Origin of the sequence: Pontiella sulfatireligans (genome assembly GCF_900890705.1) — a bacterium.
Lineage (GTDB): Bacteria > Verrucomicrobiota > Kiritimatiellia > Kiritimatiellales > Pontiellaceae > Pontiella > Pontiella sulfatireligans.
The window spans coordinates 3,170,651-3,285,993 of record NZ_CAAHFH010000001.1 but is presented as its reverse complement, the minus strand read 5'-3'; the positions used below and the strand labels follow the sequence as shown (position 1 = coordinate 3,285,993).

General features: G+C 56.7%; 91 protein-coding genes and 2 pseudogenes (2 of these 93 running past the window's edge). 59 read left to right on the top strand and 34 right to left on the bottom strand.

Annotation, left to right across the window (positions count from 1 at the left end; genetic code table 11):
• The 5 genes from SCARR_RS11490 to SCARR_RS29065 form a co-directional block, all read left to right on the top strand.
• Positions 1–244, top strand: the end of a protein-coding gene (locus tag SCARR_RS11490; RefSeq protein ID WP_136061720.1) for a hypothetical protein. It extends 473 nt beyond the left edge of the window; only the last 244 of its 717 coding nucleotides appear in the window; its start codon lies off the left edge, out of view; the stop codon is at positions 242–244.
• A 149-nt stretch (positions 245–393) separates the two neighbouring features.
• Positions 394–1,980, top strand: coding sequence for a hydroxylamine reductase (hcp, locus tag SCARR_RS11485; protein ID WP_136062166.1), 1,587 nt, complete (start codon positions 394–396; stop codon positions 1,978–1,980).
• A gap of 122 nt (positions 1,981–2,102) precedes the next feature.
• Positions 2,103–3,026, top strand: a complete 924-nt coding sequence (locus SCARR_RS11480; RefSeq protein WP_168433250.1) for a GDSL-type esterase/lipase family protein — start codon at positions 2,103–2,105, stop codon at positions 3,024–3,026.
• 174 nt (positions 3,027–3,200) lie between these two features.
• Complete coding sequence (locus SCARR_RS11475; RefSeq protein WP_136061718.1) at positions 3,201–4,346, top strand: sensor histidine kinase; 1,146 nt, start codon at positions 3,201–3,203, stop codon at positions 4,344–4,346.
• A gap of 379 nt (positions 4,347–4,725) precedes the next feature.
• A complete protein-coding gene (locus tag SCARR_RS29065; RefSeq protein ID WP_281281159.1) occupies positions 4,726–4,851 on the top strand; it encodes a hypothetical protein in 126 nt (41 codons plus the stop codon).
• A 55-nt stretch (positions 4,852–4,906) separates the two neighbouring features.
• Here the strand turns inward: SCARR_RS29065 and SCARR_RS11470 are convergent, their stop codons facing one another.
• The 3 genes from SCARR_RS11470 to SCARR_RS11460 form a co-directional block, all read right to left on the bottom strand.
• Complete coding sequence (locus SCARR_RS11470) at positions 4,907–7,669, bottom strand: hsp70 family protein (protein WP_222846269.1); 2,763 nt, start codon at positions 7,667–7,669, stop codon at positions 4,907–4,909.
• 147 nt (positions 7,670–7,816) lie between these two features.
• Positions 7,817–9,559, bottom strand: coding sequence for an Hsp70 family protein (locus SCARR_RS11465; RefSeq protein ID WP_136061717.1), 1,743 nt, complete (start codon positions 9,557–9,559; stop codon positions 7,817–7,819).
• Positions 9,560–9,700: 141 nt separating this feature from the next.
• A complete protein-coding gene (locus SCARR_RS11460) occupies positions 9,701–10,183 on the bottom strand; it encodes a DUF2760 domain-containing protein (protein ID WP_136061716.1) in 483 nt (160 codons plus the stop codon).
• 310 nt (positions 10,184–10,493) lie between these two features.
• Between SCARR_RS11460 and SCARR_RS11455 the strand changes: the two genes are divergently transcribed.
• From SCARR_RS11455 to SCARR_RS11415, 9 genes are all read left to right on the top strand, one after another.
• On the top strand, positions 10,494–12,404 hold the full coding sequence (locus SCARR_RS11455; protein WP_168433249.1) for an ABC-F family ATP-binding cassette domain-containing protein: 1,911 nt from the start codon (positions 10,494–10,496) through the stop codon (positions 12,402–12,404).
• A 331-nt stretch (positions 12,405–12,735) separates the two neighbouring features.
• Positions 12,736–13,359, top strand: coding sequence for a TetR/AcrR family transcriptional regulator (locus tag SCARR_RS11450; RefSeq protein ID WP_136061714.1), 624 nt, complete (start codon positions 12,736–12,738; stop codon positions 13,357–13,359).
• A 12-nt stretch (positions 13,360–13,371) separates the two neighbouring features.
• Positions 13,372–14,526, top strand: a complete 1,155-nt coding sequence (locus tag SCARR_RS11445) for an efflux RND transporter periplasmic adaptor subunit (protein WP_136061713.1) — start codon at positions 13,372–13,374, stop codon at positions 14,524–14,526.
• Between the two features lie 42 nt (positions 14,527–14,568).
• Positions 14,569–17,607 (top strand): efflux RND transporter permease subunit, encoded by a 3,039-nt coding sequence (locus SCARR_RS11440; RefSeq protein WP_136061712.1) that lies wholly within the window; start codon positions 14,569–14,571, stop codon positions 17,605–17,607.
• A 9-nt stretch (positions 17,608–17,616) separates the two neighbouring features.
• Complete coding sequence (locus SCARR_RS11435) at positions 17,617–19,020, top strand: TolC family protein (protein WP_136061711.1); 1,404 nt, start codon at positions 17,617–17,619, stop codon at positions 19,018–19,020.
• Positions 19,021–19,077: 57 nt separating this feature from the next.
• Positions 19,078–19,305: a hypothetical protein gene (locus SCARR_RS11430; RefSeq protein WP_136061710.1), complete on the top strand. Its 228-nt coding sequence runs from the start codon at positions 19,078–19,080 to the stop codon at positions 19,303–19,305.
• A 69-nt stretch (positions 19,306–19,374) separates the two neighbouring features.
• Positions 19,375–19,983, top strand: a complete 609-nt coding sequence (locus SCARR_RS11425; protein ID WP_136061709.1) for a TetR family transcriptional regulator — start codon at positions 19,375–19,377, stop codon at positions 19,981–19,983.
• Between the two features lie 29 nt (positions 19,984–20,012).
• Positions 20,013–21,152 (top strand): efflux RND transporter periplasmic adaptor subunit, encoded by a 1,140-nt coding sequence (locus tag SCARR_RS11420; protein WP_136061708.1) that lies wholly within the window; start codon positions 20,013–20,015, stop codon positions 21,150–21,152.
• Complete coding sequence (locus SCARR_RS11415; RefSeq protein WP_136061707.1) at positions 21,152–24,274, top strand: efflux RND transporter permease subunit; 3,123 nt, start codon at positions 21,152–21,154, stop codon at positions 24,272–24,274. The genes SCARR_RS11420 and SCARR_RS11415 overlap by 1 nt, the downstream gene beginning before the upstream one ends.
• 71 nt (positions 24,275–24,345) lie before the next feature.
• Here the strand turns inward: SCARR_RS11415 and SCARR_RS11410 are convergent, their stop codons facing one another.
• Both SCARR_RS11410 and dnaE read right to left on the bottom strand, forming a co-directional pair.
• The gene (locus tag SCARR_RS11410) at positions 24,346–25,254 is read right to left on the bottom strand and encodes a lysophospholipid acyltransferase family protein (RefSeq protein ID WP_136061706.1); all 909 of its coding nucleotides are present in this window, start codon (positions 25,252–25,254) and stop codon (positions 24,346–24,348) included.
• Between the two features lie 64 nt (positions 25,255–25,318).
• Positions 25,319–28,882: a DNA polymerase III subunit alpha gene (gene dnaE / locus SCARR_RS11405; protein WP_168433248.1), complete on the bottom strand. Its 3,564-nt coding sequence runs from the start codon at positions 28,880–28,882 to the stop codon at positions 25,319–25,321.
• A gap of 379 nt (positions 28,883–29,261) precedes the next feature.
• Between dnaE and SCARR_RS11400 the strand changes: the two genes are divergently transcribed.
• A complete protein-coding gene (locus tag SCARR_RS11400) occupies positions 29,262–30,395 on the top strand; it encodes a J domain-containing protein (RefSeq protein WP_136061704.1) in 1,134 nt (377 codons plus the stop codon).
• A 194-nt stretch (positions 30,396–30,589) separates the two neighbouring features.
• Here SCARR_RS11400 and SCARR_RS11395 read toward each other — a convergent pair whose 3' ends face one another.
• From SCARR_RS11395 to typA, 3 genes are all read right to left on the bottom strand, one after another.
• Positions 30,590–31,723, bottom strand: a complete 1,134-nt coding sequence (locus tag SCARR_RS11395) for a PDDEXK nuclease domain-containing protein (protein WP_136061703.1) — start codon at positions 31,721–31,723, stop codon at positions 30,590–30,592.
• Positions 31,724–32,033: 310 nt separating this feature from the next.
• Positions 32,034–35,558 (bottom strand): class I SAM-dependent DNA methyltransferase, encoded by a 3,525-nt coding sequence (locus SCARR_RS11390; RefSeq protein ID WP_136061702.1) that lies wholly within the window; start codon positions 35,556–35,558, stop codon positions 32,034–32,036.
• Between the two features lie 177 nt (positions 35,559–35,735).
• Positions 35,736–37,547, bottom strand: coding sequence for a translational GTPase TypA (typA, locus tag SCARR_RS11385; protein ID WP_136061701.1), 1,812 nt, complete (start codon positions 37,545–37,547; stop codon positions 35,736–35,738).
• Positions 37,548–37,853: 306 nt separating this feature from the next.
• Here typA and ruvA point away from each other — a divergent pair, with 306 nt between their 5' ends.
• Complete coding sequence (ruvA, locus tag SCARR_RS11380; protein WP_168433247.1) at positions 37,854–38,447, top strand: Holliday junction branch migration protein RuvA; 594 nt, start codon at positions 37,854–37,856, stop codon at positions 38,445–38,447.
• Positions 38,448–38,453: 6 nt separating this feature from the next.
• Here ruvA and SCARR_RS11375 read toward each other — a convergent pair whose 3' ends face one another.
• Positions 38,454–39,431: a hypothetical protein gene (locus tag SCARR_RS11375; RefSeq protein ID WP_136061699.1), complete on the bottom strand. Its 978-nt coding sequence runs from the start codon at positions 39,429–39,431 to the stop codon at positions 38,454–38,456.
• A gap of 114 nt (positions 39,432–39,545) precedes the next feature.
• Here SCARR_RS11375 and SCARR_RS11370 point away from each other — a divergent pair, with 114 nt between their 5' ends.
• The 6 genes from SCARR_RS11370 to carB all read left to right on the top strand — a co-directional run bounded on the left by SCARR_RS11370 (position 39,546) and on the right by carB (position 52,631).
• On the top strand, positions 39,546–40,781 hold the full coding sequence (locus SCARR_RS11370; protein WP_136061698.1) for a BaiN/RdsA family NAD(P)/FAD-dependent oxidoreductase: 1,236 nt from the start codon (positions 39,546–39,548) through the stop codon (positions 40,779–40,781).
• Between the two features lie 94 nt (positions 40,782–40,875).
• Positions 40,876–41,247: a hypothetical protein gene (locus SCARR_RS11365; protein WP_136061697.1), complete on the top strand. Its 372-nt coding sequence runs from the start codon at positions 40,876–40,878 to the stop codon at positions 41,245–41,247.
• A 247-nt stretch (positions 41,248–41,494) separates the two neighbouring features.
• Complete coding sequence (gene gltB, locus SCARR_RS11360; protein ID WP_342803692.1) at positions 41,495–46,060, top strand: glutamate synthase large subunit; 4,566 nt, start codon at positions 41,495–41,497, stop codon at positions 46,058–46,060.
• A 24-nt stretch (positions 46,061–46,084) separates the two neighbouring features.
• Positions 46,085–47,557 carry a glutamate synthase subunit beta gene (locus SCARR_RS11355; RefSeq protein ID WP_136061695.1) on the top strand — a complete coding sequence of 491 codons (1,473 nt, stop codon included), beginning with the start codon at positions 46,085–46,087 and terminating at the stop codon, positions 47,555–47,557.
• A gap of 168 nt (positions 47,558–47,725) precedes the next feature.
• Positions 47,726–49,240, top strand: a complete 1,515-nt coding sequence (locus SCARR_RS11350) for a DUF1846 domain-containing protein (RefSeq protein WP_136061694.1) — start codon at positions 47,726–47,728, stop codon at positions 49,238–49,240.
• Positions 49,241–49,418: 178 nt separating this feature from the next.
• On the top strand, positions 49,419–52,631 hold the full coding sequence (carB, locus tag SCARR_RS11345) for a carbamoyl-phosphate synthase large subunit (protein WP_136061693.1): 3,213 nt from the start codon (positions 49,419–49,421) through the stop codon (positions 52,629–52,631).
• 82 nt (positions 52,632–52,713) lie between these two features.
• Here the strand turns inward: carB and gltA are convergent, their stop codons facing one another.
• The 3 genes from gltA to gdhA all read right to left on the bottom strand — a co-directional run bounded on the left by gltA (position 52,714) and on the right by gdhA (position 56,475).
• Positions 52,714–54,198 carry an NADPH-dependent glutamate synthase gene (gltA, locus tag SCARR_RS11340; protein WP_136061692.1) on the bottom strand — a complete coding sequence of 495 codons (1,485 nt, stop codon included), beginning with the start codon at positions 54,196–54,198 and terminating at the stop codon, positions 52,714–52,716.
• Positions 54,195–55,031, bottom strand: coding sequence for a sulfide/dihydroorotate dehydrogenase-like FAD/NAD-binding protein (locus tag SCARR_RS11335; RefSeq protein WP_136061691.1), 837 nt, complete (start codon positions 55,029–55,031; stop codon positions 54,195–54,197). Before SCARR_RS11335 ends, gltA begins: the two co-directional genes overlap by 4 nt.
• Before the next feature lie 106 nt (positions 55,032–55,137).
• Complete coding sequence (gene gdhA / locus SCARR_RS11330; protein WP_136061690.1) at positions 55,138–56,475, bottom strand: NADP-specific glutamate dehydrogenase; 1,338 nt, start codon at positions 56,473–56,475, stop codon at positions 55,138–55,140.
• Positions 56,476–56,655: 180 nt separating this feature from the next.
• Between gdhA and SCARR_RS11325 the strand changes: the two genes are divergently transcribed.
• From SCARR_RS11325 to SCARR_RS28155, 3 genes are read left to right on the top strand one after another with little or no spacing between them, the layout of a single operon-like run.
• Positions 56,656–57,663, top strand: coding sequence for a DUF128 domain-containing protein (locus SCARR_RS11325; RefSeq protein ID WP_136061689.1), 1,008 nt, complete (start codon positions 56,656–56,658; stop codon positions 57,661–57,663).
• Between the two features lie 43 nt (positions 57,664–57,706).
• Positions 57,707–60,301: a PEP/pyruvate-binding domain-containing protein gene (locus tag SCARR_RS11320; protein WP_136061688.1), complete on the top strand. Its 2,595-nt coding sequence runs from the start codon at positions 57,707–57,709 to the stop codon at positions 60,299–60,301.
• Positions 60,302–60,323: 22 nt separating this feature from the next.
• Positions 60,324–60,542, top strand: a complete 219-nt coding sequence (locus SCARR_RS28155) for a hypothetical protein (RefSeq protein ID WP_168432846.1) — start codon at positions 60,324–60,326, stop codon at positions 60,540–60,542.
• Positions 60,543–60,570: 28 nt separating this feature from the next.
• On the opposite strand, the gene SCARR_RS11315 is transcribed toward SCARR_RS28155, so the two are convergent.
• Positions 60,571–60,777: a hypothetical protein gene (locus SCARR_RS11315; RefSeq protein WP_136061687.1), complete on the bottom strand. Its 207-nt coding sequence runs from the start codon at positions 60,775–60,777 to the stop codon at positions 60,571–60,573.
• A gap of 249 nt (positions 60,778–61,026) precedes the next feature.
• Here SCARR_RS11315 and SCARR_RS11310 point away from each other — a divergent pair, with 249 nt between their 5' ends.
• Genes SCARR_RS11310 through SCARR_RS11300 form a run of 3 tightly spaced genes read left to right on the top strand, consistent with a single transcriptional unit; the run spans position 61,027 to position 62,897 of the window.
• Positions 61,027–62,112, top strand: coding sequence for a hypothetical protein (locus SCARR_RS11310; protein WP_136061686.1), 1,086 nt, complete (start codon positions 61,027–61,029; stop codon positions 62,110–62,112).
• 30 nt (positions 62,113–62,142) lie between these two features.
• On the top strand, positions 62,143–62,469 hold the full coding sequence (locus SCARR_RS11305) for an STAS-like domain-containing protein (RefSeq protein ID WP_136061685.1): 327 nt from the start codon (positions 62,143–62,145) through the stop codon (positions 62,467–62,469).
• Positions 62,451–62,897, top strand: a complete 447-nt coding sequence (locus SCARR_RS11300) for a hypothetical protein (protein ID WP_136061684.1) — start codon at positions 62,451–62,453, stop codon at positions 62,895–62,897. Before SCARR_RS11305 ends, SCARR_RS11300 begins: the two co-directional genes overlap by 19 nt.
• A 75-nt stretch (positions 62,898–62,972) precedes the next feature.
• Here SCARR_RS11300 and SCARR_RS11295 read toward each other — a convergent pair whose 3' ends face one another.
• Positions 62,973–63,257: a hypothetical protein gene (locus tag SCARR_RS11295; RefSeq protein ID WP_136061683.1), complete on the bottom strand. Its 285-nt coding sequence runs from the start codon at positions 63,255–63,257 to the stop codon at positions 62,973–62,975.
• Between the two features lie 111 nt (positions 63,258–63,368).
• Here SCARR_RS11295 and SCARR_RS11290 point away from each other — a divergent pair, with 111 nt between their 5' ends.
• Both SCARR_RS11290 and SCARR_RS11285 read left to right on the top strand, forming a co-directional pair.
• Positions 63,369–64,151, top strand: a complete 783-nt coding sequence (locus SCARR_RS11290; protein WP_168433246.1) for a dihydrodipicolinate synthase family protein — start codon at positions 63,369–63,371, stop codon at positions 64,149–64,151.
• A 22-nt stretch (positions 64,152–64,173) separates the two neighbouring features.
• Positions 64,174–66,852: a TlpA family protein disulfide reductase gene (locus tag SCARR_RS11285; RefSeq protein ID WP_136061681.1), complete on the top strand. Its 2,679-nt coding sequence runs from the start codon at positions 64,174–64,176 to the stop codon at positions 66,850–66,852.
• 12 nt (positions 66,853–66,864) lie between these two features.
• On the opposite strand, the gene SCARR_RS11280 is transcribed toward SCARR_RS11285, so the two are convergent.
• The 8 genes and pseudogenes from SCARR_RS11280 to SCARR_RS11250 form a co-directional block, all read right to left on the bottom strand.
• Positions 66,865–67,362: a hypothetical protein gene (locus SCARR_RS11280; protein ID WP_246044435.1), complete on the bottom strand. Its 498-nt coding sequence runs from the start codon at positions 67,360–67,362 to the stop codon at positions 66,865–66,867.
• Complete coding sequence (locus SCARR_RS29520; RefSeq protein WP_407984809.1) at positions 67,340–67,483, bottom strand: chemotaxis protein CheB; 144 nt, start codon at positions 67,481–67,483, stop codon at positions 67,340–67,342. The genes SCARR_RS11280 and SCARR_RS29520 overlap by 23 nt, the downstream gene beginning before the upstream one ends.
• Positions 67,484–67,535: 52 nt before the next feature.
• Positions 67,536–67,778: pseudogene (locus SCARR_RS29515) on the bottom strand (chemotaxis protein CheB); the annotation flags it as partial.
• A 185-nt stretch (positions 67,779–67,963) separates the two neighbouring features.
• Positions 67,964–68,878, bottom strand: a complete 915-nt coding sequence (locus tag SCARR_RS11270; protein ID WP_136061678.1) for a PfkB family carbohydrate kinase — start codon at positions 68,876–68,878, stop codon at positions 67,964–67,966.
• 133 nt (positions 68,879–69,011) lie between these two features.
• Positions 69,012–70,433 (bottom strand): UbiA family prenyltransferase, encoded by a 1,422-nt coding sequence (locus tag SCARR_RS11265; RefSeq protein ID WP_136061677.1) that lies wholly within the window; start codon positions 70,431–70,433, stop codon positions 69,012–69,014.
• Between the two features lie 110 nt (positions 70,434–70,543).
• The gene (locus SCARR_RS11260; RefSeq protein WP_136061676.1) at positions 70,544–70,948 is read right to left on the bottom strand and encodes an FxsA family protein; all 405 of its coding nucleotides are present in this window, start codon (positions 70,946–70,948) and stop codon (positions 70,544–70,546) included.
• A gap of 16 nt (positions 70,949–70,964) precedes the next feature.
• Positions 70,965–72,641, bottom strand: coding sequence for a peptidylprolyl isomerase (locus SCARR_RS11255; RefSeq protein ID WP_136061675.1), 1,677 nt, complete (start codon positions 72,639–72,641; stop codon positions 70,965–70,967).
• A gap of 149 nt (positions 72,642–72,790) precedes the next feature.
• Positions 72,791–73,762, bottom strand: a complete 972-nt coding sequence (locus SCARR_RS11250) for a KpsF/GutQ family sugar-phosphate isomerase (RefSeq protein WP_222846268.1) — start codon at positions 73,760–73,762, stop codon at positions 72,791–72,793.
• 131 nt (positions 73,763–73,893) lie between these two features.
• Between SCARR_RS11250 and sppA the strand changes: the two genes are divergently transcribed.
• Both sppA and SCARR_RS11240 read left to right on the top strand, forming a co-directional pair.
• Entirely contained in the window at positions 73,894–74,880 is a 987-nt protein-coding gene (gene sppA, locus SCARR_RS11245; protein WP_136061673.1) for a signal peptide peptidase SppA, read from the top strand.
• Positions 74,881–75,030: 150 nt separating this feature from the next.
• Positions 75,031–75,546, top strand: coding sequence for a LysM peptidoglycan-binding domain-containing protein (locus SCARR_RS11240; RefSeq protein WP_222846267.1), 516 nt, complete (start codon positions 75,031–75,033; stop codon positions 75,544–75,546).
• A gap of 83 nt (positions 75,547–75,629) precedes the next feature.
• On the opposite strand, the gene rpiB is transcribed toward SCARR_RS11240, so the two are convergent.
• From rpiB to ilvC, 4 genes are all read right to left on the bottom strand, one after another.
• Positions 75,630–77,309, bottom strand: coding sequence for a ribose 5-phosphate isomerase B (gene rpiB / locus SCARR_RS11235; RefSeq protein WP_136061671.1), 1,680 nt, complete (start codon positions 77,307–77,309; stop codon positions 75,630–75,632).
• 15 nt (positions 77,310–77,324) lie between these two features.
• The gene (locus SCARR_RS11230) at positions 77,325–77,783 is read right to left on the bottom strand and encodes a low molecular weight protein arginine phosphatase (RefSeq protein ID WP_136061670.1); all 459 of its coding nucleotides are present in this window, start codon (positions 77,781–77,783) and stop codon (positions 77,325–77,327) included.
• Between the two features lie 55 nt (positions 77,784–77,838).
• A complete protein-coding gene (locus tag SCARR_RS11225) occupies positions 77,839–78,459 on the bottom strand; it encodes an L-threonylcarbamoyladenylate synthase (RefSeq protein ID WP_136061669.1) in 621 nt (206 codons plus the stop codon).
• 93 nt (positions 78,460–78,552) lie between these two features.
• Positions 78,553–79,653 (bottom strand): ketol-acid reductoisomerase, encoded by a 1,101-nt coding sequence (gene ilvC / locus SCARR_RS11220; RefSeq protein WP_136061668.1) that lies wholly within the window; start codon positions 79,651–79,653, stop codon positions 78,553–78,555.
• A gap of 215 nt (positions 79,654–79,868) precedes the next feature.
• On the opposite strand from ilvC, the gene SCARR_RS11215 reads away from it, so the two are divergent.
• The 10 genes and pseudogenes from SCARR_RS11215 to SCARR_RS11170 all read left to right on the top strand — a co-directional run bounded on the left by SCARR_RS11215 (position 79,869) and on the right by SCARR_RS11170 (position 87,983).
• A complete protein-coding gene (locus SCARR_RS11215; protein WP_168433245.1) occupies positions 79,869–80,474 on the top strand; it encodes an OmpH family outer membrane protein in 606 nt (201 codons plus the stop codon).
• A 3-nt stretch (positions 80,475–80,477) separates the two neighbouring features.
• Positions 80,478–81,506, top strand: coding sequence for a UDP-3-O-(3-hydroxymyristoyl)glucosamine N-acyltransferase (gene lpxD / locus SCARR_RS11210; RefSeq protein WP_136061666.1), 1,029 nt, complete (start codon positions 80,478–80,480; stop codon positions 81,504–81,506).
• Positions 81,507–81,797: 291 nt separating this feature from the next.
• Positions 81,798–83,831 (top strand): glutamine synthetase III family protein, encoded by a 2,034-nt coding sequence (locus SCARR_RS11205; protein ID WP_222846266.1) that lies wholly within the window; start codon positions 81,798–81,800, stop codon positions 83,829–83,831.
• A 175-nt stretch (positions 83,832–84,006) separates the two neighbouring features.
• Positions 84,007–85,674, top strand: a complete 1,668-nt coding sequence (locus SCARR_RS28600) for an ADP-ribosylglycohydrolase family protein (protein WP_222846265.1) — start codon at positions 84,007–84,009, stop codon at positions 85,672–85,674.
• Positions 85,634–85,819, top strand: a complete 186-nt coding sequence (locus tag SCARR_RS11195; protein WP_136061665.1) for a hypothetical protein — start codon at positions 85,634–85,636, stop codon at positions 85,817–85,819. Before SCARR_RS28600 ends, SCARR_RS11195 begins: the two co-directional genes overlap by 41 nt.
• A gap of 185 nt (positions 85,820–86,004) precedes the next feature.
• Positions 86,005–86,367: an Hsp20/alpha crystallin family protein gene (locus SCARR_RS11190; RefSeq protein ID WP_136061664.1), complete on the top strand. Its 363-nt coding sequence runs from the start codon at positions 86,005–86,007 to the stop codon at positions 86,365–86,367.
• Between the two features lie 73 nt (positions 86,368–86,440).
• Complete coding sequence (locus tag SCARR_RS11185; protein ID WP_136061663.1) at positions 86,441–86,845, top strand: Hsp20/alpha crystallin family protein; 405 nt, start codon at positions 86,441–86,443, stop codon at positions 86,843–86,845.
• A gap of 14 nt (positions 86,846–86,859) precedes the next feature.
• Positions 86,860–87,123 carry a YggT family protein gene (locus SCARR_RS11180; RefSeq protein WP_136061662.1) on the top strand — a complete coding sequence of 88 codons (264 nt, stop codon included), beginning with the start codon at positions 86,860–86,862 and terminating at the stop codon, positions 87,121–87,123.
• Positions 87,124–87,348: 225 nt separating this feature from the next.
• Positions 87,349–87,681: pseudogene (locus tag SCARR_RS29265) on the top strand (type II toxin-antitoxin system RelE/ParE family toxin); the annotation flags it as partial.
• A complete protein-coding gene (locus tag SCARR_RS11170; protein WP_136061661.1) occupies positions 87,678–87,983 on the top strand; it encodes a helix-turn-helix domain-containing protein in 306 nt (101 codons plus the stop codon). The pseudogene SCARR_RS29265 and the gene SCARR_RS11170, both read left to right, overlap by 4 nt.
• 1,046 nt (positions 87,984–89,029) lie before the next feature.
• Here the strand turns inward: SCARR_RS11170 and SCARR_RS11165 are convergent.
• The 3 genes from SCARR_RS11165 to SCARR_RS11155 are packed head-to-tail and all read right to left on the bottom strand — an operon-like array spanning position 89,030 to position 91,317.
• Complete coding sequence (locus tag SCARR_RS11165) at positions 89,030–89,236, bottom strand: hypothetical protein (protein WP_136061660.1); 207 nt, start codon at positions 89,234–89,236, stop codon at positions 89,030–89,032.
• Between the two features lie 19 nt (positions 89,237–89,255).
• Positions 89,256–90,662, bottom strand: a complete 1,407-nt coding sequence (locus SCARR_RS11160; RefSeq protein ID WP_168433244.1) for a HAMP domain-containing sensor histidine kinase — start codon at positions 90,660–90,662, stop codon at positions 89,256–89,258.
• Positions 90,643–91,317: a winged helix-turn-helix domain-containing protein gene (locus tag SCARR_RS11155; protein ID WP_136061658.1), complete on the bottom strand. Its 675-nt coding sequence runs from the start codon at positions 91,315–91,317 to the stop codon at positions 90,643–90,645. Before SCARR_RS11155 ends, SCARR_RS11160 begins: the two co-directional genes overlap by 20 nt.
• Positions 91,318–91,549: 232 nt before the next feature.
• Between SCARR_RS11155 and SCARR_RS11150 the strand changes: the two genes are divergently transcribed.
• The 13 genes from SCARR_RS11150 (at position 91,550) to SCARR_RS11090 (ending at position 104,540) form a co-directional block, all read left to right on the top strand.
• Positions 91,550–92,170 (top strand): Hsp20/alpha crystallin family protein, encoded by a 621-nt coding sequence (locus SCARR_RS11150; protein WP_168433243.1) that lies wholly within the window; start codon positions 91,550–91,552, stop codon positions 92,168–92,170.
• A gap of 62 nt (positions 92,171–92,232) precedes the next feature.
• Positions 92,233–93,927, top strand: coding sequence for a putative PEP-binding protein (locus tag SCARR_RS11145; protein ID WP_136061656.1), 1,695 nt, complete (start codon positions 92,233–92,235; stop codon positions 93,925–93,927).
• Between the two features lie 43 nt (positions 93,928–93,970).
• The gene (locus tag SCARR_RS11140) at positions 93,971–94,339 is read left to right on the top strand and encodes an HPF/RaiA family ribosome-associated protein (protein WP_168433242.1); all 369 of its coding nucleotides are present in this window, start codon (positions 93,971–93,973) and stop codon (positions 94,337–94,339) included.
• Positions 94,340–94,385: 46 nt separating this feature from the next.
• Positions 94,386–94,754, top strand: a complete 369-nt coding sequence (locus tag SCARR_RS11135; protein ID WP_136061654.1) for a SpoIIAA family protein — start codon at positions 94,386–94,388, stop codon at positions 94,752–94,754.
• Between the two features lie 112 nt (positions 94,755–94,866).
• Entirely contained in the window at positions 94,867–95,220 is a 354-nt protein-coding gene (locus tag SCARR_RS29510; protein WP_136061653.1) for an HPF/RaiA family ribosome-associated protein, read from the top strand.
• A gap of 33 nt (positions 95,221–95,253) precedes the next feature.
• Complete coding sequence (locus SCARR_RS11125; protein WP_136061652.1) at positions 95,254–96,192, top strand: ABC transporter ATP-binding protein; 939 nt, start codon at positions 95,254–95,256, stop codon at positions 96,190–96,192.
• The gene (locus tag SCARR_RS11120; protein WP_136061651.1) at positions 96,192–96,938 is read left to right on the top strand and encodes an ABC transporter permease; all 747 of its coding nucleotides are present in this window, start codon (positions 96,192–96,194) and stop codon (positions 96,936–96,938) included. Before SCARR_RS11125 ends, SCARR_RS11120 begins: the two co-directional genes overlap by 1 nt.
• Positions 96,939–97,033: 95 nt before the next feature.
• Entirely contained in the window at positions 97,034–98,869 is a 1,836-nt protein-coding gene (locus SCARR_RS11115; RefSeq protein WP_136061650.1) for a Gldg family protein, read from the top strand.
• Positions 98,870–98,888: 19 nt separating this feature from the next.
• Positions 98,889–99,998: a DUF4340 domain-containing protein gene (locus SCARR_RS11110; protein WP_136061649.1), complete on the top strand. Its 1,110-nt coding sequence runs from the start codon at positions 98,889–98,891 to the stop codon at positions 99,996–99,998.
• A gap of 103 nt (positions 99,999–100,101) precedes the next feature.
• Positions 100,102–101,508, top strand: coding sequence for a DegQ family serine endoprotease (locus SCARR_RS11105; protein ID WP_136061648.1), 1,407 nt, complete (start codon positions 100,102–100,104; stop codon positions 101,506–101,508).
• Between the two features lie 56 nt (positions 101,509–101,564).
• Complete coding sequence (gene pdxA / locus SCARR_RS11100; protein ID WP_136061647.1) at positions 101,565–102,521, top strand: 4-hydroxythreonine-4-phosphate dehydrogenase PdxA; 957 nt, start codon at positions 101,565–101,567, stop codon at positions 102,519–102,521.
• A gap of 114 nt (positions 102,522–102,635) precedes the next feature.
• Positions 102,636–103,466, top strand: coding sequence for a 16S rRNA (adenine(1518)-N(6)/adenine(1519)-N(6))-dimethyltransferase RsmA (gene rsmA, locus SCARR_RS11095; RefSeq protein ID WP_168433241.1), 831 nt, complete (start codon positions 102,636–102,638; stop codon positions 103,464–103,466).
• Between the two features lie 81 nt (positions 103,467–103,547).
• Entirely contained in the window at positions 103,548–104,540 is a 993-nt protein-coding gene (locus tag SCARR_RS11090) for a Fic family protein (protein WP_136061645.1), read from the top strand.
• A 61-nt stretch (positions 104,541–104,601) separates the two neighbouring features.
• Here the strand turns inward: SCARR_RS11090 and SCARR_RS11085 are convergent, their stop codons facing one another.
• The 4 genes from SCARR_RS11085 to SCARR_RS11070 all read right to left on the bottom strand — a co-directional run bounded on the left by SCARR_RS11085 (position 104,602) and on the right by SCARR_RS11070 (position 107,872).
• The gene (locus tag SCARR_RS11085; protein WP_136061644.1) at positions 104,602–104,925 is read right to left on the bottom strand and encodes a type II toxin-antitoxin system HicB family antitoxin; all 324 of its coding nucleotides are present in this window, start codon (positions 104,923–104,925) and stop codon (positions 104,602–104,604) included.
• Positions 104,922–105,176, bottom strand: a complete 255-nt coding sequence (locus SCARR_RS11080) for a type II toxin-antitoxin system HicA family toxin (protein WP_136061643.1) — start codon at positions 105,174–105,176, stop codon at positions 104,922–104,924. The genes SCARR_RS11085 and SCARR_RS11080 overlap by 4 nt, the downstream gene beginning before the upstream one ends.
• A 348-nt stretch (positions 105,177–105,524) precedes the next feature.
• Entirely contained in the window at positions 105,525–105,947 is a 423-nt protein-coding gene (locus SCARR_RS11075) for a hypothetical protein (RefSeq protein ID WP_136061642.1), read from the bottom strand.
• A gap of 455 nt (positions 105,948–106,402) precedes the next feature.
• On the bottom strand, positions 106,403–107,872 hold the full coding sequence (locus SCARR_RS11070; RefSeq protein ID WP_136061451.1) for an IS4 family transposase: 1,470 nt from the start codon (positions 107,870–107,872) through the stop codon (positions 106,403–106,405).
• Between the two features lie 413 nt (positions 107,873–108,285).
• Between SCARR_RS11070 and SCARR_RS11065 the strand changes: the two genes are divergently transcribed.
• Genes SCARR_RS11065 through SCARR_RS11055 form a run of 3 tightly spaced genes read left to right on the top strand, consistent with a single transcriptional unit; the run spans position 108,286 to position 111,361 of the window.
• Entirely contained in the window at positions 108,286–108,843 is a 558-nt protein-coding gene (locus SCARR_RS11065) for an ATP-dependent zinc protease family protein (RefSeq protein ID WP_168433240.1), read from the top strand.
• On the top strand, positions 108,843–110,402 hold the full coding sequence (locus SCARR_RS11060; RefSeq protein WP_136061640.1) for an inactive transglutaminase family protein: 1,560 nt from the start codon (positions 108,843–108,845) through the stop codon (positions 110,400–110,402). Before SCARR_RS11065 ends, SCARR_RS11060 begins: the two co-directional genes overlap by 1 nt.
• Positions 110,399–111,361 carry an alpha-L-glutamate ligase-like protein gene (locus SCARR_RS11055; RefSeq protein WP_136061639.1) on the top strand — a complete coding sequence of 321 codons (963 nt, stop codon included), beginning with the start codon at positions 110,399–110,401 and terminating at the stop codon, positions 111,359–111,361. Before SCARR_RS11060 ends, SCARR_RS11055 begins: the two co-directional genes overlap by 4 nt.
• 245 nt (positions 111,362–111,606) lie before the next feature.
• Here SCARR_RS11055 and SCARR_RS11050 read toward each other — a convergent pair whose 3' ends face one another.
• On the bottom strand, positions 111,607–112,851 hold the full coding sequence (locus SCARR_RS11050; protein ID WP_136060137.1) for an IS4 family transposase: 1,245 nt from the start codon (positions 112,849–112,851) through the stop codon (positions 111,607–111,609).
• 1,812 nt (positions 112,852–114,663) lie between these two features.
• On the opposite strand from SCARR_RS11050, the gene SCARR_RS11040 reads away from it, so the two are divergent.
• Positions 114,664–115,343 carry the 5' portion of a glycosyltransferase family protein gene (locus SCARR_RS11040; RefSeq protein ID WP_136061637.1) on the top strand. It continues 361 nt past the right edge of the window, so only the first 680 of its 1,041 coding nucleotides appear in the window; its start codon is at positions 114,664–114,666; the stop codon falls past the right edge of the window.

Here is a 115,343-nt window from a genome sequence, read left to right as displayed (position 1 = left end):
GGCCTATTTCGGCGACTACTGGCAGCAAAGCGGCCGCTGCTGCTGTATTTCGGCTGACGGCACGAAGGAGCTCGTCACTACTCATTTTGCCTTGTCGGACAAGTTTAAGGAGGCGTTCGGCAGAATGGCTCCGCCGGTAACCGGCCTGGCGATCAAAGTCGACTGCAAAAAAAACCGACAAGGTCGAAGGACGGCATTCCACGGCCTGGATCCGCAAATCACCTTTCATGACCAGCTTCCATGACGGCCTCTGTTCCTCTCTTTTCCGAAAAAATGCGCCTTCTTGATCTAAATCAAGGATCGGTTCTTAAAGGGGTGTATTATCGTTTGCATCATTTGAAACCAAGATGATCGGATTTTCCGATTAATAACCTAGGAGAAGAAATCATGAGTATGTTCTGTTACCAGTGTGAACAAACCAGCCAGTCCACCGGATGCACCGCGTTCGGCGTCTGCGGAAAAGACCCCGAAACCGCAGCCCTGCAGGACCTGCTGATTGAACTGTGCAAACAAATTTCCGTCAAGGCCCTCGAAGCCCGCGCCGCCGGAAAAACGACCCGCGATGCCGACCTCTACGTGATGGAAGGCCTCTTCACCACCGTCACCAACGTGAATTTTGATCCCAAAGACATCGCAGGCATCATCAGCCGCGGCGCACAGGTGCTGAAAGACCTCGGCGGCGAGTTTGAACTGGCCGGCGACATGGACGGTCTGATTTCCCAAGGCGAAAAGGTGGGCATCGAAAGCCGCATGAACACCCTCGGTGAGGATGTGACCGGCCTGCAGGAACTCATCATCTATGGACTGAAGGGCACCGCGGCCTATGCCGACCACGCCTTCGTTCTCGAAAAGGAAGACGACTCCGTATTCGCCTTCTTCCACGAAGCGATGGCTTTCCTGCTCAACCCGGCGCCGACCGTTGACGAGCTCGTTGCGCTGACGCTGAAAGTAGGCGAAGTCAACCTGACCGTAATGGCGCTGCTCGATTCCGCCAACACCGGCACCTATGGCCATCCGGTCCCGACCCCCGTCCGCATCACGCCGGTCAAGGGCAAGGCGATCCTCATCTCCGGGCACGACCTCAAGGATCTCGACCTGTTGCTCAAGCAGACCGAAGGCAAGGGCATCAACATTTACACCCACGGTGAAATGCTGCCCTGCCACGGCTATCCGGAATTAAAGAAATACAAGCACCTCGTCGGCAACTATGGCGGCGCATGGCAGGACCAGCGCGCCGAGTTCGAAGCGTTCCCCGGTTCGATCCTGATGACCACCAACTGCATCCAGAAGCCGAAAGAAAACTACAAGGCCCGCATCTTTACCTGCGGCCTCGTTCAGTGGCCCGGCGTTCAGCATATCGATAACGGCGATTACACGCCCGTCATCGAAGCCGCTCTCGAAGCCGACGGCTTTGCCGAAACCGAAGAAGAAAAAACCATCTTGACCGGTTTTGGCCACAATGCCGTACTCGGTGTTGCTCCTCAGATCATCGACGCCGTCAAGAGCGGCGATCTGAAACACTTCTTCCTCGTGGGCGGTTGCGACGGCGCGAAGCCGGGACGCAACTACTACACCGAGTTTGCCGAAGCCGTTCCGGACGATTGCGCCATCCTGACGCTGGCCTGCGGCAAGTTCCGTTTCAACAAGCTCGACTTCGGCGACATCGGCGGCATTCCGCGCCTGATCGACATGGGCCAGTGCAACGATGCCTACTCCGCCATCCAGGTGGCTGTGGCGCTCGCCGGCGCCTTCGAGTGCGACGTGAACGACCTGCCGCTCTCCATGATCCTTTCGTGGTACGAGCAAAAGGCCATTTGCATCCTGCTGTCGCTGCTGCACCTCGGCATTAAGGACATCAAGGTGGGCCCAACCCTGCCGGCCTTCATCACCCCGACCGTGCTGCAAGTGCTCGTTGACAACTTCAACATTGCACCTGTTACCACCGTTGAGGAAGACATGAAACAGTGCCTCGGCGCCTAGTTTCACTGTTTTTACAGGCTTGGAAAAGCGTCCCTTCGGGGGCGTTTTTTTTGATTTGGAGGGTTTCTTTTCCTGATTAATACGTTATTAATATGATCATGTTACCCGCAAGAACTAGTCTAATGAGGGCCGGATTGTTGTATGTCGCATGGGGTTTGTTGCTCTGTCCGGCATACGGGATTCCTGTACGTATCCTGCCATTGGGCGATTCCATTACCCGCGGAACATATAATGGCGATGGAAACAGCTATCGTAAAAAGCTCAAGGAGCTGCTGTCAGATGCGGGATATGACACCGATTTTGTCGGCGGGGAGGCGAACGGGAGCTTTGCTGATAATCAGCATCAAGGCCACGACGGGTGGTACGCCGCGCATCCCACCTCTCCGGGCACGATTTTAGGGCATATAAGCGGTTGGATGGCGTCTATCCAGCCGGATATTATTCTTTTGCACATCGGCACGAACGACATCAACGACAGCAACGGCAATAATGCCGATGCAAACGAAGTGGCACAGATTCTGGATGAAATCTATGCCGCCAACAGCAAGGCAACGGTTGTGCTGGCGCGGATTATCAGAGCGAAGCCGGCTTATTCCCGCAACGCGGAGATTACGGCCTACAACAGCAACCTCAACGTCATGGCCCAGATGCGCATTGCTGACGACGGAGATGATTTGCTGATGGTTGATATGGAAAACGGGGCAGGGATCGATTATGCCTCATCCGATTTGGCCGACGATCTGCACCCTTCGCAAATCGGCTACGATAAAATGGCCGCCAACTGGTATCCCGCGGTGGTTTCTGCCATCGAACGACAGCGGGTGAAGCAACAGCCACGGATTGAATCAATTTCCATGGCCTTCGAAACCATTATGCTGGAAGTCAGCAACCTCTCGATCGGGGTATCGAACTATGCGGAGCAAACCGGAGATCTTTTTGGTTCTGCATGGACCAATGTCAGCGCAATCATTCCCGATACAACCTCGACCAACTGGGTCTTGCCCGCCTCGACGAATGCGGCGTTTTTCCGAATCACTATTCCATAACTCGTCAATCAGAGAAGTCCGTATCTATAACTTTGATGATAAAGTTTCTAACGATTCCGGCTTTTTTGCATTCGGCCGATCGCGGTTTGACTTATCTCAAAAGTTTGCCATTCTCTTCGCTGTATGCGCGGTTGGGTTGCGATTGTGTAATTTGATTTTGCGGAGATCGGGGTGATGAACACATTCTTTGCATCAGCGGAACGGGCAACGGAAGAAGCCCTTGAGGAGGCGGTAAAGGTCTCCTCCCTCAATCCCGTTATTGGCGGGTTGATGAAGTCCGTTTCCGGATTGGTCGCCATTCTTAACCCGCAGCGGCAGATTATTTCTGTGAACGACGCCGCGCTTGAAGCTCTTGGCATTGCGGATTTGGAGTCGGTGGTGGGGCTTCGCCCCGGTCAGGCTATTCAATGCATACATGCCAACGAGGCGCCCAACGGATGCGGCACTACGCCGTATTGCGCCACCTGCGGCGCGGCCATCGCGATGGCCTGCGCCATCGAGCACGAAAAACCGGAGGAGCGCATTTGCGCGGCAACGGTCGAAAGGAACGGAAAGCGCGACGACTGTTGCTTCAAGGTGCAGGCCATTCCCGTCTATTTTGACGGGCTCCGTTTCATACTGCTGTTCATGCAGGACATTACGGATCATCAGGCTTGGTCCGAGTTGGAAGCGTCTTTTTTCCATGATCTCAACAACACGCTTTCCGGGCTTATGGGAACGAGCGAGCTGCACTTGCAGGATTTGCCTGGAAACGAAGACGCCCGGACCATTAGGGACATGCTCCACCACCTGAGCAAGGATATAGAGCTCCACCAAATGCTATTGCTGGCGAACGATTCCACATACCGCCCGGTCTACGAGCGAATCCGGCTGGATCATTTGCTCGAACAGTTGCAGTTCAATCTCAATGCCAACGAGCGTTTGGCGGGAAAACGGTTGGACATCGTTCCGCCAGATCCGGGGAAGGTGCTGGTTACGGACCTGTCGCTGCTCCGCCGCATGCTGCTCAACATGTTCATTAATGCCTTCGAGGGCACCGATCCCGGCGGTACCGTCCGTTTCTGGGTGGAGCCTTCCAAGGAGAGTGATGCGTTTTGCGTATGGAATAGGCAGGTTATCCCTCCGGAGATTCAACCTCGGATATTCCAGCGCCACTTCAGCACGAAGTCCGGCACAGGACGCGGCTTGGGAACCTATTCCATGAAACTGTTCGCAGAAACGGTCTTAGGAGGCTCCATTACCTTCAACTCCACCGCTGCCGACGGTACGGTTTTCCGTTTGCTCCTTCCACAGGGCAAGATATCAGCCAGCGATGTGTAGTTCGGGAGCCAGCTTTCGCCAAAGGTGTGGTCCTGCTCTTCCGCATCCAGCAGCCCGCCTCCATGCTCCAATCCAGACACTTTCGCCGGGAAACAAGTGTTGCGTATTCGGGGATTGGTTGTACGATTCTCATTGGTTAACCGAGAGAGGGTTGGAACGAGTGAGCATTTTCTGCCACAATGCATTACCTTCCTGCGCGGCGCCAGACTCCGAGTGTTTCGTAGGGGCGGTCAATGATCTGCAGGAAACCCTGCTCTCCGACATGAATTAATTTTAAAAACGCACGACCGGTGTCTGAAAAGATGCCACAACGATGCTGCGGCGGAGGCTTTCCGCTGAACTTCAGCATCGGACGCAGCAGAATGACGGAGGAATAGACATGGGCGAAAAAGGTAAAAAAGACAAAGGACAGCGGGAAAAACAGAAAGAACCGCAGATGACCTTGAAGGAAAAGCGGGCGGCCAAAAAGGAAAAGGCCAAGAACAAGAGATCCGACGCAATTTAATCCGCACAGCGGCCCCGGTTTCCTGCTTCTATAATAGGAAACCGGTAACCGCTTATTATCCAGCGAGGTGCAGGCCGGGAGGCAGCGCTTCGCCAAAGGCGCGGTCCTGCTCTTCCGCATCCAGCAGGCTGCCGTCGCGTACCAGTTCGAGCAGCCGTTCCGAGGCTTTGTGTTCCTTCAGCCACGCCAACGCTTTTTCCCGGCTCTCTTCGGGCAGGTCGCGGTAGCGGTCGCCCGTGCAGCGGGAAAGATGCATCAGGGCAAAAGCGGATTCCTTCGTCGCGTCGCGAAGCGCCATCAAGCGCAGCGCCCATTCCTCCGCCTTCTCGGCGGGAACCACCGTATTCAGCGGGCCGTAGGCCGGCACGCGTGCACCGATGCGCCCCAACGCCCAAACCGCCGCGCCGTTCGAAATCTTTGCGCCTTTGCGCTCTAGCCAGGTCAGCAGCAACTCGCCCAAGAGAACCTTCTTGGTGGCCGGGAGCCGTTCCAGCGAGCCGAGCAGGCGCCAAACCTCCGCGCTTTCGTGGTCGCCGAACTGGAAGCTGTTTTGCTTCGGCGGCTTTTGCCCCGCAGGATTTAGAATGCGGGAGCTCCACATTTTAATGATCGGTCCGGAGAGTTCCACTTGCTGGTTTTCCGTAAGGCCGCCCGCGATGCGCCTCCAAAAAATCCACCATTCCGCCCGGCACATTTCGTTGCGATGGTTCGCAACGCCGTCCTGCTTCATCAGCCATGCATTTCCAACGCGCCAGTCGTCGGCGGCAAAGCCGTAGCCCGGGCGCAGGGCGTAGCCGGCGAGATTGAGCCAGCGCGACTCCAATACGGCGCTGGCTTGCCGGCAAGTCGCCAATGGCAACGTTTCCTCGAACCATCGGCGCAGCAGAGCAGGGGGCCAGTCGCCGCGGTCCATGCCGGTGGCGGCTTCAAGCTGTTTCAGCAAGGCGTTGGGTTCGCCGGTGCGTTTCGGGTCCAGTGCCGATTGGATCACCGCTGCGCCGGTTTCCACCAAGCTTTCGTCCACCAGCCCAGCGCGGTTGGCCGTATCTTCCTCAACGGCGCGCTCGGTCTGTGTGGCGGCGCGCGCATCAAACTGCAGCCGCCATTCGCGGTTGCCGCCTTTTTCGGCCAGCCAAACCTCGATGGTGCCGATCTCCGTCAGTCGCGCGTGCACCTGCACATTGATCGTCTCCGCCCCTTTTTTCTTTTTGCCCGAGTTGACCACCGTTTTAATCGACGGCATCGGGCGCATCGATTCCTCGTCGATGGCCAGCAGGTCGCCGGGCTTATCGGTCGTCCGCGTGCTGGAGGTGTAGAGCGGGAACTCCACCGGCTTGCGGATCTGCAATTGGAAGGTGCGATCCGCCAGCTCGACGGTTTCGCCTTCCTCCAGCCCGGCCGGCAGCAGGCAAACGGATGCCGTTTCGCCGTTGTCCTGACCAACGCCCAGATAGTAGGTGCGTGCCAGACCGCCGGTAATGCGCGTGCCTTGGCCGCGCCGTACGCGGCCGTATTCCGCCGCGCCATACGCCACGGCTAAGTCCAGTCGGTCGGCCCGCAGCACGTGCGGTTCCCATCCGAGCGCCTTTGCCAGCACGCTCAACAGCCGGTCGCGCAGCACGGCCGATTCAAAAAAGCCGCCGTTGAAAAGAATATAGTCCGGTCGCGCGTTGCCGTGCTCCGCGAGGAAGGTGGTCACATAGCGGGTGATGGCTGCGTCCGGCGCATAGGGCAGGCCGAATTCCTGGAATCCGGATTGGCGTAATTCAGGTTTGTCTCCTTCAGCGGCTTCGGGCAGGAAACCTTCGGCCAGCAGGCGCAGCGCTTCGTCGCGTTCGAGCTCAACCTGCCGGCTTCCGCCCACCACGCTTCTGCCGCGCGCCGGCAGATGGATGGTGCAGTTCTCCGGAGCGTTGGGTTGCAGCAGGGTTTCCTTCGCCTGCTGGCAGCGCCGCACCAAAACGCTCCACACGGCGGGCGACAGCTTTTCGCCGCCCATCTTTTCTTCAATGTGGTGGGCCAGCGCCAAATCCAGATTATCGCCGCCGAGCAGCAAATGCTCGCCCACGGCGACCCGGCGGTAGGCCAGCGTTTCATCCTTGCCGTCTTCGACCTCGATCAGCGTCAGGTCGGTGGTGCCGCCGCCGATGTCGCACACGAGAATAGATTGCCCGGTCTGCATGCCTTCGGCCTGTCGGTGCTCGCGCATCCAGGCATAGAAGGCCGCCTGCGGTTCTTCCAGCAAACACAGTTTGGGCAGGCCGGCGTTGCGTGCCGCGTCTACAGTGAGTTCGCGCGCCACTTCGTCGAAGGAAGCCGGCACGGTCAGCACCACGTCCTGTTCCGCCAGCGGCTGCTCCGGGTGAGCATGATCCCACGCGTGGCGGATGTGTTCCAAATAACGCCGGCTCGCTTCGCCCGGAGAAATTTTATGCACGCGCTCCGCACCGTGCCACGGCAGCAGCGCCGCATTGCGGTCGACGCCGCCATGGCTCAACCACGACTTGGCCGAAACCGCCAGCCGCCCCGGCACGGCGGCGCCGTGCTCGCGCGCCAGCACGCCCACCACGCTTTTCCCTTCGCTGGACCACGGGAGCGTCAGGGCCTCCGCTTCGAACTCGCCCTTGGCCGGTTCATAGTGGAACGACGGCAGCGAGTCGCGCGCCTCAACCGTTCCCGGCGCGACCAATTGGTGCACCGGAAAAACCGTTGCTTCGAAGCCTTCCTGCTCCATGTCGATGAAGGCAACCGCCGAGTTGGTCGTCCCGAGGTCAATGCCAACGACAAAGCGCGATGAAATTTCAGAATCATTTTTCACGAAATCAGTTCCGTTGTTTTTAGGGCAGAATAATTGAGTGGCAGAATAATTTTTCCCGCCCACCGATTTTTAAATTATTCTGCCACCCTTGAGCAACGCGGTAGATAATTTGCGAAGCAAATAACGAAGTGGTTCAAATCATTCTGCCTAATCCTCGCGGACGCTGAATTCGAGTTTCCAGCGGTGGTCGGTGATGGTGCTGACGCACCAGAGCTCGAAGATGCCGAGTTCGGTGACGCGCGATTCGAAGCGCACGGGAATGTATCCGCCACCGTCTTCGGCGCCTTCCGCTGCCGGAAGCTCGGCTTCAAGCGAATCGGTTTCCTGCAGCTCCTCTTCGGTCCATGAGCCGAGCAGGTCGCCCGGCTTGTCCTGCTTGCGGACGGCGGAGCTGAGCACGCGGAAATGGGCCGGCTCGCCGGTCACGAGACCGAACGAATCGCCGGGCACTTCAATTTCGGTGCCTTCCTCCATACCGGCCGGAACCACGCAGAATGCATTCAGCGGACGCGGTGCGCCGGGAATGGCGAGGCCGGCGGTTTCGATGCCGAGATAGTAGGCGCGCGCCGTGCCGCCGCGGATGCGAATGCCGCCGCTGTGCTTCGCCGCCGCGTAGAACGCACCGCCGGTGGCCACTGCATGGTCGAGGTCTTCGTTGCCGTCGAGCAGCTGCGGCGCTTTGTCGAACCACGAGCCCATCAGCTCCATCAGGCGGTTCTTGAAAATGTCGGATTTAAACACGCCGCCGTTAAACAGCACATGCGTCGGACGCACCGATGCACCGTCTTCGGCGTGCATGCCGAGGAACGCCGCCAGATGGCGGGTGATGGCCGTGTCGTGCTCGTAGGGGAGGCCGAGTTCGCGGAAGCCCGAAAGCTGCGTGCGCTGCGGGCGGTCAGCCAGCTTGCAGGCCGGGAAAAAGCCTTCGAGCAACGCGTCGGAAATCTGTTGGCGGTTGAGATCAACGGAAATATTGCCGCCGATCACTTTGCGCCCGCGCCCGAGCACGGTGACCGGATGCGTTTCCGCGCCGGCGGGGTCGAGCAGGTTTTCCTTGGCCTGTCGGCAGGCGTGCCAGAGGGCGGTTGACTGCCACGCATCGACGGTCACGCCCTGTTCGGCGAAAGCCTGCTGGGCAATGTGCGCAGTGAACAGGTCCATGTTGTCGCCACCCACCAAAATGTGGTTGCCGACGGCGACGCGGCGCAGTACGAGATCGCCGTCTTCATCTTCAACGCGCACGAGCGTAAAGTCGGTCGTACCGCCGCCGACGTCGCAGACGAGCAGGGTGTCGTCTTTGTTGAGCTGCTTGCGCCAGTCGTCGCCGACCTCGGCGAGCCATGCATAAACGGCCGACTGCGGCTCTTCGAGCAGGATAAAGTTTTTCGGTAGGCCGGCCTCTTTGGCGGCGAGGCTGGTCAGCTCACGGGCGCTGGAGTCGAACGAGGCCGGTACGGTCAGCACCAGTTCCTGTTTGGCAAACGGAGCGTCCGGGAACTGCGCGTTCCACGCATCGGCCAAATGCTGGAGGTATCGTTTCGAGGCTTCGACCGGCGAGCATTTTGCAACGTCGTCGGGAGCGCCCCACGGCAGAATGGCTTCGTGGCGGTCGACGCGGCTGTGGCAGAGCCACGACTTGGCGGCGGCCACGGTGCGCCCCGGTGCTTCGGCGGCGCGGCGCCGCGCCCATTCACCGACGTTCCAGCCTTCGTCTTCGGTGCCGAGATACATAAAGGAGGGCAGCGTGGTGCGCGCCTCTTCGGTGGCCTGGTCCACCAGCTGGGGAATGGCGAGGCATTCTACGGGCGCATCCTCTGTTTCAAGGCTGCGGTAGGCCAGCGCCGAGTTCGTTGTTCCAAGGTCGATTCCAATGGCATATTTTGAATTCATAAGAGTAGTCCTCCTCCGCTGATGCGGATTCGTTTTATAAAAAAGAAAGGCTGATTTTGTATGACCGCGAAGACGCTAAGAAGCGAAGATTTAATTCCTTTGCGTCTTCGCGTCTTTGCGGTCAAACCATCTGATCCCAGATTAGATTTCGATTTCGGCGGGGGCGACGATCTTTGCGCTGGCGTCGGAGCCTTGCCAGACGGGAAGGTCCAGTTTGGCGGCCGTCCAGCCCGGATGCATCAGCTCGCCGGTGTAGGGCGCTTCGCCGGCAACGTTGCCGGTCAGTTTGACGGCGCCGGCATCGAAGCCGGAGGGAACGGTGATTTGCGATCCTTCGTTTTCCGAGCGCAGCGGCTTGAGTGAAAAAATGCGTTCGAGCACTTTGCGGCTGTCGGCCTGAATGTCGCGTACGGCGGCGGCGACTTGCTGGTCGGAATAGCCGTCGAGCGGCTCCATCAAAAAGTCCACCAGTCGCGCTTCGCGCTGCAGGGCGGCAAGCAAGGTCAGCGCCTCGCTGCGCGCAGGTTTAACCACAACCGTTTCAGGCTTTGCTTCGATCGACGCCGGGGCGCCGGACTTCAATGTTGCGAAAAAGGCCTTGAAGGCCAGTCTTAGTTTGTTCATTTCAAAAACTCCAAAAAATTTATATATGGGCACTACGTGTGCCGAGAAGTCGCCAAGGTATGAAATCCTTACTCAATGTAAAGCACTAATATGGGTTTGGTTCTGCGTGTGTCCGCGACGGGCATTTTATTATGCCGAATCAATCTGAATGGGATTTTCACCACGGAATTCACCGAATACACGGAATCCGTTCCGCCGATTCTCAACCAACCACAGCGACCCATCGGCATGGGCACGACCTGAAAAAAAGGAATCATACAAAAGTTCCAATCGGTGGAAGGTTTCGGTAGGTTCTTCCGCCTTTGGAGTTATGATGATTGATTTTATACAGGTAAGCAAACAGTTTGGTGCGCAGGACGTACTGAAGTCGGTAACGTTCCGGATCAACGCCGGCGAGCGGATCGGAATTGTCGGCCCAAACGGGGCGGGCAAGAGTACGATTTTCGGATTGATCGGTCACGACATCGAGGCCGATAAGGGCGATGTTGTGCTGCCGAAGCACTGCCGCATCGGCTATTTGCACCAGCAACTGAACCCGCACGCGGTCAGTCAAAACCTGCTCGAATACACCGAAGACTCGATTTCCGAGCTTAAGACCATCCCTGAAAAGATCCATGCGCTGGAGGAGAAGATGGGCCGCTTCGAACCGGCGGAAAAGGAGCGCGCGCTCAAGCAGATTGGAACTTTGCAGCATGAATACGAGCATCTTGGAGGCTATGAAATGCGCAGCCGGGCCGAGGCGGCGCTTTGCGGGCTGGGTTTCAAGGTGGAAGAGTTCGACAAGCCGTTCACCTCATTTTCCGGCGGGTGGCAGATGCGCGCCGAGCTGGCCCGCACGCTGATTGCCAATCCGGATTTGCTGATGCTCGACGAGCCGTCGAACTATCTCGACCTGCCGGCGGTTGAGTGGCTGCAAAAATTCCTGCGCGCCTACGAGGGCACGATGCTGCTGATTTCGCACGACCGCTATCTGCTGCGCTCGCTCGTTACCATCACGATCGAAATTGCGGGGGGCAATACCACACGCTACCAAGGCGGTTACGACTACTATCTGAAAGAACGCGAAGACCGAATCTACCATCAGCTCGCCGCCAAGAAAAACCAGGATCGCGAGCGCGAGCAGATCGAAAGTTTTATTCGGCGCTTCCGCGCCAAGAGCACCAAGGCCGCCCAAGTGCAGAGCCGCATCAAGCAGCTTGAAAAAATGAAAATCATCGATGCGCCGGCCGCCGTTGCCAATCTTTCGAAAATACGCCTGGCCGCCCCGCCGCATAGCGGCCACGAAATTATCCGGCTCGAACAGGCCGGTTTAACCTACGACAGCAATCGCTGGATTTTCCAAGGATTGGATCTACAGATCAACCGGGGCGAAAAAGTGGCGCTGGTCGGCTATAACGGCATGGGCAAAACGACTTTGCTGCGCTCGCTGGCCGGCGCATTGGCGCTGAGTTCCGGAAAGCGCGTGCTCGGTCACAAAGTGGTGGTAGGTTATCAGAGTCAGGATTTCGCGGAAACCATGTCGCCGGAAAGCAGCGTCTTTCATATCGTGAAAAGCGGTAATGCGGCGGCCTCGGATTCCGATGTCCGCAAGCTGCTCGGCGGCTTCGGCTTCAGCGGCGATTCGGTTGATAAAAAATGCGAAATCCTCAGCGGTGGCGAAAAGATTCGTTTGGCCTTTGCCCGGCTCTTTATTGATCCGCCCAACCTTCTGCTGCTCGACGAGCCGACCACCCACCTCGACGTTAACGGACGAGAAGCGCTGGAGTCCGCGCTCAAGGACTACAAAGGTGCGCTTTGCGTGGTCAGCCACGACGTCACCTTCGTGCGCAACATTGCCGAACACATCATTGCCATAGACCAGACCGGAGTTTCCCGCTTCCCCGGAGGGTACGACTACTATCTTGAGAAGATGGAAGGTCGAAACTTGAAACCTGAAACCGGAAAGCCGCAAGCCACTCCTGTTCAGGATCCCGGCCAGCCGGCAGCCAAAGGCAAGGATGGGCGCAAGGCGAGGGCGGAGCAACGCGAGGCCGAAAAGGCGCTCAAGAAGATTGAGAACAAGATCGAAAGGCTGACCGAAGAACAGGTGGCGTTGACCAATGAAATGATGACGAAGCGCGACGCCGACTTTGCCTCCATCAACACCCGCCTCGCAAAAATCCAGTCCGAGATCCACGCCTTGGAAGCCGCCTGGGAGACGACCGCCGAAGCCATTTCGTAGGCTCCCCCTGCATGTCTTTTATTTGACGGGATTACAGGATGACCAGGATTTAGGTCTCGGTACGTTCCTTAGCGCACGACCCTTTATGTGTTTGCCTACATTCATTCGTTGCCATTCATCCTCTGTTGCGAATCGACATTAGGTTTTTTTTGGCGCTAGTGATCCTGTCCATCTTGTAATCCCGTCTAAACATTTATCTGCCTGCGTGCGGTTCTGTAGATTTTTTAAATTTAATCGGTTTACTAAATTAGGCGGATGATTAAGCTTGGTCGTTTGATTAATTGCATGGGGACGCGTTGTGGCTAAATATTCAGCAAGTGAAACGACTAAAATGAAAATGATCAACGCGGCCGGCGAGCTGGCTGCCGAGGTGGGGTTGGACAATGTGTCGACCCGCGCCGTGGCCGACCGCTCCGGTGAAAACATCGGCAGCATTCACTATCATTTTGGAGGCAAAGACGGCTTGTTCGAGGCGGTGGTTCGGGAAGCGATGAAGGATTATATGTCGAAAGCCCGCGAATCGTTGATGGCAGATTTAGCCTCCGATCCGCCGGATCGGGAAGCGTTTTCACAGATGATCCGTTCGATTGTCGCGGGTGAAATTGACGACATGTTCCGCTCCGGCCGTGCCCCCTGGCATTCGCAGGTGATCTACCAGCTGCTCCAGCGCGATGACGCCCTGTATGAATTGTTCAGGACGGAGCATCTCGATCCCAGCATGGACGGAATGTACCGCTTCTTCAAACTGGTTGATCCCGCGATGACAAACGAAGACGCCTTCCTGCATGCCGCCGTCATGAAGATGCCGATCTTTGCTCACGCAAACTATATGAAGGCGATGCTCAAGCGGCTGGACGTGGCGGCATATTCGGAGGAATACCTCCAAAAACTGGAAGATTTACTGGTGAGCCAGACGCAGTGGGCGCTGGGCTTGCCGTTGGACAAACCCGCTTAGGAGACTGTTGGAATGAAGCTGAATAAAAAAACCGTTATTGGAATCGGCGGCGGCGCGTTGCTGGTTGCCGTCGTTGCGCTGATCAGCGTCTCGAGCGCGAAAAGGAATGAAGCCGCGAAGCATGAAGCTGAAACAAAGCTGGCGCAGCAAAGCGCGCCGCGTCCGGTGCGTTTCGTGCTGGTGAAGCGTGAGCCGGTGGAACACCGCTACAGTTATCCGGGCATCGTGAAGGCATCGGAGGAGTCGGCGCTCTCGTTCCGCGTGGGCGGTCCGCTTACACAGGTGACGGTCAATCTGGGTGCGCCGGTGCAAAAGGGCGATCTGCTGATGCAGGTGGATCCGCGCGATTTTGAAGACCGCATCATGACGCTGGAGGCGCAGCTTGCCGGCGCGGTTGCGATGCAGCAAAACGCCGCCCAGGACTACCAGCGCATATCGGAGCTGTTTGAGGAAAAGGTGGTGCCTCAGTCGGACTACGACCACGCAAAGAACGCTCGGAATTCCGCGGATGCTTCTGTGAAAACACTGAATGCTCAGCTGCAGATTGCACGGCACGCGCTGAAGGATGCGGCGCTGCTGGCGCCCTACGACGGCACGGTGACGGAACAGCTTGTTGAAAACCACGAGATGATTTCCCCCGGTCAGGTGGTGCTGCGCTACCACAATATACAGCTGCTCGAAATTGTAGTGAACGTTCCGGAAAATGAAGCGGCGAACGCGCTGGCTGATACGGAATTCATTACGGCGGATGCCTCTTTCCCTGCCATGCAAGGTAAGGTTTTCGAGGCCCGGTTGAAGGAATGGAGCACGCAGGCCGATCCGCTCACGCGCACCTATGCCGCAACGTTTGGAATGCCGGCGCCTTCGGAACGCCGCATCCTGCCAGGCATGACGGCCAACGTATCCTGGGTGGCCGGCGCGGCTCGTGCCTCGGCTTTAACGGTGCCGGTGTCGGCGCTGGTTTCCGATGCAAACGGCGGCTCGGCCGTTTGGGTTTATGACGAACAATCCGGCGCGTCGGCGCGTCGGCCGGTCAAGGTTGGCGCATTGGCCGGCGCATCGCGGATGGTCGTTCTTTCCGGTCTGGCCGAGGGCGAAAAGGTCGTCGTATCCGGCCCCGGCCTGATCTATGAAAACTTGAGCCTGAAAACCGCATCTATTCGTTAATTTCAATTCGCCGCTTAGCGGAGGCGTACAGAGGAACCGTTGATGAACCCCGCATCATTTGCACTGAACAAACGGACAGTGATGGTTGTGATGACCATTCTGCTGATTATGGCCGGCTTTATGTCGTACCGGAAACTGGGCCGTCTCGAAAACCCGAACTTCACCATCAAGACCGCGCTGGTCGTTACGCAGTATCCCGGCGCGAGTCCGTCCGAAGTGGAAGAAGAGGTCACCGACCCGATCGAAGAGGCCATCCAGTCGATGAGCCAGCTCAAGGAGGTCTACTCCACTTCGATGGACGGCCTGTCGATCGTCTATGTCGATATCCAAGACGCGTTCAACAGCACGGAGCTCCCGCAAATCTGGGACGAGCTGCGCAAAAAAATCAGCGACATGCAAGGCGAGCTGCCGCCCGGCGCCGAACCGTCGATCGTCAACGACGATTTCGGCGATGTGTACGGCGTATTCTTCGCGATGACCGGAGCCGGCCACACCTACGCCGACCTTAAGGCCTATGCCGAGGAGCTGAAGACCGAGCTGCTCCACTGCGACGATGTGGCCAAGATTGCCTTTTGGGGATTGCAGCAGGAAATGGTTTTTGTTGAGTTTGAGCGCGCCCGGCTGACGGAGCTCGGCCTTTCGCCGGAAGCGATTGCCGGCACGCTGCAGTCGCAAAACGCGGTGCAGCCGAGCGGCAAGGTGGAGATCGACGGCAACTATATCCGCATCACGCCGACCGGCGATTTTGCCAGCGAGCAGCTGATTGCCGATCTCTATGTCGGCAACGGCGGCGAGCTGGTGCGGCTCGGCGACATTGCGACCATCCGCCGCGGCTACTATGATCCGAAACGGCAGATCATGAGTTTCAACGGCGAGCCGGCCATTGGCATCGGCATCTCCACCGTGGTGGGCGGCAACGTCGTTGCGATGGGGGAGTCGATCAAGGAAAAGCTGGCCGAGCTGGAGCTGATGCAGCCGGAAGGCATCGAACTGCACTCCATCTACTATCAGAGCGAAATGGTTACCGGGGCGGTGAACGGTTTCGTGCTCAACCTGATTGAGGCGGTGGTGATTGTGGTCGTGCTGCTCATGTTCTTCATGGGCTGGCAAAGCGGACTGCTCATCGGCGCGGTGCTGGTGCTCAACATTTGCGGCACGTTGCTCGGCATGTTCGTGTTGGAGATCGAACTTCAGAAAGTTTCGCTCGGCGCTCTCATTCTTGCGCTCGGCATGCTGGTGGACAACGCCATCGTGGTGGCCGACGGAATCCTGATCCGCGTCGCGCGCGGCGAAAGCCGCGAAGAGGCGGCGTTCGACGTTGTGCGCGACACGCAGTGGCCGCTGCTCGGCGCCACCTTGATTTCCATTCTGGCGTTTACCGCCGTTGGTTTTTCGGCGGGCAACGTCGGCGAATTCTGCCGTTCGCTCTTCGACGTGATGATGATGTCGCTGCTGTTCAGCTGGGTGCTGGCCGTAACCGTTACGCCGCTGTTCTGCGTCTGGTTCCTGAAGATTCCGGACACCCACGGCAAAGATCCGTACGACAAGCCGATGTTCCGCCGCTACCGCAAGATGCTGCACGCCGTCGCGCACCATCGCGTCATCGCCGTTGCGGCCACGGTGGTGCTGCTGGTGGCGGCGGTGGCCGGCTTCAAGAAAGTGCCGCAGACTTTTTTTCCAGAATCGCCCACGCCCTATTTCTACATCAACTATTGGCGTCCCGCCGGCACGCACATCAACCGCACGGCCGAGGATCTCGACCAAATCGACGCCTATATCCGCTCGCTTGACGGCGTCAAGCAGACCAGCTCGTATGCCGGCGAGGGCACGTTGCGTTTCATGCTTTTGTACAACTACGAAACCCCCGACCCGAGCTACGGCATGGTGCTCGTCGAGGCCGACGACTATCACGACATCGACCGGCTGGTGAAGGAGATCGATATCTACATGAAGGAAAACTGTCCGGAGGCGGAGCCCTACTGCAGCACCATTCCAAACGGGCCGCCGATGGCCTTCTATGTGGAGGCGCGCTTCTTTGGCCCGGACAAGGCGGTGCTCGAAAGCCTCGGCAAGCAGGCGCTCGAAATCATGCGCGCCGAACCGACCGCAAAGGATGCCCGTCTCGACTGGCGCCAGCCGGTGCAGGTGCTGCGCCCTCACTATTCTGAAACGCAGGCGCGGCGCGTCGGCGTAACGCGCGCCGACCTGGCCTCGGCGCTGCAGCTCAACTTCAACGGCACGGTCACCGGCCTCTACCGCGAAGGCAACGAGCTGATCCCCATCATGGTCCGCCCGCCGGAATCCGAGCGAACGACGGTCGACAACTTGAACGATGTCCAGGTTTGGAGTTCGACGAGCCGCGCGTTCATCCCGATCAACCAGGTCGTTAGCGGCATGGAAAACGAGTGGGAGTGGCCCTATGTCATGCGCCGCGACCGCCGCAACACCATCACCGCGCGCTGCAACCCGGTCTATGGCCTGGCTGACACGCTGCGCCTCAAAGTGGCGGAGCAGATCGAGGCTATCGAACTGCCGCCCGGCTACCGTTTCGAGTGGGCCGGCGAGTTCAAGGAATCGGCCGAGGCGCAGGCGCCGCTGGCCGCCATCTTCCCGATCTGCCTGCTCGGCATGTTTGTCATCACGGTCTGGCTGTTCAACTCGGTGCGCCGCCCGCTGATCATCTTCATGACCGTGCCGCTCTCGATCATCGGCGTAACGGCCGCGCTGCTGCTCACCGGCTTCCCGTTCGGCTTCATGTGCATCCTCGGCTTCCTCGGACTCTCCGGCATGCTCATCAAAAACGCCGTGGTGCTGATCGACGAAATCGAGCTGCAGCTCAAACGTGGCGTCGAGCCCTACAAAGCGGTGCTCGACTCATCCGTCAGCCGCGTGCGCCCCGTCGTCATGGCGGCCGGAACAACGATTCTCGGCATGGCGCCGCTGCTGACCGACGCGCTCTATTCGGGCATGGCGGTCACCATCATGGGCGGCCTTTTCGCCGCCACGTTCCTTACGCTGATCATTGTGCCGGTGGTCTACACGCTGGTCTACCGCATCAAAGTCGACCCGAAACATTTGTAGGAGAAACCCATGAAGCCTGTTACTGAATTGATTAGCTGCAAAAAAGCGCAGCGGCTGCAAAAGCTAGGAAGGAAGAGTTTTTTGTGTCCTTTTCGTTCTTTTGTGGCCGAATTCTCGTTCCTGTTCGCTCTGCTGGCCCCCTTGCTTGGATATTCGCAAACCAACGGCATGGCACTGGCCGAGGTGCGCGAGGCCGTCTTGACCAGCAACCCATCGGTTAGTGAAGCGCTGCAGCGAATTGTGGCGGCGGATGCCGTGCTGAAGCAGGTGCGTTCAGCTTATCTGCCGCAGGTTTCGTTCAACGGAAGCTATGGCCACGTCGATGCGAGCCTGCACCCGGATTTTAATCCGCAGACCCGCGTCTCGGACAGCATGAAGCAGGGCGCCGCCGGCCTGCAGGCCAACTGGCTCTTGTTCGACGGCTTTGCCCGTCGCGCCCAGGCGCTGGCGGCAAAATATAATGTGCAGCGATCGCAGGAGGCCGCCGACGAAACCCGCCGCTTGTTGATTCTCTCGGCAACGGTCTCTTTCCGGCAAGCGCAACTGGCCGCCGAAAACATGAAGATTTCCGGACAAGACGAGCGCTTTAACCAAACGCTCGAAGAGGATGCCCTAAAGCGCTTCAATGCCGGCACCACGCCCGAGGCTGATGTGTTTAACTTTTCCATTCGCGCCCTTCAGGCAGAGAGCAGCTATCTACAGGCGCAGTTCAGCTATCAGACGGCTTGTACGGTGCTGGCCGAGTTGATGGCGCTGCCCGAGGCCCGTCTGTCCGATTCGATGCAACCGGCGTCCATTCGGTTTGCGTCCTTCCATCCCGTGCCCGGCTTGGAGGTCGAGCTGCAGTTTGCCCTCCGCCACCGCCCCGACTACAAGGCCCTCGAATACGGCCGGCTTGCGATGGCCCAGCAGGTGAGGGCGGCCAAAGGCGGGAGGTTGCCGGAGGTTTCGCTGACCGGCTCTCTCGACTATGTTGACCGCGACGGCTATTCAACCGCCGGGCGGCACGGAAACTACGATTCATTTGTCGGTGTGGCCGCCCAATGGGATCTTTTCACCGGCGGGCGCAAGATCAACGAGGTAAGAGAAGCGCAAGCCGAACTGCAAGCGCTCGAAGAGCAACGCGAATCGTTGAGGCTCTCCATCCGCTCCGAGCTGCGGAGGCGGATCGACGAGGCCGATACCGCTCGCGCGGTATTTGAGCGGCAAGAGAAGATCTACGAGCTGACCACCCGTGTTCGCGACAGCGTGGAAAAGTCCTACAAGGCCGGGGTGGCGTCCATCACCCGCCTTAACGAAGCGCAAACCGACCTTGTCCGTGCAAAGGGCGCACATGCCCGCGCGTTCATTGCCTATCAGCTTTCGCTCAATACGCTCGAGATTGAAACCGGCCGCATTCTGGAAACCATGTAGTTTTTCTCCCCGCAACACGCCGTCCCCCGTTTCTCCCCTTTGGCGGGGGCGTCCACGTTGGTTTTGTTTCTGTTGGTCGTGGTGTGGTCGCTTGTGCCGTTGGGCGGAGCAACGTTGCCGCACCAAATTACTGCGTGGACAGGCATGTCCTTTATTGCTTCGGCGCTGCTGGTGTCGATTGCTGCCGGGGTGTTCGGCGTGGCTTCTTTGCTCTTTTTCCCCTTTGTTCAATCCCTGCGCGTGGTCCGGAAAGAACGCGTGCCGCACCGCAGCATGAAGGCCTGATTTCATATTTATCCCGTTGCATACCTTTTGGTAGGTATGTATATATGCCCGCGAATTTAAGGAGCTCTCATGGCCCGGAAAACAAAAGAAGAAGCGGAGAAAACCCGCCAGCGCATTTTAGATGCCGCGCTGAAGGTTTTTTCGGAAAAAGGCTATTCAAAAGCAACGTTTGTGGATGTCGCCAGCGAGATCGGCCTGACGAAAGGGGCGGTTTATTGGCATTTTAAAACAAAGCCTGAACTTTTAGCGGCTGTGGTGGCCTACGGTGAAGAAAAGCAGTGTGCGCGTTATAAGGATGCGATGCCGGAAACCTTGGCGGAGCTGCGCGATACGGTCGTCGAGCTGGTCACGGCCATTGCGGATGACGACGAGTCCTGGAAGTTTGAGTTTTTTTGCGGTTTTCAAATTGAGTGGTCAGCTGAGCTGATGGCGGAAGTTCATGAAAGGCTGGCGGCATTGCGCGGCGACCCGCTGAAGTTGTTTGAGCAAAAGCTGCTCCACCTGCAGGAGAATGGCGCCTTAAGCAAGAAGCGCGATGCGCGGGATCTTGCGCTCTGTTTTGCCTCCTCGTGGGTGGGAGCAATGAATCTTACGATGTATGCGGAATATGACCGGAAAAAATATGTGGAAGTGTTGATTGCGAGTTTTGACCTGCTGTTCAGCAGTCTGTCTGGCTGAGCCGAAAAATTGGAGATAGGAGAGATCTGATGTTGAAAGTGATTGGAAAAATTGTTGGAGCGGTTGCGCTGATGGGCCTGGGCTTTTTGGTCAGCCGGTTTGTTCCGGCGGGCGGGCCGCCTCCGGGGATGATGGGAATGGGGCAAATGCCGCCCCCGATCGTGGCGGCCATGGAGCTGAAGGCGGTTCCCCTGGATGTGCTCGATGAATATATCGGTGCGGTTGAGCCCATTCAGGAGGTCATGGTGAAATCCGAGGTGGCCGGCTACATCGACCAGGTTCATTTTACGGAAGGCTCATTTGTGAAGGAGGGCGATCTGCTCTTCACGATTGATCAAAGCCAGTATCAGGCCATCGTCGAGGTTCGGGAGGCCAATTTGGCCAGTGCTCAGGCTGTGCGGGTGCATGCCAATAAGTTTGTGGAGCGCATGCACAAGGCGGGCGAGCGCAGCGTTTCGCAGTCGGACGTTGATGCGGCCGAAAGCGATTTGCTGAAAGCCGAAGCGATGGTGAAGCAGGCCGAAGCGAACTTGAACCTGGCGCAGATCGATTTGGCATACTCTGAAATCCGCGCGCCCATCAGCGGTCGCATCGGCATGGCGATGGCGACGAAGGGCAACTATGTCACATCGGGCTCCGACGCGTTGGCGCGCATTGTTCAGGTGGATCCGATCCGCGTGGTGTTTTCTCTGACGGACCGCGCCTTTCTAAACCTGCGCCAGCAAGAGATCGACGGTGCCGTGAACGGCATGGTGGCCAAGGTTCGTCTGCCTAACGGCACGATGCTTCCATTGGTTGGCAAGAAGGATTTTGACGATAATGAAATCAGCTCCACCACTGGCACCATGGCGGTGCGCTATGTCTTTGAAAACCCGAACTGCATGCTCGTTTCCGGCGGTTATGTAACCATCCTGCTCGGCACGCCGGAGCGCCCGATGGGATTGCGCATTCCGCAGAAAGCGGTGCTGATGGACCCAAAGGGGACCTATGTGCTGACGGTGGATGAAGCGGGGCTGGTAGGCAGCGCCCGAGTGCAGCTGGGCCAGTCGATCGAGTCCGACTTTGTGGTTCTCTCCGGGTTGGAGGCAGGCGACCGCGTGGTGGTTGAAGGCGTGCAAAAAGCTGCTCCGGGCATAACGGTCCAAGTCGCCCTGCAGGAGGCGCTCTAATGATTTCGCGCGTGTTCATCGAGCGTCCGCGCCTCGCCGGCGTCGTGGCCATCGTGTTGACCCTGGCGGGCATTCTCTCGATCTCATCGCTTCCGATTTCTCAATATCCGCAGGTCACGCCGCCGCAGGTGGTCGTCCGTGCGATGTATCCCGGTGCGGGTTCCGAGGTGTTGGCCGCTACGGTGGCAGGGCCCGTCGAAGACGCCGTCAACGGGGTCGAGGACATGCTCTATATGTCGTCGACATCCGACAACTCCGGCTCGTATTCACTAACGATCACCTTTGCGGTCGGCACCGATCCGGACATGGCGCAGGTCAAGGTGCAGAACCGTGTGACGCAGGCCGAACCGCTGCTCCCGACCGAGGTCGTGCAACAGGGCGTGACGGTTGAAACCGAATCGTCCGACATGCTGGGCTTCCTGACCGTGCGGTCGCCCGACGGCAGCCGCGATGAACTGTTTTTGAGCGACTACACCTATAAAATGATTCAACCCGCGCTGGAGCGCATTCCCGGCATCAGCCGGGCCCAGGTCTACGGGCCGAAATACAGCATGCGCATTTGGATGGACTCCGACCGCATGTCGGCGCTGGGCATTAGTCCGGATGATGCGGTGGCCGCTATTCGGGGGCAGAACCTGCAGGCTTCGATCGGTTCCATCGGCACTTCGCCGGACGACGGCACGGCGCAGCTCTCCTTCACGCTGACGGCCGAAGGGCGCCTAAACAATACCGAAGCCTTCGGCAATATTGTGGTGCGCACCGGGGACGATGGCGCAGTGGTTTATCTGAGGGACATTGCACGCATCGAGAAGGGGGCGGACAACTACCTCTTTTCTGCAAAATACAACGGAGCCCGCTGCGTGGCGATCGGCATGAGCCGCACGCCCGGTTCCAATGCGCTCGACACGATGGATGCCATCCAGGCCGAGCTGGATCAGCTGGCAAAGCATTATCCGGCCGGGCTCGAAAGCGTGCTCCCGTACGACGCCACCGAGTTTGTCCGCACCAGCATCCGCGAAATCGTGACGACGCTGCTGCTGACGTTCCTGTTGGTCGTCATCGTCTGCTATGTATTCCTGCAGGACTGGCGCGCCACCCTGATTCCCTCGATCACGATTCCGGTGTCGTTGTGCGCCACTTTTTTCGTGCTGTCCGCGCTCGGCTACAGCATCAACACGCTGACGCTCTTTGGGCTGGTGCTCGCCATCGGCCTCGTGGTGGACGACGCCATCGTGGTGGTGGAACGCGTGCTGGAGCTGATGGAAAGCGAAGGGCTCGACCACAAAGCGGCGACCATCAAGGCGATGGAGCAGGTGAGCGGTGCGGTGATTGCCACCACGCTGGTTCTGCTCTCCATTTTTGTGCCGATTGGTTTCATGTCGGGCATCACCGGCAAGATCTACCAGCAGTTCGCGGTGGCCATTTCGGCGGCGGTATTTTTTTCTACGGTAAATGCGCTGACGCTGAGCCCGGCGCTGTGCGCCACGATGCTGCATCGGGTGAAGCCGAAGCAGCATGGGCCGCTGCGGTGGTTTAATACCGGCTTGAGCCGCGTGCGCGGCCGCTATGTTTCCGGCAGTACGCGCCTGGCGCGCCGCCTCATGATGACGGCGTTGATTCTGCTCGGCGTCTTTGGCGGCGTATACGGCCTATTCAAGATGAGCCCGGCGGCATTCCTGCCCGAAGAGGACCAAGGCATTATTTTCGGGATGGCCCAGCTGCCCGAAGGGGCGACCCGCGCCCGCACCGAAGCATTGCTCGACGAAGTGCTTACTCCGATTCAGGACGAGGAAGGCATCGACTATGCCATCCAAGTGACCGGCTTCAGTCCGATGGGCGGATCCTCGGAAAACGTGGCGTTCTTTATGTTTGGCCTCGATAACTGGAGCATGCGCGAATCGCCCGAGCTGCATGTGACGGCCATCCTGCAAAAGCTGCAGGCCAGGCTGTCCGCGGTTCCGGGGGCGCAGCTCAACCTGTTTGTGCCGCCAGCCATTATGGGACTGGGCGTCAGCGGCGGGTTGGACATCCGGCTGCAGGACACGGCCGGCCAAGGGCCGCAGCAGCTCCAGGCCGTCATGAATAATTTCCTGATGCAGCTCTTTATGGCTCCTGAAATCATGTTTGGGTTCAGTGCCTATTCGGCCAACACGCCGCACCTCTATTTGGATGTTGACCGGGTGAAGGCCTCGCTGATGAACGTGAAGGTGGATGCCATCTTCAGCGCGCTGCAGACCTATCTGGGTTCGCTCTACGTCAACGACGTCAATTTTGACGGCCAGGTTAACCGAGCGATTGTTCAGGCGGACTGGGATTACCGCAAAAGCATTGAGGAACTGGATGGCCTGTATGTGCAGAGCCGCACCGGAGCCATGGTGCCGCTGGGCAGTCTCGTGAAGGCCGACATCACTCTCGCTCCCCGCATGGTCGAGCGCTACAACAAGTTTGCAGCGGCGGGGATCACGGCCTTTCCGCTGCCGTTCATCAGCAGCGGCGATGCCATGGCCAAGGTGTCGGAAATTGCGGAAACCGCGTTGCCGGAGGGCTACACGTTCGACTGGTCCGGCCTGAGTTATCAGGAAGCCAATGTGGCGGGATCGACCAATCTCATTTTCCTGATGGCCGTCGTTTTCGCCTACCTGTTTCTCGTGGCGCAGTATGAAAGCTGGACGACGCCGCTGCCCGTCATTCTCTCCACCTCCGTGGCGGTGCTGGGCGCGTTGGCCGGACTGAAGCTGGTAGTCCATCTGCCGCTGAGCATTTATGCGCAGCTCGGGGTTATTCTGCTCGTTGGCCTCGCCAGTAAAAACGCGATTTTGATTGTCGAGTTTTCCAAGGCGCGCCGTGAAGAAGGGCTCTCCATCATCGAAGCCGCGGCCGATGGAGCCGGGCAGCGTTTTCGGGCGGTGCTCATGACCGCGTTCACCTTCATCCTCGGCGTGCTGCCGATGGTGTTTGCTGGAGGCGCCGGCTCAGCAAGCCGTCGCGCCATCGGTTCGACCGTATTCTTTGGTATGCTCGCTGCAACGCTGTTCGGGATCGTGCTGGTCCCGGCGCTCTACGTGCTGTTCCAAACCATCGCAGAGAGGACCCACGACCGTTTTGGAAAGAAGGGCGAATGATTTCGTGGCATCGGACGCGAAGCGAGGCTTGAGGAACGAAAGCAATGAAATGGCAATCCGGCCCCACGCCTCTACTTACGTTTTTTGAGGGGCTGGAGCACCCAGCGCTTGTTGTACCAGAAATATTGCTCGGGGGTTTTGCCGATCTCTTCGGTGAAGATGTCCATCATTTGCTGCATCATGCGCTGCCAGTCGTCGGTTTTGTCGAGCGATGCGTCGGGGCGGATGGGATCGAAGATGACGGCGTCGTGCTTGGTCCAGCCGACGCGGCGGACGACGGCGGGGTAGATCGGGCAGTTGCACTGGCGGGCAAAGAGGGCCGTGCCCGCCCCCAAGTTTGCTTCGCTGTTTAGGAAGTTGATCTTGAGCGCTTCGGTGCTGTTGCGGACATCGGGCAGGATCGCCAGCACTTTGCCGGCCCTGATGCGGCGGATGATGCCTTTGAGCACCTTGGAGTCGTTCGAAATCATTTCCATGTCGAAGGCGTTGCGCGCGCGGTTGAGATAGGCATCGGTCAGCGGGTTTTTCTGGCGCCGGGCGATGGAGAAAATAGGAATGCCCGCGAGGTCGGCCGATACGCCGGCCATCTCCCAGTTGCCCATGTGGACGGTGGCGAAGATGTAGCCTTGCTCTTCATTTTCCAGGGCTTGAAGCAGTGCGGGAATGACGTCGGCCAAGGGCTGCTTTTTCACGTCCTCAATCGTCATCTTGGAAAAGCGGATCCCCTCGACTGCGTTGAAGCAGAGGTTGCGCCACGAGAGCCAGGCGATGCGTTTGATTTCCTGTTCCAAAAAGCGGTCGCCATAGACGCTCTTCAAGCGGCGGTGCGCCTCCTCTTTGCGGAAGCCGCCGATGTAATGCATGCCCGCCGCCACCAACCAGCCCAGCGCCAGAGCAACCCGCAGCGGCAGGATGCGCACCAAGCCCCCTGCGAGAACGAGCAGGACATATTCAGAGATGTGTTTGGCGCTATGTTTCATGTGCGTATTGCGTACTGCGTATTACGTATTGGGCTTTCAAGTTTCCGGTTTCAAATTTCACGTTTCACTTCTTCTTTCCCCACTTGCGCTCTTTGGGCGGATTCTTGAACGGGTCGGACTTGGAAGCGATGTAGACGAGTCCTTCGCCGATGGTATGCTCAATTTTATGTTCCAGCTCGGCGCAGGGGCGAACCTTGAAGGTGTGGTCGGTGTTGATGAACACCCTGGGGCCATCGACGAATTCAATGCAGAGGTCCACCGGCGTGTTGCCCCGGAATTCCGAGAGCGCCACTTTGAGTGTTTCCATCACCTCTTCGTTCACGCCGATCTCGGGCAGGCGGATGCTGACGCGGTCGCAGAAAATGCCGGGTGCCTGCTCCAGCGGGAAGATTTCCAGCACTTGAAACTTTAGGTCGCCGCTGTCCTCTTCCATCATGATGCCGCCAAACATGGCGGTAGCGTCGTCTTCGAGCAGCAGGCCGTATTCCTCGTAAGCGGTGGGGAATATAATGGCATTGATGGAGCCTTCGAGCCCTTCGATGCGGAAGCTGGCCATCGGTTTTTGATCCTTCTTCGTATAGAGCTTGCGCATTTCGGTGATCATGCCGCCCATGCGGGTGCGCTCGCCGGCCGCCAAGGTTTGGAGGTCTTTCATGCGCTTGAGGGCAAACTGGTTGAGCACCCATTCGTAGCGGGCCAGCGGATGGCCGGAAATAAAGAAGCCGATCAGCTCTTTTTCAGCGGCGAGCAGGTCCGACTCCGACCACGCCGGAACGTCGGCCAGTTCTTCGTCGGAGCTGCTGCCGGCTTCCTCTGCGGCGCCTCCCATGAGGTCGAACATGGAAACCTGGCCGGCGGCTTTGTCTTTCAGCGCCTCGGCGGCGCGGCCGATGGCGGTTTCGATGCCGTTGAAGAGCCGGGCGCGGTGGATGCCGCAAAAGTCGAATGCACCGGAGCGGATCAGGCTTTCAATCACCTTTTTATTGGCGCCGGGGATGCGGGAGCAAAAATCCATCAGTCCGGCGTACGGGCCGTTTTCATCGCGGTCGTTGACGATCTCTTCCACCACGCCTTCGCCGACGCCCTTGATGGCCGCCATGCCGAAGCGGATGCCGCTGCCGTCCTGGACGGCGTTGAAGCGGCCGATCGATTCGTTGACCGAGGGCGGCAGCACATCGATGCCGACTTCCTTGGATTCGCTGATAAAGCCGGTGAGCTTGTCGGAGTTGCCCATTTCGCCGGAGAGCAGGGCGGCCATGAATTCGGCGGGATAGTGCGCCTTGAGCCACGCGGTCTGGTAGGTCACGAAGCCGTAGGCCGTGGAGTGCGATTTGTTAAAGCCGTATTTCGCGAATTCGGTAATGTTGTCGAAAATGCTGTTCGCGAGCTTGGCGTCGATGTTGTTGGTCGTCTTGCAGCCGTCAACGAATTTGCCGCGTTGCTGGTCCATCACTTCGGGCTTTTTTTTGCCCATGGCGCGGCGAAGAATGTCCCCTTCGCCGAGCGTAAAGCCGGCCAGTGACTGGGCGGCCTGCTGAATCTGTTCCTGATAAACGATGATGCCTTTGGTTTCTTTCAGAATTTTTTCGAGCAGGGGATGGTCGTATTCCACCTTTTCCTGCCCGTGCTTGCGCTTGATGTAGGTCGGGATGAACTGCATCGGCCCCGGGCGGTAGAGCGCGAGAATGGCGATAATGTCTTCGATGCAGTCGGGGGCTACCTGCCGCAGCGTGTCGCGCATGCCTCCGGATTCCAACTGGAAGACGCCGACGGTGTCGCCGCGCGCCAGTAGCTCAAAGGTTTTCTCGTCGTCGATCTCCAGCTTTTCCGGATCGACGTCGATGCCGTGGTTGCGCTTAATCAGCGAGCACGCTTCGTAGATGATCGTCAGGTTTTTCAGCCCGAGGAAGTCCATCTTCAGCAGGCCGATCTCTTCGGTCGGACCTTTCTCGAACTGAACGACGATCAGCTTTTCCTTGGGCTCGCGGGTAAGCGGGATGATTTCGATCAGCGGCTTTTCGCCAATCACCACGCCAGCGGCGTGCATGCCGGTGTGGCGCGGCAGGCCTTCGAGCAGGCGGGCGTATTTCATGATGCGCTGGGCATCGGGTTCGCTCCGCGTGGCCTGTTTGAATTCCGGGCTTTCCGCCAGCGCTTTTTCCAGCGTGGTGCCCGGGGTTTCGGGAATCATTTTGGCTAGGCGGTCGCAGTAGGGCAGGGGGATTTCGAGCACGCGGCCGAGGTCGCGCATCAGCGTCTTGGCGCCGAGCGTTCCAAAGGTGATGATTTGCGCCACGCACTCTTCGCCGTATTTGTCGCGCACATACTGAATGACGGACTGGCGTTTGGTCGGGCAAAAGTCGATGTCGAAGTCGGGGGGCGATACACGGTCCGGATTGAGGAACCGTTCGAAAATCAGGTTATACTTCAGCGGTTCAATGGTGGTGATGGCCAGCGAATAGGCCAGCATCGATCCCGCACCCGAGCCGCGGCCGGGGCCGACCGGAATGCCCTGCGCGCGCGCCCACTGAATGAAGTCGGCGACGACGAGGAAATAGTTGATGTAGTTGGTCTTTTTGATGACGCCGACTTCGTAGTAGAAGCGCGTTTTAATCGTCTCTTCATACTCCGTGGTCGGATTGTCGAGGTCGTCGATGCCGTACAGCTTTTTCAAGCCCAGTTTGCCGAGATGGATTAGGTAGTCGTAGTCGGAGTCGAAGCCGTCGGGCAGCGGGAAAAACGGGAAGTGGAGGTCTTCGGCTTTTTCGGGGAAAAAGAATTCCACGTTGCAACGCTTGGCGATTTCGACCGTATTGGAAATGGCCTCGGGCTGGTCAGGGAAAAGGGCGGCCATTTCCTCGCCGCTCTTCATGTAAAACTGGTCGCCCTCGTAGCGGTGGCGGTTCGGGTCGGCCACTAGATCGCCGCGCTGCAGGCAGATCAAGACGTCGTGCGCCTCGGCATGCTCTTGGCGGATATAGTGGACGTCGTTGGTGGCCACCAGCGGAAGCCCGGTCCGCTTCGCGACCTCGAGCATGTTTTTGTTGGCGGTTTTCTGGTCGGCCAGTCCGTGGTCCTGGAGTTCGAGGAAAAAGTTGTTTTCGCCGAAGATGTCTGAATATTCCCGCGCCAGTTCTTCCGCCTTGTCGAGATCGCCGTCTTTGCAGGCCTCGGTCACTTCGCCGCGCAGGCAGGCGGCTAGACCGATCAGTCCCTTGCTGTATTTGCGCAGGAGGGCCTTGTCGATGCGCGGTTTGTAGTGCACGCCTTCGAGGTGGGCAATCGAAACGAGCCTCACGAGGTTTTCATAGCCTTCCTGCGTTTCGGCCAGCAGCACCAGGTGCATGTTGTTGCGCTGCGAGCGGATTGCGGGGTCGGTCGAGTTTTTCGTGAATTCAATCCCGTGCCGGGCCAGATAGACCTCGCAGCCGATAATGGGTTTGATGCCCGCCGCATAGGCCGATTTATAGAATTCCACCGCGCCGAACAGCACGCCGTGGTCGGTCATTGCCAAATATTCCATGCCCATGTCGGCCGCCGCCTTCATGGCCGGTTTTACCTTTACCGTGCTGTCGAGCAAGCTGTAGCAGGTATGGAAATGCAGATGGCAAAATGGAACGCTACTCACGGAAATCCCCTTAATCATTGGAAAACGAACAGGATAAAATCCGGCGCGCCCAAAACCCAGAATAAAGTTTGAAGCGTTGGCCGTTTTCGGGCTTTCCCTAGCGTTTTCGGGAAAGTTTTGTGAAAGGTTCGTGAAAGGGTTTGTAGTTCCGCCTTTAGGCGGCTTCTGAGGATGGGCTCTGCGGGCGGGCCGCCTAAAGGCGGAACTACAAATCTTTTAAAGGCGGAACGCGACGAGGGCGTCGCGTCTACGATCCCGAAAACCGCATGGCCGAGGCTGACGCGGGCGGGATTCAAAAAAAACAGGTTGATTTTCTTTTTCCAACCCGTAGATTTGCCCTCGTTTTCTCTGTTTCACTACGTATAGCCCCATTTTGATTATGACGAAAAGTCCTGCCACGAAAGCAAGAATCCCCTCTCGGAAACCACAACGCCCGCGCATCGTTTACTCCACCTGCCGTGCGCTGGTTCCCTTGAACACGGCGGAAATCCGAAAACGGGAACTCAAAAAGCTGGATCGGCAGAAAACCAATTGCGCCGCTCTCGATGCCCAGCTGGAAAAATTTGAGAAGGAGGAAGTGCAGGCGCACCAGCAATGGATTCAGACCCATTGCGGGCCGGCTATAACAAAATACAGGACGATCCGCGCTGAAATCTCGGTGCTCGAAGGCACCCTGAATCTCACCTTTGACCTGCTCGACTTTTATCCGAAGCGCACGCAGCAGGAATGCGCGGATGCCGCCGTGTTGTATTTTGAAACCAACGGAAAGATCCCCGAGGGATATGAGGAGTTTTTCGAGCCGGTCTTCTCTGCCCATTCCGAATCCAGCTCCAATCCGTTCGGCGACGACGAAGAGGATGATTTTGACGACGCATTTTTTGAGGACATCGAAGCCTTTATCGAAGAGATGGCCAACGGAGCCTCGTCAAACCGGGGCCGGATTCATTCCCCCCGCGATGAACGCCTCTGCCGGGAGGAGAAGACGATAAAAGAACTCTACCGCCGGATTGCACGGCAGCTCCATCCCGATGGAGCCGGCGGCGCCACGCCCGTCCAGCTGGAGCTCTGGCATGCTGCGCAGGCGGCCTATGAAAACCTCGACCTCGAAACCCTCGAACGTATCGATGCCCGTTGCGATCTGCTCGACACCGAAAGCACAAAATCCGCGCCGGTGTCTTCCATTCAAAAAGGGATTGCCTACTACAAAAAAGCCTGCACCCGCTTCCGTCGCGCCATCCGGGATGCCAAGCGCGAGCCGGAATGGGGCTTCTTGACCTGGAGCAAACCCAAGAAGCAGCGGGTGCTCAAGGAGCACAATCGGGAACTTGAAACGGAGATCCGATATTTTACCCGGTTGCTGAACGACCACAAAAACCAGCTGAAGGCGATGCGGAATCCGCCGGCCGCATTAAAGCGAACCCCGCCGAAAAAACGCGCTCCCGCAAAAAAATCGGCATCAGCAAAGCCGCCCGAACCGCAAAACGACGATCAGGGCCTGTTCGATTTCTTTTAGCCCGGCTGCTCCGCTGAAACGCACGGACTTGTTGGCGAAGCTTGGCCGCGGGAGGCTAGGCCGCCGATCCCGCAAGCAGGCGGGCACTTGATCCGGCAGGGTGATGGGTCAGGATTGTTTTTTCGTAGACGCGACGTCCTCGTCGCGTTTCGGTGCAGAGGCCGGGCGTGCGGAACGCGACGAGGGCGTCGCGTCTACGATCCCGAATACCGCGCACCGTCCCGTTCCAGCTCTTCGGTAATGGATTCCAGCTGCTTTTTGAGATCCTCTTTGGAGGGCAGATAGAGCTGATACTTGGAGGCGAAAATGTTGGCATTCTTCGGCAGGGTCAGTTCGACCAGCGCATCGTTTTTCCGGTGGCAAAGCACAATGCCAATGGTGGGTTGCTCGTCTTCGGTTTTCACATGGCGGTCAAAATGGTTAACATACATCTGCATCTGGCCGAGATCCTTGTGGGTGAGTTTGTCCCGTTTGAGATCCAGCAGGACATAGCAGCGCAGCAAGCGGTTGTAGAAAACCAGATCGACGTAGAAATGGTCGTTGTCGAAGGTGAAGCGCTTTTGGCGCGCCTCGAAGAGAAAGCCCTTGCCCAGCTCCAGAAGGAACTGCTCCAGTTTGTCGATGATGGCTTCTTCCAACTCGTCCTCGGAATAGGACGTCCGTTCCTCCAGTTCCAGGAATTCCAGCACCAGAGGATCCTTGATCAGGTCGGCGGCTTTTTCCAGCACCAAGCCCTTCTTGGAAAGCGTGCGGACCTCCTCCTTATTGCGGCTCAAAGCCAGTCGTTCGTAGAGCGAACTGCCAATCTGCCGCTCCAACTCGCGCACGCTCCAGCTATTGGACGCCGCCTCGATTTCGTAGAAACGGCGCTCCTCCGGATGGTCGACCGTCAGGAGACTGACATAATGCGACCAGCTCAACTCGAATTTTTGCGTTAATTCCGGCACGGTCAAAGAAATCCGAGACAGTGTCTGCGGAATTTTAGCTCCTTCGGAAAGGCTCAATGCAAAGGGACTTTTGAATTTCGCAGACACTGTCTGCGAAATCTCCAAATGGGTCTGGTAAAATTTGCGGTATTGCTCCAATGAGCGTTCGGAAAAGCCCCGTCCTAGGTTTTCGGTTAACGCAACCGAAAGCTTTTTCAAAACGGAGCGTCCATACTCCGCCCGATCCGCACCGTTCTGCTGATATTCCACAATATACCAGCCAAACAGCCAGTTGCGCACCACCAGCTCGATATTGACGGAGCGAGCCGCACGCTGCTGCATCGTCGTATGTGTTTCGCGACACAGCGCGACCAGTGAATTAAAATCAAAAACCTCATCCATGGCTCATTCCCATCCTTCCGTATTCACAGCAATCAAAGCACCCTTTTACATGAAAATGTTTACTCGCATAAGAGTGAGAATAAAAGTTTGTAGTCCCGTAAAGGTTTATGAATAAGGTTTGTAGTTCCGCCTTTAGTCCCCCCACCAGCTGCGCTGGATTTTTCATGAACGGGACTGGAGGGCGAGGCTCTGTCCGAGCCAATCCGCCGAACGGCTCCGACAGAGCGTCGCCCTCCCCCATAAGTCATGAAGTCCCAAACAAGGCGGTTTCGGAGGATTGGTTCTGCGGATTGGCCGCCTAAAGGCGGGATTACGAACTTGAGCAATACCGCCCGCCGTCCATGCGCTGGGCTTGGCCGAGGGCGGCGAGGGTTTCGAGCAGGTCGGCAACGCGGTCGGTGCGGGCGCGGCTGAAACGCCGGGCGAGCTCTTCGGCGGTGGCGGGCGACGGCGAGGTCGCGAGGGCGGTGCGGAGGGCGCGCACTTGGTCGGGCAAGGCTTTGGGCCAGGGTTGTTTTTTCGTAGACGGAGCTTCCAGCTTCGTTGGGTTTATCAACGCGCGTTGCTCATGCTGAACGGAGCTGGAAGCTCCGTCTACGTTCAGCTCGTTTTGCACGGCTTCCGGACATTGGAACGCGGGGCGGAGCCAGCGGATTTGGCCGTGCGCTTCTTCGGCCGCGCGGGCGGCGTTGAGCGCAACGAGGCGTTCGAGAATTTCTTCGTCCGGCAAATCGGCCGGCCAGCCGTAGGCTTCGGCGACGGCGGCGTCGAGCTCGTCGTGCAGCTGCATCAGCACGGAAACCAAACCTTGTTCGTGGATCGTTTGCTCTTTGGCGGTGAGCGCTTCGCCGGCGCGGAGCTTTTGCAGCACGTTGTACATGCCCGTCATCGTCAGCGCCGGATGCTGTTCCTGCTGGCGCTTGCGGTGCGCGTCGAGCTGCTCGCCCAGCGACCGGATACGCGCCCGCTGCTCCTCCGCCGCTTCCGGGAAGGGGAATGTTTGAAAACATTTTGATTGGACATAAACGGGGTCGTTGCCAACGCCAAGATTGCTTCTGTTGGCCATTGCCCAGCCTACATGAATGCGGCTGCTGAGCACGCCGAGATGGAAGGCATCTTCCAGTGCAATATTCACGAGTTTGTGGTCTGGAAGAATCGACGCATCCAGAAACTGGAAAAAGCGATGCTTCGAGGTTTCTACCGTGGCGATATATCTAGGTAAACCAACCATCGCTTTACGTAGTACCTTTCTCGGTTCACCAAATGTCCACCACTTTTCCTTTAGGGATTTTCGCTTGTTTTGATCGCGCTGCGGCTTGACCCGTTCGAGTACCCATTGATAGACAGCAGGGTATTTTCCGCGCACATCGTCGGGAGTAAGGCCAAACAAGTCAATTAACATCACGCCACGCGGTTTGTTCGTGAGGTCTTTTCCGTTGCGGTAGTCGCGAATGTGATTTTCCAATCCTTGAATCGTTCCCAAGCCTAACTGCTTTGCTTCTTCAGGTGTAACGATAAACCCCGATCCAGCCAGCATCATACCGTTTGAATTCAACCCTTTTCCACACTTCAGTGGAATGGCGCTGGTAACGTCAGCGCCAATAGAAAGGTCGGGATGGATGGTGCCGGTTTTGGAATCGAGCTTTACTTCGTAGCCCTCGCCGTCGCCGCCTTTTTCTGCGACCACGTGCTGGAGGATGCCGGCGGCGGAGCCGGGCGCGGCGGTGGTCATGGCGATGCGGACGGCGGCGCCGTCGGCGGCGTCGACCCACGGGTGGTCGGGGATGGCGAAGACGAGCGATACGGGGTTTTTGGCGGCCATGTGTTTTTCGAGCACGCGGCGGTTGAAGGTTTGGCGCAGCGAGTTGGTGGTGACGAAGCCGAAGCGTTTTGTAGGTGGGGTCGGCGACCCCGCCCCGGACGAAGCGGGATCGACGATCCCACCTACAGCAGCAGACGCGGGATCAACGATCCCACCTACAAGCAGCCCGGCGGCGTGGTTCCACCAATACATGACGAAGTCGGACGATTCGCGGACGTCGGAGTGGACTTTGCGGACGGTGTCCACATAATCGCCGCCAAGGGCTTGGCGCATGGCCTTGTCACCGATGAAGGGCGGGTTGCCGATAATGTAGTCGGCCTGAGGCCAGACGGCTTTGCGCGGGTTGGAATAGCGGTAGACGGGGATGCGGGCGGTTTCGTCGGGCACTTCCTTGCCGGTGACGGGATGGGGCTTGGTGGTGCGGCCGTCCCAGTGGGTTGCGCCGGGCACTTCTTCCTTGGCGTCGTATTCGATGAGGGCGTCGCGGCACTCGATGTTGTGGAAGTTGCGGATGATGGGCTGGGCGGGCTGGACGTTGCCGCGGTTGCGGAAGTGCCATTGCAATGCGCCGATCCAAAGGACGAGCTCGGCGATGGCGGCGGCGCGCGGGTTGATTTCGAGGCCGAGGAGCTGGTGGGGATCGACGGTTTCGCCGGCCATGTCGAGCGAGCCCTGCCCTTCGCCGAAGGTGAAGAGCGTGTCGAAGATTTCGCCTTCGATGCGCTTGAGGTGTTCGAGGACGACGTAGAGAAAGTTGCCGCTGCCGCAGGCGGGGTCGAGCACGCGGATATGGCAGAGGGCGCGGTGGTATTTGCGGATTTCGGCGACGGCCTTTTTCATTTCGCCCTGGCTGGCGAGGTTGGCGGCGGCAATGCGGACGGACTCCCATTCGGAGCGGACGGGGTCGATGACGGTGTGGAGGACGAGGCGCTCGACGTAGGCGCGGGGGGTGTAGTGCGCGCCGAGCTTGTGGCGTTCGACGGGGTCGAGCGCGCGTTCAAGCAGGGTGCCGAAGATGGCGGGCTCGACATCGCGCCAGTCGGCGCGGGCGGCTTCGATGAGCAGCAGAAGCTGGTTTTGGGTGAGCGGCATCGCGGCGCTTTCGGCAAAGAGGCCTCCGTTAAACTGGAGTATGTTGGTGCGCAGCGTGGTGGAAAAGCCGCCGGTGTCCATCTTTTGCCAGAGCTCTTCGACCATCGGCACAAAATGTTCGGGGGTGTCGGTCAGGCTTTCGAGCAGACGGGTGAAGCTGTTGCGCATCAGCAGGCCGACGTCTTCGGCAAACATGGTGAAGAGGCAGCGCATCAGGAAGGCGGCGGTTTGTTCGGCGGGGTGGCCGTCGGCTTCGAACGATACGGCGAGCGCGGCCAAATGGTCGGCAATCTCGCGGGTGACGCGCGCGCTGCGTTTGGAGGGGTCGAGCTCGAGCGGCTCTTCCCAAACCTGCCGGAGGCGCTCGCGGATGTCGGCGCGCTCCAGATCCTTTAGAAAGATGCGGTGGCTGCCGGGGGCGGGGAAGGGGACATAGGCGCCGCCCGTGCAGGAAAATTCGGAGTAGAGCTCGATGGAGTGGCCGACATCGACGACGACCAAAAACGGCGGGCGGCCTTCGGAGGCGGGGAGCGCGCGGATATATTGCTCGGCCTGTCCGCGGGCGCGCAGCATGGCGTCGTCCCACGCCACGGTGCCGCGCTTGGCGGTGCCCTTTTTGAGCTTCTTTGCGGGTTGCGCAATTTTTTCCAGCGGATCCGCCGCGCCGGCCGCATCGGCGCCCTGCTTGGCTTCGAGGACGAAGCATCCGCGTTTGTAGAGGTCGATCCGTCCGATGCCGCCATGGTGGAAGGCGACGTCGCGCTCGAAGACATAGGCGTTGAGGGTGGTGTCCGGGGTGGCGGGTTCCGGCGGGGGCACGTCGAGCAGCGTGCAGAGCTCGGAAAGGAAAATCGGACAGTTGGCGCGCTCGGCCGCGCCGGAATTGCTCCAGCGCTCGATGAATGATTGTACTGCTCCCATGTCGCCCCCGTGTCATTGATGAAAAACTGTTTAAAAGAATAAACAGCACAGCCGAGGAGCAAAAGAAAAATGGGGTGAAAGTTTGGTGGAGGTTCCTGGAATGATTCGTGAAAAGCCATGCACAAAAAAACGCCCGGCCAATGACCGGGCGTTTGGCTTGGCTTGGTGCCGGGCCGTCTAGTCGTCCGTTTTTTTGCGGCTGTTGCGCTTGCGGTCGTTCTCTGTGAGCAGGCGCTTGCGCAGGCGGATGTTGTTCGGGGTGATTTCGACCAGCTCGTCGGCGGCGATGTATTCCAGCGACTCCTCGAGGCTCTTGACCTGCGCCGGTGCAATCTTCATGGCGCGGTCGGTGCCGGAGGCGCGGACGTTGGACATGGCTTTGGCTTTCTGGATGTTGACCACCAGATCCTTGTCGATGCAGTGTTCGGCCACAATCATGCCTTCATAGCAGGCTTCGCCGGGGGTGACAAAGAACGTGCCGCGCAGCTGGAGCGCGTCGATGGCAAAGGCCACGGTGTCGCCGTTGCCTTGGGAAACCAGCACGCCGTTGTTGCGCTGCTGGATCGGCCCTTTGTAGGGCTCGTAGCGCAGGAAGCGGTGGGAAACAATCGCTTCGCCGGCGGTGGCCGTGAGCATTTTGCTGCGCAAGCCGATCAGGCCGCGGGTCGGAATCTGAAACCGGATCATTTTGCGGAGGCCGTGCTGCTCCATATCAAGCATTTCGCCTTTGCGGGTGCCTGCGAGTTCGATCGCTTTGCCGGCATATTCATTCGGAACATCGATGTGCAGAACTTCGATCGGCTCTTCTTTTTTGCCGTGCTTTTCTTTTAAAATAACCTGGGGCTGGGAAACGCACATTTCGAACCCTTCGCGGCGCATGGTTTCGATCAGAATCGAGAGGTGCAGCACGCCGCGCCCGCTGACGCGGAACGAATCGCCGGAGCCGACGTCCACGTGCAGCGCCACATCGCGCTCGGTTTCTTTGAGCAGGCGTTCGCGCAGGTGGCGGCTGGTGACATATTTTCCGTCCTTCCCGAAGAACGGGGAGTCGTTGACGGTGAACACCATGGAAAGGGTGGGCTGGTCAATGCTGATGGGGGGCAGCGCTTCCGGGTGGTCGAAATCGGTGATGCTGTCGCCGATGTCGATGTCGGGGATGCCGACGATGGCGCAGAGGTCGCCGCAAGGCACTTCGTCCACCTCCACGCGGGTGAGCCCTTCAAACGTGAAAAGCTGTTTGATGGCGGCCCTCTTTTCCGTGCCGTCGCGGTAGACGCGCATCAGCGGGGTGGAGGTGTTGAGCGTTCCGCGGTAGACGCGGCCGACGCCGATCCGGCCGACGTAGTCGTTGTAGTCGAGCGAGGTCACTTGCATTTGCACGGGGCCTTCGCGGACTTCCGGGGCGGGAATGTATTCGAGAATGGCGTCCATCAGCGGAAGAATCGAATTGCGCGGGCCGTCCAAAACCTTGTCCGCCCACCCATCCTTGCCGCTGCAATAGAGCATCGGGAAGTCGAGCTGATCGTCGTTGGCGTCGAGTTCAGCAAACAGATCGAAGACCTTGTCGTGGATCACGTCCGGGCGCGCATCGGGCTTGTCGATCTTGTTGATGATGACGACCGCCTTGAGGTTGAGCTCCAGCGCTTTGTCGAGTACGAAGCGGGTCTGCGGCATCGGCCCTTCGGCCGCATCCACGAGCAAGAGCACGCCGTCGGCGAGGTTCAACACGCGCTCGACCTGGCCGCCAAAGTCGCTATGGCCGGGGGTGTCGATGACGTTGATCTTTACGCCTTTGTAGACGACGCTGATGTTTTTCGAAAGAATGGTGATGCCGCGCTCGCGTTCGAGGTCGTTGCTGTCGAGCATGCAGGTCTGCATGTCTTCGTTGTCGCGGAACAGGTGCGCTTGTTTGATGATTTCGTCCACCAGCGTGGTTTTGCCGTGGTCAACGTGCGCGATAATCGCGATATTTCTAATTTCCTGGGCCATTTGGAGCTCCGGCGGAGCCGCAGCTCCGCTTTAATCGTTAATAGCTAATCGTCAGCATGAAAAAGCGCCTCAACGCTCTCCACCACTTAACAAATAACGGTTTTCTGTTAACTGTTCCTGTCCAACAGGAACGAAAATGAGGCGCGAACATATAGCTTTCCGCTCAAAAAGCAATGAAACATAAGAATAAATGGCGGGCCCGAAAAACCACGCCTAAACCGGTGTGGTTTATTGCGGGGGATGGTTTTTGCCGATCGCGGAAAAAAGGGCTGTCTTCTGCCGGCTTCTTTCGGCAAAGTCCCGAACATGATTACGTTTCTAGAAGGTAGATTAGACAACAAGCAGCTCGCACGCGTTGAGATGAACGTCGGCGGGGTGGGCTACGAGGTTTTTATTCCGCTCAGCAGCTACGACCGGCTGCCGTTGGCGGGGGAGCAGTGCCGTATCTTGATCTATCACCACATTACTGATGTGAGCCAAAAGCTGTTTGGCTTCTGCACCGAGGACGAACGCGAAATGTTCATCCGCTTGCTGACCATCAGCGGGGTCGGCCCCAAGCTGGCGGTCAGTGCGCTCAGCGGCCTGCCGGTGCGCGAGTTGAAGAACGCGTTGGTGAATGGCGATGTTAAGCGTATTTCATCGATCTCGGGGATCGGCAAGAAGACGGCCGAACGCATTGTGGTGGAGTTGCGCGACAAGTTTAGCCATGCGGAACAGCTCGATGCCTTTGCCCCGGCTGAAATGGAATCCGGCGACCACCGTATGCGCGATGCCGCGCTGGCGCTGAGCGCCCTTGGCCATAAGCCCGACGCCGCCACAAACATGATCAAAGGCGTGGCCAAGCAGCTGACGCCCGAGACGACTGTAGAGCAATTGATCCGGATGGCGCTGACGAAGTAAGCGGAGTTATTCTTCCACTTCGGTGTACAGCAGCTGTTCGTACAGCGCATTTTTGTCAGAGGCTTTCGCCCATTCGTCGAATTCGGGGATGGAAGTGATTTCGTCTTTGGCGCGCATCACCCCGTAGCTGTTGAGCATGGCGACGAAGGCCTCGAACTCGCCTCCGGATTCAAGTTTCTGGGGCACCACCACTTGAAGCATGCCGGCAAAATAGGCGGCCACCAGCAGGTCGGCGGTCTTGGGCTTTTGGTATCCGTCCGGCCAGACAAAGAGATGGGTGTATATATTGAGATCGTCCATGGTCTGGGCTTTCGCCAGCACATATTGGGCGGCGGTGCGTCCGGCGTAGCTGGCGGGATCAAGGAGCAGGGCGTCGCAGGCGGCCATAAGCAGCGCATCGTCGTCGGGTTGGGCCGATAGGATGCCGATGAGCTGCTTGAGCATTTCCTTCGACAGGTCGCTGGCCCGTTTGCTCTCCTGCATGTCGAACTGAAGGTCGAGCTTGATCAGATTGCTCTTGGAGCCGGTTAGATAGACCGAAAGGATTCTTGGAACGCTGTTGGAGACGCCCGCCGTTATGCGGGGCTGGTCATACTGGAAAATGGTGTTGGCAAAGCGGATGTCGCCGCGGTTCGGGATCACGCTGCCTCCGCGTTTGCGGAGCTTTGAGATGTTGCCGTTCGCTTGGCTTTTTTTCAGCAAACTTTCCGCGCTTTGAAACGCCAGGGTGACGGCATCGCCTTCTGGTCCGTCCGGGATGTCCGTTTTTCCCAGCGTGCAGACGGTCAGTTCCGCCTGAAAGGTCCCTTGGGCATAGAAGACGCTGTAGCCAAAGGCCTCGTTGTCATATTTTTCAACCCGGTCAAAGGGCAGTCCGCCAAGCTTTTGTGGAAACACCATTTTTGTGCTGAAATCGACAAACGCGGAGTCTGCCAGCGCAGACGTTAAGGCCATCAGGCCGCACAGCATAGCTATTGTTTTCATAGTCACCCCCATTAAAAGATGCCGAGACCTTACAAAACCTTGGCGGGCTTGTACAACCGCAAGGCCGCCATAAATTGCATCGCAACGCATAATCGATCTGCTAGATTCCCGCGCATGGAAATTTTTGACGTAATCGTTGTGGGCGGCGGGCCCGCCGGCATGATGGCCGCCGGGCATGCGGCGGAATATGGGCGCCGGGTGCTGCTGGTCGAAAAAAACCGTATGCTGGGCGAAAAGCTCAATTTGACCGGAGGCGGGCGCTGCAACATTACCAACGCCGAGTTCGACGTCCGCACCTTTCTCTCGTTCTTCGGCAACGCCTCCAAATTTCTCTTTTCGCCGTTTTCGCGCTTCGCGGTGCAGGAAACCTTCGATTTTTTCGAGGAGCGCGGCCTGCCGCTGATGGTGGAGGACCGCAAGCGCGCCTTCCCGAAAACAGAGCAGGCCGGTGATGTCGTCCGCGTGTTGGAGGAATACATGCGCGGGCACGATGTGGATATCCGCTTCGGGGTGGAAGTGAAGCATCTGCTCGTCGAAAACGGCGCCGTTGCCGGCATCGAAACCAACCGCGGGCCCTTCAAGGCCGAAAGCGTTGTGTTGGCTACGGGCGGTGCGTCCTATAAGGCCACCGGCTCGACGGGCGACGGCTTCGGCTGGCTGCGGGAGGTCGGCCACACCGTGCTCGACGCCACGCCGGACGTGGTGCCGCTACGGGTGAACGAGCAATGGGTGAAGGATCTTTCCGGCACCACGCTCGGACCGATGAAGATCACCTTTACCGCCGCCAACGGCGGGCAGGTGGTTAAGGCGGGCAAAATATTGTTCACCCACTTCGGCCTTTCCGGCCCGCTGATCCTCAACAGTGCGCACGAGGTGAAGGCGCTCCTCAAGTACGGGCCGGTGGCGGCATCCATCGATCTGTTTCCCGGATTGGAGATCCACGAGGTCGACCGTCGTCTGCTGGAGGTGTTCGACGACAATAAAAACAAGATGGTGCGCAATACGGTCAAGGCTCTTGCTCCGGCCGGCATGGCGCGGGCGCTTACGGCTTTGCTTCCGGAGGAGCTGCTGGAAAAAAAGGTGAACGTGGTTACGCAGGACGAGCGCAAAACCATCGTGCAAGTGCTCAAGGGGCTTCCGCTGACCGTGGCCGGAACGATGGGGTATGACTGGGCGGTGGTCTGCGACGGCGGCATTGACCTGACGGAAATCGACACGCGCACCATGCGGTCGAGGCTGCACCCCAACCTTTATGTGGTGGGGGACCTGCTGCACATCAGCCGCCCCTCCGGCGGTTATTCGCTCCAGCTGTGCTGGACCACAGGGTGGGTGGCCGGCGAAAATGCTTAATTGCTTTGCGCCTTACTTCTGTTTTGAGGGAAGAGGGAGCTTCCCATTTTTGGAATATCCGCTACAGTCTCAATGAACAGCAAGAGATAGAGCTATGCCATTTGAAATTCAGTATGATTCAGAGGAAGACTGCATTTTTGCCGTTTTCATCGGCAAGGTGACCATGCAGCTGACGCGCGAATACATTGCGGCGCTGTTGCCGATATTGGAAGAAACCGGCTGTCAGCGACTGCTCAGTGATTCCCGCACCGCCGAGCTGCAGGTTTCTGCCATGGATATCATGCAATTCCCCAAAATGGCTAATGCCTCTCCACTGACCGCCAACCTGAAACGTGCGGTGCTCGCTTCGCCCGGAACCAGTGGCTATGAACTGTATGAAACCCTCTGCGGGATACAGGGACAGCGGGTTAAACTGTTTTCCTCCAAGAAAGAGGCCTTGGAATGGCTGATGGAAGATAGCGACTAGTTGGATCCGTCTAATCCAGAGCCTTTTCAGCTCGATTGTTGTCTGCTTCGATTGTATGTCCGCAACGTTCCTTTTTATGGGCTGAAATCCCTTATTTATACACGCAAAGGGTTTGACTTGAATGGGGGGAGTGCCCAAATTACCCCGCTATTTTATTCGAGCCAATACGAGGTTTAATATGAGTGAAAACACCACCCTTTATAAGGATAAGCAGTTGAACTGTTTCGGACAGCCAGAAGGGCAGGGAATGTATCGTTCCGAGTTCGAGCACAGCAGCTGCGGCATCGGCTTTGTGGCCAATTTGAAAGGCCGCAAGAAACACTCCGTCATCACCGATGCGTTGGGCATGCTGGCCTGCATGGAGCACCGCGGCGGCACCGGTTTCGACATCAAGAGCGGTGACGGCGCCGGCATTCTGTTGCAGATTCCGCACGAACTCTTCATGGAAGAGTGCCCCAAAGCGGGCATTAAACTGCCTAAATTCGGTGAATACGGCGTCGGCATGACCTTTTTTCCCCGTGACGAAGTCAAGCAGGCCGAATGCAAGGACATCATCGAGCGCAAGCTGGCCAAATTCAATTTGCCGTTGCTCGGCTACCGCGTTGTGCCGGTCGACAACTCCGACCTCGGTCGCGATTCGGCGGCCACCGAGCCGAGCATCCAGCAAATTTTTATCGGCAAGCCGGAAGGCATGTCGGTCGAGGAGTTTGACCGCAAGTTGTTTGTGTTCCGCAAATGCGCTGAGCGCGTTGCCAACGATACCGTTGCGGGCATCGGCCCCGACGGCCTGAACATTATTTCCTGCTCCTACAAGACCATTAACTATAAGGGGCAGTTGATCACCGAGCAGGTGCCGCAATACTTCCTCGACCTGCAGAACGAGTCTGCCGTCAGTGCGATTGCGCTGGTGCATTCCCGCTTCTCGACCAACACCTTTCCGTCGTGGAAGCTGGCGCAGCCGTTCCGCTACATTGCCCACAACGGCGAAATCAACACCAACAAGGGCAACATTAACTGGATGCGCGCCCGCGAAGTGCTGCTCGAATGCACCGCCTTCTCGAAGGAAGAGCTTGAAATGATCTTCCCGATCTGCGATCTCGCCGCCTCCGACTCCGCCAACCTCGATATGGCCATCGAAATGCTCGTGCTCAGCGGACGCTCGCTGCCGCACGTGCTGATGATGCTCATTCCGGAAGCATGGCAGAACGATCCGGACATGGATCCGAAAAAGCGCGCTTTCTACGAATTCTACTCCGCCATGATGGAGCCGTGGGACGGTCCCGCTTCGGTCTGCTTTACCGACGGCGTACTCGTTGGTGCCACACTTGACCGCAACGGCCTGCGCCCCTCGCGCTACTGCGTAACGGAAGACGACACGCTGATCATGGCGTCTGAAACAGGCGTGATCAAAGTCGATCACTCCACAGTAAAAATCCGCGGACGCCTGCAGCCCGGCAAAATGTTCGTGGCCGACCTTGAGCAGGGCCGCATCATTTCTGACGAAGAACTGAAAGCCGACCTCTACTCGCGCCAGCCCTACCAAGAGTGGATCGACCAGAGCATGGTGCATCTCAAAGACCTGCCGACTTCACCGGACTACGACGCAAAACCCGCGAGCGACAAAACACTCTTCTGCCGCCAGAAAGTGTTTGGCTACTCCTACGAAGACATTAACGAACTTTTCGTGCCGATGGCCACCAACGGCAAGGAACCGCTCGGTTCGATGGGTGCCGATAATCCGCTGGCCGTTCTTTCCGACCGCCCAGTCCAGCTGTCGCACTATTTCAAACAGCTCTTTGCTCAGGTTACCAATCCGCCGATCGACCCGATCCGTGAACGCGTGGTGATGGACCTTCGTACCTATGTTGGCGGATTCAAAAACATTCTGACGGAGTCTCCGGCCCACTGCCGTCGCATTGCGATCGACCAACCGGTACTGACCAACGAAGATCTTTCAAAGCTGATCGGCCTGAGTCATCACCACTTCTGGGCGAAGCGCCTTGAAATTGTGTTTCCGGCCAACGGTACTCCTGGGGTGCTGGGAAAGACGCTTGATCGTATCTGCCGTTATGCCGAAGACGCGATTGATGAGGGCTACTCCATCATCATCCTGTCCGACCAGAATGTGAATCCGGGGCATGTTCCGATTCCGTCGGTGCTGGCGACTGCTGCTGTGCACCACTACCTCATTCGTGCCGGCAAGCGCGGTAAGGCCGACATTGTCTTGGAAGTCGGCGACATTCGCGAAGTACACCACTTCGCCACCGTGCTTGGTTTCGGCGCGTCCGCGATCAATCCTTACATGGCGCTCGATACCATTTGCCAGATGGAAAAGGACGACCTGCTTAATGGCTTCAGTTGCGAGCAGGGGATTCAAAACTACATCAAGGCGGTGGATGGCGGCCTGCTAAAAATCTTTTCCAAGATGGGCATTTCGACGCTCGCTTCTTATCAGGGCGCGCAGATCTTCGAGATCGTTGGCATTAACTCCAGCGTTGTTGAAAAATACTTTACCGGCACTGTCAGCCGGATCGAAGGCCTCAGTCTCGACGATATTGCCAAGGAGACCATGCTCAAACATCGCAAGGGATTCCCGACCCGCGGCGTTGGATCGAAAGTCCTCGAGCCGGGCGGCGACTATCACTGGCGCAAGGACGGGGAACGTCATCTGTTCAATCCGACCACCATTCGTTTGTTGCAGGAGTGTTCGCGCGAAAAAAACTACGCTAAGTATAAGGAATATTGCAAAGCGGTCGATGAACAGAACGAAGCGGCCTTTACGTTGCGTGGTCTGATGGAGTTTAACTCCGACCGTCCGTCCATCTCTATCGACGAAGTCGAACCGGCGTCCAAGATTCTCAAACGTTTCGCCACCGGCGCGATGTCCTTCGGTTCCATCTCTTGGGAGGCGCATACCACACTCGCCATCGCGATGAACCGCATTGGTTCCAAGTCCAACTCGGGCGAAGGCGGTGAAGATCCGATCCGCTACGAAAAACTGCCGAACGGCGATGATATGTGCTCCGCCACCAAGCAGATTGCCTCCGGACGTTTCGGGGTCAACAGCTATTACCTCTCTCAGGCCCGTGAGTTGCAAATTAAAATGGCGCAGGGCGCGAAGCCGGGCGAAGGCGGACATCTACCGGGCCATAAGGTCAACGGCTGGATTGGCCGCACCCGCAACTCGACTCCGGGTGTGGGGCTGATTTCTCCGCCGCCGCACCACGATATTTATTCGATCGAAGACCTGGCGCAGTTGATCTACGACCTCAAGAACGCCAACCGCGATGCTCGTGTCAACGTGAAGCTGGTATCCGAAGCGGGTGTCGGCACCATTGCCGCCGGGGTCTGCAAAGCCAAAGCCGACGCGGTTCTGATTGCCGGCTATGACGGGGGAACGGGGGCGTCGCCGCTCAGCTCTATCAAGCACGCCGGATTGCCGTGGGAGCTCGGACTTTCCGAAACGCATCAGACACTGGTTCGTAACCGTCTGCGCAACCGCATTGTGGTTCAGGCCGACGGCCAGATGAAAACGTCGCGCGATCTCGCCATCGCCACCTTGCTCGGGGCTGAAGAGTGGGGAGTTGCCAGCGCGGCGTTGGTGGTCGAAGGCTGCGTGATGATGCGTAAATGCCACTCCAATACCTGTCCGGTCGGAATCGCCACGCAACGCAGCGACCTGCGCGCCAAATTCAAGGGCGATCCCGCTCACGTGGTCAATTTCTTCACGTTCCTCATCGACGGTTTGCGCGAAATTATGGCTGAGCTTGGCTTCAAGACCATCAACGAAATGGTTGGTCAGTCGCAGTGCCTGAAATTCCGCGATGATGTTAACCACTGGAAATATAAAAACCTCGATCTCTCCCCGATTCTCCATAAGGAAACGATGGGCGAAGAGGAAGGCACTTTCCACAGCAAGGATCAGAACCACTTGCTGGAGTCCATCATTGACTGGAAGCTGATCGCTGCCGCGAAACCTGCGCTCGAAAACGGTGAAAAAGTTGAGGCGACCTTTGATGTGGTCAACACCGACCGCGCCGTCGGCACCGTGCTCTCGCACGAAATAACCAAGATCTACAAGGACAAGGGGCTGCCGGACGGCACCGTTCACTTTAAGCTGAAGGGCTCGATCGGCCAGTCCATGGGCGCATTCATGTGCAAAGGCATTGAGCTGGAGCTTGAGGGCGACGCCAACGACTATGTCGGCAAGGGCCTTTCGGGCGGCCATCTGTCCATCTACCCGGACAAGGGTGCAATCTTCGTGGCTGAAGAAAACATTCTGGTCGGCAACGTGTGCTTCTACGGCGCAACCAGCGGCAAGGCCTACATCCGCGGCGTGGCCGGCGAACGCTTCTGCGTCCGCAACTCCGGCGCGGAAGTGGTGGTTGAGGGCATCGGCGACCACGGGTGCGAATATATGACCGGAGGCAAGACGGTGATTCTGGGTGCGACCGGCGGCAACTTTGGCGCGGGCATGTCCGGCGGCATTGCTTATGTCTACGATGCCGACGGTTTGTTTGCCGACAAGTGCAACATGGAAATGATCGAACTCGGAAAGATGCGTGCCAATGCCGATATCGCTGACCTGAAGGCGATGATTGAAGCGCATCAGCTGAAGACCGGATCGACCGTTGCGGCCAATATGCTGGCCGACTGGGACGGTACGCTGGATAAATTTGTAAAAGTCATTCCGACGGACTATAAGCGCATGCTCGGCTTCATCGAACGGGCGCGCCTGACCGAAGAATATGAAACCGAAGATGAGATTGTCGACGCGGCGTTCGACATGCACATTGCCGACCTCGCGGGCTAATCCTGATTCGAAGGAGAATTTACCATGGGAAAACTAACTGGATTCTTAGAATACGTACGCAAGACCAACCCGATGCGCCCCGTAGAGGAACGCGTCAAGGATTGGCGTGAAGTCTATATTTTACGTGACAAGAAGACTTGCAGCGAGCAGGGCGCCCGCTGCATGGACTGTGGCGTGCCCTTCTGCCACCGGGGGGAAATTATGCAGGGCGGCGCGAGCGGATGCCCAATCAACAACCTCATCCCCGAGTGGAACGATCTGATCTACCGCAACCGCTGGCGCGAGGCGCTCGACCGCCTGCACCACACCAATAACTTCCCGGAAGTCACCGGGCGTGTCTGCCCGGCTCCGTGCGAAGCGGGCTGCGTGCTCGGCATCAACGAGCCGGCCGTTACGATCCACGACAACGAACGCGCCATCATCGACAAAGGCTTTCAAAATGGATGGGTGGTGCCCGAACCGCCTGAAATCCGCACCGACAAGAGGGTGGCCATCGTCGGCTCCGGCCCTTCCGGCCTCGCTTGCGCCCAGCAGCTTAACCGCGCCGGGCACAATGTGACGCTGTTCGAGCGCGCCGACCGCATCGGCGGGCTGATGATGTACGGCATTCCAAACATGAAACTCGATAAGGGAGTCATGCAGCGCCGCATCGACATCATCGAACAGGAAGGCGTCGTCTACAAAACCAATACCGAGGTTGGGAAAGATATTTCGGCGAAAGAGCTGAAGCGCGATTTCGATGCCGTTGTACTGGCCAACGGCGCCACCAAGCCGCGCGACCTTCCCGTTGAAGGCCGCGACCTGAAGGGTATTCACTTTGCCATGGAGTTTTTAACGGCCAACACCAAGAGCCTGCTCGACAGCAATCTTGAGGACGGCAACTACATCTCCGCTAAGGGGAAGAAAGTAATCGTCATTGGCGGCGGCGATACGGGTACCGACTGCGTCGGAACCTCGCTTCGTCATGAATGCGAGAAGGTCACCCAACTCGAAATCATGCCGAAGCCCGAAGTCGACCGCAACCGCGTTTCCAACCCCTGGCCACAGTGGCCGGCCAACCTCAAGATCGATTATGGTCAAGAGGAAGCCATTAAGCTGCAGGGCAAGGATCCGCGCAATTTTTCTGTCATGACCCAGAAGTTCGAAGGCGATGCCGACGGCAATCTGGTTGCTATTCACACCATCGAAGTCGAGTGGATCGACCGTGCGCCGAAAGCCGTTCCGGGAACCGAGCAGCGGGTTGAAGCAGACCTCGTCCTGCTGGCCATGGGTTTCCTCGGGCCGGAGGATCTGCTGGGCGAACAGTTCGGACTCGAACGCGATGCGCGCTCAAACTTCAAGGCCGAACATGAAGTCTACACCACCAATGTGGAAGGCGTTTTTGTTGCCGGCGACAACCGTCGCGGACAGTCGCTCGTCGTATGGGCCATCAACGAAGGCCGCGGTGTCGCGCGCGAGGTCGATAAACACCTCATGGGCGATACCGTCTTGCCGTAAAGCTCGCACCCAGTGCACACGAAAAACCCGGAGACTCCTCAGGAATCTCCGGGTTTTTTAACGTCTGGGCTGAATCTTTCAGGAGTTTTAATTGCGGATGGCTGGTAGGTGTATAGAATTCCCAGATTGCGCAGGGTGCGTTTAAGCATGAACAGGGGATGCTGCAGAATGAATAAAGTTGGATTTGACAATGACCGCTATCTGGATGAACAGAGCGAATACATCATTAAACGCGCGGAGAATTTCCAGAATAAACTCTATCTTGAATTTGGCGGGAAGCTGGTTTTCGACTACCACGCTTCGCGCATTCTTCCGGGCTTCGATCCGAATGTAAAAATCCGCCTGCTCCAGCGGCTGCGCGACCGCGCGGAAATCATCCTCTGCATCTATGCCGGCGACATCGAGCGCAAGAAGGTCCGCGCCGATTTCGGCATCACCTACGACTCCGACATGCTCCGCCTCATCGACGACCTGCGCGAGTGGGGGCTGTCTGTTGCGGGCGTGGTCATCACGCGTTTCAACGAGCAGCCCGCGGCCATTCAATTCAAGAACCGGCTCGACCGGCGCGGCGTGAAGACCTACATCCATCGCGCAACAAAGGGCTATCCGACCGACGTTGATATGATCGCCAGCGACGAGGGCTACGGCGCGAACCCGTATATTGAAACCACCAAGCCGATCGTTGTCGTCTCCGCCCCAGGGCCGGGCAGCGGCAAGATGGGCACCTGTTTGAGCCAGCTCTACCACGACCATAAGCGCGGCCTCGCCTCTGGCTATTCCAAGTTCGAGACCTTTCCCATCTGGAACCTGCCGCTGAAGCACCCGGTCAACATTGCCTACGAAGCCGCCACCGCCGATCTCGGCGACTTCAACATGGTCGATTCCTTCCACCTTGAAGCACACGATGAGGCGTCGGTGAACTATAACCGCGACGTCGAAATCTTTCCGGTGCTCAAGCGGATTCTTGAGCGCATCACCGGGGAGGAATCAATCTATCTGTCTCCCACCGACATGGGCGTGAACCGCGCCGGGTTTGCCATTATCGACGACGAGGCCGTGCAGGCCGCCGCCATTCAGGAAATCATCCGCCGCTATTTCCGCTACCGCTGCGAATACGCCCTCGGCAGCGCCGACCGCAAAACCGTGGAACGCGCCGAGCTGCTGCTCAAGGAAGTCGGCGCTGAACCCGAGGCGCGCGCCGTGGTGATGCCCGCCCGCGAAGCCGCCAAAAAGGCGCAGCAAAATGAAAAGGGGAGGGATCGCATTTTCTGCGGCGCCGCCATCCAACTGGCCGACGGCCGCATGATTACGGGGTGCAACTCGCCTCTTATGCACGCCTCGTCCTCCATGTTGCTCAATGCGCTCAAAACCTTGGCCGAACTGCCCGATGAAATGGATCTGCTCGGCGCCAACGTGATCAAGTCGATCCGGCACCTCAAGCAGGATTTGCTGAACGGGAAGTCGGCCAGCCTCGACATGGAGGAAACCCTCATTGCGCTCAGCGTCAGCGCCCCCGTCAATCCCGCCGCGCAGATGGCCATGGAAAAGCTGCCGGAACTGCGCGGCTGCGAAGTGCATCTTTCCCACATCCCCTCGCCGGGCGACGAAGTCGGTTTGCGCCGCCTCGGCGTGAACGTCACCAGCGATGCCGATTTTGCGAGCCACAATTTGTTTTTAACCTAGAATTTCTAAAATCTAATATCCAAACCCTAAACAATGACCGAAACCGGAAAACCAAAATCAAAAACAGGCCTTCGCTTAAACGTGCATGGGTTTGGGAATTTGAATTTGATGGGTTGGAGTTTGTTTAGGATTTAGGGATTTGTATTTGGGAGTTTAATCAACATAAGGGAGAGTCATCATGCCAAAGCTAAGCGACATCAACACCGTTCTGATCATCGGTTCCGGCCCCATCATCATCGGCCAGGCTTGCGAGTTCGACTATTCCGGAACGCAGGCGTGCAAGGCGCTCCGCGAGCTGGGCTACAAGATCGTGCTGGTCAATTCCAATCCCGCCACCATCATGACCGACCCCGGCATGGCGGACGTCACCTACATCGAGCCGCTCAACCTCGAAACCATCGAGCGGATCATCGCCAAGGAACGCCCCGACGCGTTGCTTCCAAACCTTGGCGGGCAGACCGCCCTCAACCTTGCCCTCGATCTTTCCAAACACGGGGTTCTCGAAAAATACGGCGTCGAAGTCATCGGCGTGAAACTCGATGCCATTGAGCGCGGCGAAGACCGTATCGAGTTCAAGAAGCAGATGGATAAGCTTGGAATCGAAATGGCGAAAAGCACCGCCGTCTATAGCGTCGAAGACGCCGAGAAAATCGCGGCCGATCTCGGCTATCCCGTCGTCATCCGCCCGGCCTACACGATGGGTGGCACCGGCGGTGGCATTGTCTACAATGTCGAAGAGTTGCGTGTGATCGGCGAGCGAGGAATCAATGCCAGTCTTATTGGCCAAATCCTGATCGAGGAGTGCGTGCTTGGCTGGGAAGAACTCGAACTCGAAGTTGTGCGCGATGCCGACAACAACCTTATTACCGTTTGCTTCATTGAAAACATCGATCCCATGGGCGTGCATACCGGCGACTCCTTTTGCTCCGCGCCGATGCTCACCATTAGCCAGGAGTTGCAGGATCGCTTGCAGAAATATTCCTACGACATTGTCGAGGCCATCCAGGTGATCGGTGGAACCAACGTCCAGTGGGCGCACGATCCAGAAAGCGGTCGTATTGTCGTGATTGAAATCAACCCGCGCACCTCGCGCTCCTCCGCGCTGGCCTCGAAAGCGACCGGCTTCCCGATTGCGCTCGTCTCCGCCAAGCTCGCGGGCGGCATGACCATGAAGGAGATTCCGTACTGGCGCGACGGCACGCTCGAAAAATACACGCCGTCCGGCGACTATGTCGTGATCAAGTTTGCGCGCTGGGCCTTCGAAAAATTCAAAGGCGTCGAAGACAAGCTCGGTACGCAAATGCGCGCCGTCGGCGAAGTGATGAGCATCGGCAAGAACTACAAGGAGTCGATGCAAAAATCCATCCGGGCCCTCGAAAACGGGCGCTACGGCTTGGGCTTTGTGAAGGACTTCAACTCCATGCCGCTCAAAGAACTGATGGCGCGCCTTTCCTTCCCGACCAGCGACCGCCAGTTCATTTTATACGAAGCGCTGCGCAAGGGCGCAACCATCGACGAGCTGCACGCCAAGACCAGCATCAAGGCCTGGTTCCTTGAGCAGATGAAGGAACTGGTCGAATGCGAAGAAGAGGCGCTGAAATACAAAGGCCAAAAGCTACCCGACGCATTGCTCGAAGCCGCCAAGAAGGACGGCTTTGCCGATGCCTACCTCGCGAAGATTCTCGGTGTTCCTGAAAAGGACATCCGCGAACAGCGCAAGGCGGCCGGCGTTGTGGAAGGCTGGCACGCCGTGCCCGTTAGCGGTGTCGAGGACGCGGCCTACTATTATTCGAGCTACAACGCGCCCGACGAAGTTTCGGCCACGGACAACCCCAACAAGGTGATGATTCTTGGCGGCGGCCCCAACCGGATCGGGCAGGGGATCGAGTTCGACTACTGCTGCGTCCACGCCGCCTTCACCCTGCGCGACATGGATTATGAAACGGTTATGGTCAACTGCAACCCCGAAACCGTCTCCACCGACTACGACACCTCCGACAAGCTCTACTTCGAGCCGCTCACCGTCGAAGACGTCCTGCAAATCTACGAAAAGGAAAAGCCCAAAGGCGTCATCTGCCAGTTTGGCGGGCAGACCCCGCTCAATATTGCGCGGGAGCTCCAAGAGGCCGGCGTCAATATTCTCGGCACTTCCCCGGAAGTGATCGACCTCGCCGAAGACCGCGAGCAGTTCGACGCGATCATGAAGAAGCTCGGCATCCCGATGGCCGAAGGCGGCATGGCTGTTGACGTGGACGGCGCCTTTGAAATTGCCGGTCGCGTTGGCTACCCATTGATGGTTCGCCCGTCCTACGTGCTTGGCGGACGCGGCATGGAAATCGTCTACGACGAACCGATGCTGCGCGACTACATGGCCGCCGCCGTCGGCGTAACTCCCGATCGGCCGATCCTGATCGACAAGTATCTGGAAAACGCCATCGAGGCCGAAGCCGACGCCATCGCCGACGGCGAGGACGCCTTCGTTCCCGCCGTCATGGAACACATCGAGCAGGCCGGTATTCATTCCGGCGATTCCGCCTGCGTGATCCCGCCCGTCGGCATCCCCGAAAAGCACATCAAGACCATCTACGAATACACCCGCACCATCGCCCGCGAAATGGGCGTCGTTGGTCTGATGAACATTCAGTATGCCATTTGCGAAGACGTGGTCTATGTGCTCGAAGCCAACCCGCGCGCCTCGCGCACCGTGCCGCTCGTCTCTAAGGTCTGCGGGCTTTCCATGGCGCGCATCGCCACCGAAATCATGCTCGGCAAAAAGCTCGGCGACTTCAACCTCAAGCATCAGGACATCCCGCACTTCGGGGTCAAGGAATCCGTCTTCCCGTTCAACATGTTCCCGGAAGTCGATCCGGTGCTCGGCCCGGAAATGCGCTCCACCGGCGAAGTGCTCGGCATCGACTCCTCCTTCGGGCTCGCCTTCTACAAGGCGCAGGAAGCCACCAAAGGAATCCTGCCGATGGAAGGCACCGTGCTGCTCACCGTCTCCGAGCGCGACCGCTCCGAAAAGTTCGCGGCCGCCGCCAAGCGCCTCAAGGAGATTGGCTTCAAGCTGCTGGCGACCAGCGGCACCGCGGCCTTCCTTGCAGAACGCGGAGTCGAGGTTGAACCCGTCCTGAAAATGCACGAAGGCCGACCGAACATTGTGGACGCCGTCAAGAATGGCGAGGTGCAGCTTATCGTCAACACGCCGTCCGGCAAGCTCAGCGTCCACGACGACTCCTACATCCGCAAGTCGGCCATCAAGCACAACGTGGCTTACATCACTACGGTTGCGGCCGCCGTAGCCGCCGCCGAAGGAATCGCCGCGCGGACCGTCGGCCAAGCCCCCATCCGCTCTCTGCAGGAATGGCATGGCGATTTAAACGCGGGGTAAAAAGGCTATAGGCTATAGGCCATAGGAAAACCCGGAGTTCCAGGTATGGAACCTCCGGGTTTTTCTGTGTTCGGGGTGCCGGTCAGATGTTGGCGAGCATTTCGTTCATGGCGGCGGCGGCTTTGCGGCCTTCGCCCATGGCGAGGATGACGGTGGCGGCGCCGAGGACGATGTCGCCGCCGGCATAGATGCGGTCGATGGACGATTTTCCGTTTTCGTCGGCCACGATATTGCCCCATTTATTGGTTTCGAGCCCGGGAGTGGTTTGGCGGATGAGCGGATTGGAGTCGTTGCCGATAGCGACGATGACGGTATCGAGGTCGATCTCGAATTCGCTGCCTTCGATGGCGATGGGGCGGCGGCGACCCGAGTCGTCGGGTTCGCCCAGTTCGTAGCGGAGGCACTCGATGCCGTTGACCCAGCCTTTTTCATCGCTCAGAATTCGCTTGGGATTTTCGAGCATGTGGAAGATGACGCCTTCTTCTTTTGCGTGGTGCACCTCTTCGACGCGGGCGGGCATTTCGACCTCGGTGCGGCGGTAGATGAGGTGCACTTCCTTGGCGCCGAGGCGCACGGCGGTGCGCGCGGCGTCCATGGCGACGTTGCCGCCACCGAGCACGGCGACTTTTTCGGAGTCAAAGATGGGCGTATCGGCGCGCTGCTTGTCGTAGGCGCGCATGAGGTTGGAGCGGGTGAGGTATTCGTTGGCTGAGTAGACGCCGACGAGGTTTTCGCCCTCGATGTTCATGAAGCGCGGCAGCCCGGCGCCGGTGCCGATAAAGAGCGCGTCGAAGCCGTCCTCGTCTAGCAGATCCTGAATTTTCCGGGTGCGGCCGATGACGAAGTTGGTTTTGAGTTCGCAGCCCATGGCGGTGAGCGCATCGATCTCCTGCTGCACGATGGCTTTGGGCAGCCGAAATTCGGGGATGCCGTAGACCATTACGCCGCCGGGTTTGTGGAAGGCTTCAAAGAGGGTGACGTCGTGGCCTTCGCGCCGTATATCGGCCGCGACGGTGAGTCCGGCGGGGCCGGTCCCGATGATGCCGACCTTCTTGCCGGTGTCGGGTTTGATGGCGGGGATTTCAATCAGGCGGTTTTCCCGCTCCCAGTCGGCAACATAGCGTTCGAGGCGACCAATGTTGACGGCTTTGTCGACCGATTTGAGCACTTTGCCGACGGTGCAGGGGGCCTGGCACTGGGTCTCCTGCGGGCAGACGCGCCCGCAGACCGCAGGGAGGAGGCTGTCTATTTTAATGATATCAATGGCCTTTTTGTTGTCGCCATCGGCTATGGCCTGAATAAAGCCGGGGATATCAATGCCGACGGGGCAGCCGGCAATGCAGGGCGCTGTTTTGCATTGCAGGCAGCGCAATGCTTCGGCCCGGGCTTGCTCGGGGCTGTAGCCCAGCGCGACTTCATTCATGTTGGAGCGGCGCTCGGCGGGATCTTGTGTGGGCATTTCCTGCGCCGGGATCGCCATGCGTTCTTTCGGGGTGAGCGTTTCCGAGGTTTTTTCCAGGGTGCGTATAGCCGCTTGTGCCAATTGTTCGGGGGAGAGGTGGGTCATTGGGAGTCTCCTTCGAGTCCGATTTTACAGCTGTGCGCTTCCTGCTTCTTGTAGGAGCTGAGCCGGTTGATCATGTTGTCGAAGTCGACGAGGTGGCCGTCGAATTCGGGGCCGTCGACGCAGACAAATTTGGTTTCGTCGCCCACGGTTACGCGGCAGCCTCCGCACATTCCGGTGCCGTCGACCATGATGGTGTTGAGCGAAACCTGGGTGGGCACGGAGTAGGGGCGCGTGGTTTCGGCGCAGAATTTCATCATGACGGGCGGGCCGATGGCAACGGCCAAATCCGGTTTGGGATCTTGCTCGCATAGTTCCTTTAGCGGTTCGGTGACGAGGCATTTTCGGCCGACCGATCCGTCGTCGGTGCAGATGATGAGTTCATCGGCGATGGCGCGCATTTCGTTTTCGAGGATGAGCAGTTCCCTGTTGCGTGCACCCATGATGATGATGACCTTGTTGCCGGCGGCTTTCATGGCTTGTGCAATGGGGTGGAGCGGCGCAACGCCGATGCCGCCGCCGACGCAGACGACGGTGCCGAAGTTTTCAATATGGGTCGGGGTGCCGAGCGGGCCGACGAGTGCGGCGATTTTTTCGCCAGCATTCATCAATGCGAGTTTCTTTGTTGTCTTGCCGACGGCTTGGAAAATGAGGGTGATGGTGCCGGCTGCGGGGTCGGCATCGGCGATGGTGAGCGGGATGCGCTCGCCGAAGTCCTCGCATAGCTGGAGGATGATGAATTGGCCGGCTTTGCGCTCGCGGGCAATCAACGGGGCTTCCACCCGCATTAAAAACACGGTTTCTGATAGCTGCTTCTTTTCTCTAATTTTGTTCATAACTCCCCACTTCTTAGCCGGTGTATAAAAACTTCCTTTCCCAACCGGAAAAGGAAGCCATATATCCGGCGGGTTTCCAAGGAAACCCGCCAGCATATTTTTCGGATTACACGATGCCTTGGTCGAGCATGGCGTCGGCAACCTTGGTGAATCCGGCAATGTTCGCGCCCATGACATAGTTTCCGGGCTGGCCATATTCCTCGGCGGCCGCGCGAGCGGCTTCGTGGATGTTGACCATGATGGCGTTGAGCTTTTGATCGACTTCTTCGCGGGTCCATTTCATTCGCATGGAGTTCTGGCTCATTTCGAGGCCGGAGGTCGATACGCCGCCGGCGTTAGCGGCCTTGCCCGGTCCATAGAGAATGCGGTGTTGAACAAACAAATTCGCCGCTTCCGGCGTGCTTGGCATGTTGGCGCCTTCGCAGACGACCTGACAACCGTTGTTCAGCAGCTTGCTTGCGTCTTCAGCGTTGATCTCGTTCTGCGTGGCGCTCGGGAAAGCGCAGTCGCACTTGATGCCCCAAGGGCGTTCGCCTTCGAGGTATTTGGCGCCAAACTTATCGGCATATTCTTTGATTCGCCCGCGACGGACATTTTTGAGTTCCATAATCCAAGCCAGTTTTTCGGCATCGATGCCGTCGGAATCGTAGATGGTTCCCGCGGAGTCGGACATGCTGACCACCTTTCCGCCGAGCTCGTTGATCTTTTCGACCGTGTATTGCGCGACGTTGCCGGAGCCCGAAACCGTACAGATTTTGCCATCAAAGGTTTCGTTGCGGGTTTTCAGCATTTCTTCGGCAAAGTAGACGGAGCCGTAGCCGGTGGCTTCCGGGCGAACCAGCGAACCGCCCCAGTTGAGGGCCTTGCCGGTCAGTACGCCGGTGAACTCGTTGCGGAGCCGTTTGTACTGTCCGAACATATAGCCGATTTCGCGGCCGCCTACGCCGATGTCGCCAGCGGGCACGTCGGTGTCTGGGCCGATATGGCGCTGCAGCTCGGTCATGAAAGACTGGCAGAAGCGCATCACTTCTATGTCGGATTTACCTTTGGGGTCGAAGTCGGAACCGCCTTTGCCGCCGCCCATGGGGAGCGTGGTGAGCGAGTTTTTGAATACCTGTTCAAAGCCCAGGAATTTAAGGATGCTCTGGTTGACGGTGGGGTGGAAGCGCAGTCCGCCTTTGTACGGGCCCAGCGCGCTGTTGAATTCGAAGCGGAAGCCGCGGTTCACCTGCACCTTGCCTTTGTCGTCGGTCCAGGGCACGCGGAAGATGATCTGGCGCTCTGGTTCCACGATGCGTTCGAGGATGCCTGCGGCCTCATACTGCGGGTTTTTTTCCATTACGGGTTCGAGCGAGTCGAGCACTTCGCGGACCGCCTGTAGGAATTCGACTTCCCCGGCGTTGCGCTGCGATACTTTTCCCCATACGCGTTCTACATAACTCATAGCATCTCCTTGTTGATCTAGTTTACACAAACTGCAACTCATTGCCGTAATAGCAGCGCAGTTCTGCCGAAAGACAGGAGTGACTTATAGACAATACTTGGTATGAGTGCAAATAGTTTTTCAAAAACCTTGTTAGAACTATTTGTATCGGCAATATTGCCGTTATATATGAGGTATTAAATGGATAAACGGCAAAAGAAACGACTTGCGATTCTCGATGCACTCAGCCGGAGCGGGCAGGTGCTCAGCAGCACTCGCATCACCGAATTGCTTATCGGACAGGGTATGGATATTAGCGAACGTTCCGTCCGGATTTATTTGGGTGAACTCGACAAAGAAGGTTTTACTGAAAGCCATGGGCGCCGTGGACGGCTCATTACTGAGAAAGGCAAGCACGAAGCGGACGCCTCTCGGGTGCTCGAAGGCATCGGGCTGCTCTCCGGAAAAATCGATGCGATGACCTACCGGATGGATTTCGACCCCGCCTTGCGGCGCGGTACAGTGGTGGTGAATGTTTCGGTCATTCCGCTGGATGCATTCACGACCGAACGTCTCGAGCTGATCGAAATGGTTTTTGCCGAGGGCTATTCTATGGGCACCATGCTGTCGCTGTTTTCTCCCGGCGAAACGTGCGGGAGCTTTACTGTTCCGGAGGGGCATGTCGGGGTTGGGACCGTTTGCTCAATCACGCTTAACGGCGTGTTGTTGCGGCGCGGCGTTCCCACGTCTTCGCGTTTCGGAGGCCTGATTGAATTGCGCGACGGAGCACCTTCCCGCTTCGTCGACATCATCCACTACGACGGAACGAGCATCGATCCGCTCGTCGTCTTTATCCGCAGCGGCATGGCCGACTACATCGGCGCGGTCACCACCGGCAACGGGCGGATTGGCGCGAGTTTCCGCGAATTCCCGGCCGACAGCGTTGAGACGGTCCGCAGTATTTCCAAGCAGCTTGAAGCCATCGGGCTCGGCAGCCTGCTCTGCCTCGGCAATCGCGGCCAGAGCCTCTACGGCGTGGCCGTTGGCCCGCAACGCGTCGGCGCGATCATCATTGGCGGGCTCAACCCGATGTCGATCTTCGAGGAGACCGGGCTGCGCATCCGGTCGGGGGCAATGTCCGGGCTGGTCGATTTCAATAATCTCTTCCACAATACTGAGCTGAAAGACCGCCTCGCTGCACTGCGGTGATTTTCCGGAGGTTGGAACAGCTGTTAACAAAAGGACGCGACGCATGAGTACGATAGATGCAGGATTGACCACAGGGCTTCCCGGCCTTGACAAGGTTCTTAAGGGCGTGCTGACCGGCGACAACATCGTCTGGCAGGTCGATTCGATCGAGGAGTACCAAGAACTCGTCACCCCGTATTGCGAGGCGGCGGTCAGGAACGGCCGCAAGCTCGTCTACTTCCGCTTCGCCCGTCACGAGGCCCTCGTCACGACAGAAATGGGAGCAGAAATCCACGAGTTCGATCCGGAGGAAGGCTTTGAAAATTTCATAGCATCCATTCACGGTGTCATTGAACAGGCTGGGCTGGGCGCGTTCTACGTGTTCGACTGCCTCTCGCGGCTGGCGGTGGACTGGTATTCCGACGAAATGCTGGGCAATTTCTTCATGCTCACCTGCCCCTATCTCTTCGACAAGGAGACGGTCACTTACTTTGCCGTCTTTCGCAACTACCACACCTCGCGCGCCATCGTCCCGATTCAAAACACCACGCAGCTTTTCCTGGATCTCTACCGCCACAAAGGGGAGCTCTATGTGCGGCCCATCAAGGTGCAGCACCGTTATTCGCCCACCATGAACATGCTGCATGTCCGCCACGGCGAAGCCTTCATTCCCGTCATGTCCAGCGCCGTCATCTCGGAAATCCTGACGTCCGCCAAGTGGTCCGGCCTGCACTCCGACAGCACCCTCGGCTTCTGGGAATCCGCGTTCCTTCAGGCGAGCGAACTCCTGAGGTCGGGCGAATACCGCCCCGACTTGCCTGAAAAGGGCAAGTCGATCTACGAGCAGCTTGTGCGCATGGTCATCTCTCGCGACGAAGATATGCAGAAGCTTATTGCCCGCTACTTCACGCTTCAGGACATTCTCGACATCCGCAAGCGGATGATCGGAACCGGCCTCATCGGCGGCAAAACCGTCGGCATGTTGCTCGCGCAATCCATCGTGAAAAAGAACAGTCCCCGCTTCATCGAGCTGTTCGAGGCGCAAGACTCTTTCTTCATTGGATCGGATGCGTTTTTCACCTTCCTCGTGCGTAACGGGATCTGGTGGGTGCGTCAGAACCAGCGCGACCCCGAAAAATTCCTGGACGGCGCCGAGCAGGCGCGCCGCATGATCATTACCGGCGAATTCCCCGAACACATCATGAAGCAGTTCGACGAAATGCTCGACTACTTCGGCCAGTCGCCCTTCATCGTGCGGTCGAGTTCGCTGCTCGAAGACAACTTCGGCAACTCCTTCGCCGGGAAATACGAAAGCGTCTTCTGCGTTAACCAAGGACCGCGTGATCGCCGTATGCAGGACTTTGTCGCAGCCGTAAAACGCATCTACGCCAGCTCGATGAGCGAGCAGGCGCTGCGCTACCGCTCCCGCCGAGGCATGCTCGACAAGGACGAACAGATGGCGCTGCTCGTCATGCGCGTCTCCGGCACCATGCATGGCCGCAACTTCTATCCCGAAATGGCCGGTGTCGGCTTTTCCTTCAACCCCTACGCCTGGCACGAAAGCATCGATCCCAAGGCCGGCGTCATCCGCCTCGTCTTCGGGCTCGGTACGCGCGCCGTCGACCGTTCCGACGACGACTACACCCGCATCGTCGCCCTCAACGCACCCGACAAGCGCCCAGAGGCCAATTTCGACGAAGTCGCCCAATACACCCAGCGCCGCGTTGATTATCTCGACTTGGAAGCCAACCAGGAAGTCTCCGACTATTTCATGGATGTGACCCGGGATGCCGACAACCTCCGCGTTGATATGTTCACCTCGCTCGACCCCACTCAGCCGCGCGGCGCAACGCCTCACCGCGTCCTGACCTTCGACAAGTTGCTCGGCGAAACCCCCTTCGTGGCCGACATGCACGAAATCCTCGACACCCTCGAAACCGCATACAGCTATCCTGTCGACATCGAATTTGCCGGCAACTTCATGGAAGACGGCAGCTACTGCATCAACCTCCTCCAGTGCCGCCCGCTTCAGGTGCATGGGTCCGAATCCATCGAACTGCCCGAGCTCGATGTGGACGACGACGACCGCATCGTCGCGGCGCACGGCGCCGTGGTCGGCCATAGCCGCGTCGGGAAGATCGACCGTTTCATCTATGTCGTTCCCAGCCGCTACGGCCAGCTGCCCGTCAACACGCGCCACGAAATCGCCCGACTCATTGGCGACATTAACCGCACCGACAAAAATAATGCGTCAAAAAAGACTATGATCATCGGCCCCGGCCGATGGGGAACCAGCAGCCCCTCGCTTGGCATCCCCGTCTCCTTCAGCGATATCAACAACGTCTCCATCCTCTGTGAAATCGTAGCCATGCACGACAGCCTCGTGCCCGACGTATCGCTCGGCACGCACTTCCTCAACGAGCTCGTCGAAATGGACATGCTCTACCTCGCGCTCTTCCCGGAGAAGGGGGAGAACTTTCTCAATAAAGCCTTCTTCGAGGAAGCGCCCAACAAGCTGCTCGAACTCGTCCCCTCCGCCGGAAAATGGGAAGACACCGTTCGCGTCATCGATGTTGCCGATGTTGCTCCAGACGGCGGCATCCGCATCATCGCCGATGCCCTCCATCAGAAAGTCAGCTGCTACTTCGACCGGCAGTAGCATCATTTCCGACGAAGAGCTGATGAAACAGTTGAGCACTGTCGTATTGGTCAACGGTGCCGCCAAGCCGCGCAACATTCCCGTTGAAGGCCGTAATCTGAGGGGTCATTCCGAGCACGAAGTCTACACCGCCAATTGGAAGGCGTCTTCGCTGCCGGCGACTCCCAACGCGGGCAGTCGCTCGTCGTCTGGGCCATCACCGAAGGCCGAGGCGCCGCGCGTGAGGTGGATATGTATTTGATGGGCGACACCGTCCTGCCGTAATCGGTTTATATCCCGATGGCCAAACCCGGAGCCTCCGCAAGGAACTCCGGGTTTTCTTTTTCGTAGACGATGCTTCCAGCTTCGTTGCGCATGAATAGCAAGTTTTGTTGACCGAAAAAGAGCGCAGAGAAGCGCAAGGGATGTTCTCGTAAAAATGTGATTGGATCTTCTGGTTTCTTTGTAGAGCGTTTTAGGGAGTGACCTGCTGACATATCATTTCGTGAGCAGACCATTTACTTGCGCTGCATAATCACCTAATTTCTATAGATTGATTTATAGTCCAGCTATCAGGGGAACTTTCAGCATGAGCGCACTTCAGAACATTCTTGCGGCTTGGGTGCCAGTTTACATAATCCAGTTGCCAAGCGAAAGTGACCCAGCGCGTCAACACCGTAAGCCTCGAAATAATGAAGATCGTGAACGCCCTCACGGAACTGGATATTGATTAATCCGTTAAAGCCATGAAAAAACTCATCGACAAAGCTCATCACATAAAAATTGAAAAGACTCGTGCCAGGAAAATATTAAGGCAACGGCATCGGAGACTTCCCAAAAGAAAAAACAAAAGAACCTCTCATCTTCTTTCCCGGCGGTGTCGTTTTGATCTCACTATAACCAGAAAGGTAAAAGGAGGCTATATTGTAGAGATGCCAACGGTCTGCTCGCTGCAACACAATCATGCAGCGTTGATTAATGCCTGCGCAGAAATAAGGAAGTTTTCAAAATGCGATAAACGGTTGCGAGCGATTAATTTCGATAATATCACGGAGCTTGAACCATCAGCGGCGTTGCTAATTGCTGCAGAAACCTCCCACTTGAATGACCGGAAGGGTCTTCAGTATATGCGCCCCAAGCCTGATGGGTGGGAGCCGGAAATAAAGAGGCTCCTTTCCCAGATGGGATTTTTCGAGTTATTTGGAGTTGAAGCACCTGATGATCTTGAATACGAACACAGAAGGAGCTTTTTAAAGTTTTTTTCTGGGAAGAGCGTAACCGATACAAAAAAAACTGGAGAATTGCGGGAAAGGATAGAGAAAAGGTTCGGTCAAACGTTATCGCCGAGACAGCGACAGGCACTTTACGAAGGATTGTCTGAAGCGATAACAAATACCCAAGGTCATGCCTATGGCTCTGCATATCCGGTGGATATCGACAAGTGGTGGCTTTCTGCTGCATATGATTTTGAGAAAGAGGTGCTAACGATCATGTTTGTCGATTTGGGGCGAACGATTCCCGGAACGCTCCCTAAGAAAGGATGGTTCGAGAAAGCAGTTCATAAAATAGGGCTCATGGGGGATGGAGAGGCTATAAAAGCGGCAATGGAATATTCTCGAACCCGGACCGCTCAACCAAATCGTGGAAAAGGCATGTCGGAATTTCTTCATTTCCCCCAAAGTGTGGAGCGAACCAAGAACTATCTCACGATCTACAGTAAGAAGGGAAAATACACGGAAGTAACGCAGGAGGAAAAAACCATCGAGCGGAATCCCGAATCGATGAATATAATGCTAAAAGGAACTTTAATTGAGTGGAAGGTGTCTCTATAAGGAGATCCGCTTTAAACAGGAGCAATCGCTATGGAATACAGTATTGCAAACTCTTTTTCTAAATATCCGGCAGGAAGATTTAAAACAGATGGGGACTATTCTGGAGAGCACTTAAGGGAAATCATTGACCCCATGCTTAAGGGACCCGAACCAGTCATCATCGACATTACGGGAACGGAAGGTTACGGCTCTTCGTTTCTTGAGGAAGCTTTTGGAGGTCTAGTTCGGGCTGGCTGGTCGCTGAAAGACCTGCAGGACAAACTTGAAATCAAGGCCGATGACACGACTGAATTCTATAAAAAATTGATTTGGAGTTATCTTAAAGAGGAGTCGGAAAGATGCCGGAAGGGTGCGTAACAGCCTGCGTCAAGATAGTGTCATCTTCCGTTACCCTGTTCATTGCTGCAGTTTTGGCATATTGGTTCAATCTGCGTATTTTCGTTCGCCAAAACACTCATAATAAGCGTATGCGACAACAAGGGTTATTTCTTGAACACCTAAATAAAGCAGAAGAGAACATCATTAAATACTGGGAGAATGATGCCAGTAATTCGAACCTCGGCCAGAGTGTAATCCAGAATATTGAATTCCTTTATAAACTCATTTCGTCGCACGGTGAAAAATTCATTTCAGATGATGTAAGAGTCCAGTTGGAAGAGCTGATACTTGCCCTTCACCGTGTAGCCACTGGAGGGTCGTTCCAATCTGCAAACAAGGCGTCTCCAGATAAGATTTCAAAGTCTCTCAGCATAACAGGTGAGATGAAAATTTATCTTTTTGATTAAACTGTAGATAGAAAACGATTCGAGGCAAACCAAGCGCTGTTACGTCAACTCAACCGTTAATTGCTCTAGAAACGATTACGGATCGTTGGTGTGGAGGTCTTCTTCGGTGAAGACCTCTTTTTTGATGATGGAGAGCTCCTCGCAGAGCAGTTCGCCGATGGAGGCGTTGGGGTCCCTTTCCTTCCAAAGGGAAAGATCTTCGGTTTTTTCGAAGATGGTTTCGGGATGGTCGCTCCCCGGTGCGGCACGCCTTACTTCGAAGCGGAATTCGTACTCGGCGCCGTCGGCCTGAGTGACGAACAGGTGGTGGTCGATGCCTTGATGCAGGAAGCGGTCTTCAGCCATGATGTGCCCTCTCATAACACTCTCCGTTAACTGGCGTTATTGTACTGCGATTTCCAAAGGTTGGAAAGGTGGTTTTCGATCCTTTAGAAAACCGGTACATTCCGATCCATGAATGAGGAGAAACCATTGAAGGGCCTGATTGTGCCTTTGCTGACGCCATTTTCGGATGCGGGGAAGATTGATGAGGGTGCATTGATCCGGCATCTGGAGTTTCTCGCTCGCCATGGAGTAGAACGGATTATGGTGAATGGGACGACGGCGGAGTTTTATTCGCTGCTGCCGGAGGAGCGGAAGGCCATGCTGATGCTGGTGCGAAAGCATTTTTCGGGATTGGTCGTGCTGCACGCCGGGGGAATGGGGCTGGTGCAGAACAAGATCGAGGTTCAGTGGGCGAACGAGCTGGGCGCCGATGCCGTTGCAGCGCTTCCGCCGATCTATCCGGCCGGGCTTCCAGAGCGGGGGATCATTGAATATTTCCAAGCCTTGGAAAAAGAGGCGGAGGTGCCGTTCATCCTCTACAATTTTCCGAAGCATGCGGGGAATGCAATTACGGCTGAAATTCTAAAGGCGGTGCCGCACTATGCGCTCAAAGATTCGGCGCAGGACTTTGAGTTGATGAAGCACACGCCCCGCTACTTTGCGGGAACCAGCACGAACATCTTTGAGCCGGTTCAGCAGGGTGCTTCCGGATTTGTTGCCGCCACGGCCAATGTGCGGCCGGAACTTTACACCGCGTTCGAAATGTTGCTGGCCGACGCCAAGGTGGAGGAAGCCGCCGTGATGCAGCAGGAGGTGCGCGCCTACAGCGCCCTGTTCAGCGCCGGCGGAGTGCCGCTTCTCAAACAGGCGCTTGCGCGCAAACTGCCCGGGTATCCCGCTAACGTGCGCTGCCCGCTCAATTCCTTATAAGGAAAACCAGCAGGAGAAAACGATGAAGCTTAAACTATGCGGAATTTTTCTTTTTACGGCGGCTTCGGCCATGGCCTTCATTTTTTCAAAGCCTGAAAAACCGGAGATCTTTCGTCCGGAGATCGAAGAGGTTTCGGCCTCGGTGCTCATGATCGGGGAGGATGCGCCCGATGTTGTGCTGTCCTCGTTGGACGGCGAGACCGTCCGGCTGGCTGAGCATGAAGGAAAGAACGTGGTGGTTTTGGATTTCTGGGCGAGCTGGTGCGGGCCGTGTCGCCGGGCGCTTCCGAAGGTGGGTCAGGTTGCTGCGGAATTCGCGGACGCCAACGTTGCATTCTATGCGGTGAATATGCGGGAGGATGCCGCCACGGCAAAAGCCGCCTTGGAAGAGCTGAAGGTTTTCCTGCCGGCGGCAATGGATCTGGACGGTTCCTTGGGCGAGGCGTTCAGTGTGGAGGGCATTCCCCACACCGTGATCATCGACTTGGACGGGAAGGTCTGGGGTGTGCACACGGGCTTTTCGCCGGGCATGGAATCGTTGTTGTCCGCCGAGTTGGAAATGGTGCTGGCTGGAACGCCGCCGCCAACGGGCGCGGTTAAGCACGATGCCCCGGACGTCTATAAAGCCAAGCCGCTTCCGTCTGGAGACGAAGCAACGCTATGGATCGATTTTGAAAAGCCATATGCGGCTGTGCTGGAGCGCGAACTGCTGCGTGCATTGGAGGAATGCCCGGCTGCTGGTTCGGTTCCCAAGGAGGAGCTGGCAAAATTTATCTCCGAATTCGTTTCTTTCCAATGCGGGCAAATGACGGCGAAAAACCGAAGCGTCGATTATAAGCCAAACCCTGCGCCCTACAAAAAACTGGGCAAGCGGCTAGAGGGCTGGTTTGCCGCGGGAGCGGACCATCCCTCCTTGCGATACGCGGACGTGCTGGTGAACCGCGCGCTATGGCGGAAGGAAAAACGGCTCGCCAGCGCGGAAAGGGGCTTGGCGCTTTGCGATGCCGCCGGCTTGGACGCCCCTTGGCTTCGGGCTGAGTTGCTGGAGGAAATGGCCCGTTTCGCGGAGCCTGCCAAAGATCGGAAAAAATGGAGAGCCAAGGCCAAGAAGGCTTTGGTTCAAGCGCTTAGCGCTGATCTGTACGAGACCGGCGAGGAGCGCGTGATGAGTTTCCGGCTGACCTCCAAGCTGGGGCCTTTTTTCGGAAAGAAGGAGTGGCGGTCTGTGGCGGATCTGCTCGCGGCGGATGAAAAGGTGCCTGGATTCATCCAGCAATTGGCGGATGGCTACGCGCACGCCGAAGAAGCCTGGGTAGCGCGCGGCACAGGGTGGGGGAGCAAGGTTGCCGAAGATGGGTGGATGGGCTTCGGCGAGCACCTGGACGAGGCGCGCGCCTCGCTCGTCGCGGTTTGGGAGGCTCATCCCGAATTGCCGGAAGCGCCAACGAAAATGGTCATGGTGTCCATGGGGAAATCTGTCGAACCCAACGAAGAGCGGATGTGGTTCGACCGGGCGGTCGCTGCCCAGTTCGACTATGCCGGCGCCTACAGCCAGCTGGCTTGGGCGCTCACGCCCCGATGGGGCGGCAGCATCGCCGCCTTGCAGTCGATCGGCGACGAGTGGCTGGCGACCGGGCGGTACGATACGAAAGTGCCCATGCAGTATTTCATTTGCGCGAAATACATCATGATGGATTCCGGGCTGACTCCTGTGAATTTCCAGCGTCCGGAGGAGCAGCAAAAGCTGATGAAGATGATCCGACGCTATCAGGCGGACGGCACGTTCGACGAATCGTCGATGCAAGCTGCGGTATCGTTCGTGGCGGCCGCGGCTGTGCTTGGCGGGAACCATGCAATGGCCTACGAGCTGCTCGAATCCATCGACTACAAAACCAGCGACCATTTCAATACTTCTCGCATGGGCGTGAATTCGTGGAAGGACTTCAAGGTCAGCGCCGTCCTTCAGGGCGGTCCCGTTGCGGAGGATTATGAAGTGATGTGCCGCTTGCGCGACACGGGTAAATTTGCGGAAGCGGAAGCGGCGTGCGCACGCTTGCTGGAGCATCCGTCGCTCACGGCGCTGGCGCGCGAACGCCTGCAAATCGAACGGGCCTCGCTGGAACTCGGCCAGGCTGGCGCGGACGAGTGGGCAACCATCTTCAAGCAGGGCGACAAGGTTCCATGGGCAGGAGGCGATGGGCAGTATTGGAAGCTGGATGACCGAGGGCGCCTGCAGGCGAACGCGGCGGACATGGGGCTCGGGTGGATCCCGGGCGGCGTCTCCATGGTGGACGGATTCGAGCTTGAATTCACGCTGGACCGCATCGGCAAGAACAAGGCGCCCAACGAGCGTTCGGTCCTGTTTTTCTGCCGGCCGGAGTGGCACCAGTACCTCCCGGTCAACGTCCGTTTCATGTTCAAGGACCAGAAGGTGATGGTCGACCGCGGCTACAACGACGAGGAGAAGAAAAACGACTTTTCGCTGCTGGATGGCAACCAGGTCCGAATCGTTGTTAAGAACCGGACGATGAGCATCTGGGTCAATGGCGAAGCGGCGTTCCGTGAATATCCCATGGGCGCCAGCGAACTCTGTGCCGAGCCGCTTTGGATCGGCATTGGCGACTATTACAGCGGCCGCTTCCGGGCGAAATACCGCTATTCCAACATTCGCTTGAAAAGGTTCGCGCCGACGGGCGAATAGGCCGGGGCTGGATCAGCCGACTTGTTCGATCCAGCGCTGGGCGGTTCCCAAGGAATGGAAGATTTTGACGTTGCCGCCGCGGTTGACGGCGACGAGCTGGGCAAAGGCGTTGAGGGCGGCTTCGTCTTGGTTTTCGTCGTAGAAGGCGATTTTGACGGAAAGCAGGTCGGTGTCCTTCAGATCGATGACCAAGTCGTAGATTTCGCCTTCGGAGACTTCGCCCTCTAGGTTTTCGTGAACCAGCAACCGGTGAAAGCCAAGATCTTTAACGCGGTCGGCAATCTGGTGCCAATAGCTCAAGCTGTCGACAAAGCTGTCTTTTCCGTTCAGTCGGGCGTAGAGGTAGCTTCCTCTATCTTCAAACTCCAAGGTGTATTCTTTCTTGAACATGCCGGAGTCAATTCTGCACATGTCTTTGAATTTCGCAATATGAATTTTGAAGTTATTGGCCACCGCACTCGCTGGAATTCCGGCAAAGCGGGCCGATTCAACCTCTTGCACCATGGCCATGCCCAGCTCGCTCTTGATCGCCCGCAAACCCCAACGTGCCGTCCGTTCCGGTGCCGGAGAGCACGATGCAGACGGCCCGTTCGCGGAGATTGCTGGCGAGCGAGCGTAATAAAAAAATCAATCAGCAGCGAGGGCGGGCCGGTGAGCGGCCCCTCCAGCAGCTGCAGCCGGCCGTTCATTACGCCCAAATGGGCGCCGGGCGGATTGACGTAGACCCGGTTCGGCTCCAGCGCCGTGCCGTCCTTGTCTTCGGCCACCGGCATGGAAGAGCAGCGCCCCAGCAGTTCGGGCAGCAGGTTGACGTGTCCGGGGTGCTGATGGCTCACCACCACAAAAGCCATGCCCGTGTTGTCCGGCAGGGATTTGAAAAACTCTTCAAGCGCTTCCAGCCCGCGGGCCGATGAGCCGCTGCCCATCACAAAAAAAGGGCGGGAGGCATCCCCAGATGCGGGTTTTGGTGTTTTCGCGCACATATCAACCCCGTTTATTTTCAACGGCCCGTGTCGCACGAACCGATGAACGTAAATAAGGGCAGGTGTGTCAAGACCTACGACTTATATGTGATTTTAAATGCGCGCCGTAAAGAACCCTTGGATCCGGCCTATAGGAGGCACATTTCCTTGAACTCGGCGACGCGGGCGTCGATGCCGGCGCGGTCGAGTTGCTGCAGGCGTTCGAGGCTGAACTCTTCGACGCCGAAGGAGGCGGTGATGCTGCCGTAGACCATCGCTTGGCGGATGGCTTCCTTGTCGGTTTTGCCGGAGGCGGCCAGTGCGCCCATGAGGCCGCCGGCAAAGGTGTCGCCTGCACCGGTGGGGTCTTTAAAGCGGTCGAGCGGGTAGGCGTGCAGCAGGAAGACGTCGTCCTTGGTGAAGAGCATGGAGCCGTTGCCTCCTTTTTTGATGAGGACATATTCCGGGCCGAGCTTCAGCAGCTGCTTGGCGGCGGCGTTGAGCGTTTGCTCGCCGGTAAAGAGCGCCGCCTCCGACTCGTTGAGCGTGAGCATGGTGCACTTGCCGATCACCTTGGTGAGGTTTTCCTTATCGATGTTGATCCACAGATCCATGGTATCGATGAGGATGAATTTGGGGTTGCGCACCTGTTCGAGGACGTGCAGCTGCAGGGCGGGATGGATATTGCCGAGAAAGACATATGGCGCCTCGCGGTAGTCTTCCGGCAGTTCGGGCGAAAAGGTTTCGAACACGTTGAGCTCGGTGGAGAGGGTGTCGCGGTTGTCCATGTTTTCATGATAGACGCCGGACCAGCGGAAGGTTTTGCCTTCGACGGTCTGCAGGCCTTCGAGGTCGATCGACATGTTGGTCCAGGTGTCGCGGAACTCCTGCGGGAAGTCGGTGCCGACCACGCCGACCATGCCGGTGTGGGTGAAGAACGAGGCCGCCGCGCAGGCGTAGCTGACGGAACCGCCGAGGATTTCCTCCCGCTTTTCGGTGGGGGTTTCGATGGTGTCGATTCCGATGGAACCTACGATGGTTAAATCAACGGCGGGTTTGGTCATGGCGGTCCTTTTCTTGAATTATGAGGGATGAATTATGAGGGATGAAAATGGAACTCAAGCGGCGTTGGCCTTCCTTTAGAAGCGTCGCAAACCGGCTTTCCTCATTCATCGTTCATATCTCATCTTTCTATGGTTAGATGGCGTAAAGCATGGCGGCGACGGCAATCGCCCCGACGAAATAGGTCTGCGGGTCTTTGGCCGCGAAGGCGAGCGGGTCGTCGTGCATTTTGCCCCGCCAGGCGAGGTGCCAGATGCGGGTGATCCAATAAAGCAGCAACGGGCAGAAGGCCCACAGGAACTGGGGACGGGAGTAGAGCAGGGTTACCTTGTCGCTGTTGAGGTACAGCGTAAAGACGAACACGGCGATGTAGCCGCTGGCGGTGCCGAAGGCCAGCAGCAGGGGCAGGTCGGCGGGCACATAGCCGCGCTCGCGCTGGTGGTTCTCTTTGTCCGGCTCCTTTTCCATTTCGCGCAGCTCGGCCATGCGCTTGACCAGCGCCAGACTGAGAAACAGGAAGATGGCAAATTCAATGAACCAGCCCGAGGCTGTGGTGGACGTTGCAACGGCGCCGGCGACGATGCGCATTGAGAAGAGCACGGCCAAGGTCAGTACGTCAGCGACGGCCACCTGCTTGATCCTCCACGAGTAGGCCGTGGTGATGGCATAGTAGGCCAGCAGTACGAACAGGAAGGCCGGGGGCAGGAACCAGCAGAAGGCAAAGCTGAAAGCCACCAGGACGGGGATCATTAGGGCGCCGGAGACGATCGGCAGATCGCCGGAGGCGAAGGGGCGGCGGCATTTGCGCGGGTGGTGCTGGTCGGCGCTGAGGTCGAACAGGTCGTTGAGCACATAGATCGACGAGGCCGCCAGGCTGAACGAGAGAAAGGCAACGGCCGACTGCCAAAGCGAGCCCAGGTCGGCAAACTTGTGCGCCAGCAGCATCGGTGAGAAAATCAGCAGGTTCTTCAGCCATTGATTGCAGCGCATCGCCTTGATGACCATGAGGCCCTCCGGCCGCTTTTCAATGAAGATTTGGGAGGCTTTGCCGGCATACTTGGCTTTTGCGGTCGGTGTTGGGTTGACTAGGATCACCTCTTCGGCCGCCTCCCAGATCGGGAAGTCGGCGGCGTCGTTGCCGGCGTATGCAAACTTCGGGAAGCGCGCTTGGATGGCTTCGAGTTTTTGCGCGTGGCGCAGGTTGGTCGAGGCGCAGCTGGACAAGGTTTCGGAAAAGAGGCCGAGGTGTTCGGCCACGGCATCGGCTGTGCGGTGGTTCGAGGCCGTGGCCAGCACCAGCGGACGTCCGGCGGCGTGTTCGCTGCGGAGGTGGGCGAGGAATTCCTGGTGGTAGGGCAGGGCGGCCGCATCAAGCGAAACGCGCTGCATGACCTGGTCTTTCAGGTGGGCCTTGCCTTTGGCGATCCAGCCGGGCAGGCGGAAAATGCTGGCGGGTTCGCGGCGCAGCAGCAGGAAGAGCGCCTGATGCAAGGTGTCGAGCTTGACGAGGGTGCCGTCAAGGTCAACGCATAATGGGATGGAGTCGTTTTTACTCATTTTACTGATGAGTGACGATTGAGCCGTGACTGAAGGTGAAAAGTGACGGTTGAGCCGTGTTCTTCTTATGCGGGTTCAGGGCTTCACTCTCACGCCTCACGTTTCACTCCTCATTCTTCATGCCTCACGTTCACCTGAATGTAGCCGCGCCTGATTTTTTCCTCAAGTTTGCCGCGCAGCCAGAAGCGGATGCGCTCGCGAATAAAGGGAACGAGCAGAAGGAAGCCGGTGATGTCGGTGACCAGTCCGGGCGTAACCAGCAGCGCGCCGGCCACCAGAATCATGACGCTGTCCATCATTTGCGGAGCGGGCAGGTTGCCCGCGGCCGTTTCCTGCTGGATTTTAAAGAGGATGGCCACGCCTTGGCGCCGCACCAGCGCTGCGCCGGCAATGCCGGTGATGAACACCAGCAAGACCGTGGGGCCGAATCCAACCATGCCGTGCAACTCGATGAGTATCGCCAGCTCCACAATGGGCAGGCCGATAAACAGCGCAATCAGGTATTGCAGCGGCATTCGGATCTCCTCCGGCTTACGATTCGCTTTCGGCGGCTCTCAGGTCTTCGAAGCCGGCTTCTTTGAGCAGGGCTTCCTGCCAGGCCGCAGCCAGACGGGCGCTTTTTTCGTTGCGGATGCCGTTGGTCAGTTCGTCGCGCATGGCCGGCAGGGTGGCGGCTTCGTCGCCAGCCACTTTTTCCTGTACATAGGCGACGAGGAAGTCGCCGGGGGTTGAAATCAGATCGGCCAGTTCGCCGGAATCCAGCGAAATGGTAGCGCCCTGAATTTCGCGTCCAAACTCGTTTTCGAGAGGGGTCGTGGCATCAAACGCTGCCGTTTTGGTGGTGGTCAGGTTGTATTTAGAAAGCGCCTCCTCAAACGAGGTTCCAGCGGCGAGCGCGGCTTTAATCTCCTCATGAAGGCCTTCGGCCTTTTCAACATAGGCGGTTTCGGAGGCGGCGATCTTGGCCGATTCCATTGCTTCGGCCATAACCACTTCGACGTCGGGGAGGAAGGCATCGAGTTTTTTCACGAGCGAAATCACATAGACCGTGTCGCGTCCGGCAACGGGATCGCTGTAATAGTGGGTCTTGTCCTTTTCCAGCGTAAAGGCGGAGCGGGCAAACGGCGCGGTCGGATCGACGCCCTTTACGCGGTCGGTGGCGCCAAAGGCCGGTGTGTTGTCAACGATGGTGCGTCCAACCTTTGCGGCGGCTTGCTCGAAGGTGGTGGATTCGTCGGACAGCTGGGCAACGAGTGCGTCGGCTTCAGCAATGGCGTCCCGGCGGGCCAGCTCGGAAATGATTATTTTGTTGATCGAAGCTTCCACTTCTTCAAAGGGCTGGTATTCCGGTTCGGCGCCGGCCGCTTCGCCGGGGGCGGCGGGCTTGACGTAGCGCTGCTTGTTGCTTTCGTAGAAAGAGGTCGCCATGCCTTCCGGAATGGTTACGTTGTTGGTGTAGTCCGTCACGGGGTACTGCACATAGTGCACAATCGCCTTTTCGGGCATGCGGAACTGTTCCTGATTCGCGTTGTAGTAGTTTTTAGCATCCTCTTCGTTGACGTCCGGCGTATCGGCCAGACTGTGGGGGAGGGCGGCGTATTCCACGGTCAGCTTATCGGTGTAGAGGTGGAAGAGGTCAACGATTTCCTGTTCCGTCACCAAAGCGCCTTGCGCAGCGAGATTGGCCGCCTTTTCAATCAGCACGTTTTCGCTGAACATGACTTCAAACGATTTCGGATCCATTCCGGCGCGAGGCAGGAAGCCGGTAACGAACGCGTTGTAGGCGTTCTGGTCGAACTGTCCGGTGTTTTGGTTCTGGAAAATGGACTGGTTGCGGATCATGTCGACCGTTTGCTTCGGCGTGACGGTCAGGCCGAGTTGCGCGGCCTTCTTCAGGGTGGCGATGCGCTGCCATGCGGAGCGGTTGATGATTTCATCGACTTCTTCGGTTACGTTGATGGTGCGCCCGAAACGCATGGAATACATTACGAAGACGTTGCGGTAGGCCCGGCCGAACTCCTGTCGGGTCACTTCCTCGCCAAACAGCTTGCCCGCCACGGCGCCGGCCTGCTGGTCTGTCACTTGCTGACGGTTGGTTTTAGAGCCGGTATAAACGCCGACGAACGCTACGCTGATCAGGATGGCAAACGCCGTCCAAACGATCTTCGATTGAATAATCTTATGAAACTTTGAAATCATCATGGTCATGGTAAGTACTCTCTCCTTCTAGTGTGTATAAAAAAGACGCGCGAACACTACCGATTGCACCTAAACGGGTCAATCGGTAAGTGGGGTTTAAACGTCCGGTTTAAACGTCCGCCTTGCGCCGGATTATCCGCCTCTTGTAAAATGCAGTCTTAAAGAATTTTAAGTTTGGGCATGTCCTGAATGTCTACGGCGCCGATGACGCGGTTGTCGGCATCGACCACGATGAGGTCGTCGATGTTGTGCTTTTCGTAGATGTTGAGGATTTCGAGTGCCAGCACATCCTTGGTGAGCGTGATGGGGTTGGGCGTCATAACCTCTTCAACCGAAAGTTCAACGAGGTTCGGCGAGGTGATGAGGTGGCGGCGCAGGTCGCCGTCGGTCATGATGCCGGCCAGGGTGTTGTCTTCGTTGACCACGGCGACGCAACCGGACTTTGCGCCGGTCATGGCCAGAAGGGCGTCGCGGACGGGCAGGCCGGTGCGGACGGTGGCGCAGCGGGCGCCGGTGCGCATGACGTCGTCGACGTGCAGCAGCAGGGTGCGGCCGATTGCGCCTCCGGGGTGGAGCTTGGCGTAGTCCTCGATCTGGAAGCCGCGCGCGTGGAGCAGCACCATGGCCATGGCGTCGCCGAGGGCGAGGGTGGCCGTGGTGCTGGTGGTCGGCGCCATGTTGAACGGGCAGGCCTCCTGTTCGACCTTGATGGATACGATGATGTCGGAGTGCTGCGCCAGCGGGCTGTCGGGGTCGCTGGTCATGGCGATGATCTTGACGCCCTTGCGCTTCACGGGTTGGAGCAGGGCAATGAGCTCGTCGGACGCGCCGGAATAGCTCATGGCCAGCAGAATGTCGCGGTCGCCGAGAATGCCGAAGTCGCCGTGCATGGCCTCGATGGGATGCATTAAAACCGAGGGGGTTCCGGTGCTGGTGAAGGTGGCGGCTATCTTGTTGCCGATATGCAGGTTTTTCCCGACGCCGGTCACGACGACCTTGCCGCCGTTGTCGACCGTGGCCATGATGGCCTCGACGGCTTGTTCGAAGCCTTCGCCGATCTCGTTTTTTACCTTTTCAAGGCCGGCGATTTCAATGTCCAGCACTTCTCTTGCGTGTTGCAGATAGTTCAAAGCTGTCTCCTTGCTTTTGCAGTGACCGAAGGAAGGTAGCTGATTTTTTCCAGCCATTGGAATTTATTTATTCAAATAATGCTGAGGAACCTCTATGATCTGAGGCTCTTAAAGAAAATTGGAGCGTAAGAATGCAGAATAATGGATCAAAAGTCGGGTGCTGGATTGCTATCGGAGTGCTGGCTTTAATGCTTTTCGGAAGTTTCTTAACGAATATAGGGCTGGTTGCAACGCTTTTTGCCGGATCGTCGGCGGCGGGCAACGACTATCCGGTGGATGAAGAGCCTGTTTTTGAGGAAATCTGGTCGTACGGCTATGGCGACACCAAGGTGGTCCGCATAGATTTGGCCGGAGTAATCATGCGCGGCCGCCGCGAACGCCTCTTTGGCTCCGAGCCCGACATGGTCGAGACCATCCTCGGGCAGATCCGCTCCGCCACCCTCGATCCCGACGTTAAGGCGATCTTGCTTGAAGTTGACTCGCCGGGTGGCGCGGTGACGCCGAGCGACGAAATCTACGCCTCGCTCGAACAGTTCAAGTCCGAGGACGAAGAGCGCATGGTGATGGTCTTCGTGCGCGATCTGGGGGCTTCCGGCGCGTACTACGCCGCCATGGCCGGCGACTACATCATGGTCGAGCCCACCGCCATTGTCGGTTCCGTGGGCGTCATTATGCAGACGCTCAACATGAAGGGGCTCGGCGACAAGATCGGCCTGAGTTCCGTCACCATCGCTTCGGGCGCAAACAAGGACATGCTCAACCCCTTTAAGGAAGTGAACCCGCAGCATGTGGCGATGCTGCAGGAGCTCGTTGACGGTATGCAGGAACGCTTCGCTTCCATTGTTGAGAATTCCCGCGGGCTCGAAAACCGCGACCTGCTCGACGGTCGCGTCTTCAGCGCCTCGCAGGCGCTGGAGCACAACCTGATCGACGGCGTGGGCTACTTGCAGGATGCCATCGACACACTTGAAGAGTTGCTGGATCTAGACGGAATCTACATGGTGCGCTACTACGAAAAGCGTGGCTTCTGGGACTCGTTGATGGAATCGAAGTTGCCGGCGCTGCCGGATTTCACCGCTATGGAAGGCCCCCGCTTCCTTTATCTTTGGAAACCTTGAGCGCGGCCAAGCCGCTTGAATTTCGAATATTGAATAACAAATACTGAGCGTTGGAAGGAGAGCAGGGATAATATGGAACAGGAGGGGGTTCCCTTCGAAATTCAAGATTCCTTGTTCGGTATTCTGCGGTTCACAACGGCGGATAAAAAAATGAAACACAAATTATGGTTTGTTCTCGTCCCTCTCGTTGCTCTCACCGGTTGCGAAACCCTGCAAACGCCGCAGCAGCGCCAAAACGCCGCTGTTCGCCAGCAGGCCGCAGCCCGCCATTCCGAAGAGCGATTCTACCGGCTGCAAGGGCAGATCGAATCCATCGAAATGGAAAATGCGCGGTTGATGCAGGAACTTCAGAAGCTGCAAAACGAAGTTCGTTCCTATAACGGCCAGATTTCACAGCTTAACGCCTCGATGAAATCGCTCGAATCCAAACAGGCGCGCGAGACGCAGGAAGTGATCAACCGGGTGGAAGGTCTGTTGAAGAAGACGGCGGCCGCCCGGCCGTCTGCGCCGGCCCGCGGTGCAGGGCGGGAGCATGTGGTTGAGTCCGGCCATACCCTTTCGGCCATTGCCTCCGCCTACGGCACTAGCGTCTCGGCCATCAAGAAAGCCAACAACCTGAAGTCCGACAGCATCTATGTCGGCCAAAAGCTCTTCATCCCGCAATAACACCGAGGCGTTTTAACCATGGACACAAAAAAAGCGCCCTCGCAAATGCGGGGCGCTTTTTTGCTTTCCAGTGACAGGAATCCTTATGGAATCGGGAATTCCGCCGTTAGGGCAATAACCTCTTCGCGGATTTGTGCAAGCACGGCATCGTTGCCGGAGTTGCGTATTGCGCGCTTGATGAAGCCGGCGATCTTTTCCATTTCCGGTTCCTTCATGCCCCGGGTGGTCACCGCCGGCGTCCCAACGCGGATGCCGGAGGTCACGAACGGGCTCTTGGTGTCGAACGGAATCGCGTTCTTGTTGACGGTGATGGCCGCCTTGTCGAGCGCAGTGGCCGCATCCTTTCCGGTTACGCCGGTTTTCGTTAGATCGACGAGCATCAGATGGTTGTCGGTGCCGCCCGAAACGAGGCGGATGTCTTTGTCTTCGAGCGCCGCGGCGAGTGCCTGGGCGTTCTTGACGATCTGCTGCTGATACTGTTTGAACGCGGGTTGGAGATCTTCGTGGAAGCAGACGGCTTTGCCGGCGATGATATGCATCAGCGGTCCGCCCTGAATGCCGGGGAACACTTGTTTGTCGATGTCGGCCGCAAACTTTTCCTGACACAGGATCATGCCGCCGCGCGGGCCGCGCAGAGTCTTGTGCGTGGTGGTCGTCACAAATTCGGCATAGGGCACCGGATTCGGATGGCAGCCCGCAGCAACGAGGCCGGCAATGTGCGCCATATCCACCATCAGGTAGGCCCCGATGCTGTCGGCGGTCTTGCGCAGCTTCTTAAAGTCGATGATGCGCGAGTAGGCGCTGGCGCCCGCCACGATCATTTTCGGCTTGTGCTCGTCGGCCAGTTTTTGCACCTGATCGTAGTCGATCTGCTCGCTTTCCGTGTCGACGCCGTAGGGGACAATGTTAAAGAAGCGTCCGGAAAAGTTCATCGGGTGGCCGTGGGTGAGGTGGCCGCCTTCGGCTAGGCTCATGGCCAGGATGGTGTCGCCGGGGTTGAGCATGGCATAGTAAACCGCCATGTTGGCGGCGCTGCCGGAGTGGGGCTGGACGTTGGCGTGTTCGGCGCCGAAGAGCTCCTTGGCGCGGTCGATGGCGAGGCGCTCGGCTTCATCGACCCACTCGCAGCCGTTGTACCAGCGCTTGCCCGGATAGCCTTCGGCGTATTTGTTGGTCAGGCGCGAGCCCTGCACTTCGCGGACGGCCTTGCTGACAATGTTTTCGGAGGCGATCAGCTCGAGGTTTTCCTTCTGGCGCTGGTCTTCCTTCTTCAGCAGGGCGTGGATTTCCGGGTCGGCGTCGTAGACGGCGATGGTGCCGGCGGATTCGCAGGCATAGTCCTTGATCTTTTTGATGCGGCGCTCGTGGCGCCCGCCTTCAAATTTGGCGGCGAGCCAATCGTCTAGAATTTCGGCGGCTTCGGCCTCGGTCGTGTATTTTTGAGAGAGGCAGAGCACGTTGGCATTGTTATGCTGGCGGGCCATGGTGGCCATGTCTGCATTCATGCAGAGCGCTGCGCGCACCCGCGGAAACTTGTTGGCGGTGATGCTCATGCCGATGCCGGTGGTGCAGACGATGATGCCTTGATCGACTGCTGCGTTGGAGACCTGGTCGGCCACTGCGGCGGCATAATCGGAGTAATCGACCGATTCGGTGCTGTCGCAACCAAGGTCCTCAACGGTGATCCCCTTTTCCTTGAGGAGGTCTACTAGACGGGTTTTCAGTGTATAGCCGCCGTGGTCTGAGCCAATTGCAATCTTCATAATGGGTTCCTCTGGTTATGGTTTTCCAGTGCGAATAAAAAGGATCAGGTCCGAAAGGGCCCGATCTATCTCATCCCGCGTTCTTTCATAGGTATTTAGCGATCCGCCGAACGGATCTGAAATATCGGCCGGCACTTTTGACGTTCCAAACGACTTAATCAAGAAAACTTTATGCTCAACCTCCGGAAACGAACCCACGATATGGCTTTGGTGCGACTCGGTCATGGCCACGATCAAATCCGCACCTTTAACCAAGTTGGTCGTAAGCGGTTGGCTTTGATGGTTCGCCAAGTCGATTTCCAGCTCGCGCAGCGCCTCGATGGCGTTATCGCTGGCGGGCTCCCCGGAGGCCGCATAGATTCCCGCCGAAGCGGCATTCCAGTTGGCTTCCTCCCCGATCCGGTGGCGGAAAAGCGCCTCCGCCATCGGGCTTCGGCATGTATTTCCCGTGCAGACAAAAAGTATGCTCTTCATTGTTCCGCTTCCTTTAAATTAAACACGAAGGCACCAAGTTCACTAAGAATTGGCCTTAGAGTTCTTTGTGTCGTTGGTGTTTGAAAACCTGTTCCACTTCCGTAAATGGGATTATCCCTTCCCTGAGGCATTCAATGTTTTCGCCGTCGACCTTCACGACCGTGCTTGGAATGGCCTGTTCCGCCGACGGCCCGCTGTCGAGCGTCAGGTCGGCCTCGACCGAGGCGATGGCCTCTTGCGCGGTTTTAGTGTCTGGGTTGCCGCTCAAATTGGCGCTCGTCAGCGCCAGCGTGCGCCCGCAAAGCTTGGCCAACTCGAGGGCGACGGCGTGGTCGGGCACGCGGTAGCCCGTCCAAGCGTCGGAGGTTTCCAGCACAATCGTTAGCGGGCCGGGCCAATATTTCGTTGCCAGCGCATCGAGCCCGGCGTTCCAGTTTTTAGCGGTGGCCTGTACTTGCTCCCCGTTCGCGGCCAATCGGGCAATCGGCTTGTCGCCATCGCGTCCCTTGGCGGCAATCAGCCTATCCATCGCGCCCGGCACCGCCGGATCGCAAGCGATGCCGTAGACGGTTTCCGTCGGCACAATCACCAGCCCGCCATCGGCGAGCACGGCGTGCGCCTGCTCCAGCAGCGCAGCTTCAGGGTTCTCGCGGTCGATGTGCAGTGTCTGAATCATTCGCAGGATAGTAATGAGCACGTGTGGCAAATCAAACGGAAAACCCTCCGCAATGCGGAGGGCTTTCGGATTTCTGGTTTTTAGGATCGGGGTTTAGTTCTCAGCGCGGCCGCCGACGCCTTTGGTGCCTTTGGCGATTTCCTTGCGCTTGCCTTTCGGGCGGAGCGAGCGGGAGGCGGCTCCGGCCTGCCACATTTCGGAGTCGTGGATGGCTTTGAGCTCTTTGTCGAGGCGATCCTTGTAGTTCTTGGCGCCGCAGACCTTGAGTACGCGTTTGGCTTCGTCTTTGTTTTTGACGGATTTGTAGAGCTCTTTGAAGACGGGCGCGGTGGCCTTCTTAAACTTAGGCGCCCAGTCGAGCGCGCCGCGCTGCGCAGTGGCGGAGCAGTTGCCGAACATCCAGTCCATGCCGTTTTCGTCAACCAAGCGGATGAGGCTCTGGGTGAGCTCTTCGACGGTTTCGTTGAAGGCTTCGGACGGGGAGTGGCCGTTTTTGCGGAGCACGTCGTACTGTGCTTCCATCACACCGGCCAGCGCGCCCATAAGGATGCCGCGTTCGCCAACGAGGTCGGAGGTGACTTCCTTTTCGAAGGTGGTCGGGAAGAGGTAGCCGGAGCCGATGCCGATGCCGATCGCCATGCAGCGTTCTTCGGCGCGGCCGGTGTAGTCCTGATGCACGGCGAAGCTGGAGTTGATGCCGGCGCCGCTGAGGAAGTTGCGGCGGACATTGAGGCCGGAGCCTTTGGGGGCGACGAGGATGACATCGACGTTTTCCGGCGCGATAATCTTGGTGAGGTCGCTGTAAACGATGGAGAAGCCGTGCGAGAAGTAGAGGGCTGCGCCTTCGTTGAGGTTGCGTTTGATCTGGGGCCAGCAGATTTTCTGCGCGGCGTCGGAGAGCAGGTATTGCACAATGGTGGCCTTCGAAACGGCTTCTTCGATTTCGAAGAGGGTTTCGCCGGGCTTGAAGCCGTCGCGCTTGGCGCGGTTCCAGTCTTTCATGAATTTTTTGGACTGGCCGACAATGACGTTGAAGCCGTTGTCGCGGAGGTTGAGCGCTTGAGCCGGGCCCTGAACGCCGTAGCCAATGATGGCGATGGTTTCATTTTTCAACACCTTGCGGGCTTTCGCCAGACTGAACTCTTTGCGCATTACGACGGTTTCTTTTACGCCGCCAAAGTCGATTACTGCCATGTCTTATCTCCTAGTTGTTGGGTTGCTCATGCCCCTTGCATGAATACAATATTTTTAACCGCTTCATGTGCAGGGGTCAACGGGCAAAAGCGCAAATTAGCATTTAAGCCGGCGGTATCCGTACGGATCCGTCTGGAAAGAGTGATGATTCGATTGCAACCCCCGGAGGGGTTGGGTATTGTATCTGCTTGTCTTAGAACGAAAGGATGTGGACTATGAAAAGGTTGTTTCCGGCTCTTGTTTTGGCCGCTTGTTTTGCAGTATCCGGCGCATATGCCGCCGAGGGGCAGGTTTATGTTGATCTTCAGGAAGTGTTCAAGCGGTTCTACAAGACCCAGCTGGCGCAGGACCAGATCCGCCAACAGCAGACCGACATCAAGATGGAACGCAAGGATATGGAGGAGGAGGTTAAAACCTTCAAAGAGGAGATTGACGTCCTCCGCACCGATGCGCGCGATCAGGTGCTGAGCGAGGAGGTGCGCGAGAACAAACGCTCCGAACTCGAGGAAAAACTGGTCGAACTCCAGAAAAAAGAGAAGGAGATGATCGATTTCGAAAAGCTTCGCATGCAGCAGCTCGAGCAGCAGAACACCCGCATGACCAAAAAGCTTTTCGACGAGATCCACGACGCGATCATCAATTATGCAAAAGCGAAAAACTACGTGTCCGTAACCGACCGCTCGGCGCAAAGCCGCATCGGCACGGAGCTGATTTTGTTTATTGATCCGCAAGTGGACATCACGGCTGAAGTGTTGGCGTCGCTCAACGAAGGACGCGAGGAAACCTTGGTTAAAGAGCCGGAAACCAAGGTGGGGCAGTAGGCCATGAAGCTATCGGAAATTGTAGAAAAGCTTGGTGGTGCGCTGGAGGGCAGCGCTGATATTGAGATCTCCGCAGTCGCCGGGCTGGGCGAGGCCGGCGCCGGCGATATCAGCTTTCTGGCGAATCCCAAGTATGCCGCGCAGGTTTCTTCGACCAAGGCGTCGGCGGTTATTGTTCCGGGCGATTGGGGTCGTGAGGCTTCCTGTGCCCTGGTACGCGTCGAGAATTCGGATCAGGCGTTTGCCGAAGTGGCCGAATGGTTTTATGAAGAGCCACCCAGACCTAAAGCGGGCGTGCATCCTTCTGCCGTAGTTGCGGAATCGGCGCAATTGGGCGAGGGGGTGTCGATCGGCGCAAACAGCACGATCGAAGAGGGCGTGGTGATTGGGGCAAACACTGTAATTTCAGCCAACTGCTATGTGGGCTACAAGACGGTCATTGGCGAAGACAGCTTTCTCTACCCTCTGGTTTCCACCCGCGAGTTTACAGAAATCGGACGACGGGTCATCATTCATAACGGCACAGTGGTCGGATCCGATGGCTTTGGCTATGCCGTGCAGGAAGACGGATCGCGCACCAAGATACTGCAGATTGGCAAAGTGGTCATTGAGGACGATGTTGAAATTGGCGCCAACGTGGCGATCGACCGCGCGCGCTTTGGCAAGACCCGGATCGGCAAAGGCGCCAAGATCGACAATCTGGTGCAGATTGCCCACAACGTGGTGATTGGCGAGCATACGGTGATGTGCGGTCAGTCGGGGGTGTCTGGAAGTACGACGATTGGATCTCGCTGCATTTTAGCCGGGCAGGCCGGCCTGGCGGGCCATCTGCAGGTGGGCGACCATGCGATTGTCGGCGCTCAGGCGGGCGTTATGAAGGATGTGCCCGAACGCGCTTTTGTGATTGGCTCGCCGGCTATGCCGCATCTGCAATTTAAGAAAATGGTAGCCAACACCATTACGCTTCCAAGGCTCAAGGATAAGATTAAGCAACTCGAAGACGAGGTTGCCCTGCTCAGGCGGAAGGCCTGATTCGCGGAATCTTTTGGTGTATGCCATATATGTATCTGTTTCGGGAACCATAGTTACATATATGTATTATACTGGTGCGCGGTGTAGTTAGGTGTTTTGTTGTAAGTTGTTTCACCATAATGCTTTGAATTTTGGTGGATCCCTTGGTATAGAGCGTGCTTAAAGAGTGGCTTCTTCGCTTAAGGCAAGTGAATTTAGTTGAACCGGTAATTCCATTTTGGAAGCCGGATCTGTTTAGAGTAGGGTGCGTTTTCGCCGGTTTCGGCGACAATTAATTATTAAGGAGATAAGATGAAGAATACTATCGAAGGGTTTGGCGAACTTGTATTTGGTCTGCCGGTCATGGAACAACGGTTGTCGGCTCCAACTTTCGCCTCGTTAAAGAAAACCATCGGAACAGGCTCCTCACTGGAAGCCAGCGTTGCTGATGAAGTGGCAGAAGCAATGATGGTTTGGGCCATGGAAAAGGGTGCAACGCACTACACACACTGGTTCCAACCCCTCACCGGTTCTACTGCAGAAAAACACGACTCTTTCATTTTTCCTGATTTCAAGGGTGGAGTAATTACCGGGTTTTCCGGAAGCGAACTCATTCAAGGTGAGCCCGACGCTTCTTCATTCCCGTCCGGCGGTCTGCGCGCCACCTTCGAAGCCCGTGGTTACACCGGTTGGGATCCATCCAGCCCAGCCTTCATCAAATACGATTCCGTTAATGCGGCCACGCTTTGCATTCCGACCGTATTCTGCGGCTACAACGGTGAAGCCCTCGACAAAAAGACCCCGCTGCTCCGCTCCATGAAGGTACTGTCGGACCAGACGATTCGTCTCGGCAAGCTCTTCGGCATTGATTGCGGCGACACTATGGCTCAGGCAACCCTTGGCGGTGAGCAGGAATACTTTCTGATCGACCTCGACCTCGTTGCTGAACGCCCCGACATTCTGCGCACTGGCCGTACCCTTTTCGGAAAAGGCGCAAGCAAACACCAGCAGCTCGACGACCACTACTTCGGCGCCATCAAGCCGCGCGTTGCCGCCTTCATGGGTGAGCTCGACGCCGTGCTCTGGCAGTATGCTGTTCCGGCCAAGACCCGTCATAACGAAGTATGCCCTGGACAGTTCGAGCTTGCTCCGGTCTTCGAAACGCTGAACATTGCCGTCGACCACAACATGATCATCATGGAAGTGTTGGCGGTTACCGCCGAGAAGCATGGCTTTGCCTGCCTCCTGCACGAAAAGCCTTTTGCCGCAGTGAACGGTTCCGGTAAGCATAACAACTGGTCCATCTCCGGTCCGGACGGAAAGAACTGGCTGAAGCCGGGCGACAACCCGCACGAAAATGCCAAGTTCATGACCATCGTGGTTGCGCTGATGAAAGCGGTCGACACTCATGCCGACCTGCTCCGCGCTTCGGTTGCAACCGCCGGAAACGATCATCGTTTGGGTGCCAACGAAGCACCGCCTGCCGTTGTTTCGGTCTTCCTAGGCGAACAGCTTACCGACATCGTTGAGCAGATCGAAGCCGGAGGAGCGGACAGCTCCAAAGACGGCGGGCATATCCACCTCGGCGTTGACTTGCTGCCGAATCTGCCGCGTGGCAACACCGACCGCAACCGTACTTCACCGTTCGCGTTTGTCGGCAACCGCTTCGAGTTCCGTGCCGTTGGTTCCAACCAGAGCCCGGCCGGTGCCAACATCGTACTGAACACAATCGTTGCTGAAGCGTTCGACTACATCTGCACCGAAGTGGAAACCGCGGTTGCCGGGGGAAAAGAATTCAACGCTGCCCTGCAGGATGTTCTCGCAGCCGTCATCAAAGAACACAAGCGCATCCTCTTCAATGGCGATGGCTACACCGACGAATGGCTGGAAGAAGCAGCCAAGCGCGGCCTGCCGAACCTCGTCACCACCGAGGATGCACTGCCGGCGCTGCAGACGCAGAAGGCCAAGGATTTGTTTGCGAAGTACAACGTACTGACCAACGAAGAGCTGGAGTCGCGCTTCAACATCTACGAAGAAACCTATGAAACCCTCATTGGAATCGAAGCGGCCACTGCATTGGATATCGCGAGGACGATGATTGTTCCGGCCGCGGTAACAGCCATCACCGAATACTCCGTTGTTCCGGCCGCTGCAGGTATCTGCGCTGAAATGTCTAGCCTGACCGAAGCTGCGATTGCCGGCATTGCCAAACTGGATGCTGCTGAAAAGCCGGCCGACCAGATTGCCGCCATGAACGAACTCCGTGCGTCGGTTGATGCGCTGGAAGCCATCGTTCCGGCTGACCTGTGGCCGATGCCCAGCTACGCTGAACTGCTCCTCGTCTAACCGACCCGGACGGATCAACGAAAGGCCCCGCTTCATGCGGGGCCTTTTTGCTTGTCCGGCAAGGGCTCATGTTCCAGCATCCGTATTCTGTTTTGGGAACGAGGAGGTGCCATGAATATGATGCGGTTATGGATAGCGGTGGCGCCGCCGATCTCTTGGCTAGGATCGGAATAATATGAAAACAATCGCAGGGATAGACCGACAGGCATACAGGCTGGCAAGGGACTATTTGCCGAGCCTTGGGATCAGTGGCGTAACAGAAACGCTCGTTGAAAAATATTTGAATCCGGTAGCAGCGGGTAGTGCGTCATGCACTATGCCGGCTCTTTATGAGCGCCTTTTACTATCCGCCCAGAACGCAAACATGAAGGCGGGAGTCATCGGTGGATCCATTGGCGGCGTTGATAAGCTGGCTGCCGTTCTGGAGGACTTCGACTCTGCAGCCGTAATAAGTAAATATGGCGGTGACTGCGAGGCGATGCTGGATGAGATTGTGGCCACCCTCAAGCCTCGGGGGCAGATTCGGCGTACGCCGAGGAGTATCTGGCCCCGATACTGCCAAACCATAAGCTCGGGCGCGGCGTTTTTTGATCAGTTCGACTCTGCGCAGGACTTTTTCCAGTGGGCCGATTTCTTTGATCGGGACGATAGAGCCCGTGCCAGCCTTGCCATGCTGCTCAGTCGGGAGATCGCCGGATTCGGATTTGCCCTTTCCTGCGACTTCCTTAAAGAAATCGGATATGTCAATTTCCCCAAGCCCGATGTTCACTTGCGCGATATTTTTAAAGCGTTGAGGCTCTGTGACGACCAAGCTGATGACTATCAGTTGTTCAAGGCGATCATCCGCTTGGCAAACAATGCGAATGTTTCGCCTTACCATGCGGACAAGGTATTCTGGCTGGTAGGAAGCGGCTATTTCTATAGAGACGAGAATATCGGTAGCGAAGGAAGAATCGGAAGCAAGAAGCAGGATTTCATTGAGTTCAAGCCGCCCGGCAGTTTTTCGCCTGTCGTGGATATGGTGGGAGGCGGCCCGTTCTGCTTGGAACCGGGACAATGGACCGATGATACTTCCATGGCGCTTTGCCTTGCGGACAGTCTGGTCGCATGCCGCGGTTTCGATGCCCGCGACCAGATGGAGCGCTATGTGCGCTGGCGGGACGAGGGTTACCTCAGCAGCAACGGCATATGTTTTGACATAGGGACTACGGTTTCCAGGGCGCTGGGGCGGTTCCTTCGAACGGGTGATCCGTTTGCTGGTTCTGTTTCTCCCAACGCGGCGGGCAACGGCAGCCTGATGCGTCTTGCCCCCGCACCTCTGTTTTTTGCATCAAATCCTGAACAGGCAGTTCAGATGAGCGCGGAAAGCTCAAGAACAACCCATGGAGCCGCCACATGTCTAGATGCCTGCCGGTACTTTGGCGGGCTCATCGTTGGAGCCGTTCAAGGGGCTTCAAAAGAGGAACTGCTTTCTTCCCAATACACCCCGGTCGACGGCCTCTGGAGCCACATGCCCCTATGCGCTGAAATATTTGATATTGCCAGTGGTTCTTTTAAGCGCAAAGAGCCTCCTGACATCGTCGGCTCCGGTTATGTTGTGAAATCGCTTGAAGCTGCACTGTGGGCGTTCCACAAGTCATCGACGTTTGAGGCGGGAGTTAATCTCGGAAATGATGCAGACACCACCGCGGCAATCTACGGGCAGATCGCCGGCGCATATTATGGGCTTGAGGGAATCCCCGCATCCTGGCGAGAACGAATTTCCCATGCTGGTCTTATCGCTGAATTGGCAAGGGGGCTCTATGCGAGCAGAACTGATTCAGCAGGCCGAAGCCTGGAATGATCTTGTTATCAATAGTTTTGTCAATTTCTATGCTGAGCACCTGAGGCTCACTTCTCGTGGGGATTGCCTGTTCGCTTTTTCTGCTGCTGCGTTCCGGCATCTCGATCGTGAACTGCTGCGGCGCACGCCGGGTGGAAAATTTTGACACAGGTCTGCCGATTGGGTGTGTCATTTTTTCACACATGCCGAGGCGGATTATTCTGATAAACGCGGTTTTTCTAAGAAATATGCCAGCCTCACGGTTGGCATATTTTTTGTTTATAGGGAGTTGAAGCCATTGGGCGCCCTTCCGCGGTGGTCGCGGGAGTGGAAACGAAAGGAGTGCAGATTATGTACTGGACTGACTCAAGAGCATGGAGCCCGTTCGAAGAGCTTCGTGGCCTTCAACGGGAAATGAACCGTCTGTTCGACGGATACGATAGCGGAGCCGCCATGTCCCGCTTCCCGGCACTCAACGTGTGGGGCAATGCCGACAGCGTGGTCGTCGCGGCCGAGCTGCCCGGATTGGAAACCGAAGACATCGACCTGAGCGTGGTCAACAACCAGCTCACGATCAAAGGCGAGCGCAAGGGCGACAAGCCGGCGGAGGATGCCGTCTGCCACCGCAGCGAGCGCGATGCAGGAAAATTCGTGCGCACGGTGCGCCTCCCGTTTGCGGTCGAAAACGACCAAGTGGCGGCCAAGTATGAATGACAGTCACCCTGCCGCGGCAGGAAGCCACCAAACCCAAGCGCATTGAAATCAAGACAGCCTAAGGAGGTGCATCATGAAAGACCATAAAGACAAAGCTCTCGAAAAGGTGGAACGCAGCGATGCCGAGCTGACCCGCGACGCCAAGGTGTTTGTGCCGGCCACCGACATCTATGAAAAGGAAGATGCCATCCTCGTCCGTTGCGACATGCCCGGCGTGGCGCAGGACCAAGTCGATATCCGGCTCGACAACACCGAGCTGGAGATCACCGGAACGCAGTCCGCCGCCAAGCCCGGCGGCGTTGATCTGCTCGCCGGTGAATACGAGACCGGCGTGTTCCGCCGCAAGTTCAACGTGCCGCAGCTCATCGACCGCGACAAGATCAAGGCAAGGCTGCGCAACGGCGTGCTCGACATCGAGCTGCCCAAGGCCGAGCAGGCCAAACCCCGAAAGATTGAAATCGAAGCTGGAGGAAACTAGTGGGAGGACATGCCATGTCTCTATTACGATTTCTTGATTCTGTTTTGGGGCTGTACGAATTCGGTTTGATTGTCTACGTGCTCTGTTCGTGGATACTGCATCCGGCGGCCTATGCCCTGCGGCGGTGGCTGGCCTGCGCCTACGAGCCCGTGCTTGCCCCAATGCGCCGGTGGATACGCGCGCCGGTATTCGGCGGAACCGCCATCGATTTAAGCCCGATCATCCTGTGGATCGGCCTGGGGTTGTTGCGCTGCTTGGTTTTCGCGATTTTTGGATAGGTGGACGGAATCGTGTTTTCTCAAATAGGACCGTGCTTCCAGCCTGTCCACAATGGGGAGGCAAGGCAGGAGCAGACAGGCTGGAGGCACGGTTCTACTTTGTTGGCTCGCTGTTGATCGGGGCTAAACAAGCGCCTTCCGGCTCATCCCTGAATTGAAAAATATAGCACCTAGTGCTATAAGTGGGGCATGAAAGATTTAATGACCCGATGATTCAGCAAGTGGGTTTCCAGGCAGCCGATATATTCCGGCGAACTGGCAACCGCTCTGAACGAGCTGAAAAGCGGGACGTTTGATGCCGCCCTCGGCGGACACCTCTACAAAAAGAGGATTCGCTTCAGGGGCCGGGGCAAGAGCGGAAGCGGCAGAACCATCGTTTGCTGCAAAAAAGGGAAACGAGCCATTTTCATCCACGGCTTTGCCAAGAACGAAAAGGACAATCTCTCAGCGAAGGAGCTGTTGGCATTGAAGGAATTTGCGGGAATACTCACAGCCCTGACCGAGAAACAGATTGAAACAGCGATAGAAAACGGAGACTTTAAGGAGGTCGCACCATGAGAAGCTCAATCGCAAAATCCATTACTGAAACCGTATCCGACTTGAACAAAAGCGGAGTCGTCGATGAAATTACCATGAAGAACATCAACTCCCTCTGCCTTCCCGATGTTCATGAATATCCCCCGGAGAAAATCATTTCCATCCGCAAGGCAAACCATCTCAGCCAGGCCGCGCTTGCCGCCGTCTTGAATATCAGCCCCTCCACAGTCCAGAAGTGGGAGCGGGGGACGAAAAAGCCCGCAGGTGCTTCCAAGAAGCTGCTCGATCTCGTGGAGCGCAAGGGCATTGAGGTGCTTGTGTAGAAAAGCGCAGGAAAAATTTGCCGAATAAGCCAACACGGTGCTCACGCTGATGAATCGTTGAAGTTCTATCTTCATCGCCTTTTCAACACCGACCACTTTCATAAATACGTGGCTGGATTTTGTAGCGGAACAAACATCTTAGGGCTGATCTTTAGCGGCGCAGAAAATTATGCTGCCGAAATTCCGCCGGATGAGGTCGTTGCTCCATTTGCCGATTTGATGAAATTTTTTGGCTCTCCGTTAATTTTTATGGAGAACGTAGGTTTTCGACCGGATAACAGGATCATCGGGATGACTCTACTATGAAGGCCGCTCTATCCTGTCGACCTTCCAATTCCCCCTTCAATCCCTCCTGGCGATACGGGCAAGTCATTGTAAGGAAACACATTAAAAGCCATTCTCCTGCTGATATACAGGATTTGATCCGGTTCATCCTGTTATCCCGTCAAAAAGATTTCTCCGATTTCTCCACCACAAAATTCCACGAAGAACCAATTTTTTGAGAAACGAAAGAGTATTGTGATTAAGGAAACCCTGCAGCTCACTGCCTTGCGCGACTGGCTGTTGCCGATGCTGGTGAACGGTCAGGTGCGGGTATCGTAGACGCGTGTTTCCAGCCACGTTATGGATGAGGAGAGGGCGTTGCTCGAGCATTTGCAATACGGGGGGCGGCGTCCGACCGTGCGCTAACGAAGCAGGATGCTTTGTCTGCGATAACGGCGTACGCAGGATGGGTCAGACCACGGCGCTGCCCGGAGGAAGGTCTTTGTAGTGTTCCCGGAGCGAAGCGGCGGGAATATTCAAAAGCCGAGACCCTCTCCGCTCCGCTTTGAGGGAACTACGAAGCAAGAGGTTTCAGCTATGAAAACAGTTCTGCTCGCCGGGCTGTTGCCGATGCGGCGGAAACGGCGAGGTTTGGGGCTGATGTTCCACGTTCTGGAAATATTCCAAGGATTGGAAGCTTGGAGGGCCGATCGGTACGCAGGACGACACGGAGGTCGTCCCTCCAGCATGCGACTGCGATAGCCAAGGAAGCCGGCGGGCAGCTAATCATGGATGAAAAAAGGGGCCGCCATGACGGCCAGTCCCGCCACAATAAGCAATAGCAGGTTCGGCACAAAATAGGGATAGACGCACAGAACGATCCCCGCCACGAGGGCCGAGCCTTTGAATTGTTTTCGGCCATACACGATGTAGCCCATGCCAATCGCGCCGAGCAGCGTGGCAATGAGTATTTTTGTTCCTGCATCCATAGTCTATTCCTGATTGGCTTCAGTTTTTTTTCCTCGGAAGATGGATGCGGAAGGTGGAACCCTCGCCCGCGAGGCTTTGCACATCCAGGGTTCCGCCGTGGGCTTCGACGATGGCCCAGACCATGCTGAGGCCGAGGCCGAGGCCGGGGGTGGCGCGGCTGCGCTCTGCGCGGTAGAGTCGGTCCCAGATGCGCGGCAAATCCTCTTCCGCGATGCCGCACCCGTGGTCGCGGACGGCAAGGGCCACCGTGGTTTCGTTCGAACTTCCCAGCAGCGCCACCTCGCTTTGCTCTGGACTGTATTTGAGGGCATTGTCCACCAGATTGCCGATGCTTTGCCGCAGCCGCATGCGGTCGGCCTGCACCGTCAGGTAGGTTGGCACCTCGTTCTTCAGGGCAATGCCGCGGTCCTCGGCGACGATGGAGTAGAGTTCGATGACCTCGTCGGCGAGTTCGCGCAGGGTGATGGTTTCGAGGTGCAGTTCCATGCCGCCGGTTTGGGCTTCGGCCAGATCCATCAGGAGGTTGAGCATTTGCAGAATGCGTTCGGATTCCTCCATGCAGTCGGCCAGGGCTTCGCGCTGGATGCGCGGATCGGGTTGGGGCGGCTGCAGGGCGCGTTCGGCGGAATTGCGCAGGTGGGTCATCGGCGTGCGCAGGTCGTGGGCCACGTTGTCGAGGGTGTCTTTCGAGCCTTGGACGAGCATTTCGTTTTTGTCGAGAATGCGGTTGAACATGGTGCTGAGCGCGCCAAGTTCGCCGCGCTGGGCATGGGAGGGAACGCGCTGCCGCAAGTCGCCGGTTTCGAGGATGGTCCGGATGGTCTGGACGAGCGCCCGCAACGGGGCAAGCGCACTGCGGGCGGCCAGCCAGCCGCCCAACAGGCTCAACAGCAGGGCGGGCAGGAGAATGCGCAGGCTCATGCGCCGGAAATGGGCCAGGACCAGCCGGCTTTCCGTATTGCTTCGTCCGACTTGGAGATAGTAGCCGGCATCCAGCGGAATGGAGCCGACGATCCAGCTGCCTTCCGATTCTTCGCGGGCGAGCTCGTTCCAGCGGGATTCGTTGGTGGCGAGGTGGTGCTTCTGCACTTTCTCGTCGAGCAAGGCCCACAGCGGATGCGAGGCGGTGATGAACCGAACCTGGTTCCAGTGGTCCACGATGCGGACAAAGACCCGGTCGGCCGGGTTGATTTGCTGGCTGAAATAATTTTCGATCGCCGAGACGCCGCCTTGTGAAAAAAGCGCTTTGAACTGGAGCGCCTGCGCTTCGATGAGATCCCGGTCACGCGTCTGAACCAAGCGGTTGACGAGTTGATAGGTGACCGAAATAAGCACGACAAAGGAAAGCGTGAGAAACGCGGTGTAGAGCAGCGCCAGCCGGAAGCTGAAGGCCATGTGTACGGAATCAGTCGGTCTTGAGGACATAGCCGACTCCGCGCACGGTGTGGATGAGCTTTCGATCAAACTGCTTGTCGATGCGGTTGCGCAGGCGGCAGACGAGCACATCGACCACGTTGGTCTGGGGGTCGAAGCTGTAGTCGTAGACGTGTTCGAGGATGGCGGTTTTGGTGACCACGCGCCCCGGATTGCGCATGAAGTATTCGAGCAGGGCAAACTCGCGCGGCTGCAGTTCGATGGGTTCATTGCCACGCTCGACCGCGCGGTTGGTCAGGTTCAGCCGGAGGTCGGCGGCCTCCAGCACGGTTGCCTGCGGGGTGCGTTGCGAACGACGCAGCAGGGTCTGGATGCGAACCAGCAGTTCCGAAAAGGAAAAGGGTTTCACCATATAGTCGTCGCCGCCCGCCTGCAGGCCGCGGATGCGGTCGTCCACCGAACGTTTGGCGCTCAGGATGATGACCGGGGTCTCGATTCCCTCGGCCCGCACGCGTTCGATCATCCCGAGGCCATCGAGCTTCGGCAGCATGAGGTCGGCCACGATGGCGTCGTAGATGCCTTGGCGAACCATGGTCAGCCCGTTTTCGCCATCCTCGGCGACATCGGCGGCATAGCCCACTTCCTTGAATCCTTTTTTGAGGAACGAGGCGATCTTTCGGTCGTCTTCAATAATCAAAATGCGCATGGGCAGCTCCCGTCAAACCTTGATGAAACACTTCGTAGAGCTAATCGGGCAGGAGAGGTTTTGTCAACCGGTAAAAGATTACCGCGCTGTAATGCTCGGGAAAGCCTGTCGAAAAGGTTGTGGGGTCTACTATCAACGAACACTGGATAGGAAGGAGGTGGTTCTATGGAATAAGAAACGCAATGTCAGGAATCGAACTGAACTAAAAACGCCAACTGAAGGAGGCATTGAAATGAAAAAACATGGAATCAGTGAAAAGGCAATTTATAGAGAGATTATTGCTGGAGCGATGGTCGCGCTTCTGCTGCTCGGTGGCAGTATGGCGTGGGCTGGAAAAAAAGGCGGCAAAATCCAACTAAAGAAGGATGAGCCGGCCAAGCAGGAACAAAAGTTGCAGGAGCAGCGGCAAAAGCCGGACCCGTTTCATGACTTATTCAATCTGCAACGGGAAATGGACCGGCTGTTCGGCAACACGTTGTATCCATACAGCGGGTTTCCCGAGTTCGAAGCCGTGTTCGGCCAGGAACTGCAGCAAGCCATGGATTTGCGCGAGCGGCCCGATGCGTTTGTCGTCCAGATGGATCTGCCCGGGCTGGAGAAGTCCGGCATCTCGATTGAGGTCAAGGACCATGTTTTGGTGGTCAGCGCCGAACGGCGCGAGACTCTGAAAAAACAAAAGGATGAAAAAGTAATCATTCAGGAACGCAGCTTGAATGCGTTCAGCCGGGAAGTGGTTCTGCCCAAGAGCGTGGATTCCGAAAAGGTGGTTGCGGAATACAATGCCGGCGTGCTGACCGTAACCCTTCCGAAAGCGGAACAGGACAAGAACGCCCGGAAGATTGAAGTTAAGTAAACCTGCCAGCCGGGTGGCTTGGCCGCCCGGCTTTGGTTGACTGGGGAGTAAAGGTGTGTGCTATGAGCTCAAGCAATCATCAGACGGAACGTATTTTATTTGGAACCGTTATTTCCGGCGGAATTGCCGAGGGCAGTGCATGCCTTTTTATCAATACGAACATCCACGCTCCTCTTGGTCTTGATGCCTCGTCGAAGCAGACGGAAGACGGGTGGAGCCGGATTAAAAATGCGATCCACGAACAGCTGCAGCGCTTGGAATATGGGATTCATCATGGCGATTTTTACTCAGACTCTTCTGTTTATTCATTGTTTGAGGCATATCAGGCCATTTTGCTTGATCCAAAGTTGCATGCTGATTTGCAAGACGAACTCCAGAAAAACGGCGACTGTGCAACAGCGGCTGTTCAATCTGTCTGGCGTAAATTGGCCGGGGACTTCGGGCATGTGCCGGGTGGACAAACACAGCCGAAAGCGTTGCTGATTACCGATCTTGGCAAAATGTTGATGGAATCCTTGATTGGTTCCACCGTGAAAGAGAAGTTGGTCCTCTCTAAAAAAAACATTCTCGTGGCAGACCATATCTTTGTCTCTGATATTGTCGCACTGCATCGGATGCGGCCGGCGGCGATTGTTGTGCAGCATGGGCATCCCGCCTCGCACGGCTTGATTCTGGCCAGAGAGCTGGAGATCCCTATCCTCTGCCAGGTGCAGGATGCCACCCGCTTGATTCAGCAGGGAACACCCTTGATTGTCGATGCCGACCGATCCCTCATTATTACCAATCCTGCTCGTGCGATTGATGCGTATAGGCAATGCGCCGAATCCCTGCCCGTTGTGCTTGAGCCGGAAGCTGCGACTTCCATGGACATTGACGGAACACCCGTTCGGGTGATGGCCGATGTCGGTTGCGTGGCCACCTCCACGCAGGCGGCGGAAGCCGGTGCGGACGGAATCGGGCTGCTGCGCATGGAATCGCTGTATATGCAGTCGGATCGCGCGTTGCGGGAGGATGAAATTGAACAGCGCCTCTCGGACATCCTTGCGCCCATGGCCGGCAAACCCGCGTATGTGCGGCTGCTCGATGCCGGGGGCGATAAACCCTTGCCCTATGTGAAGGACTGTTCGATGGGATGCCGCGGGATTCGATTGCTGGCCCGGCATCCGGAACTGCTGCAACCCCAGCTACAGGCCCTGCTAAGGCTTGCGCGGGGCTACAGGCAACTGCATATCCTGGTTCCGATGGTCACGGTGGCAGAAGATATGCGCTTTGTTCGTCGGGCACTGGAAAACGCGGCGCGGCGCGAAGGGCTTGCCCCGCTTCCTCTCGGTGCGATGGTCGAAACCCCCGCCGCCGCCCTGATGATTGACGAGTTGTGGGAGTGGTGCGATTTCATCCGGATCGGATCGAATGATCTCACCCAATATGTAATGGCCGCGCCCCGTGCAAATTTATCGAAGGATCCCTATTTCCAGCCAACCCATCCGGCCGTATTAAAGCTCATCAGGATGGTCTGCCGTCCCGAGGACGCTGCTTTGACTGGGCTGTGCGGTTCCTTGGCGGATCAGAAAGACATGATTCCGCAGCTGCTCCAGCTTGGCGTCCGGGAATTTGTGGTTCCCCCGCGCTCCATCCAGGCCATCAAGCAGGCCGTGTCGGAATATGGTTGCGGGCGGCAAGGGAAACAGCGGGCGGGGAACGGAACATTGCCGCCTTGTAATAATCCAGAAAGGATTCGGCAAGGCGGGCGGGTTTAACTACAGGCAATCAACAGAGGGAGCAATCCCGGAAAGGAGCAGCATGAAAGACAATGGAAACATGAACCGGATCCCGTTGCAGGTGCAGTTCCGGCACATGCCGAAGTCGGAGGCCATCATCGCCTTGGTAAGGCAAGAGGTCGCCGGGCTCCAGAAACTCGTTGCGCCGGGCTCGCATTGCGAGGTGGTCATCGACGAAACGCAACGCCGGCATTTTGGCGGGGTTTTCGAGATCCGGATCCGCTGTGCCGTGCCCGGCGACCAAGTCTATTCGGCGCATGGCAACGAACAGAGCGGTTCCCATGAATACCTTTACAGCGCGGTGCGCGACGCCTTCTGCCATCTCCGGCAGCAATTGAAGAAGAACCGGAAAAAGAAGTCGCGCCGCCAGCGGGTGCTCGAAGCCGCCTGAGTCGGTGCACGGCAAAAGAAGGATCATCGCAAGGAGGTTAAACGAAATGATTACGTGTGGATTGTACGAAGAAAAGCGGTTGCTTCATGTGCATCCGATAACGCCGCTGAAAAAGTCGGATTTCGAAGAAATAGCGCGGATAGTCGATCCCTTCATAGAAAAGGAAGGAAAGCTGAAGGGTTTGGTGATCGAAGCGAAGGACTTCTTCGGATGGGAAAGTCTCGGCGCCATGAGCGAGCACTTCAAATTTATTCGGAACCACCATGAACACATCGGGAGGGTCGCGTTGGTGACCGACTCCCGGTTGGGCGACGTGGCCGAGCGGATCGGCTCGCATTTTGTATCTGCGGAGATTCGGCACTTCCCCGCAGACCAGCTCGACGCCGCGGACCAATGGGCTTCCCAAGGTCGGTAGAGCAGGGGTGGGGCACAAATGCCGCAACATTACCGCGTTGTAATGCTCCCGCAAGAATCCGGTAAGGCCGCTAGGCTTCACTGTAGCCATCAACAGGAAAGGAGTGGATCAAATGAATACGAAAAAACTTTCTCCCCAGGCATTGCAGGTAAAGTTCCTCCATATGCCCCAATCGCTTCCCATCAAAGAATTGGTGCGGCAACAGGCGGATCGGCTGCGGCGCTTCGATCTTGCCGAAGGCCGGTGCGAAGCCGTGATCGACAGGATGCACCGCCGGTACAGAGGCATTGTCTTCAAGGTGTCCATTCGGCTTGAGGTGCCCGGCAAGCGGCTTTTTGTGGCGCACGCCGAAGAAAGCAGCGGGGCCGTCGGAAATCTTCAAGCCGCCGTGTGGCTGGCGTTCGACGAGATCGAGCGGCAGCTTGATAAAAGGGAAAAACGGAATCAGCGCCGCCAGGCGGCCTAGTATGCCGCGAACAGGAAACAAGGAGACAAAGGAATGATCAAAGCGAATCATTTGATTAAGGACTTCGGGCGGCGGCGCGCGGTTGACGACGTGTCGTTCGAGGTCGAGAAGGGAACCGTGCTGGGGTTCCTCGGGCCGAACGGCGCCGGGAAAACCACCACGATCCGCATGGTGGCGGGGTTTCTTCCGCCAAGCGCGGGCACGGTTCACGTCAAGGGCATCGATGTGGCGCAGAACCCGGTCGCGGCGCAGAAGAGCATTGGCTACATGCCGGAAACCACGCCGCTCTACGAGGACATGACGGTGTCGGGCTTCCTGCGCTTCCTCGCCGAGGTGCGCGGGTTCAACGGGGCGGAGCGCAACAGCCGCGTCGATTCCGCGCTCGACCGCTGCTTCCTGCAGCCGGTCAGGAACCAGAGCATCGACACGCTTTCGAAGGGCTACCGCCAGCGCACCTGCCTTGCGCAGACGCTGCTGCACGACCCCGACATCCTGCTGCTCGACGAGCCGACCGAAGGGCTCGACCCCAACCAGAAGCAGGTCGTGCGCGACATGATCCGCGAGATGGCTTCCGAGCGCGTCGTGATGCTTTCGACCCATGTGCTTGAAGAGGTCGAAGCCATCTGCACCCGCGCCATCATCGTCAGCAACGGCCGGGTGGTGGCCGACGACACGCCCGCCGCGCTCAAGGCGCGCAGTTCGCAATACAACGCCGTCACCCTTTCCGCCGAAGGGGAGGGCATTGCCGACAAGCTCGGCAAGCTGCCGAGCGTAAAGGAAGTCCATGCGTTGGAGGACGGCAAGATTGTCGCCTTCCCGAAGGCGGGCAAGTCCATCGCTTCCGACGTGCTCGCCGCGGCGCAGGCAAATAAATGGAAGGTCGCCGACATCAAGGTTGACGACGGCCGTCTCGACGAGGTCTTTCGCCAGATCACCACGACCGAAGATACGAAGAAGAAGGAGGTGGCGTAATGAACGAAGCAGCCCACCATATTCTGGCCGTAGGGAAGCGCGAGTGGCGCTCCTATTTCGATTCGCCGGTGGCCTATGTGTTCATCATCATTTTCCTGATGCTCGCGGGCTTCTTTACCTTCTCGCTCTCGCAGTTTTTCGAGGCGGGGCAGGCCGATCTCAACGGGTTCTTCCGTTGGCATCCGTGGCTCTACATGATCCTCGTTCCGGCGGTGGCGATGCGCCTCTGGGCGGAGGAGCGTCGCTCGGGCACGATCGAGTTGCTCTTCACCGTATCGGTCACGCCGCTGCAGGCGCTGCTGGGCAAGTTTTTCGCCGCCTGGCTCTTCATGGTGCTGGCGCTGGCGCTCACCTTCACGGTGCCGCTGACGGCGGCCTATCTCGGCGCGCCCGACTTCGGCGCGGCGATGTCGGGCTATCTCGGCAGCGTGCTGCTGGCCGGGGCATACATTGCCGTCGGCATGTTCACCTCGGCGCTGACGCGCAACCAGGTGATCAGCTTCATTCTCGCGGTGGTCATAGGCTTGTTCCTGATTCTTGCAGGCTATCCGCCGGTCACCGACCTGCTGGCGCGCTGGGCCCCGATGTGGCTTGTCGACGGCGTGGCATCGTTCAGTTTCATGCCGCACTACGAAGCACTGCAGCGCGGTGTGATCGACCTGCGCGACCTGGTCTACTTCGCCTCGGTGATGGTCTTCATGCTCTTCGCCACGCAGGTTGTGCTCAAAACCAAGGTAGGACGTTAGAGGGGACAGAAATGAAACACGAAGACTCAAAGAACACGAAGTTATAAATCTTAGCGGCCTTCATGCCTTAGTGTTTAAAATTAGGAATTTTTGAAATGAATCAGATAAAGAAAATGACTGGCTTGGCGGGCGTGCTGCTTCTGCTGGGCATATTGATCGCCTTCAATGCGGTGATCCGACCGATGAGGCTGCGCGCCGACGTGACGCAGGACAAGCTCTACACGCTCTCCGGCGGCACTAAGCAGCTGCTTGGCGACCTCGACCGCGATGTGACGCTCAAGTTTTATTTCTCCAAGAGCAACGATCGCATCTCGGTTCCGCTGAAAAACTTTGCGGGGCGCGTGCGCGACCTGCTTAAGGAATACGAGTCGCGCTCCGGCGGCGGCTTGGTGGTCGAAGAGTACGACCCGAAACCGGATTCCGACGAGGAAGAATGGGCGCAGCGCTATGGCCTGCAGGGGCAGTCGGTCGATCTCTTCGGCGCCGGCGGCGATCTCTATTTCGGCATCGTGGCCGTCTCTGGAAACCGCGAAGCCGTGATCCCGATGCTGGCCGAAAGTGCCGAGCCGCGGCTCGAATACCTGCTGACCCGCATGATATCCGAAGTGGCATCCGAAAAGACGGCAAAGGTCGGCATCATGAGTGCGCTGCCGGTGAACGGCTCCATGCCGTCGAACCCCTACATGATGCAGCAGGGCAGTGGTTCGCACAAGTGGGCGGTGGTATCCGAGATCGAGCGGCAGTATGATGTCGAGGAAATCGATATGACCGCCACCAACATTGCGGCGGACATCGACACGCTCATCGTCATCCATCCGGCGGACATTTCCGACGACGCGCTCTACGCTCTCGACCAGTTTGTGTTGCGCGGCGGCCACCTGCTCGCCTTCACCGATCCGATGAGCCTTGCCGCCCAGGAGAGCGCGAATCCGCAGATGCAGCAATACGGCATGCCGCCGCCGCAAGACAGCTCCGACCTCAACAAGCTGACCGCCGTCTGGGGCTTGGAAATGCCGTCCGGGCAGCTCGCTGCCGACGAGGCCGCCGCCAGCCTGCTGCAGGCTGGGCAGGGGCGCGCCGAACGCAATGCCGCCTGGCTCTCGCTTCGCGACAAGAACATCAACCGCGACGATGTGGCCACCGGATCGCTCCGCGACCTGATGCTGCCGTTTGCCGGCGCCTTCACCGGCAGCGTTTCGAACGGCTTGGAAATGACCGAGATGCTCTACACCGAAGCCGACGGCTTCCTGGCCAGCACCGCCGCCGCGCGCTCCGGCAAGATCGATATCCCAGCATCGACGAAGCGGCTGCCGCTGGCCGTGCGTTTGCAGGGCACCTTCAAGACGGCGTTCCCGGACAAGCCGGATGGCTTGAAGGAAAGTGAAAAGCCGGGCGTCGTCATTCTTGTGGCCGACGTTGATATGCTGGCCGACCGCTTCTGCATGCAGAACATCAACCTGCTTGGCCAGACGATGCAGCAGCCGCGCAACGAGAACCTGAGCTTCGCGCTCAATATGGTCGAGCAGCTTTGCGGCAGCGAAACGTTGATCGGCCTGCGTAGTCGCAATTCCTTCGACCGCCCGTTCGACCGCGTGATCGAACTCGAAAAGCAGGCGGCCTTCAAGTGGCAGGCCGAAGAGCAGCGGCTGAACGAAAAGCTGCAGGCTACGCAGCAGCGGCTCGCCGCGCTCCAGCAGACGAAGGGCACCGGCCAGCAGCTGATGCTTTCGGCCGAGCAGCAGGCGGAGGTCAAGAAGTTCCGTGAGGAGACCTTCCATACCCAGCAGTCGCTCAAGGAGGTTCGCAAAAACCTGCGGAGCGATATCGAATCGCTCGGTGTCCACATGAAGGCGTTAAACATTGTCGCTATTCCGCTGCTCATTGCCTTGTTCGGCATCGGTCGGGGAATCTGGATCCGCAAGACACGTTAACCGGAAGGAGCAGTTTACAATGAATGGGAAAAAAATTATTGGAATGGGGGCTGCCTTGGTGGTGCTAGTGTTGATCGCGGCCATGCAGCAGCGCGGAAAGACCACCCGCCCGGGCAAGGGCGGCAAGGATGCAACATTGCTGGCGGGCATCGACCTCAACGCCATGACGGCGCTCGATGTGACGGTGGGCTCCAACCGTGTTGCGCTGGTGAAGAAGGATGGAAAATGGGGCGTCGGTTCGCTCTATGGCTATCCGGTCGATTTCGACAAGCTGGCGGATGCAATGCGCAAAGCGGCGGAGATCAAGCTGGGCCAGCCGATTCGCGCCGGCAACGTGGAGGCCTCTGAGTTCGGGCTGGGGGAAAAGGCTAAAAAGATGGTGTTGAAAGCCGGTGGCAAAACCGTGGCCGCGCTGGACGTCGGCGCGCGCCGCGAAGCGTCCGAGACCGCAGGCTGGGCCAGTCAGCACTTTGTGAAGAAGGACGATGGCGCGGCGATCTACCTGGTCGACTACGACTTCCGCCCCTTCTCTGAAAAGCCGGAGGACTGGATTAAACAGCAGCTTCTCAACGTGCGCTCTGCCGACATCGTTTCCGTCAAGGCCGGCGATGTGGAGCTGAAGGCGGATGGCGCGGACTGGAAACTGGCCGACCTCGACGAGGCAACCGAAGAGTTCGAATCAACGGAAGCCAACAAGCTTCGGATGGCTTTGCAATATCTCAACTGCAAGACCGTTGCCGATCCGGCGAAGACCGACGCGGAACTCGGCTTTGCGAACGCGGTGGCCTACACCGCGCAGACCAAAGATGGCTTCACCTACATCGCCACCTTGGGCGGTGAGCCCGATGGGGATCGTTATGCCCGTTTTGCTGTAGCCTACACCAAACCCGCCGCCCCGGTCGCACCCGGTGCGGACGCCGACCAGGAAAAGAAGGATGCCTTCCAGAAGCGGCAGGATGCATTCAATAAAACTTGTGCGGCCAATGAAAAGACAGTCGCCGACCTTAACGGAACGCTGTCCGGATGGACATATGTGATCACCTCCAGCGATGCCACCGATTTCCTGATTGGCCGGGATAAGCTGGTGAAGGAAAAAGAAAAAATCATCAAGGAAGAAGGCGATAAGTAAGAACCCAAGCAGGCTGCCATTCCCCCCTGGCAGCCTTCCCTCCGACCGCCTCCGGCATTTTGCCGGGGGCGGGATTTAAACCCGCTGGCAAAGGAATTATAATATGAAAAAAATGAATAGTGTAGTGATGGGCGCGGTTCTTGGGCTGGCTTTGGTGGCCGGTGCTGCAGAGTCGGCAAAGACCGATGTGCTCAGGGAAACGGGAAGCGCTTTTGCGCAGATTGCCAAGCAGGCGCTGCCTGCCGTGGTGTTCGTCGATGTGGAGACCACGGTTGAGGTGCCTCAATATGGCTACCGCTACCAACCCTTCCAGGATTCCTTGGGGCGGCGCGGCCAACTGGCCATCCCGCAGGAACTCGAACCGAAGAAATACAGCCAGGAAGGGCAAGGCTCCGGGTTTATCATTTCCAAGGACGGTTATATTCTGACCAACAACCACGTCGTGAAGGATGCTGATCGCATCACGGTCACCTTGGGCGACGAGCGCAAGTTTTCCGCCAAGGTAATCGGCAGCGACCCGAAGACCGAGGTGGCGCTGATCAAGATCGACGATCCCCACGAGCTTCCCTATCTCGAACTCGGAAATTCAGATGAACTCGAGGTGGGGGAATGGGTGCTGGCGGCGGGCAATCCGTTCGGCCTTTCCCAGACCCTGACGGCCGGCATCGTGAGCGCCAAGGGGCGCAGCGAGGTGGGCATCGCCGAATACGGCAACTTTATCCAAACCGACGCCGCCATCAACCCGGGCAACTCCGGCGGCCCATTGCTCAATGTCGACGGCGAAGTGGTTGGCATCAACACCGCCATCTACACTCGCACCGGCGGCTACATGGGCATCGGTTTCGCCATCCCAATCAACCAGGCGATCCAGATCAAGGACCAGCTCGTCAAGCATGGGAAGATTTCGCGCAGCGTGCTCGGCATCTATATCCAGGATGTGGACGAGGAGCTGGCCAAGAGCTTCGGGCTGGAAGAAAAGGGCGGCATCCTGATCTCCGATGTGGTCGAGGATTCGGCCGCCGAAGAGGCCCGCCTGGAGGAAGGCGATATCATCGTCGAGATGGATGGAAAGAAGGTGGGCAAAGTCGCTGCATTCCGCAACCGGGTCGCATCCACCCCGCCGGATTCCACGCTGAAACTCAAGGTGTTCCGCAATGGGAAATACAAGAAGATTTCCGCCATTACGAAGGAGATGGAAGGCGGCGGCGTTGTGGCCGACTCCGGCCTGCTGGAAAAGATCGGGCTTTCCGTCGATGCTCTCGACGGCGATGCTGCACGTCAGCTCGGCTGCGGAGGGGAGCAGGGCGTGCTGGTTGCGGAAGTGGGGCAGGACAGTCCCGCCTGGCGCGCCGGACTGAAGCCCGGACAGATTATCGCCAGCATCGACCGCAAGCCGATTGGAAATGTTGAAGAATTCATGCAGGCGCTTTCCGAAGTTGAAGATGGAAGAGTCCTGTTCCTGGTTGCCGATGGGCGCGGCTCCCGGTTCGTTGTAGTGTCCATCGAGTAGCAAGTGGATGGATCGTCGAAAGGCCTCGCTTCTCGCGAGGCTTTTTTTTATATTCCATGGCTATGAAACGAATTGGAATCAGTATTGGCGACATTAACGGCATTGGACCAGAAGTCGCGCTCAAGGCCGTGGCTGAAAGCAAGTGGTCGGATAATGTAGAGTTTATGCTTCATGGTCCGGTGACGGAAATGAAGCGGCAGATGCGAGCGCTCAAACTGGAGATGCCCGAACATGTGTATTATCGCGATGTCGGCATCGATGTGGCTTGGAATCCCGGGAAGATAGACGCCGATGTTTCGCGGGCTGCGGATTTGGCGATTCGGCAGGTTGTGGCAGGTTGCATGAGCGGGAGTTTGGATGCCATGGTCACTGCGCCGATCTGTAAAGAGGGGTTTCATAAGGCGGGCATTGATGTGCCGGGCCATACTGAATTGTTGGCGGAGCTCACCGGAGCGGAAACCTTTGGCATGATGCTTATCGGCGGCGGCCTGCGCGTGATGCTCGCGACACGGCACGTTCCGCTTTCAGAGGTTCCCAAAAGTTTAACGCAGCAAAACATTTGCGAAGCCATCGAGCTGACGGGCCAAGCGCTCAAGCTGTTTGGCTTGGAGGACGGAAAGATTGGAGTTTGCGGCCTTAACCCGCACGCGGGCGACGGCGGTGTAATTGGCAACGAAGAGATAGAGCTGATTAATCCGGCTATCATCGCCTCGCGGGAAAAGGGCTTCAATGTCTCCGACGCCGTCCCGGCCGACACCATTTTTTATGAAGCGCTTCGAGGGGACTATGACGCCGTCGTGGCAATGTATCACGACCAAGGGCTGGCTCCGCTGAAAATGATCGGGTTCGACGAGGGCATCAACGTGACGCTCGGCTTGCCGATCATCCGCACCTCGCCCGACCACGGAACTGCCTTCGACATTGCCGGCAAAAACGAGGCCTCGCCCAGAAGCATGAAAAACGCCATCGACCTCGCCGTCGAAATGGCCGCAAAACCCAACCCCTGGAAATAGCAACCTAAACGCAAAGACACAAAGGCCGCTAAGAATCGCAGAGTTATCTGTTGTTGAAAGCTTTGCGGAACTCTGCGAACTTACCGTATTTGCGTTGAAATTTCTGAGATGAGCATGTCTGAAGAACCTAGATTAACGAGTCCGAAGGAAGTGCGGGCATTGCTGGAAACGCTTGGGCACCGGCCGAACAAGGGGCTGGGGCAGAACTATTTGATCGACGCCAATATTCTTGATATCATCGCCAACACGGCTGATATCCAACCCGATGAAAACGTTCTTGAAATCGGCCCCGGCCTCGGCGCGCTGACCGAGCGGATCATTCCCAAGGCGAAGTCCGTCACCTGCATCGAAAAAGATCCGACGATGGTGAAATACCTAAAGTCGCGTTTCTCTGATTTCACGCTCATAGAGTCCGATGCCCTCGACGTCGATTTGGATGCGCTTTTTGCCGGCGGCATCGCCAAGGTGGCGGCCAACCTGCCCTATTCGGTGGCGAGCCGGCTGATGGTTGATATTTCCGAGTGCGGACATCGCCCGGAGCTGATGTCGCTCACGATCCAGAAGGAAGTGGCCGATCGCCTATGCGCTCCGGCGGGCGACAAGCACTATGGCCTGTTGAGCGTTTTGACCGGCGTATTCTATGTAAACAAGTTGGTTAAAAAAATCAGCCCGACCTGCTTCTTGCCTCCGCCTAAGGTGTGGTCGGCCGTGGTCAGGATGGAGCGGCGCGATGTTCCAATTGTTGGAAACGATGAATACCCAATGTTCAAGCAACTGGTGAAGAGTTGCTTTACGCAACGCCGGAAGCAAATCGGAACCATCCTCAAAAAAAGGGGCATCTCGCCGGTCGATGACATCCTCTTCGATGCTGGAATCGACCACGCCGAGCGCCCGGAGCGGATCGAGATCGAGCGCTGGGCCGAGCTGGCGCGGGTTTTGTCCTAGTCAATCGGGTGATTCCCTATCCATGATAGTATCATATGATTCTATATTGACTGAATAGGGTCATATGATACTATCGCTCACATGAAGTGGAAACCAACAGAGCTGGTGCTTTCTACGGACAGCATCAAGAAACTCGCCGAAGTTGAGCAGTTAATTGGAAAAGTGGAGGGGGTGCAACTTTCCCGTCCAGTTCCCAAGTTGCGGCAGAAGAACCGTGCAAAATTGATTCGCGGCTCAACGGGCATTGAGGGGAACAGCTGCTCCGTCGCGCAGGTTGAGGCAATCGCATCCGGTCAGCCGGTTGCCCTTTCCAAAAAAGAGCAATTAGAGATCCGCAATGCCCTTGAGGCTTACGATGCACTCCCGTCGCTTGATCCGTTTTCGGTCGATTCACTATTGGATGCCCACCGGATGCTGATGGGGAACGGCTTACTGCTTGTTCCCGGAAGATTCCGGCAGGGGCCGGTTGAGGTCTATGTAACGGAAACAAAAACACGGAGCATGCCGGCATGGGAAACCGTGGGGCCGTCGATGGAGGAGCTCTTTGGTTATCTCAAAGACGGCAAAGACCTGATGCTGATCAAATCGATCTGCTTCCATTTTGAGTTTGTGAGCATCCATCCTTTTGCTGATGGAAACGGCCGGGTGGCCCGCCTTTGGCAGACGCGGTTCTTGATGGAAGAGCATCCGGTTTTTGAATTCCTTGATGTCGAGTCGATGGTGTTTGAGCAGCGCGCAGCATATTACAGGCAGATTTGCAATGCACAGGACTGCGGCAATGTGGATTGCTTTGTGTTGTTTATGCTCGAGCAAATCAGGCAGTCGCTTTGCAGTCTGTGGGAGAATAGTGCACCCAGCCAGAATACCCATGCCGATCGGATTCCCATCGCGCATCAAGCCTTCGGAAAAGAGGTCTTTTCGCGAAAGGACTATTGCCGTCTGTTCAAAACGATTTCGCCGGCGACCGCCAGCCGGGACCTGTCGGCCGGCGTCGCCTCCGGGGCGCTGAAGCGGGCAGGGGACAAGCGCACGGCGGTTTATCGGTTTGTTGAACATGTTTCTTCGAAAGCTTGAAGTTTGGGGCAGGTGAAATCGCCGAGTCCGCCACATACGTACGCTTGGTAAAATTCGAATTTTATCCTGCTGCAGTTGCTAAAGCATCATGCACCCAAGCATTGAGGCTCTTGTGGTTCATTTTTGCCTGCATTGCTACTGCTTTATGGAGTTCTGGCTCAACTCGAACCATGAATTTACCTGAATATGGTTTTTCTGGCGATTCACCACGTTCTTTACAAAACTCAAGATAATCATCTACTGAGTCTTTGAGCGCTTCACGAAGCTCACCAACCGCTTCGCCTTGAAACGTGACAACATCTCTGAGATTGATGACTTCGCCATGAAAGAGGTTTGCCTCGTCATCAAATTCGACTTTTCCAATATATCCTTTGTATTCCATCATTTGATCACCTCTGCTTCTTTCAAAAATCTACGCATTGAGCTGACAGCGCCTTTATCCGTCACTCTTTTGGGATGGGGTCTGTGAAACACTGCTCGAATATCATTTAAATAAATCCTGACCCGAGATCCTCTGCCTTCGGTTATTTCCCCTCCCAAGGCAATGATGAGTGACTCAATATCCTTCCATGGAATATCAGAACGCTCTGGCTTCTCTATGATCTTTTCCAGTGTGCGTGTATGTTTCTTGTTCATCTCGCTCAGATGGTATCATAACGTGGTATCACGGCAAGTGTGGAGTTTAATTTTTCAATCAGAAGCGGACTGGAGAATTGAACCACCGGTACGCGTTTCCGTCTGCCATTTAAAACAGTTTCGCCGTTGACCCCATGAAGTTCATCCCATAGAGGGCGCCACACGAATTCGCCGATCTCATTAATGTCTCGAGCGGGAGGCATGGCTCGTATCCGCTCGATGAAATACGCTCTTGTGCTTTCATTCATTTTTCATGAGCCAATGTTCAACATGAGTCGTCACGGGGAATAAATGTTGCCTTCAAATCCGGGCGTTGTACCGGGTATGGTCAACCCGATGGTTGGCAAATTAATCGTTTTGTTTTGGTTGGGTTAATTTTTCTAACTCATCCGTAGAAAGGTATTCCGTCAAAGGGGTAATTTCTACCTCATCATGTTTCGGTTTGGTTTCTATGCCAAAGAGGTAGTGAAATCCTCCGAATGCAAATATGATGAAAATAAAGAATCCTCCAGCTAGACTGGCAATAATTGACATAATGAATGCTGCTTCAGGTAAGCTCTTCCTCTTCAGTAATCGAATGGCAAAGAAAGTTACTAATCCAATTAGGATGGTGCTAACAAGCATTCGAGAAACTTCACTCCGACCACCAGTGTCTGGACCTAGGATTAAGTGAAATAATCTCATAAACCCTATGTAGAGGGCAAATGCACCACCAATCCAGCCGAACAGTGCCAAAATGCCGGACAGCAATATTTTAAGGTCTTTATCCATATTATGGTGCCAACATATTATTGATCGGCAATTCTGCCTGCCATCCGAATATTGAATGGGTTTTCGGGCAAACTTGGTGGACCAGTTCGCTATTGCCTCCGACAGTTATCCGACGCTTCGCTCGTGGTTTTCAATCGTCAATGTCAGCGCGTCTGCTTGGGCTTTCGGCGGAAGCCGTTGCGGACGGCTAGAAACCAGACGATCCAGAGGGCTTCGGGTCCGGGGTCAGTCCTTGAATTTTAACATTTTCTGCTTCAGCGTCCATAACTCACCCTTGGTTGCGCTCTCCATTAATTTAATGTTTCTCGAAACACTGCTCGGATGCCCCATCGTTAACAAATCTGATATCCAACTATTTTTAACGCATGTATTTCGGCGGATTAACCAAGCAATTGCCATTTTTTTTGGCCTCTTTTGAATGTTAATATTCAAGGACTGACCTGAATGCCACTTCCTTAAGCTGCTTTGGCATTATATTTACTCCGATGCTTTATCTCGATCATTTCATGACGATGCAGTGTTAAAAGTTGATAGGGTTTGAGTCTTCTTTTAAGGCATCGCGGCTCACTCCTTCCGGGCCGAAAGGGAATTATATTGGTGCGGATCGAATCGAGCAGGTTTTCCCGTATCCGAAGGATTTCGGATGGGCAAAGCGCGGCTCGATTAAAGTATACTTCCGCCTGCCGGAGTGCTTGTAGTGCGCCTTTATAACTCAGCCGCATGGGGTCTTTTTCATGAGCGTGCGCGGTCTCATAGATCAAATGACGAATGGCATTGTAGGCGATGAAATACATGAGCAGTTCCTTCCGAATCATCGCGGGGGATTTGCAACGCAATATATCCATTTTCGTGGTTGTTTTTAGGTCGCGAAAAAAGAGTTCAACGCTCCATCTGCGATAGTAGAGGTCGGCGATACTCTTTGCTGAATAGATAAGCGGATCGAGTAGCGTAGTGATGATGTAAAAGCTTTTCACTCGGAATCCAGGCTGCTCAACATCGACTTTGATTTGACGCAATAGAAGCTCTTCGGGCAACTGGTTCCACTCGTCTTTCGGGAGGGGTGCCTTTTTATACCAAGCGGGCCTTTCCCAGCGAATCAGGAGATCATTGTTCGCCAACTTTTTGATGCAGGTCTGTTCCGTTTTCGGTATTCGACGCGCTAATGGAATGATACTGTCAACGCCCTTTTCTCGGAGCCGATCAACATCATAAAAACTACAGAACCCTTTGTCCCCCAGGAAAATATCCCCTTCCTTGAAAGTGCCTTCCTGCTGGCGAAGCAAGGGGAGTTCATGGTTTTTTTTATTTCCGACTGCATAGCTTAGAATTGCGCCCGTCGCGAGATCGAAACAGCCGAGCAGGCGCATTGTCGGGAAACCGCACCCTTTTTTTTGAGAGGAAATTTGAGGCCATTCGTCTTGATTTTCAGAGGTGTCAGGCATACTCAACCCCGTTCCATCAACAACAATAACGCGCCGGCCCGCGAGAGGCTGATCGTCGAGGTTAACATGAAACGACTCTGAGGTGTGTTTGAGGATTTCGACCAAATCCGTCTCCTCTAGTTTTTTTCGCGCCTTGCAGTAAGAACCCGTGGAAACGGACAGCGACTGATCACTATTGAAAGCGAGATATGTTTTCAGTTTTTTAACGACTTCAGCACAGCCCCCATCGGCATCAATAATCTGAGAAAAGAACGCCCAGAAAGTGGTTTCCTTGCTGAAAATACGGTGACGACTATGATGTCCCTTCACATTGTTTTTCAAAAAACATTCGGGAATGAAACGTCCGAAACAAGCTTTTAGACCCAGCAGTGATTTGTCTTTTTTATGCATCATTTCATCGGCCATTATTTGTGCCGTAGAGCGCGGTTTTTTACGGAGCGATTGAAGATGAAGTCCAGGCAGGAATGGTGTTGTATTATTCATGCAAGATACTTGCATTCTTCGTGATATATATCAAGATAATAGCATTGGTTTTTACCCTAAAACTGCGGTTTTATGTGTGTGATAGGAGCCCTTAAGGAAGTGCCATTCAGACCTGACCCTTGATTGGAAAGGGTAGGGCTCGCTACGGCCACCTCTGGCGGACCAGCTCAGATGGCTGGTTCGGCTAGCTATTGATTAATTGCTTGTTCAATGAATTCAACGATTTCAGAAACCTCGACAGTAAAAATCCTGCATCACCATTCAGGTGTGCATCCAGCCATGTTTCATATCCTTCATCAAAACCATCTAAATCTCCATTTTTCTGGCTCTTCACGGATGTGTTCACACTGACTTCAACTTATCCGATACGAGGCCTTGTAATGCACCTCAAAATAACTTACAATTCCTTTACTATGAAAAATAAAATATTCCCGAATGTATTTAAACTGTTGCTGCTGCTAAGCCTCGTTGCCTGCAGTACCGTTTCGGATAAGTCCGACCCTACTGACCCTGCGATGGGTGAAATGCTGGTGATCGGAGAGGCCGAATATCTCTACGTCAACGAAGCCGCATGCACCTATGATGCGCGGATCGATACAGGAGCCACCACCTGCTCCATTCACGCGGAGGACATCGCGCCATTCGAGCGTGATGATGAGCAATGGATCAAATTTACACTCGTTAATCCAGGCACAAAAGAACGCACTGAGATCACAGAGAAATTGGTGCGCGTTGTTACCATTAAACAGCATGAATCCGACTCGGTGAAACGTTATGTGGTCTTGCTAAAAGTCTTCATCGGGAGGCAAATGCGCACATTCGAATTCACACTTGCAGATCGGTCCGACTACAGTTACCCGCTGCTGGTGGGGCGCAATTTATTGCGCGGCCATGCGCTGGTTGATGTCAGCCAAAGCTATACATTGTCAAAGCCCGGAAAGCAAACCATCGAACAAAGCATGGCTAAATAATGAACGCTAAAGTCCAACTCCGCATTCTCATTGTCATCTTAATGGCAGTCGGCCTCGGCACTGCACTCATCAAACACTATCAGATCGGCTATCCGCTGATTCCGAAACAACAAATTCCCATCTGGACCATCGAGGCCAAAGTTAATTTCTTCGCCACTGGCGATCCGGTGAAAGTAAAATTCGCAGTACCTGGCGAGCAAAATAATTTCGGCATTCTGGAAGAGGCGGGCTCTTCGCACGATTACGGCTTCATCCCCGCGGGCGACTTGAGCGGCAGCGACGGATTTTATCGCTATGTGACCTGGTCGATAAGCGAAGCCACAGGCTTGCAAGAGCTCTATTACCGCGTCGATATATATCAGAAAAAGAATTTCGAATTGCTCGACTTGGAGTCGCCTCCACTCAATCCCAGCAAAAAATATGAAGAGGACCCACTGGCAATTGCGGCAGAGGAACTTGTTAAGTCAGCCCAATACCATTCGGCCGATGCCGTCACCTACGTAGGCCAGGTCATTCAACTGCTGAACAATGAAGCAGATCAGAACGTGCAGACCCTGCTCAGCGCAACCCGTACTGATCTCGACCGCACAAGACTACTCAACACGCTGATTATAAAGGGCGGCTATGAATCACACCTGATTCGCGCACTCTTACTCGCGGAAACCAGCACCAAACAAGCACTGCAACCAATGGTTGTCCTGATCGAGGATGGTCAGCGCTACCTATTCAACTGGGGCACCCCGCAACCGCAGCAACAAATGAATCTCCTCGCCTGGCAGCGTGGCGGACCTTCATTGATCGAGATTGAGGGCGGCAGGAATGCCACGGTCGAGTTTTCCGTCATTAAGCAAGCGCTCCCGGCGAGCTTCGTGCTTGAACAAGCCTCTCGTCAACGCGAAAAAAAACTGATGGATTTCTCGCTCACCTCGCTGTCCGTCGAGCAACAAGACTCCTATCGTCTGCTGTTAACCATTCCATTTGGTGCCTTGATTGTGGTGATTTTGCGGAACATCATCGGCATCCGCACCACCGGTACGTTCATGCCCATACTGCTTGCCATGGCCTTCCTGCGCACGAATCTCGGGCCGGGTATACTGCTCTTCATTATTGTGGTCAGCGCGGGTCTCACGGTGCGGGCCTATCTCACCAAACTGGATTTGCTCTTAGTGCCACGTATCTCAGCCGTCGTGGTGGTGGTGATCGGCATCATGGTCAGCTTCGGGATCTTCGGCAGCAAGTTCGACCTCGACATTCTGCGATCCGTCACGCTATTCCCGACCATTATTCTGGCATGGACGGTGGAGCGCCTTTCGGTGCTGTGGGAAGAGGATGGACCCAAAGAGGTGGGGATTCAAACACTCGGCAGCTTAACCGTCGCCATATTAGCTTACCTCGCGATGGGGAATCCGATATTGCGCTATCAGGTCTTCATTTTTCCTGAGTTAATCCTCGTTGCCCTCGCGATCATCCTCGCACTCGGTCAATACTCCGGCTACCGCCTGTCGGAGCTGTTGCGCTTTGCACCGCTGGTCAAAACCAATCAAGAGGATGGCAAGTGATCGGGAAGCTGCAATGGTGCCGCCCAGGTGAGTTGCATCGTTTGGGCATCATCGGCATGAATCGGCGTAACGGTGAATATATCGCGCGTTACAATCCGCGTGCTTTGTATCCGCGAGTCGATGACAAGCTAGCCACCAAAGTACTCGCCAACGAGTTTCACCTGAAGGTACCTGAGCTTTACGGCGTGGTTCAGTATCAACATGAGATCAAACAACTCGGCAAAACACTCGAAGGGCGCACCAGCTTTGTCATTAAACCCAGCCAAGGCAGCGCCGGGAAAGGCATTCTCGTCATCCTCGACCGGGAAGGTGATTACTTTCTCAAACCCAGCGGCGAGAAGCTGACCCTGCACGATTTGCAGCGGCACATCAGCAATACCTTGAGCGGTCTCTATAGTCTCGGCGGTCGCAACGATAAAGCCATGATCGAATATGCAATCGAGTTTAGCGATGCATTCGAAGGCTTCTCCTATCAGGGAGTCCCCGATATACGTGTTGTCATCTTCCAAGGCTATCCCGTCATGGCAATGATGCGACTCTCCACCCAGGCCTCCGATGGCAAGGCTAACTTACACCAGGGTGCTGTGGGCGTCGGCATCGATCTCGTCACGGGCAAAGCCCGCAGTGCGGTACAACACGGTCGCCCGATCGAGCAGCACCCCGACACCGGACGACGGTTGCAGGAACTCGTCGTGCCGCAATGGGATGAGCTCATTCTGCTCGCTTCGAAATGTTATGAAATGACGGAGATGGGTTATCTGGGTGCCGATATCGTGCTCGATGAAAAACTGGGGCCATTGATCCTCGAGCTTAATGCCAGACCGGGCCTTGCAATCCAGGTCGCCAACAATGCGGGCCTGCTCCCTCGCTTGAAAGCAGTAAAACAACTGAGCCGCAGCGAACGGATTCTCTCGCAACCGCTGGACCGCGTTCGCTTCGCCCAAAAACATTTCATCTAATTTGACATGCAAAAAAACCTCTCTTAACTTTTTCTTTCGCGGCTCTCAGTAAAAAAGGGGTCACCCATTAGAGGTTCCGGTCAAACAATAAAATAAAACACTGTCATCCCATAGAGGACGCTAACGGAGTGTCAGCTCCCGTTTTTGTTAAGGTTTCTGATGTTTAGTTTATTTAGTCGATTCCGATTTTTTGTTGAAGAGTAATGATGATTCCCCGTTTTAAACAGTTGGCTGTCCCACAGCATTTAGATGAACCCCGGCAGATACGCCTGTTCCGGTGCTCCTCGGATGCGACCGGGTGGTTTGGCTGTCCCATAGGATTCCAGCAAGGCGGGCAGGTTCCAGCGACGCCAAAGCGAGACCCTTACGACGGTGAACAGGCGCTTGAAGCTGTGATCCCATCCGTGCATGAATTTGAGACAGCGCATCAGCAGATGGACGAGCAGCCCGGTCCATACCTGCCAGCGTACGGCATTAGCGCTGTAGCCGAGAAAGTCGGAGAGCTGGAGCGTCTGTTTGATTTCCTTAAAGAACACCTCGATATCCCACCGGCAGCGGTAGAGCTCCGCGACCGTCCACGCGCTCCACTCCAGATGGTTGGTCAGGAAGACCATTTCGACATCCTTGCCGTTGATCTCCACGAGGGCTACAACGCGGCGCAACTCGCACGGGTAGGCCTTCTTCGATTTTTCGAGCATCAGCTCGATGACTTCGTCGCGAAGGATGCGCTTGTTTTTAGTCGTTTCGAGGGAGCGCATCACCGTGTACTGCATGTTGTCTTTCGCTCGACCCGCCCAATTAATGCCGCGCTCCGTTAGCTCAAAGAGATGCTTGAATTTGATATAAGCCTTGTCGAATACAACGATTTCTCCGGCTTCAAGGTCGGCACACAAGCTCAAGGTCTTGCGGCTGTCATGGTGTTTTGCAGTGTCGACAATGGCACATCGTGGAAGGAAGCTTTGCAGGTCCAGACGCATGTGGCACTTCGCGGCGGCCTTGCGGCGGCGGTGCTTTGCCCAGTCCATGCTATTGGCCACCAGCTGTATCGTGGTCGAATCGAGCGCATGGATCGCCTTGCTGAAGCGACGGAGGTATCCACTACGCACCTTTCCCTTCGCAAAACCAGGCACCGTGTCCATCAGATGCTTCATCATGCTCCAATAAAGCTCTTCGGCCATGTTCGCGTCGCGCACTTGATTCGCATGGCTCAGGTTGTTGCGGGACGGTGGAACCGCACCGCGGATGGTGGAGAGCGCCGCCGCATTCATCTGGAGCGCGTCGCATACATCGTTAAGCCCGAGCGCATGAGCAAAGTGGGCATAAAGCAGCGAAACCACATGGCTCCATGGCGTGTACGTCCGGCTTCGGGCATCGACGCCATGCTTCTTCGCAAGGTTCGTGACCATGTGTCCGGGAATCAGATTGCACAATTGCTTCAAGGTTGTATACCTATGTCCGGCTGGTTTGTGTTTTTGTCTCTGTTTTTTCATACCCTCCGAGTGGAGGATTTAGAGCTCACAAGCCAGCCTTTTTATTTAAAATCTATGGGATGACAGTGAAATAAAAGGTACCAGTCCTTGATATTGACATTGGCAAAAAGGGTCGGTTCCGTAATCTAGTAATCGGGCTAGGGCGAAGGGGATATTTGTTCCAATGATGAACAACTCCCCATTGGTCGTTATTTCACCTTCGGTAAAATTATTTATCGCTAACGCTTTCGGGGGAAACCTCCCTGTTCCTCTGTGTTCACCAGCGCAGCGGGTGGTTCAAACTGTTCTGCAGGGGTCGTGGAAAGGTGCCAGTCCTTGAATATTAACATTCAAAAGGGGCCAAAAACAAAATGGCAATTGCTTGGTTAATCCGCCGAAATACATGCGTTAAAAATAGTTGGATATCAGATTTGTTAATGATGGGGCATCCGAGCAGTGTTTCGAGAAATATTAAATTAATGGAGAGCGCAACCAAGGGTGAGTTATGGACGTTGAAACAGAAAATGTTAATATTCAAGGCCTGACCCCAGGCTATGACAACAATACTTCCAATCCTTGGAGCAATAGTGATCGTTGTCGCTTTTATTTTCGGAATCATCAGAGCAAAAACAAAATCAGAAAAAATTATGTTCCTATCGGGATTATTGATCATTCTTGGGTTCGGGCTTTATGGGTCAATTCATATGAAAGATAAAATCCAACAAGCAGAAAAAATCAATTCAGACACTAATAAATGAAGTAAATAGCGAAGAGCTTGGAGCCGAAACGACACGACGCCCGGATTTGAAGGCAACGTTTATTCCCCGGCAAAGGGGTGCTATGAAATAATGTTTTTAGGTTGATCGATTCGGCTGAAACGGAAGAAAACATTAAATCATAGGACTGACCCCTCCGCTGTCCCTGGGTCAGACCCTGGCGCCCAGTGGGCACGGAGACGCCGGATCGGAATCCGGCCCTGCGCCGCTTGGCTTTCGAGGCGCTTGTCGAGCTGCGACGTTTGCGCGGCGAGCGGCCTCAAATTAAATGACCCCAAAGTGGTGGGTGCAGCAGGGAGATAGGACAGGATGATTCCGTTCATGCGGGGTTCTATGTAGATTTTTAGGGTGAGACTGGTGATGTCGGATGCCTCAGCCATGCACATCGGAAATTAATCAGCAACGAATGGAGGAAAAGCAACTAATCCAAACGACCGGAATATTTGTTGGTTGCCGCTTCGCTGCCGTCGCTTCGCGCCAGCCCCACTCCGTGTTTCCTCTATTCACTGCCATTTCACCCGCCCTATGTTCGGAAATTTGTTGTACTGGATTGGCCGCGATTTTTATTTTTTTTAGAAAATGCCTTCCCGAGTTTCTCCACTAAATAATACGAAGAACTTCATGCGGACACTTCTAATAATCTTGTCATTTAATGATCCTGTCATCGATTGTATACGCAAGATGGTCACGCGCCAAGGAACGCAGAATGGGAAAGTACCCAATGAGGCTGCGCAGCAGATTTATTGGTGCAAAATGATTTGGAGCAAAATGATTTTTGTGCGGGATGTTTGTTTTAAATCATTTTGCTCATAACCATTTTGCTCATAACCATTTTGCAAAAGCGGCATCGGAAGAGGATTTGACTTTTGGTGCTGAACAGGTAAAGGGTCATCCGTTAAGGAACGCAGAATGGCAAGGAGTTGTAAGGAAAGTACCTAAACCTGCCCTTGCGGTTGACTTCCCCGAGGCGAAACCACATAAATGGCGTTTTGCGGTTGGTTTAGCGGGGAAACGCGGTGCCTGCCGTAATTTTGAAACAGGTTTTGGAGGAGGTCTTATGAGAGTTCTGCATGTGGCATATCAGCAGTTGCGCCGCTACGGAAAAACGCGGGTCAGTTGGGTCCAGAAGCTGACCAGCGGCTTGATTAAGAACGATCATTTTGTGTCGGTTTTCAGCGACCGCGACGTGGCGGCTTTCGAGGCGCCGCTGGGCATTCGCGATCTGGGAAAGAAAAAGGCCAACCGGCGGCTGCTCGAAACCGTTGCCGCTTTTGGCCCCGATCTGGTGATTGCCGGTCATTGCGATATGATTACCAACGAAACGCTGCATGAAATCCGCAGGATGCAGCCGGATGTGAAGATTGCGCACTGCAACAACGACCCGCTGTTTGTGCCGTCGAACGTGGAGCGGATCAAGCATCGGGCTGAAGCAGTCGATGCGGTGTTTGTTTCCACGGGCCGGCGAGAATTGAATATTTTTGAAGGATGCGGCGCCCGGCTCTACCACATGCCGAATCCGGTAGACCCTGCGGTTGAAAACCTTGATAATTCCGTTCGCACCGACCTCAAGATCGACCTGCTGTTTTGCAGTAACAGCGATGATTTTACCGAGCGGTTGAAAATGGTTAAATACTTGAAGGACGACCTCGGCGACGAGCTCAACTTCAAGACCTTCGGCAGTTTTGGCGAGCCTCCGATCTGGGGGCAGGACTATGACCGGGCCTTGGCCGAAACGAA

Excerpts from the sequence above, each read along its gene's own strand:
- SCARR_RS11440 (WP_136061712.1), top strand. The coding sequence starts at position 14,569 with ATGAACCCCGCATCATTTGCACTGAACAAACGGACAGTGATGGTTGTG.
- SCARR_RS11365 (WP_136061697.1), top strand. The coding sequence starts at position 40,876 with ATGCCATTTGAAATTCAGTATGATTCAGAGGAAGACTGCATTTTTGCC.
- ruvA (WP_168433247.1), top strand. The coding sequence starts at position 37,854 with ATGATTACGTTTCTAGAAGGTAGATTAGACAACAAGCAGCTCGCACGC.
- SCARR_RS11195 (WP_136061665.1), top strand. The coding sequence starts at position 85,634 with ATGCGAGCAGAACTGATTCAGCAGGCCGAAGCCTGGAATGATCTTGTT.
- SCARR_RS11315 (WP_136061687.1), bottom strand. The coding sequence starts at position 60,777 with ATGTCAGCAGGTCACTCCCTAAAACGCTCTACAAAGAAACCAGAAGAT.
- SCARR_RS11240 (WP_222846267.1), top strand. The coding sequence starts at position 75,031 with ATGAAACACAAATTATGGTTTGTTCTCGTCCCTCTCGTTGCTCTCACC.
- SCARR_RS11140 (WP_168433242.1), top strand. The coding sequence starts at position 93,971 with ATGAAAGACAATGGAAACATGAACCGGATCCCGTTGCAGGTGCAGTTC.
- SCARR_RS11285 (WP_136061681.1), top strand. The coding sequence starts at position 64,174 with ATGAAGCTTAAACTATGCGGAATTTTTCTTTTTACGGCGGCTTCGGCC.
- SCARR_RS11415 (WP_136061707.1), top strand. The coding sequence starts at position 21,152 with ATGATTTCGCGCGTGTTCATCGAGCGTCCGCGCCTCGCCGGCGTCGTG.
- SCARR_RS11335 (WP_136061691.1), bottom strand. The coding sequence starts at position 55,031 with ATGAACAAAATTAGAGAAAAGAAGCAGCTATCAGAAACCGTGTTTTTA.
- typA (WP_136061701.1), bottom strand. The coding sequence starts at position 37,547 with ATGGCCCAGGAAATTAGAAATATCGCGATTATCGCGCACGTTGACCAC.
- SCARR_RS11060 (WP_136061640.1), top strand. The coding sequence starts at position 108,843 with ATGAACGCTAAAGTCCAACTCCGCATTCTCATTGTCATCTTAATGGCA.
- SCARR_RS11160 (WP_168433244.1), bottom strand. The coding sequence starts at position 90,662 with ATGTCCTCAAGACCGACTGATTCCGTACACATGGCCTTCAGCTTCCGG.
- SCARR_RS11395 (WP_136061703.1), bottom strand. The coding sequence starts at position 31,723 with ATGGATGAGGTTTTTGATTTTAATTCACTGGTCGCGCTGTGTCGCGAA.
- hcp (WP_136062166.1), top strand. The coding sequence starts at position 394 with ATGTTCTGTTACCAGTGTGAACAAACCAGCCAGTCCACCGGATGCACC.
- SCARR_RS11300 (WP_136061684.1), top strand. The coding sequence starts at position 62,451 with ATGCCGGAAGGGTGCGTAACAGCCTGCGTCAAGATAGTGTCATCTTCC.
- carB (WP_136061693.1), top strand. The coding sequence starts at position 49,419 with ATGCCAAAGCTAAGCGACATCAACACCGTTCTGATCATCGGTTCCGGC.
- SCARR_RS11265 (WP_136061677.1), bottom strand. The coding sequence starts at position 70,433 with ATGAGTAAAAACGACTCCATCCCATTATGCGTTGACCTTGACGGCACC.
- SCARR_RS11105 (WP_136061648.1), top strand. The coding sequence starts at position 100,102 with ATGAAAAAAATGAATAGTGTAGTGATGGGCGCGGTTCTTGGGCTGGCT.
- SCARR_RS11355 (WP_136061695.1), top strand. The coding sequence starts at position 46,085 with ATGGGAAAACTAACTGGATTCTTAGAATACGTACGCAAGACCAACCCG.
- SCARR_RS11190 (WP_136061664.1), top strand. The coding sequence starts at position 86,005 with ATGTACTGGACTGACTCAAGAGCATGGAGCCCGTTCGAAGAGCTTCGT.
- SCARR_RS11050 (WP_136060137.1), bottom strand. The coding sequence starts at position 112,851 with ATGAAAAAACAGAGACAAAAACACAAACCAGCCGGACATAGGTATACA.
- SCARR_RS29510 (WP_136061653.1), top strand. The coding sequence starts at position 94,867 with ATGAATACGAAAAAACTTTCTCCCCAGGCATTGCAGGTAAAGTTCCTC.
- SCARR_RS11410 (WP_136061706.1), bottom strand. The coding sequence starts at position 25,254 with ATGAAACATAGCGCCAAACACATCTCTGAATATGTCCTGCTCGTTCTC.
- SCARR_RS11475 (WP_136061718.1), top strand. The coding sequence starts at position 3,201 with ATGAACACATTCTTTGCATCAGCGGAACGGGCAACGGAAGAAGCCCTT.
- SCARR_RS11455 (WP_168433249.1), top strand. The coding sequence starts at position 10,494 with ATGATGATTGATTTTATACAGGTAAGCAAACAGTTTGGTGCGCAGGAC.
- SCARR_RS11460 (WP_136061716.1), bottom strand. The coding sequence starts at position 10,183 with ATGAACAAACTAAGACTGGCCTTCAAGGCCTTTTTCGCAACATTGAAG.
- SCARR_RS11260 (WP_136061676.1), bottom strand. The coding sequence starts at position 70,948 with ATGCCGCTGCAATACCTGATTGCGCTGTTTATCGGCCTGCCCATTGTG.
- SCARR_RS29065 (WP_281281159.1), top strand. The coding sequence starts at position 4,726 with ATGGGCGAAAAAGGTAAAAAAGACAAAGGACAGCGGGAAAAACAGAAA.
- SCARR_RS11085 (WP_136061644.1), bottom strand. The coding sequence starts at position 104,925 with ATGATGGAATACAAAGGATATATTGGAAAAGTCGAATTTGATGACGAG.
- rsmA (WP_168433241.1), top strand. The coding sequence starts at position 102,636 with ATGTCTGAAGAACCTAGATTAACGAGTCCGAAGGAAGTGCGGGCATTG.
- SCARR_RS11145 (WP_136061656.1), top strand. The coding sequence starts at position 92,233 with ATGAGCTCAAGCAATCATCAGACGGAACGTATTTTATTTGGAACCGTT.
- SCARR_RS11325 (WP_136061689.1), top strand. The coding sequence starts at position 56,656 with ATGGATAAACGGCAAAAGAAACGACTTGCGATTCTCGATGCACTCAGC.
- SCARR_RS11445 (WP_136061713.1), top strand. The coding sequence starts at position 13,372 with ATGAAGCTGAATAAAAAAACCGTTATTGGAATCGGCGGCGGCGCGTTG.
- SCARR_RS11215 (WP_168433245.1), top strand. The coding sequence starts at position 79,869 with ATGAAAAGGTTGTTTCCGGCTCTTGTTTTGGCCGCTTGTTTTGCAGTA.
- SCARR_RS11480 (WP_168433250.1), top strand. The coding sequence starts at position 2,103 with ATGAGGGCCGGATTGTTGTATGTCGCATGGGGTTTGTTGCTCTGTCCG.
- SCARR_RS11115 (WP_136061650.1), top strand. The coding sequence starts at position 97,034 with ATGAATCAGATAAAGAAAATGACTGGCTTGGCGGGCGTGCTGCTTCTG.
- SCARR_RS11150 (WP_168433243.1), top strand. The coding sequence starts at position 91,550 with ATGAAAAAACATGGAATCAGTGAAAAGGCAATTTATAGAGAGATTATT.
- SCARR_RS11320 (WP_136061688.1), top strand. The coding sequence starts at position 57,707 with ATGAGTACGATAGATGCAGGATTGACCACAGGGCTTCCCGGCCTTGAC.
- rpiB (WP_136061671.1), bottom strand. The coding sequence starts at position 77,309 with ATGAAGATTGCAATTGGCTCAGACCACGGCGGCTATACACTGAAAACC.
- SCARR_RS11110 (WP_136061649.1), top strand. The coding sequence starts at position 98,889 with ATGAATGGGAAAAAAATTATTGGAATGGGGGCTGCCTTGGTGGTGCTA.
- ilvC (WP_136061668.1), bottom strand. The coding sequence starts at position 79,653 with ATGGCAGTAATCGACTTTGGCGGCGTAAAAGAAACCGTCGTAATGCGC.
- pdxA (WP_136061647.1), top strand. The coding sequence starts at position 101,565 with ATGGCTATGAAACGAATTGGAATCAGTATTGGCGACATTAACGGCATT.
- gltB (WP_342803692.1), top strand. The coding sequence starts at position 41,495 with ATGTATCGTTCCGAGTTCGAGCACAGCAGCTGCGGCATCGGCTTTGTG.
- SCARR_RS11165 (WP_136061660.1), bottom strand. The coding sequence starts at position 89,236 with ATGGATGCAGGAACAAAAATACTCATTGCCACGCTGCTCGGCGCGATT.
- SCARR_RS11305 (WP_136061685.1), top strand. The coding sequence starts at position 62,143 with ATGGAATACAGTATTGCAAACTCTTTTTCTAAATATCCGGCAGGAAGA.
- SCARR_RS11425 (WP_136061709.1), top strand. The coding sequence starts at position 19,375 with ATGGCCCGGAAAACAAAAGAAGAAGCGGAGAAAACCCGCCAGCGCATT.
- gdhA (WP_136061690.1), bottom strand. The coding sequence starts at position 56,475 with ATGAGTTATGTAGAACGCGTATGGGGAAAAGTATCGCAGCGCAACGCC.
- SCARR_RS11370 (WP_136061698.1), top strand. The coding sequence starts at position 39,546 with ATGGAAATTTTTGACGTAATCGTTGTGGGCGGCGGGCCCGCCGGCATG.
- SCARR_RS11070 (WP_136061451.1), bottom strand. The coding sequence starts at position 107,872 with ATGAATAATACAACACCATTCCTGCCTGGACTTCATCTTCAATCGCTC.
- SCARR_RS11080 (WP_136061643.1), bottom strand. The coding sequence starts at position 105,176 with ATGAACAAGAAACATACACGCACACTGGAAAAGATCATAGAGAAGCCA.
- SCARR_RS11125 (WP_136061652.1), top strand. The coding sequence starts at position 95,254 with ATGATCAAAGCGAATCATTTGATTAAGGACTTCGGGCGGCGGCGCGCG.
- SCARR_RS11135 (WP_136061654.1), top strand. The coding sequence starts at position 94,386 with ATGATTACGTGTGGATTGTACGAAGAAAAGCGGTTGCTTCATGTGCAT.
- SCARR_RS11350 (WP_136061694.1), top strand. The coding sequence starts at position 47,726 with ATGAATAAAGTTGGATTTGACAATGACCGCTATCTGGATGAACAGAGC.
- SCARR_RS11420 (WP_136061708.1), top strand. The coding sequence starts at position 20,013 with ATGTTGAAAGTGATTGGAAAAATTGTTGGAGCGGTTGCGCTGATGGGC.
- SCARR_RS11270 (WP_136061678.1), bottom strand. The coding sequence starts at position 68,878 with ATGACCAAACCCGCCGTTGATTTAACCATCGTAGGTTCCATCGGAATC.
- sppA (WP_136061673.1), top strand. The coding sequence starts at position 73,894 with ATGCAGAATAATGGATCAAAAGTCGGGTGCTGGATTGCTATCGGAGTG.
- SCARR_RS11465 (WP_136061717.1), bottom strand. The coding sequence starts at position 9,559 with ATGAATTCAAAATATGCCATTGGAATCGACCTTGGAACAACGAACTCG.
- SCARR_RS11230 (WP_136061670.1), bottom strand. The coding sequence starts at position 77,783 with ATGAAGAGCATACTTTTTGTCTGCACGGGAAATACATGCCGAAGCCCG.
- SCARR_RS11255 (WP_136061675.1), bottom strand. The coding sequence starts at position 72,641 with ATGACCATGATGATTTCAAAGTTTCATAAGATTATTCAATCGAAGATC.
- SCARR_RS28155 (WP_168432846.1), top strand. The coding sequence starts at position 60,324 with ATGAAACAGTTGAGCACTGTCGTATTGGTCAACGGTGCCGCCAAGCCG.
- SCARR_RS11225 (WP_136061669.1), bottom strand. The coding sequence starts at position 78,459 with ATGATTCAGACACTGCACATCGACCGCGAGAACCCTGAAGCTGCGCTG.
- SCARR_RS11120 (WP_136061651.1), top strand. The coding sequence starts at position 96,192 with ATGAACGAAGCAGCCCACCATATTCTGGCCGTAGGGAAGCGCGAGTGG.
- SCARR_RS11170 (WP_136061661.1), top strand. The coding sequence starts at position 87,678 with ATGAGAAGCTCAATCGCAAAATCCATTACTGAAACCGTATCCGACTTG.
- gltA (WP_136061692.1), bottom strand. The coding sequence starts at position 54,198 with ATGACCCACCTCTCCCCCGAACAATTGGCACAAGCGGCTATACGCACC.
- SCARR_RS11390 (WP_136061702.1), bottom strand. The coding sequence starts at position 35,558 with ATGGGAGCAGTACAATCATTCATCGAGCGCTGGAGCAATTCCGGCGCG.
- SCARR_RS11310 (WP_136061686.1), top strand. The coding sequence starts at position 61,027 with ATGAAAAAACTCATCGACAAAGCTCATCACATAAAAATTGAAAAGACT.
- SCARR_RS11065 (WP_168433240.1), top strand. The coding sequence starts at position 108,286 with ATGAAAAATAAAATATTCCCGAATGTATTTAAACTGTTGCTGCTGCTA.
- SCARR_RS11450 (WP_136061714.1), top strand. The coding sequence starts at position 12,736 with ATGAAAATGATCAACGCGGCCGGCGAGCTGGCTGCCGAGGTGGGGTTG.
- SCARR_RS11205 (WP_222846266.1), top strand. The coding sequence starts at position 81,798 with ATGAAGAATACTATCGAAGGGTTTGGCGAACTTGTATTTGGTCTGCCG.
- SCARR_RS28600 (WP_222846265.1), top strand. The coding sequence starts at position 84,007 with ATGAAAACAATCGCAGGGATAGACCGACAGGCATACAGGCTGGCAAGG.
- SCARR_RS11295 (WP_136061683.1), bottom strand. The coding sequence starts at position 63,257 with ATGAGAGGGCACATCATGGCTGAAGACCGCTTCCTGCATCAAGGCATC.
- SCARR_RS11180 (WP_136061662.1), top strand. The coding sequence starts at position 86,860 with ATGTCTCTATTACGATTTCTTGATTCTGTTTTGGGGCTGTACGAATTC.
- SCARR_RS11400 (WP_136061704.1), top strand. The coding sequence starts at position 29,262 with ATGACGAAAAGTCCTGCCACGAAAGCAAGAATCCCCTCTCGGAAACCA.
- SCARR_RS11280 (WP_246044435.1), bottom strand. The coding sequence starts at position 67,362 with ATGGCCATGGTGCAAGAGGTTGAATCGGCCCGCTTTGCCGGAATTCCA.
- SCARR_RS11435 (WP_136061711.1), top strand. The coding sequence starts at position 17,617 with ATGAAGCCTGTTACTGAATTGATTAGCTGCAAAAAAGCGCAGCGGCTG.
- SCARR_RS11090 (WP_136061645.1), top strand. The coding sequence starts at position 103,548 with ATGAAGTGGAAACCAACAGAGCTGGTGCTTTCTACGGACAGCATCAAG.
- SCARR_RS11075 (WP_136061642.1), bottom strand. The coding sequence starts at position 105,947 with ATGGATAAAGACCTTAAAATATTGCTGTCCGGCATTTTGGCACTGTTC.
- SCARR_RS11155 (WP_136061658.1), bottom strand. The coding sequence starts at position 91,317 with ATGCGCATTTTGATTATTGAAGACGACCGAAAGATCGCCTCGTTCCTC.
- lpxD (WP_136061666.1), top strand. The coding sequence starts at position 80,478 with ATGAAGCTATCGGAAATTGTAGAAAAGCTTGGTGGTGCGCTGGAGGGC.
- SCARR_RS11185 (WP_136061663.1), top strand. The coding sequence starts at position 86,441 with ATGAAAGACCATAAAGACAAAGCTCTCGAAAAGGTGGAACGCAGCGAT.
- SCARR_RS11375 (WP_136061699.1), bottom strand. The coding sequence starts at position 39,431 with ATGAAAACAATAGCTATGCTGTGCGGCCTGATGGCCTTAACGTCTGCG.